The organism is Holdemania sp. 1001095H_141210_F2 (assembly GCF_015558105.1).
GTDB lineage: Bacteria > Bacillota_I > Bacilli_A > Erysipelotrichales > Erysipelotrichaceae > Holdemania.
This window is the reverse complement of sequence record NZ_JADNPO010000002.1, coordinates 87,361-200,351: the sequence shown is the minus strand read 5'-3', so window position 1 is coordinate 200,351 and position 112,991 is coordinate 87,361. Positions and strand designations below refer to the sequence as shown.

At 48.1% G+C, this 112,991-nt stretch carries 127 protein-coding genes, 1 tRNA gene, 1 other RNA gene, 1 pseudogene and 1 riboswitch (1 of these 131 running past the window's edge); of the genes and pseudogenes, 116 read left to right on the top strand and 14 right to left on the bottom strand.

The annotated features are described in order from the left end of the window. Both I2G61_RS02305 and I2G61_RS02300 read left to right on the top strand, forming a co-directional pair. Positions 1-315 carry the 3' portion of a hypothetical protein gene (locus I2G61_RS02305; RefSeq protein ID WP_072683596.1) on the top strand. It extends 162 nt beyond the left edge of the window, so 315 of the gene's 477 nt are visible here — the last part of the coding sequence; its start codon lies beyond the left edge, outside the window; its stop codon occupies positions 313-315. A gap of 361 nt (positions 316-676) precedes the next feature. Further along, positions 677-1,948, top strand: coding sequence for a serine dehydratase subunit alpha family protein (locus I2G61_RS02300; protein WP_072683595.1), 1,272 nt, complete (start codon positions 677-679; stop codon positions 1,946-1,948). A 409-nt stretch (positions 1,949-2,357) separates the two neighbouring features. Here the strand turns inward: I2G61_RS02300 and I2G61_RS02295 are convergent, their stop codons facing one another. Then, entirely contained in the window at positions 2,358-2,708 is a 351-nt protein-coding gene (locus I2G61_RS02295; RefSeq protein WP_072683594.1) for a hypothetical protein, read from the bottom strand. 63 nt (positions 2,709-2,771) lie between these two features. Here I2G61_RS02295 and I2G61_RS02290 point away from each other — a divergent pair, with 63 nt between their 5' ends. Then, on the top strand, positions 2,772-3,458 hold the full coding sequence (locus I2G61_RS02290) for a DUF421 domain-containing protein (protein ID WP_072683593.1): 687 nt from the start codon (positions 2,772-2,774) through the stop codon (positions 3,456-3,458). On the opposite strand, the gene I2G61_RS02285 is transcribed toward I2G61_RS02290, so the two are convergent. Continuing rightward, complete coding sequence (locus I2G61_RS02285) at positions 3,360-4,682, bottom strand: oligosaccharide flippase family protein (RefSeq protein WP_072683592.1); 1,323 nt, start codon at positions 4,680-4,682, stop codon at positions 3,360-3,362. The two genes, I2G61_RS02290 and I2G61_RS02285, sit on opposite strands and share 99 nt — an antisense overlap. A 72-nt stretch (positions 4,683-4,754) precedes the next feature. Here I2G61_RS02285 and I2G61_RS02280 point away from each other — a divergent pair, with 72 nt between their 5' ends. The 6 genes from I2G61_RS02280 to I2G61_RS02255 all read left to right on the top strand — a co-directional run bounded on the left by I2G61_RS02280 (position 4,755) and on the right by I2G61_RS02255 (position 12,948). Further along, on the top strand, positions 4,755-5,045 hold the full coding sequence (locus I2G61_RS02280) for a post-transcriptional regulator (protein WP_006060801.1): 291 nt from the start codon (positions 4,755-4,757) through the stop codon (positions 5,043-5,045). Next, positions 5,042-7,336, top strand: a complete 2,295-nt coding sequence (locus I2G61_RS02275; protein WP_072683591.1) for a protein translocase subunit SecDF — start codon at positions 5,042-5,044, stop codon at positions 7,334-7,336. Before I2G61_RS02280 ends, I2G61_RS02275 begins: the two co-directional genes overlap by 4 nt. Positions 7,337-7,439: 103 nt before the next feature. Next, a complete protein-coding gene (locus I2G61_RS02270; protein WP_072683590.1) occupies positions 7,440-9,044 on the top strand; it encodes a DHH family phosphoesterase in 1,605 nt (534 codons plus the stop codon). A gap of 58 nt (positions 9,045-9,102) precedes the next feature. Beyond that, positions 9,103-9,618, top strand: coding sequence for an adenine phosphoribosyltransferase (locus I2G61_RS02265; RefSeq protein ID WP_072683589.1), 516 nt, complete (start codon positions 9,103-9,105; stop codon positions 9,616-9,618). A 66-nt stretch (positions 9,619-9,684) separates the two neighbouring features. Beyond that, positions 9,685-11,865 (top strand): bifunctional (p)ppGpp synthetase/guanosine-3',5'-bis(diphosphate) 3'-pyrophosphohydrolase, encoded by a 2,181-nt coding sequence (locus I2G61_RS02260; protein WP_072683643.1) that lies wholly within the window; start codon positions 9,685-9,687, stop codon positions 11,863-11,865. 15 nt (positions 11,866-11,880) lie between these two features. Continuing rightward, positions 11,881-12,948: an alpha/beta fold hydrolase gene (locus tag I2G61_RS02255; protein WP_083538426.1), complete on the top strand. Its 1,068-nt coding sequence runs from the start codon at positions 11,881-11,883 to the stop codon at positions 12,946-12,948. A 341-nt stretch (positions 12,949-13,289) separates the two neighbouring features. Here the strand turns inward: I2G61_RS02255 and I2G61_RS02250 are convergent. Then, positions 13,290-13,378: transfer RNA gene (locus I2G61_RS02250), tRNA-Ser, on the bottom strand. Between the two features lie 112 nt (positions 13,379-13,490). Then, positions 13,491-13,862, bottom strand: coding sequence for a DUF3899 domain-containing protein (locus I2G61_RS02245; protein ID WP_072683587.1), 372 nt, complete (start codon positions 13,860-13,862; stop codon positions 13,491-13,493). Positions 13,863-14,086: 224 nt separating this feature from the next. Here I2G61_RS02245 and I2G61_RS02240 point away from each other — a divergent pair, with 224 nt between their 5' ends. The 10 genes from I2G61_RS02240 to I2G61_RS02195 all read left to right on the top strand — a co-directional run bounded on the left by I2G61_RS02240 (position 14,087) and on the right by I2G61_RS02195 (position 23,087). Beyond that, the gene (locus I2G61_RS02240; protein WP_072683586.1) at positions 14,087-14,398 is read left to right on the top strand and encodes a hypothetical protein; all 312 of its coding nucleotides are present in this window, start codon (positions 14,087-14,089) and stop codon (positions 14,396-14,398) included. A gap of 38 nt (positions 14,399-14,436) precedes the next feature. Next, positions 14,437-15,474 (top strand): V-type ATPase subunit, encoded by a 1,038-nt coding sequence (locus I2G61_RS02235; protein WP_072683585.1) that lies wholly within the window; start codon positions 14,437-14,439, stop codon positions 15,472-15,474. A gap of 17 nt (positions 15,475-15,491) precedes the next feature. Further along, positions 15,492-17,324: a V-type ATP synthase subunit I gene (locus I2G61_RS02230; RefSeq protein ID WP_195547858.1), complete on the top strand. Its 1,833-nt coding sequence runs from the start codon at positions 15,492-15,494 to the stop codon at positions 17,322-17,324. A 15-nt stretch (positions 17,325-17,339) separates the two neighbouring features. Beyond that, on the top strand, positions 17,340-17,783 hold the full coding sequence (locus I2G61_RS02225) for an ATP synthase subunit C (protein WP_006060813.1): 444 nt from the start codon (positions 17,340-17,342) through the stop codon (positions 17,781-17,783). Positions 17,784-17,797: 14 nt separating this feature from the next. Next, complete coding sequence (locus I2G61_RS02220) at positions 17,798-18,106, top strand: V-type ATP synthase subunit F (protein WP_072683583.1); 309 nt, start codon at positions 17,798-17,800, stop codon at positions 18,104-18,106. Positions 18,107-18,116: 10 nt separating this feature from the next. Further along, positions 18,117-18,704, top strand: a complete 588-nt coding sequence (locus I2G61_RS02215; RefSeq protein WP_072683582.1) for a V-type ATP synthase subunit E — start codon at positions 18,117-18,119, stop codon at positions 18,702-18,704. Positions 18,705-18,729: 25 nt separating this feature from the next. Beyond that, positions 18,730-20,484, top strand: coding sequence for a V-type ATP synthase subunit A (locus I2G61_RS02210; protein ID WP_072683581.1), 1,755 nt, complete (start codon positions 18,730-18,732; stop codon positions 20,482-20,484). 13 nt (positions 20,485-20,497) lie between these two features. Next, positions 20,498-21,910, top strand: coding sequence for a V-type ATP synthase subunit B (locus I2G61_RS02205; protein ID WP_072683580.1), 1,413 nt, complete (start codon positions 20,498-20,500; stop codon positions 21,908-21,910). 4 nt (positions 21,911-21,914) lie between these two features. Beyond that, complete coding sequence (locus tag I2G61_RS02200) at positions 21,915-22,541, top strand: V-type ATP synthase subunit D (protein WP_006060818.1); 627 nt, start codon at positions 21,915-21,917, stop codon at positions 22,539-22,541. Positions 22,542-22,640: 99 nt separating this feature from the next. Beyond that, the gene (locus tag I2G61_RS02195; protein WP_072683579.1) at positions 22,641-23,087 is read left to right on the top strand and encodes a metallophosphoesterase family protein; all 447 of its coding nucleotides are present in this window, start codon (positions 22,641-22,643) and stop codon (positions 23,085-23,087) included. Positions 23,088-23,248: 161 nt separating this feature from the next. Here I2G61_RS02195 and I2G61_RS02190 read toward each other — a convergent pair whose 3' ends face one another. Next, positions 23,249-23,725 (bottom strand): GNAT family N-acetyltransferase, encoded by a 477-nt coding sequence (locus I2G61_RS02190; protein ID WP_072683578.1) that lies wholly within the window; start codon positions 23,723-23,725, stop codon positions 23,249-23,251. 153 nt (positions 23,726-23,878) lie between these two features. Between I2G61_RS02190 and sigG the strand changes: the two genes are divergently transcribed. From sigG to I2G61_RS02120, 14 genes are all read left to right on the top strand, one after another. Further along, the gene (sigG, locus tag I2G61_RS02185; protein WP_072683577.1) at positions 23,879-24,652 is read left to right on the top strand and encodes an RNA polymerase sporulation sigma factor SigG; all 774 of its coding nucleotides are present in this window, start codon (positions 23,879-23,881) and stop codon (positions 24,650-24,652) included. An 81-nt stretch (positions 24,653-24,733) separates the two neighbouring features. Continuing rightward, the gene (locus tag I2G61_RS02180; protein ID WP_072683576.1) at positions 24,734-25,000 is read left to right on the top strand and encodes a YlmC/YmxH family sporulation protein; all 267 of its coding nucleotides are present in this window, start codon (positions 24,734-24,736) and stop codon (positions 24,998-25,000) included. 159 nt (positions 25,001-25,159) lie between these two features. After that, positions 25,160-25,567 carry a cell division protein SepF gene (locus tag I2G61_RS02175; RefSeq protein WP_117892855.1) on the top strand — a complete coding sequence of 136 codons (408 nt, stop codon included), beginning with the start codon at positions 25,160-25,162 and terminating at the stop codon, positions 25,565-25,567. Then, on the top strand, positions 25,567-26,319 hold the full coding sequence (locus tag I2G61_RS02170; protein ID WP_117892852.1) for an RNA-binding protein: 753 nt from the start codon (positions 25,567-25,569) through the stop codon (positions 26,317-26,319). The genes I2G61_RS02175 and I2G61_RS02170 overlap by 1 nt, the downstream gene beginning before the upstream one ends. A gap of 14 nt (positions 26,320-26,333) precedes the next feature. Further along, the gene (locus tag I2G61_RS02165; RefSeq protein ID WP_050767002.1) at positions 26,334-26,807 is read left to right on the top strand and encodes a DivIVA domain-containing protein; all 474 of its coding nucleotides are present in this window, start codon (positions 26,334-26,336) and stop codon (positions 26,805-26,807) included. A 247-nt stretch (positions 26,808-27,054) separates the two neighbouring features. Continuing rightward, a complete protein-coding gene (gene ileS / locus I2G61_RS02160; protein WP_072683572.1) occupies positions 27,055-29,784 on the top strand; it encodes an isoleucine--tRNA ligase in 2,730 nt (909 codons plus the stop codon). Positions 29,785-30,015: 231 nt separating this feature from the next. Then, positions 30,016-30,543: a YqeG family HAD IIIA-type phosphatase gene (locus I2G61_RS02155; protein ID WP_006060829.1), complete on the top strand. Its 528-nt coding sequence runs from the start codon at positions 30,016-30,018 to the stop codon at positions 30,541-30,543. After that, positions 30,536-31,594 (top strand): GTPase, encoded by a 1,059-nt coding sequence (locus I2G61_RS02150; protein WP_229056797.1) that lies wholly within the window; start codon positions 30,536-30,538, stop codon positions 31,592-31,594. The genes I2G61_RS02155 and I2G61_RS02150 overlap by 8 nt, the downstream gene beginning before the upstream one ends. Continuing rightward, on the top strand, positions 31,595-31,888 hold the full coding sequence (gene yhbY, locus I2G61_RS02145) for a ribosome assembly RNA-binding protein YhbY (protein WP_006060831.1): 294 nt from the start codon (positions 31,595-31,597) through the stop codon (positions 31,886-31,888). After that, positions 31,885-32,907, top strand: coding sequence for a nicotinate (nicotinamide) nucleotide adenylyltransferase (gene nadD, locus I2G61_RS02140; RefSeq protein ID WP_072683571.1), 1,023 nt, complete (start codon positions 31,885-31,887; stop codon positions 32,905-32,907). The genes yhbY and nadD overlap by 4 nt, the downstream gene beginning before the upstream one ends. Beyond that, the gene (gene rsfS, locus I2G61_RS02135; protein ID WP_072683570.1) at positions 32,900-33,238 is read left to right on the top strand and encodes a ribosome silencing factor; all 339 of its coding nucleotides are present in this window, start codon (positions 32,900-32,902) and stop codon (positions 33,236-33,238) included. The genes nadD and rsfS overlap by 8 nt, the downstream gene beginning before the upstream one ends. Further along, complete coding sequence (locus I2G61_RS02130; protein ID WP_072683569.1) at positions 33,235-33,936, top strand: class I SAM-dependent methyltransferase; 702 nt, start codon at positions 33,235-33,237, stop codon at positions 33,934-33,936. The genes rsfS and I2G61_RS02130 overlap by 4 nt, the downstream gene beginning before the upstream one ends. Continuing rightward, positions 33,933-34,625: a 5'-methylthioadenosine/adenosylhomocysteine nucleosidase gene (locus I2G61_RS02125; RefSeq protein ID WP_072683568.1), complete on the top strand. Its 693-nt coding sequence runs from the start codon at positions 33,933-33,935 to the stop codon at positions 34,623-34,625. Before I2G61_RS02130 ends, I2G61_RS02125 begins: the two co-directional genes overlap by 4 nt. Then, positions 34,622-35,221 (top strand): TVP38/TMEM64 family protein, encoded by a 600-nt coding sequence (locus I2G61_RS02120; RefSeq protein WP_072683567.1) that lies wholly within the window; start codon positions 34,622-34,624, stop codon positions 35,219-35,221. The genes I2G61_RS02125 and I2G61_RS02120 overlap by 4 nt, the downstream gene beginning before the upstream one ends. Positions 35,222-35,278: 57 nt before the next feature. Here I2G61_RS02120 and I2G61_RS16325 read toward each other — a convergent pair whose 3' ends face one another. The 3 genes from I2G61_RS16325 to I2G61_RS02110 form a co-directional block, all read right to left on the bottom strand. Next, on the bottom strand, positions 35,279-35,428 hold the full coding sequence (locus tag I2G61_RS16325) for a hypothetical protein (RefSeq protein ID WP_195396173.1): 150 nt from the start codon (positions 35,426-35,428) through the stop codon (positions 35,279-35,281). A 120-nt stretch (positions 35,429-35,548) separates the two neighbouring features. Next, positions 35,549-36,262, bottom strand: coding sequence for an IMP cyclohydrolase (locus tag I2G61_RS02115; protein ID WP_072683566.1), 714 nt, complete (start codon positions 36,260-36,262; stop codon positions 35,549-35,551). A 29-nt stretch (positions 36,263-36,291) separates the two neighbouring features. Then, a riboswitch (ZMP/ZTP riboswitch) is annotated at positions 36,292-36,372 on the bottom strand. 67 nt (positions 36,373-36,439) lie between these two features. Next, positions 36,440-37,018 (bottom strand): hypothetical protein, encoded by a 579-nt coding sequence (locus I2G61_RS02110; RefSeq protein WP_072683565.1) that lies wholly within the window; start codon positions 37,016-37,018, stop codon positions 36,440-36,442. A gap of 171 nt (positions 37,019-37,189) precedes the next feature. Between I2G61_RS02110 and I2G61_RS02105 the strand changes: the two genes are divergently transcribed. Genes I2G61_RS02105 through nth form a run of 3 tightly spaced genes read left to right on the top strand, consistent with a single transcriptional unit; the run spans position 37,190 to position 38,882 of the window. Further along, positions 37,190-37,660, top strand: coding sequence for a hypothetical protein (locus I2G61_RS02105; RefSeq protein ID WP_072683564.1), 471 nt, complete (start codon positions 37,190-37,192; stop codon positions 37,658-37,660). A 3-nt stretch (positions 37,661-37,663) separates the two neighbouring features. Next, positions 37,664-38,215, top strand: a complete 552-nt coding sequence (locus I2G61_RS02100) for a DnaD domain protein (protein WP_072683563.1) — start codon at positions 37,664-37,666, stop codon at positions 38,213-38,215. Next, positions 38,202-38,882 carry an endonuclease III gene (gene nth / locus I2G61_RS02095; RefSeq protein WP_072683562.1) on the top strand — a complete coding sequence of 227 codons (681 nt, stop codon included), beginning with the start codon at positions 38,202-38,204 and terminating at the stop codon, positions 38,880-38,882. The genes I2G61_RS02100 and nth overlap by 14 nt, the downstream gene beginning before the upstream one ends. A 159-nt stretch (positions 38,883-39,041) precedes the next feature. On the opposite strand, the gene I2G61_RS02090 is transcribed toward nth, so the two are convergent. The 3 genes from I2G61_RS02090 to recU form a co-directional block, all read right to left on the bottom strand. After that, complete coding sequence (locus tag I2G61_RS02090; RefSeq protein ID WP_072683561.1) at positions 39,042-41,759, bottom strand: tetratricopeptide repeat protein; 2,718 nt, start codon at positions 41,757-41,759, stop codon at positions 39,042-39,044. Positions 41,760-41,857: 98 nt separating this feature from the next. Beyond that, positions 41,858-44,848, bottom strand: coding sequence for a transglycosylase domain-containing protein (locus tag I2G61_RS02085; protein ID WP_072683560.1), 2,991 nt, complete (start codon positions 44,846-44,848; stop codon positions 41,858-41,860). A 3-nt stretch (positions 44,849-44,851) separates the two neighbouring features. Next, positions 44,852-45,439, bottom strand: a complete 588-nt coding sequence (gene recU, locus I2G61_RS02080; protein WP_072683559.1) for a Holliday junction resolvase RecU — start codon at positions 45,437-45,439, stop codon at positions 44,852-44,854. A 172-nt stretch (positions 45,440-45,611) separates the two neighbouring features. On the opposite strand from recU, the gene I2G61_RS02075 reads away from it, so the two are divergent. The 21 genes and pseudogenes from I2G61_RS02075 (at position 45,612) to I2G61_RS01980 (ending at position 68,367) form a co-directional block, all read left to right on the top strand. After that, entirely contained in the window at positions 45,612-45,941 is a 330-nt protein-coding gene (locus I2G61_RS02075; protein ID WP_072683558.1) for a DivIVA domain-containing protein, read from the top strand. A gap of 4 nt (positions 45,942-45,945) precedes the next feature. Then, an RNA gene (gene rnpB / locus I2G61_RS02070) (RNase P RNA component class B) lies at positions 45,946-46,304 on the top strand. A 359-nt stretch (positions 46,305-46,663) separates the two neighbouring features. After that, the gene (locus tag I2G61_RS02065; protein WP_072683557.1) at positions 46,664-47,545 is read left to right on the top strand and encodes a RodZ family helix-turn-helix domain-containing protein; all 882 of its coding nucleotides are present in this window, start codon (positions 46,664-46,666) and stop codon (positions 47,543-47,545) included. 3 nt (positions 47,546-47,548) lie between these two features. Beyond that, on the top strand, positions 47,549-48,142 hold the full coding sequence (gene pgsA, locus I2G61_RS02060) for a CDP-diacylglycerol--glycerol-3-phosphate 3-phosphatidyltransferase (RefSeq protein ID WP_072683556.1): 594 nt from the start codon (positions 47,549-47,551) through the stop codon (positions 48,140-48,142). After that, a complete protein-coding gene (locus I2G61_RS02055) occupies positions 48,129-48,608 on the top strand; it encodes a CinA family protein (RefSeq protein WP_139248554.1) in 480 nt (159 codons plus the stop codon). The genes pgsA and I2G61_RS02055 overlap by 14 nt, the downstream gene beginning before the upstream one ends. 55 nt (positions 48,609-48,663) lie before the next feature. Continuing rightward, positions 48,664-49,695 carry a recombinase RecA gene (gene recA, locus I2G61_RS02050; RefSeq protein WP_072683554.1) on the top strand — a complete coding sequence of 344 codons (1,032 nt, stop codon included), beginning with the start codon at positions 48,664-48,666 and terminating at the stop codon, positions 49,693-49,695. Positions 49,696-49,931: 236 nt separating this feature from the next. Continuing rightward, positions 49,932-51,488: a ribonuclease Y gene (gene rny, locus I2G61_RS02045; protein ID WP_072683552.1), complete on the top strand. Its 1,557-nt coding sequence runs from the start codon at positions 49,932-49,934 to the stop codon at positions 51,486-51,488. After that, positions 51,488-52,258: a TIGR00282 family metallophosphoesterase gene (locus tag I2G61_RS02040; RefSeq protein ID WP_072683551.1), complete on the top strand. Its 771-nt coding sequence runs from the start codon at positions 51,488-51,490 to the stop codon at positions 52,256-52,258. The genes rny and I2G61_RS02040 overlap by 1 nt, the downstream gene beginning before the upstream one ends. A gap of 49 nt (positions 52,259-52,307) precedes the next feature. After that, entirely contained in the window at positions 52,308-52,574 is a 267-nt protein-coding gene (locus I2G61_RS02035; RefSeq protein ID WP_072683550.1) for a stage V sporulation protein S, read from the top strand. A 31-nt stretch (positions 52,575-52,605) separates the two neighbouring features. Then, positions 52,606-52,779 (top strand): 4Fe-4S binding protein, encoded by a 174-nt coding sequence (locus I2G61_RS02030; RefSeq protein ID WP_006060856.1) that lies wholly within the window; start codon positions 52,606-52,608, stop codon positions 52,777-52,779. A 97-nt stretch (positions 52,780-52,876) separates the two neighbouring features. After that, positions 52,877-54,331, top strand: a complete 1,455-nt coding sequence (miaB, locus tag I2G61_RS02025; protein WP_072683549.1) for a tRNA (N6-isopentenyl adenosine(37)-C2)-methylthiotransferase MiaB — start codon at positions 52,877-52,879, stop codon at positions 54,329-54,331. A gap of 316 nt (positions 54,332-54,647) precedes the next feature. After that, positions 54,648-56,315, top strand: coding sequence for a ribonuclease J (locus I2G61_RS02020; RefSeq protein ID WP_072683548.1), 1,668 nt, complete (start codon positions 54,648-54,650; stop codon positions 56,313-56,315). 13 nt (positions 56,316-56,328) lie between these two features. After that, positions 56,329-58,614: a DNA translocase FtsK gene (locus tag I2G61_RS02015; RefSeq protein WP_072683547.1), complete on the top strand. Its 2,286-nt coding sequence runs from the start codon at positions 56,329-56,331 to the stop codon at positions 58,612-58,614. 169 nt (positions 58,615-58,783) lie between these two features. Beyond that, positions 58,784-59,851, top strand: coding sequence for a BMP family ABC transporter substrate-binding protein (locus tag I2G61_RS02010; protein ID WP_072683546.1), 1,068 nt, complete (start codon positions 58,784-58,786; stop codon positions 59,849-59,851). A gap of 246 nt (positions 59,852-60,097) precedes the next feature. Beyond that, positions 60,098-60,292, top strand: a pseudogene (locus tag I2G61_RS16320) (helix-turn-helix domain-containing protein); the annotation flags it as partial. Positions 60,293-60,385: 93 nt separating this feature from the next. Next, on the top strand, positions 60,386-61,174 hold the full coding sequence (locus I2G61_RS02005; RefSeq protein ID WP_369802542.1) for an ABC transporter ATP-binding protein: 789 nt from the start codon (positions 60,386-60,388) through the stop codon (positions 61,172-61,174). Continuing rightward, entirely contained in the window at positions 61,164-62,501 is a 1,338-nt protein-coding gene (locus I2G61_RS02000; RefSeq protein ID WP_072683544.1) for an FtsX-like permease family protein, read from the top strand. The genes I2G61_RS02005 and I2G61_RS02000 overlap by 11 nt, the downstream gene beginning before the upstream one ends. 203 nt (positions 62,502-62,704) lie before the next feature. Then, complete coding sequence (locus I2G61_RS01995) at positions 62,705-64,237, top strand: ABC transporter ATP-binding protein (protein WP_072683543.1); 1,533 nt, start codon at positions 62,705-62,707, stop codon at positions 64,235-64,237. Further along, the gene (locus tag I2G61_RS01990) at positions 64,234-65,325 is read left to right on the top strand and encodes an ABC transporter permease (protein WP_072683542.1); all 1,092 of its coding nucleotides are present in this window, start codon (positions 64,234-64,236) and stop codon (positions 65,323-65,325) included. Before I2G61_RS01995 ends, I2G61_RS01990 begins: the two co-directional genes overlap by 4 nt. Continuing rightward, positions 65,322-66,278 (top strand): ABC transporter permease, encoded by a 957-nt coding sequence (locus I2G61_RS01985; RefSeq protein WP_072683541.1) that lies wholly within the window; start codon positions 65,322-65,324, stop codon positions 66,276-66,278. The genes I2G61_RS01990 and I2G61_RS01985 overlap by 4 nt, the downstream gene beginning before the upstream one ends. A 124-nt stretch (positions 66,279-66,402) precedes the next feature. Then, the gene (locus I2G61_RS01980; RefSeq protein ID WP_072683540.1) at positions 66,403-68,367 is read left to right on the top strand and encodes an alginate lyase family protein; all 1,965 of its coding nucleotides are present in this window, start codon (positions 66,403-66,405) and stop codon (positions 68,365-68,367) included. A gap of 578 nt (positions 68,368-68,945) precedes the next feature. Here the strand turns inward: I2G61_RS01980 and I2G61_RS01975 are convergent. Both I2G61_RS01975 and I2G61_RS01970 read right to left on the bottom strand, forming a co-directional pair. Next, on the bottom strand, positions 68,946-70,388 hold the full coding sequence (locus I2G61_RS01975; protein ID WP_072683539.1) for a nicotinate phosphoribosyltransferase: 1,443 nt from the start codon (positions 70,386-70,388) through the stop codon (positions 68,946-68,948). Between the two features lie 3 nt (positions 70,389-70,391). Continuing rightward, positions 70,392-70,991 carry a cysteine hydrolase family protein gene (locus I2G61_RS01970; protein ID WP_072683538.1) on the bottom strand — a complete coding sequence of 200 codons (600 nt, stop codon included), beginning with the start codon at positions 70,989-70,991 and terminating at the stop codon, positions 70,392-70,394. Between the two features lie 284 nt (positions 70,992-71,275). Between I2G61_RS01970 and yfmF the strand changes: the two genes are divergently transcribed. From yfmF to I2G61_RS01700, 54 genes are all read left to right on the top strand, one after another. After that, positions 71,276-72,547 carry an EF-P 5-aminopentanol modification-associated protein YfmF gene (yfmF, locus tag I2G61_RS01965; RefSeq protein ID WP_072683537.1) on the top strand — a complete coding sequence of 424 codons (1,272 nt, stop codon included), beginning with the start codon at positions 71,276-71,278 and terminating at the stop codon, positions 72,545-72,547. After that, the gene (yfmH, locus tag I2G61_RS01960) at positions 72,531-73,829 is read left to right on the top strand and encodes an EF-P 5-aminopentanol modification-associated protein YfmH (RefSeq protein ID WP_072683536.1); all 1,299 of its coding nucleotides are present in this window, start codon (positions 72,531-72,533) and stop codon (positions 73,827-73,829) included. The genes yfmF and yfmH overlap by 17 nt, the downstream gene beginning before the upstream one ends. Positions 73,830-74,244: 415 nt before the next feature. Further along, the gene (locus I2G61_RS01955) at positions 74,245-74,424 is read left to right on the top strand and encodes a helix-turn-helix transcriptional regulator (protein ID WP_229100642.1); all 180 of its coding nucleotides are present in this window, start codon (positions 74,245-74,247) and stop codon (positions 74,422-74,424) included. A gap of 162 nt (positions 74,425-74,586) precedes the next feature. Then, positions 74,587-75,897, top strand: coding sequence for an SNF2-related protein (locus I2G61_RS01950; protein ID WP_370544664.1), 1,311 nt, complete (start codon positions 74,587-74,589; stop codon positions 75,895-75,897). Next, positions 75,890-76,174 carry a hypothetical protein gene (locus I2G61_RS01945; RefSeq protein ID WP_195547856.1) on the top strand — a complete coding sequence of 95 codons (285 nt, stop codon included), beginning with the start codon at positions 75,890-75,892 and terminating at the stop codon, positions 76,172-76,174. Before I2G61_RS01950 ends, I2G61_RS01945 begins: the two co-directional genes overlap by 8 nt. 1 nt (position 76,175) lies before the next feature. Continuing rightward, positions 76,176-76,379: a hypothetical protein gene (locus tag I2G61_RS01940; protein ID WP_195547855.1), complete on the top strand. Its 204-nt coding sequence runs from the start codon at positions 76,176-76,178 to the stop codon at positions 76,377-76,379. After that, positions 76,372-76,716, top strand: coding sequence for a VRR-NUC domain-containing protein (locus I2G61_RS01935; RefSeq protein WP_195547854.1), 345 nt, complete (start codon positions 76,372-76,374; stop codon positions 76,714-76,716). Before I2G61_RS01940 ends, I2G61_RS01935 begins: the two co-directional genes overlap by 8 nt. Beyond that, positions 76,713-77,063 carry a hypothetical protein gene (locus I2G61_RS01930; RefSeq protein WP_195547853.1) on the top strand — a complete coding sequence of 117 codons (351 nt, stop codon included), beginning with the start codon at positions 76,713-76,715 and terminating at the stop codon, positions 77,061-77,063. Before I2G61_RS01935 ends, I2G61_RS01930 begins: the two co-directional genes overlap by 4 nt. Then, positions 77,060-78,667 (top strand): AAA family ATPase, encoded by a 1,608-nt coding sequence (locus I2G61_RS01925; RefSeq protein WP_195547852.1) that lies wholly within the window; start codon positions 77,060-77,062, stop codon positions 78,665-78,667. The genes I2G61_RS01930 and I2G61_RS01925 overlap by 4 nt, the downstream gene beginning before the upstream one ends. Further along, complete coding sequence (locus tag I2G61_RS01920; protein ID WP_195547851.1) at positions 78,668-78,991, top strand: hypothetical protein; 324 nt, start codon at positions 78,668-78,670, stop codon at positions 78,989-78,991. It begins immediately after the preceding gene. Position 78,992: 1 nt separating this feature from the next. Continuing rightward, a complete protein-coding gene (locus I2G61_RS01915) occupies positions 78,993-79,448 on the top strand; it encodes a DUF669 domain-containing protein (protein WP_195547850.1) in 456 nt (151 codons plus the stop codon). Positions 79,449-79,514: 66 nt separating this feature from the next. Next, positions 79,515-79,796: a hypothetical protein gene (locus I2G61_RS01910; RefSeq protein ID WP_195547849.1), complete on the top strand. Its 282-nt coding sequence runs from the start codon at positions 79,515-79,517 to the stop codon at positions 79,794-79,796. Next, positions 79,793-81,532 (top strand): hypothetical protein, encoded by a 1,740-nt coding sequence (locus I2G61_RS01905; RefSeq protein ID WP_195547848.1) that lies wholly within the window; start codon positions 79,793-79,795, stop codon positions 81,530-81,532. Before I2G61_RS01910 ends, I2G61_RS01905 begins: the two co-directional genes overlap by 4 nt. Positions 81,533-81,555: 23 nt before the next feature. Next, on the top strand, positions 81,556-81,882 hold the full coding sequence (locus I2G61_RS01900; protein ID WP_195547847.1) for a type II toxin-antitoxin system PemK/MazF family toxin: 327 nt from the start codon (positions 81,556-81,558) through the stop codon (positions 81,880-81,882). 141 nt (positions 81,883-82,023) lie between these two features. Further along, on the top strand, positions 82,024-83,907 hold the full coding sequence (locus I2G61_RS01895; RefSeq protein ID WP_195547846.1) for a phage/plasmid primase, P4 family: 1,884 nt from the start codon (positions 82,024-82,026) through the stop codon (positions 83,905-83,907). Positions 83,908-83,913: 6 nt separating this feature from the next. Next, complete coding sequence (locus I2G61_RS01890) at positions 83,914-84,078, top strand: hypothetical protein (RefSeq protein WP_195547845.1); 165 nt, start codon at positions 83,914-83,916, stop codon at positions 84,076-84,078. Continuing rightward, a complete protein-coding gene (locus I2G61_RS01885) occupies positions 84,056-84,286 on the top strand; it encodes a DUF3310 domain-containing protein (RefSeq protein ID WP_195547844.1) in 231 nt (76 codons plus the stop codon). The genes I2G61_RS01890 and I2G61_RS01885 overlap by 23 nt, the downstream gene beginning before the upstream one ends. Then, on the top strand, positions 84,283-84,450 hold the full coding sequence (locus tag I2G61_RS01880) for a hypothetical protein (protein ID WP_195547843.1): 168 nt from the start codon (positions 84,283-84,285) through the stop codon (positions 84,448-84,450). Before I2G61_RS01885 ends, I2G61_RS01880 begins: the two co-directional genes overlap by 4 nt. A 2-nt stretch (positions 84,451-84,452) precedes the next feature. Beyond that, complete coding sequence (locus I2G61_RS16730) at positions 84,453-84,728, top strand: MazG nucleotide pyrophosphohydrolase domain-containing protein (protein ID WP_195547842.1); 276 nt, start codon at positions 84,453-84,455, stop codon at positions 84,726-84,728. Beyond that, positions 84,725-84,946 (top strand): hypothetical protein, encoded by a 222-nt coding sequence (locus tag I2G61_RS01870; RefSeq protein ID WP_195547841.1) that lies wholly within the window; start codon positions 84,725-84,727, stop codon positions 84,944-84,946. Before I2G61_RS16730 ends, I2G61_RS01870 begins: the two co-directional genes overlap by 4 nt. Next, the gene (locus tag I2G61_RS01865) at positions 84,939-85,661 is read left to right on the top strand and encodes a hypothetical protein (RefSeq protein ID WP_195547840.1); all 723 of its coding nucleotides are present in this window, start codon (positions 84,939-84,941) and stop codon (positions 85,659-85,661) included. The genes I2G61_RS01870 and I2G61_RS01865 overlap by 8 nt, the downstream gene beginning before the upstream one ends. 5 nt (positions 85,662-85,666) lie before the next feature. Next, on the top strand, positions 85,667-85,903 hold the full coding sequence (locus I2G61_RS01860) for a hypothetical protein (protein WP_195547839.1): 237 nt from the start codon (positions 85,667-85,669) through the stop codon (positions 85,901-85,903). 412 nt (positions 85,904-86,315) lie between these two features. Next, positions 86,316-86,735, top strand: a complete 420-nt coding sequence (locus tag I2G61_RS01855; RefSeq protein WP_195547838.1) for a DUF1492 domain-containing protein — start codon at positions 86,316-86,318, stop codon at positions 86,733-86,735. A gap of 150 nt (positions 86,736-86,885) precedes the next feature. Further along, positions 86,886-87,326, top strand: a complete 441-nt coding sequence (locus I2G61_RS01850; protein WP_229100641.1) for a terminase small subunit — start codon at positions 86,886-86,888, stop codon at positions 87,324-87,326. After that, on the top strand, positions 87,316-88,602 hold the full coding sequence (locus tag I2G61_RS01845) for a PBSX family phage terminase large subunit (protein WP_229100640.1): 1,287 nt from the start codon (positions 87,316-87,318) through the stop codon (positions 88,600-88,602). The genes I2G61_RS01850 and I2G61_RS01845 overlap by 11 nt, the downstream gene beginning before the upstream one ends. A gap of 313 nt (positions 88,603-88,915) precedes the next feature. After that, positions 88,916-90,376 carry a phage portal protein gene (locus tag I2G61_RS01840; protein ID WP_195547836.1) on the top strand — a complete coding sequence of 487 codons (1,461 nt, stop codon included), beginning with the start codon at positions 88,916-88,918 and terminating at the stop codon, positions 90,374-90,376. Next, positions 90,369-91,958 (top strand): phage minor head protein, encoded by a 1,590-nt coding sequence (locus tag I2G61_RS01835; RefSeq protein WP_195547835.1) that lies wholly within the window; start codon positions 90,369-90,371, stop codon positions 91,956-91,958. Before I2G61_RS01840 ends, I2G61_RS01835 begins: the two co-directional genes overlap by 8 nt. After that, the gene (locus I2G61_RS01830) at positions 91,942-92,157 is read left to right on the top strand and encodes a hypothetical protein (RefSeq protein WP_195547834.1); all 216 of its coding nucleotides are present in this window, start codon (positions 91,942-91,944) and stop codon (positions 92,155-92,157) included. The genes I2G61_RS01835 and I2G61_RS01830 overlap by 17 nt, the downstream gene beginning before the upstream one ends. A gap of 51 nt (positions 92,158-92,208) precedes the next feature. Beyond that, positions 92,209-92,415 carry a hypothetical protein gene (locus I2G61_RS01825; protein WP_195547833.1) on the top strand — a complete coding sequence of 69 codons (207 nt, stop codon included), beginning with the start codon at positions 92,209-92,211 and terminating at the stop codon, positions 92,413-92,415. After that, positions 92,412-93,041 carry a hypothetical protein gene (locus tag I2G61_RS01820; RefSeq protein ID WP_195547832.1) on the top strand — a complete coding sequence of 210 codons (630 nt, stop codon included), beginning with the start codon at positions 92,412-92,414 and terminating at the stop codon, positions 93,039-93,041. The genes I2G61_RS01825 and I2G61_RS01820 overlap by 4 nt, the downstream gene beginning before the upstream one ends. A 12-nt stretch (positions 93,042-93,053) precedes the next feature. After that, on the top strand, positions 93,054-93,533 hold the full coding sequence (locus tag I2G61_RS16715; RefSeq protein WP_195547831.1) for a collagen-like protein: 480 nt from the start codon (positions 93,054-93,056) through the stop codon (positions 93,531-93,533). A gap of 12 nt (positions 93,534-93,545) precedes the next feature. Next, positions 93,546-93,737: a hypothetical protein gene (locus I2G61_RS01810; RefSeq protein WP_195547830.1), complete on the top strand. Its 192-nt coding sequence runs from the start codon at positions 93,546-93,548 to the stop codon at positions 93,735-93,737. Between the two features lie 3 nt (positions 93,738-93,740). Then, positions 93,741-94,937: a LamG domain-containing protein gene (locus I2G61_RS01805; RefSeq protein ID WP_195547829.1), complete on the top strand. Its 1,197-nt coding sequence runs from the start codon at positions 93,741-93,743 to the stop codon at positions 94,935-94,937. A gap of 4 nt (positions 94,938-94,941) precedes the next feature. Beyond that, a complete protein-coding gene (locus I2G61_RS01800) occupies positions 94,942-95,484 on the top strand; it encodes a hypothetical protein (RefSeq protein WP_195547828.1) in 543 nt (180 codons plus the stop codon). Next, positions 95,429-96,469, top strand: coding sequence for a phosphodiester glycosidase family protein (locus I2G61_RS01795; protein WP_195547827.1), 1,041 nt, complete (start codon positions 95,429-95,431; stop codon positions 96,467-96,469). Before I2G61_RS01800 ends, I2G61_RS01795 begins: the two co-directional genes overlap by 56 nt. A 132-nt stretch (positions 96,470-96,601) precedes the next feature. Next, positions 96,602-97,249 (top strand): phage scaffolding protein, encoded by a 648-nt coding sequence (locus I2G61_RS01790; RefSeq protein ID WP_195547826.1) that lies wholly within the window; start codon positions 96,602-96,604, stop codon positions 97,247-97,249. Positions 97,250-97,263: 14 nt separating this feature from the next. Beyond that, entirely contained in the window at positions 97,264-98,139 is an 876-nt protein-coding gene (locus tag I2G61_RS01785) for a N4-gp56 family major capsid protein (protein ID WP_195547825.1), read from the top strand. A 102-nt stretch (positions 98,140-98,241) separates the two neighbouring features. Further along, positions 98,242-98,766, top strand: a complete 525-nt coding sequence (locus I2G61_RS01780) for a hypothetical protein (RefSeq protein WP_195547824.1) — start codon at positions 98,242-98,244, stop codon at positions 98,764-98,766. 1 nt (position 98,767) lies between these two features. Further along, complete coding sequence (locus I2G61_RS01775) at positions 98,768-99,109, top strand: phage head closure protein (protein ID WP_195547823.1); 342 nt, start codon at positions 98,768-98,770, stop codon at positions 99,107-99,109. Then, entirely contained in the window at positions 99,099-99,509 is a 411-nt protein-coding gene (locus I2G61_RS01770; RefSeq protein ID WP_195547822.1) for an HK97 gp10 family phage protein, read from the top strand. The genes I2G61_RS01775 and I2G61_RS01770 overlap by 11 nt, the downstream gene beginning before the upstream one ends. Continuing rightward, a complete protein-coding gene (locus tag I2G61_RS01765) occupies positions 99,506-99,871 on the top strand; it encodes a hypothetical protein (protein WP_195547821.1) in 366 nt (121 codons plus the stop codon). The genes I2G61_RS01770 and I2G61_RS01765 overlap by 4 nt, the downstream gene beginning before the upstream one ends. 4 nt (positions 99,872-99,875) lie before the next feature. Continuing rightward, positions 99,876-100,490: a hypothetical protein gene (locus I2G61_RS01760; RefSeq protein ID WP_195547820.1), complete on the top strand. Its 615-nt coding sequence runs from the start codon at positions 99,876-99,878 to the stop codon at positions 100,488-100,490. 15 nt (positions 100,491-100,505) lie between these two features. After that, positions 100,506-100,901 carry a hypothetical protein gene (locus tag I2G61_RS01755; protein ID WP_195547819.1) on the top strand — a complete coding sequence of 132 codons (396 nt, stop codon included), beginning with the start codon at positions 100,506-100,508 and terminating at the stop codon, positions 100,899-100,901. Between the two features lie 14 nt (positions 100,902-100,915). Further along, positions 100,916-101,209, top strand: a complete 294-nt coding sequence (locus tag I2G61_RS01750; protein ID WP_195547818.1) for a hypothetical protein — start codon at positions 100,916-100,918, stop codon at positions 101,207-101,209. Continuing rightward, complete coding sequence (locus I2G61_RS01745) at positions 101,210-103,570, top strand: hypothetical protein (protein WP_195547817.1); 2,361 nt, start codon at positions 101,210-101,212, stop codon at positions 103,568-103,570. Continuing rightward, the gene (locus I2G61_RS01740) at positions 103,567-104,205 is read left to right on the top strand and encodes a hypothetical protein (protein WP_195547816.1); all 639 of its coding nucleotides are present in this window, start codon (positions 103,567-103,569) and stop codon (positions 104,203-104,205) included. Before I2G61_RS01745 ends, I2G61_RS01740 begins: the two co-directional genes overlap by 4 nt. Before the next feature lie 2 nt (positions 104,206-104,207). Continuing rightward, the gene (locus tag I2G61_RS01735) at positions 104,208-105,734 is read left to right on the top strand and encodes a phage tail spike protein (protein ID WP_195547815.1); all 1,527 of its coding nucleotides are present in this window, start codon (positions 104,208-104,210) and stop codon (positions 105,732-105,734) included. A gap of 19 nt (positions 105,735-105,753) precedes the next feature. Further along, a complete protein-coding gene (locus I2G61_RS01730; RefSeq protein WP_195547814.1) occupies positions 105,754-105,957 on the top strand; it encodes a phage holin in 204 nt (67 codons plus the stop codon). 11 nt (positions 105,958-105,968) lie between these two features. After that, a complete protein-coding gene (locus I2G61_RS01725; RefSeq protein WP_195547813.1) occupies positions 105,969-106,241 on the top strand; it encodes a hypothetical protein in 273 nt (90 codons plus the stop codon). Further along, positions 106,231-106,380, top strand: coding sequence for a hypothetical protein (locus tag I2G61_RS01720; protein ID WP_195547812.1), 150 nt, complete (start codon positions 106,231-106,233; stop codon positions 106,378-106,380). The genes I2G61_RS01725 and I2G61_RS01720 overlap by 11 nt, the downstream gene beginning before the upstream one ends. Further along, positions 106,380-107,165: an N-acetylmuramoyl-L-alanine amidase gene (locus I2G61_RS01715; RefSeq protein ID WP_195547811.1), complete on the top strand. Its 786-nt coding sequence runs from the start codon at positions 106,380-106,382 to the stop codon at positions 107,163-107,165. Before I2G61_RS01720 ends, I2G61_RS01715 begins: the two co-directional genes overlap by 1 nt. A 141-nt stretch (positions 107,166-107,306) precedes the next feature. Beyond that, entirely contained in the window at positions 107,307-107,516 is a 210-nt protein-coding gene (locus tag I2G61_RS01710; protein ID WP_195547810.1) for a hypothetical protein, read from the top strand. Between the two features lies 1 nt (position 107,517). Beyond that, positions 107,518-108,321 (top strand): hypothetical protein, encoded by an 804-nt coding sequence (locus tag I2G61_RS01705; protein WP_195547809.1) that lies wholly within the window; start codon positions 107,518-107,520, stop codon positions 108,319-108,321. 53 nt (positions 108,322-108,374) lie between these two features. Further along, positions 108,375-109,550 (top strand): AAA family ATPase, encoded by a 1,176-nt coding sequence (locus tag I2G61_RS01700; RefSeq protein ID WP_195547808.1) that lies wholly within the window; start codon positions 108,375-108,377, stop codon positions 109,548-109,550. Between the two features lie 48 nt (positions 109,551-109,598). Here I2G61_RS01700 and I2G61_RS01695 read toward each other — a convergent pair whose 3' ends face one another. Next, a complete protein-coding gene (locus I2G61_RS01695) occupies positions 109,599-110,177 on the bottom strand; it encodes a DUF5067 domain-containing protein (protein ID WP_195547807.1) in 579 nt (192 codons plus the stop codon). Between the two features lie 427 nt (positions 110,178-110,604). Between I2G61_RS01695 and I2G61_RS01690 the strand changes: the two genes are divergently transcribed. The 5 genes from I2G61_RS01690 (at position 110,605) to I2G61_RS01670 (ending at position 112,768) form a co-directional block, all read left to right on the top strand. After that, positions 110,605-110,778 carry a CopG family transcriptional regulator gene (locus I2G61_RS01690; RefSeq protein WP_195547806.1) on the top strand — a complete coding sequence of 58 codons (174 nt, stop codon included), beginning with the start codon at positions 110,605-110,607 and terminating at the stop codon, positions 110,776-110,778. Positions 110,779-110,903: 125 nt separating this feature from the next. Continuing rightward, positions 110,904-111,575, top strand: a complete 672-nt coding sequence (locus I2G61_RS16310) for a Bro-N domain-containing protein (RefSeq protein WP_229100639.1) — start codon at positions 110,904-110,906, stop codon at positions 111,573-111,575. An 11-nt stretch (positions 111,576-111,586) separates the two neighbouring features. After that, the gene (locus I2G61_RS01680; RefSeq protein ID WP_195547805.1) at positions 111,587-111,790 is read left to right on the top strand and encodes a hypothetical protein; all 204 of its coding nucleotides are present in this window, start codon (positions 111,587-111,589) and stop codon (positions 111,788-111,790) included. 95 nt (positions 111,791-111,885) lie between these two features. Next, positions 111,886-112,332, top strand: coding sequence for a helix-turn-helix domain-containing protein (locus tag I2G61_RS01675; protein WP_195547804.1), 447 nt, complete (start codon positions 111,886-111,888; stop codon positions 112,330-112,332). Further along, positions 112,292-112,768, top strand: a complete 477-nt coding sequence (locus tag I2G61_RS01670) for an ImmA/IrrE family metallo-endopeptidase (RefSeq protein ID WP_195547803.1) — start codon at positions 112,292-112,294, stop codon at positions 112,766-112,768. Before I2G61_RS01675 ends, I2G61_RS01670 begins: the two co-directional genes overlap by 41 nt. Positions 112,769-112,991: the final 223 nt, after the last annotated feature.

The window sequence follows — 112,991 nt, the reverse complement described above, 5'->3', positions numbered from 1 at the left end:
CGCACCCGCGGCCTGCTTTTGATCGGGGCCAATGCCCGCTGGGTAGAGGAGAAGACCTGCGCTGCCGCACTGCCTTTCTGCCTGGCGTTGATTCAGGATCCCAAACCGATCACACGCCGTCAGTGCATTCAGGCCCTGCCTTCTCTGAGCGCCGCGCATCCCTCGCTCAAGCCTTCGATCCTCGCTGCTTTAACCGGCGCGCAGATCCAGGATGTGCCGGAAACGATGCAGCGGTTGATCGCGAAGGATATTCAAAAGACGCTGCAGGCAATTCAAACCCAATCCGCAGAGGAAAACCGAAACGAATCTCTGTAACTGAGGCTCTTACTCGGTTTCGAGCAGACATAGAATGTCCATACAAAGAAGCTGGCAGGAGTAAGCGTTAAATGAAGCTTTATCCTGCGTGACTTTTTTCTTTGTCCAATTTCGGGTAAGAACCTAACCGGATGACCTGTCCGGTTTTTTTGCGGAAAAGTGGAGTTAAGTCAGTGTTTTCAGCTTGCAGAAAAACATGGGAAATAAATCGGAGTTCCGGTCGAATTTCTGGATGAATTTCCGTTGGGAACACGGTATAATGAAAGCAGAGTAAAAAACCAGATCAATCCGGTTTTGATACCGTAAAAAAGCTGCGGGGAATACGACCCAGGAAGCAGAAAAGAAACGAGGAGGAATATCCATGCCAGAAGGGATTAAAGAGCTTGTCTATCCGATATTAAAAGAAGAACTGATTCCGGCGCTGGGCTGCACTGAGCCGATCGCGATCGCTTATGCCTGCGCGAAGGCCAAAGAAGTGCTGGGAGCGTTCCCGGAGAAAATGACGGTGCGCTGTTCCGGCAACATTGTGAAGAACGTGAAAGGCGTCGTCGTTCCCAACACCGTGAATTTAAAAGGAATTAAGACCGCGGCGCTGATGGGCGTCGTCTGCGGCGACGCGTCAAAAGGGCTGCAGGTCATCGCCGGCAGCACGGCGCAGGACGTCGCGCGGGTCAAGGAGCTGTTAAAGAGCGATTTATGCAAGGTGGAACTGATTGAAGGCGAGGAAAACCTGCAGATCTGGGCGGTTCTGGAACAGGCTGAAAATCAGGTTCAGCTGCAGATCAAGCGCGAGCATACCAACATTACGAAAATTATAAAGAACGGAGAAGTTCTGCTGGATAAGGATGATTGTTCCAGTCAGCCGGTCAGCGCGATTGACCGCAGCCGGCTGACCGTGGAATCGATCGTCGCTTATGTCGAAAATGAAGATCTCAGCGAAATCCGGCCGCTGCTTGAAAAGCAGGTGGAATGCAACATGGCGATCGCCGAGGAAGGCTTAAAGAATCCATTCGGTTCGCAGGTCGGCCGGATTATGATGAAAAACAATCCCAACGATTTGTTTACGAAGGTCATCGCGTACGCCGCCAGCGGTTCCGACGCGCGGATGAGCGGCTGCAACCTGCCGGTCGTCGTCAATTCCGGCAGCGGCAATCAGGGCATGACCTGCTCGGTCCCGGTCGTCGTGTACGCCCGGGAAAAAGGCATCAGCGAGGAAAAAATGTTCCAGGCGCTGGCCTTAAGCAATCTGATCACCGTGCATTTAAAGACCGGGATTGGCCGGCTGTCGGCCTATTGCGGCGCCGTCAGCGCGGCGTGCGGCGCGTTCAGCGCGATCACCTGGCTGGCCGGCGGCAATCTGCGTCAGATCGAGATGACAATCACGAATTTAGCCGGGACAATTTCCGGCATGATCTGCGACGGGGCAAAGCCTTCCTGCGCCAGCAAGATCGCTTCCGCTTTAAGCTGCGGCGTGATCGCGCATCAGATGGCGCTCAACAACATCGCGTTTGAGGAAGATACCGGCATCATCAAGCATGATATCGAACAGACGATCGACGCCGTCGGCAAGCTGAGCCGGGATGGAATGCGGATCACCGATCAGGTCATTTTAAATATGATGATCAACGACTAGCGTTCCCAGTTCAGTGCAGCGCGGGTTGAATTACCGGCCTTTCGGTGGAAAGAATAAAGCTGGAAATTCCAGATAAAAAGAGAAAGCAGAACGATAAAGGAAAGATCAGCGAACCTGATGTTTCCTTTTTTTATGCGATAACCTTAATCCATTCTAATTAAAACGATTGATCGCGAAAAGTCATAGGCGTTTCTGTGCTTCAACAAGGTAAAGTTGTCTGAAAATCCGCCGGCAGGTGAAAAGCTTGAAATAGAAGAGGAGAAAGATCAGTTCACAATTTTTTCTTTTTTAAGGTAGGATCATCCAAGTCTGGAATCCCGGAGCCGCACGCCCTGTTTTTTAGGATGACCGCGATCAAACAATAAAAAAGGCGATGGGCATTTTCATCGCCGTCCAAAGGGAAAAGAGTTTAATTATGTTTGCTGATCATCACGACGCAGCCGGCCAGAAAACAGATTCCCTTCGCCGCCAACGCGCCCAGAGCAGCCCAGCTTTTCTCTTCCATTAACAGCACGCCCAGCACCACCAGCACGATTAACAGCACCAACGCCTGCAGCAGCACCTTGCGCTTGGCTTTCTGAGCAAATAGAATTCCGCACACTGCGTACAGCAGCACGCCGCATAAAAGACAGCCAATTTGATAAATCGGCGTTCCCATCCAGTTAAAATAGTATAAAACGCTGAATAAGAACGAAACTAAGAGGGAACCGCCGAGAAAGACGGCGGCCAGTCTGAGATAGGGGTCAAGCAAGTGTTTCATGATGTCACCTCACTCCCATCTTACGCTGGAAATGCTGAATTATGTCAACAGGAGGAAGTCAAAGTGGAATATGTTGAACTCATTTCAAAATGTATTTTTTTCTATCTGATCATCATCATCTCGCTGCGGGTGATGGGCAAGCGCGAGGTCGGCGAACTGAGCGTGCTGGATATCGTCATTTATTTCGTCATGTCGGAGGTTTACGCCCTGTCCATATCCGAACCGGACCAGAGTATCTGGAAAGCACTGATTGCGATCCTGACGCTGACGGTGCTGCAGATCCTCATCGCCTGGGCCTGCCTGAAAAAGAAGAAATGGCGCGACTTTTTTGAAGGTAAGCCGAGTTTGATCATCTATAACGGTATGATCGACCAGATGGAGATGAAGAAGCAGCGCTATACGATCGACGATTTAATGTATCAGCTGCGTGATAAGGACATTTCAACGCCGGAGGAGGTTCAGTTTGCGATTCTGGAAAACAGCGGCACGCTGACGGTGTTAAAAAAAGATGCCAGCAAGCTGAAGTGGAAAGACCCGCTGATCTCCGACGGCATCGTGCAGCAGCAGGTGCTTCAGGCCATCGGCAAGGATGAGGCATGGCTGCGCGAACAGCTTGAAACCGAAGGCATCTCAGATCCGGCGGACGTGTTCTTATGCCTGTGGCAGAAAAATGGCTTTTTCGTCCTGAAAAAGACAGCGCAGAACCCGGCCGAGATGCAGCACGGTCGTCACCAGCATCCCGCTGACTAACGCGATTCCGACAGCCTGCGTGCCTAAGGGAATCGTCAGAAAGCTGATGCAGGCTAAGCGCGTCAGACAGCCGCAGGTCGTGTCGATCATCGCCTTCTGACTCTGGCCGAGCGCGTGCAGCACGCTGCTTAAGCAGGGCTGGATCGAATACAGAATAAACGGCAGCGCCAGCGAGCGCAGCAAGCCGACCATCTGCGTCTGGTGATAGAGCAGCTGACAGATCGGCTCGGCGAAGCAGAACAACGTCAGTCCGCTGGCGCAGCCGATGCCCAGACAGCACAAGCCGATCTGAAAGAATTGTTTGCGGGCATGATCCATGCGGTGACGGCTGGCCTGGTAGGTAAACGAGGGCAGCAGCCAGTTGCTTAGAGCGATTGTCGCAAAGCTGGGCAGCGTCAATAACGGCATGACGTAGCCGTTAAGCTGGCCATAGGTTGTGATCAGCTGCTGCTGAAGCAGGACGCCCGCGAACAGCACGAGGCACATCGGTTCCAGAAAACTCGTCAGGGAACCGATTAAACGGCTGCCGGTCATCGGCAGCGACAGGCTGAGCAATTCGTTGACGGTCTGCCAATGCAGGGAATCGGTTAAGGTGCTGACGTGATGCAGCACCCTTTTTTTACGTTTGAGCGCGATCAGCAGATGGACGATGCTGCCCATTTCTCCAACTGACATCGAAAACACCGCGATCGACGCCATTTTAACCGGATCGGTCGTCGGCGCCAGTGTGAAGCAGCCGATCAGAAAGAGAATCCGTGTGATTTCCTCGCTGATCTGGCAGGCCGTGGGCGGGATAATTTCCTGCCGGCCCATGAAATAACCTTTCAGCAGCCCTGAGATACTGACCAGCGGAATGATCGGTACGACCGCGCGCAGTACCGGAATCAGAACCTGCTGCTTCAAGACGACGGCCGCCAGCAACGGGATCACGAGGATGAAAAAGACTGTCAGAAGCAGGTTGTTGATCACCGAAAGCAGAACGGACGCTTTTAATACCGGCGTGTAGTCCTGACGCGAAGCGATGATCTTGCTGACGGCGCTGGGCAGCCCCATCTGGCCGAGCGTGATGAGGAACACCGTCGTCGGCATCGTCAGACTGTAATAATTCATCGCCTCGGCGCTGAGAACGCGCGCGCAGGCGATCCGAACAAAAAAGGAAAGGATTTTTGCGATCAATGAAAGGGTAAGGAGATGGACAGTTGATCGAATGATTTCTTTTTTCATTACTTTTTCCTCCACTTTTTATAAAGTATGATTTATAATAAATAAGTATGATTAAGAAAGGGGAGAGTTCAGATGGAATCCCTGGATCTGAAAAATAAGCAGATTCAGCTCACTCTGATGCTGAAGCTGCAGCAGCTGCAGCGTGAACAGCTTCCCGGCCTAAACTATAAAAATCTTGAGGATGTCATGCAGAAGCTGGTGTGGAAAAGGAATCAACCGAAGACTTTACACGAGGCTGTAAATGATATATTATCTTTATCGGCAGATCAGATTGTCCGCTTTTTGTCAAAGCAGGCGATCATTGAAGGGTATCATCAAGAATTATCAGAGTTTAGCGATTTAATAGGAGGAAGAAACGTATGAAAAAGGGGACAAGAACAAGTCGTTTAACGGTCTTCATCGTGACTGTTGTTGCCATCTTTGCAATGATCGGCATCTTCGCGCAGGATGTCGCCAGAAACACGACGCTGGGTTTGGATTTGCAGGGCGGCTTTGAGATCGTCTATCAGATCAGCCCGCTGCAGGAAGGCAAAGATTTGCCGGCGATGTCCGCGGTGGCGGAAAGCGTCAGCAAGCGCATTAACGTACTGGGGGTCAGCGAACCTCAGATTTTGATTGAAGGCAACGACCGCATCCGCGTGCAGCTGGCGGGGGTCAAGGATCAGGAGGAAGCCCGGCGGGTGATTTCCTCGACCGCGAACTTAACGTTCCGCGACGTCAACGACAACCTGCTTTCCGATGCAAGCATCATCAAGGAAGGCGGCGCTTCTTTAGGGTATGAAAACGGCGCGCCGGTCGTCAGCTTGAAGATTGCCGATCAGGCGAAGTTTGCGGAAATCACGCAGAAGGTTTCCGAAATGGGAACCGGCAACAACATTATGATTGTCTGGCTGGATTATGAAGACGGCGATTCCTATGTCAAGGAAGCGGCCGTAGCGCAGGCCGGGGGCGAAGCGAAGTATATCAGCGCGGCGCAGGTCAAGTCGGCAATTTCCGGCGACTGCGTCATCAGCGGCGGCTTTACGGAAAGCGAAGCGCGCGAGCTGGCGGAGCTGATCAATTCCGGCAGTCTGCCTGTCAAGATGACAGAAATTTACTCCAACGTCGTCAGTGCCGACTATGGCATCGGCGCGTTTAACAAGACTGCGACGGCGGGCATCGTCGGCGTGGCGTTAGTCATGGTCTTCATGTTGGTCGTCTACCGTTTCGCGGGCGTGATTGCCGACGTGATGCTGGCGCTGTATATCTTCGCGGTCTTCGCGATTTACGGCGGCATGGGCGGCGTCTTTACGCTGCCGGGCATCGCAGCGCTGGTTTTAGGCGTCGGCATGACCGTGGACGCGAACATCATCACCTTCGAACGCATCAAAGACGAGCTGTACGCCGGCCGTTCCGTTCAGAACGCCGTCAAAGAAGGACAGTCGACTTCGTTTGCGACGATCTTCGACGCGCAGTTCACGACGCTCTTAGCGGCGTTGATCATGTATATCTTCGGCACCGGCGCAGTCAAGGGCTTTGCGACGATGCTGATGGTCACCGTTTTCTGCACGATGGTGTTAAACGTGTATGTCTCCCGCTTCTTAGTCAATCAGATCGTGAAGTCCGGCGCGCTGGACAACAAGAAGATCTGGTTCGGCGTGAAGCAGTCGAATATTCCGGATGTGGCCAAGCGTCAGGAACAGTTTTATTTCGGTCCGTTTAAGAAGGTCGACTTTGTCGGCAAAGCGAAGTATTTGATTACAACCAGCCTGATTATTCTGGCGGCGGCGGTCGTGATGATCTGCGTCAACGGCTTTGGCGGCAAGGGTGCGCTGAATTTGGGGATCGACTTCTCCAGCGGCACGAAGATTACCGTTTCATCCAATGAAACGCTGAATACCAATGAGGTCCGCAGCGATTTTGAAGCGCTGGGCTACAAGCCGAGCCGCGTACAGGCTTCCGGCGATAAGGTTGTTTACGTCACGCTGAACCAGGCGTTGGAACAGGATCAGCTGACTTCGATCAAGGAAACGCTGACGGCGAAATATGGAATTGAGCCAAACGATAACGTCGTTACGCCGGTCGTCGGCCGCGAGTTGGTCAAGAACGCGATCGCACTGTCCTTGCTGGCGTGGGTGGCGATGCTGATCTACATCACGATCCGCTTTAAATGGGATTATGCGGTCAGCTGTATCGTTGCGCTGGTTCATGACGTTGCAATCGTTCTGGCGATCTTCGCCATCTTCAGAATGGAAATCAACATCGAGCTGATTTCCGTCATTCTGGCGATCATCGGCTATTCGATCAACAACTCGATCGTCGTCTTCGACCGCGTCCGCGAGTCGGTGGCGGAAAGCCGCAAGCCGAAGCTGACAAACGAAGATTACAAGCAGATCGTCAACGACTCGCTGGATAAGACGCTGGTGCGTTCCGTCTTCTCTTCGATCACAACGCTGCTGCCGATCATCGCGCTGCTGTTGATGGGATCGGGTGCGATCGTCACGTTCAACTTCGCGATGTTCGTCGGTCTGATCGCCGGCACCTTCTCCTCGATCTTCATTGCGCCGCAGATGTGGTATGCTATTCGCACCCATGTGAAGCCGAAGGAAAAGAAAAAGAAGAAAGTCAAAAAAGAAAAACTGGACGAACTGACGATTCCAGGCATCAACGATTAACCATCAGGAAGGCGGCGCGAGCCGCCTTTTGTGCATTAGAAAGGAGCGCGAGCCCAGACAGACAGCGTATTTTATGATAAAATAAACAATACAGGTGAAAAATATGAAAATTGAACGAATTGAAACCAACGGCGAAGAAAAACGGATCCGGCAGGAATTTGGCGTCAGCGAACTGTGCGCGAAGGTGCTGGCCTGCCGCTGCCAGGACGATGAACAAATCCGTCAGGTGCTGAATCCGGATCTGACGCTGCATCCTTGCCAAAGCCCGGAACTCACGCAGATTTTAAAACGGCTGGACACCGCGCGTCAGCGGCATGAAAAAGTGCTGATCGCCGGCGATTATGACGCCGATGGCCTGTGCGCGACCGCAATCATGAAAGAGGCGCTTGACCGAACAGGAATTGTCAACGGGTTTTACGTTCCCCACCGGCTCAACGAGGGTTATGGCTTATCTGCGCAGACCGTGCAGCTGGCCAGGGAAAAGGGCTATTCGCTGATCCTGACCGTGGATAACGGCGTGGCGGCGCATCCCGCGCTGGCCTTGGCGAAGCAGCTGGGCGTGGAAGTGATCGTCACCGATCATCACGTAATCCAGCAGGAGCCTGAATGTCTGACGCTGCTGCACCCGTCGCGGATGGGCAGGCCATGGCAGTATTGCTGCGGAGCCGGGGTGGCGCTGCAGCTGTCGATGGCGATGACGGGTCCGCGCAAACGTCCGATCATGCTGGCGGCGATCGCGACGATTGCCGATATGATGCCGCTGTGGGAAGAAAACCGGATTCTGGTGCGGCTGGGACTGAAATATCTTAACGAACGCCAGTTTACGGCGATCGAAGCGCTCAATGAAAAGAAATGCGAGCTGTGGACGGAGAAAGAAGTCGCCTACCAGATCGTGCCGAAGCTCAACGCTGCTGGCCGGCTGGCCGAGCTGTGCAATATCAACAACATCGTGCGCTATCTGCTGCTGGAAGATCCGGCACAGATCGAATCCGCGGCGGCGCAGATCCGCCAGATTAATCAGAAGCGCCGCCAGATGAGCGACAAGATGACCAAAACGGCGATGGAACAGATGCATCCTGAGGATCCTTTCCATGTGATTGCGGACGGGGAATTCCACGAAGGCATCGTCGGTCTGGTCGCGGGCCGGATCATGAACGAAACGCATCGGCCGACGCTGGTGCTGGCGCCCAGCGCTCAGGGCTACAAAGGTTCGGTGCGCAGCGTACCGGGTTTGGATATCCAGACCTTCTTTGAGGATCTGCGCGGGTATCTGATCCAGTTTGGCGGCCATGCTCAGGCAGCCGGCATCGAAGTCGCGGCGGATCAGCTGGAACCGTTGAGGCAGGCGATCCTGGCTAAAATGAAAACGCTGAATTTAGCGCTGCAGGAGCCGACGCTGCAGGTATTGCCGGTCAGCGCTCAGGAAATCAATCTGACGGCGCTGCATGAGCTGGATCAGTTGGCTCCGTTTGGGCAGCAGTTTGAGCCGGTGACCTTTGAGGTCAGCGGGCTGACGATTCTGCAATACGCCAAAATGAAAGAAGTTTATCCTAAATGGCAGACGACCAACGGCGTCGATCTGATCGACGCGATCAGCTTTAACCGGGAACTGGACAATCCGCATCCGGTCAGCTGGATCGGTCAGCTGCAGATCAACCGCTTCCGCGGGCGGGAAAAGTGCTCGATTCTTGTGGAAACTGTTGAATAAAACAGTTCAATTTGATAAAAATTTGTTATAATAACGGTATTATAGGAGGCATCCATCCATGGACTTTAAAAAATATATTGCTTCAATTCCTGATTTCCCGCAGCCGGGCGTGCTGTTCCGCGATATTACGCCGCTGATGAGCAACGGCGAAGCGTTCCACGCGGCGACATCAGAAATTCAGAAGTTTGCCGAACAGGTCGGCGCGGAAGTGATCGCAGGGCCAGAATCCCGCGGCTTCATCTTCGGCTGTCCGGTGGCCGCGAATCTGCATATCGGCTTTGTGCCGGTCCGCAAGCCGGGCAAGCTGCCGCGTGAAACGATCAGCTACCGCTACGATCTGGAATATGGATCCAACGAACTGCACATGCACAAGGACGCGATCAAGCCGGGGCAGAAAGTGCTGATCGTCGACGATCTCTTGGCGACCGGCGGCACCGTTCAGGCCACGATTAAAATGATCGAAGAACTGGGCGGCGTGGTTGTCGGCTGTGCGTTTCTGATCGAGCTGGAAGGCTTGAAAGGGCGCGAGGCGCTGGCGGGCTACGAAGTCTTTACGTTGATGTCCTACGAATAAGCCGAAGAGGATTCTCTTCGGTTTTTCTCAAAAAAGGGGGAATGGGTTGTGGATAAAGGGAATACGATGATCACGCTGGATGAGCTGATGAATGAGGTGAAGACCTACATCCAGGAGCCGGACAGCCTGGCTCTGATCGAAAGGGCGTACCGCTATGCGCAGGAACACCATCAGGGGCAATTCCGCCGCAGCGGGGAACCGTATATGATCCACGCCGCCCAGGTGGGTTATATCCTGGCGACGATGAAGGTCGGACCGCGGACGATCTGCGCGGGGCTTCTGCACGACGTGCTGGAGGACTGCGGCGTTTCGGCCGAGCAGATGAGCGCGGATTTCGACGAGGAAATCACGATGCTGGTGGAAGGGGTCACCAAGATCGGCAATCTGAAATTTAAGGACGAGAAGGAATATCAGGCGGCGAATCATCGTAAGATCTTTATCGCGATGGCCAACGATATCCGCGTAATCGTGATCAAGCTGGTCGACCGGCTGCACAACATGCGCACGCTGCAGTACATGCCGCCGCAAAAGCAGCAGAAGATCGCGGCGGAAACGCTGCAGGTCTACGCGCCGATCGCCCACCGCTTAGGTATCAGCGAGATCAAAAACGAATTGGAGGATCTCAGCTTTTACTATCTCGACCGCGAGAAATACTATGAGATCGCACATCTGGTCGAAGAGAAAAAGGCGATGCGGGACGAGCAGGTCAAGCACATGATCCGCGACATTTCTGAAATGCTGCAGGAAAAAAACATCGAATTCCGGATTTTCGGCCGCAGTAAGCATCTTTACAGCATCTACAAAAAGATGAAGACGAAGAACAAACGGTTTGAGGAAATCCTCGATTTGTTAGCGATCCGGATCGTTACTCAGACCAAGCTGAACTGTTATGAAATCCTCGGCTATATCCACGCCGCTTACCGCCCGATTCCCGGTCGCTTGAAGGACTATATCGCGGTGCCGAAATCGAACATGTACCAGTCGCTGCACACGACGATCGTCGGCGATGAAGGGCGCATTTTTGAGATTCAGATCCGCACCGAGGAGATGGACAGTATCGCCGAGATGGGCATTGCGGCGCACTGGCGCTACAAGGAAGGCACGAAGTATGATCCGCATAAGGAACAGCGTGAAATCGAACAGAAGCTGTCGTGGTTCCGTGATCTGTCGGCGCTGACCGGCGATCTCAGCGATGATCCCAACGAATACATGGATACGCTGCAGAAGGATATCTTTGAGGCGAACGTCTATGTCATGACGCCGAAAGGGCGGGTCATCGAGCTGCCTAACGGCTCCACGCCGATTGACTTCGCCTACCGTGTGCATACCGAGGTCGGCCATTCCACCGTCGGCGCGATGGTTAACGAAACGCTGGTGCCGCTGAACACGCCGTTAAAAACCGGCGACGTCGTGCAGATCAAGACGTCCAAGCAGTCCGCGGGCCCAAGCGAGGACTGGCTGAAATTTGTCAAGACCAACCATGCGAAAAACAAGATCCGCGGCTTTCTGCAGAAGAAGGAAGTCGAGAAGAAACAGGAGTTTATCGAACGGGGCGAACAGATCATCCGCGACGAGCTGAAAAAACGCGGCTATCCGGAAAAGGATTATTTTGAACGGAAAAAGATTGAAAGCATTCTGACGGCGTTTCAGGTCGGCTCCTATACCGATCTGATGTACGGGATCGCCGTGAAGTCGATCTCGGTGATCAGCGTCATTGAAAAGCTGACAAATCAGAAAAAACCGATCATTCTGGATAATGAAACGGTCAGCCGGTCGTTTTCTCCAGCCCGCAAAGCGCCGAGCAAATCCGGGATTATCGTGCCGGGCATCGAGTCGATGATGATTTCGCTGGCCGGCTGCTGCAGCCCGATCCCGGGCGATGAAATCGTCGGTTATATCTCCAAGGGCAACGGCGTCAAGGTTCACCGCCGGGATTGTCCGAACGTCGCCAACGAGAAATCGCGGCTGATCGACGTGGAATGGGACGACCGCCGCGAACCGCGCAAATATGAAGCGACGATTCAGATTTACAGCCACGACCGCAATTTCCTGTTAACTGATTTGATGACGGTCATCTCGCAATGCAAGGCATCGCTGCAGAATATCAATTCCTCCGTCAATCAGGAAGAATTGACGGTATCGACAAAAATCATGCTGCTGGTCGATGATTACGATCATTTAAAAACGCTGATCGCCAATCTGAAAAAGGTGAACAGCGTGGTCAGCGTGGAACGGGTAATCCAGTAAAGGAGGACTTCATACATGAAACTCAGTACGAAATGTTTACTGACAACTTTCGGCGCCGCCGCTGCGGTGGGAACGGCGTATGCCGTGCAGCGCAAGGCTAATCAGCGAAAGCAGCGTTTTGATCAAGACGCCGGGTTTGAGCTGAAGGAATACCGGATGATCAATGGGATTCAACAGTATCTGGTGCACCGCACGGAGAACGATGAAAATCCGGTGCTGTTAGTTCTGCACGGCGGGCCGGGCGAATCCGCGATGCCGACGCGCTATCTGTATCAGCGCGAATGGGAAAAGTATTTCACGGTGGTGAATTGGGATCAGCGGCTGTGCGGCAAGACGCTGCAGATCAACGCCGATCAGAAGGAGGAGCTGGCTTCTTCGCTGACGCTGGATCAGCTGATCGAGGACACGCGTGAGATCTGCGATGTGCTGCGTGCGCAATATCATCAGGATAAGATTTTCATTCTCGGTCATTCCTGGGGCAGCGTGCTGGGCACGATGTTTGTTCGCAAGTATCCTGACCGCGTGAAAGCTTACGTCGGCGTCGGTCAGGTCGTCAGTATGCGGCGCAACGAAGAAACCGGCTATCAGAAAGTGCTGCAGAAAGCGCGGATCGCCGGAGCGGATCACGACGTCCAACGGCTGTTGGCACTGACGCCGTATCCCCAAACGCAATTTGATCAGGAAATGATGGATAAAATGATGGCCGTGCGCAGGCTGCAGCGGAAATATCATCTCGCTGCTCCAATCTCGCTGAAAGCTCTGTGGCAAATGCTGGTGGCGCCCGATGTCAACCCTGGCGAGTTCTCAGTCTACTTCAACCTTGATTTCAAGCTGCAGCTGCCGTTGCTTCAGGAACTGATGAGCTTTGATCTGGAAGCACTGGATCGGCATTACGAAGTCCCAGTGTACTATTTGTTAGGCGATCAGGACTGGCAGACGCCGTATCCGATCGCGCAGGAATACTTCGCGGGGATCGAAGCGCCGCGGAAGCAGCTGATCCTGATTCCGAATGCCGGACATAATACGATGATCGACCAGCCGGAGTTTTTCCTCAATGCGCTGCGCGCCGTCTTGTTAGCGTAGTCTTCATTTTTTATAAAAGGATGTGGGAAGCCATGTCCTTTTTTACAGGTAAAAGTAAAGAAGAAAGTTTGTTGCCAAGGGACAGATCACATTACGGGTTATGCTTCGGTTTCAAGACTGCCGCCGCAACCAGAAGAGTGCTTGATCTTCTGATGAAATTTCAGTTAAATCCGGCGATTGAAACTATAAGTCAGGCTCGAAACTTGGTAAAGGAAAGTTGGCAGGAAATCTCTTTTTTTGCCATGATCCGCTTCAAGGATCCCTGATCGCGCTGCCGCCTGCGGGGACCCGCGTTTGGGAAAATACGAAAAAAGCTCTCGAATGAGAGCTTTATTTACATATGGCGGAGAAAGAGGGAGTCGAACCCCCGCAGGCTTTCACCTCTGCCAGTTTTCGAAACTGGTCCCTTCGGCCACTTGGGTATTTCTCCGTGTGCCTTCTTATTATACAAAATTCTTTTCAAAAAATCGAGTCCTAAATGAAAAGAAATGCAAAAAAATTCAAAGGCGTTCAAAATGACGATGAATCGATTCCCTTCTCATTCAGATCACTTCATAGAAGATCGTTAATAAAATACTCAACGTCAGAAGCAGGCCGGCCAGCTTTAACACGAAGTGTCCGCTGTCTTTCCGCCGTGCTTTCTGTTTCTGCGCGTAATCGAAATACCGCTGCGGCTGCGTTTCGGGATGGCGCATCAACAGGTTCTTCGCCGACGAAAACGAATAGGACAGAAAATCAAAATAACCACCGTGAATCAAAAACTCCACCAGTCCCACGACAAGCAGAACCAGACTGAGGATCGACAGAACGTCGATAAACATCAATAACGGATTGTCAGAAAAAAAGGCGCACCCGGCGCTGAAAATCAACGCCGCCAAAGTGAAGCTCAATAAAGATTTAAGATTTTTTTTCATACGCTACCTCGGGGGCTATTATATCAAATCCCGCACGAAAGATGAAACTAATTTCACAAAATTGTCATATTTCATTCCAAATTTTTAAGGATATCATTCGCAACATTGGTACGATTTTTAGTCAATGCAGTAAAATTAAAGGTTTCATTTTTTCCATGATTGAAAATTGATTTTGAAAGGAATATACTAAGTGGCGTGCTTTAAACAAGGAGGGAGGTCGTGCTATGGAATCTGAGATCCTGGATCTGATTCAAGCGGATCAGAAGACGCGAAAAGCGGTAGAAGAAGCGCATCGGATGAAATTTGAGCTGAAGCGGAAAATTGCCGATACGGAAAAGCAGATCAGCGAAGACGCGTGGAAAGAAGTTCATCAGCGGGTCGACGCAAAAAAAGCCGAGCTGGATTATCAGATCAGCCAGGTGGAATCCGAGAATTTGAAGGAATATGAGCAGGAGCTGAAGCGGCTTCAGGCTCATTATCTGGAGAAAAAAGAGGAATGGCAGAAAGAACTGGTTCGCCGTTGCCTGGAAATTTGAACGTCCAGCATACGACCTAGTTAAAAAGGAGGGGTGCCATGGGAACCGCATCGAATGCAGCAATGGCGACCAAAGCCAAGGCGATGTTTGGAAAACGGCTGACGGCTTCGGATTACCAGCAGCTGCTGCAGAAGAAATCAATTCCGGAAATCGCTTCTTATCTTAAAAACGAAACGCTGTTTCGGGAAGCGCTGGAAGGATACAGTGAAACCGGGCTGCACCGCGGTCAGCTGGAAATGCTGATCCGGCGCGATCTGGGAACCCGGCTGTCCCGGCTTTTACGGTATGCCAGTACCAGTGGGGATAAGTTTTATCGCTACGGCATCATGATGAGCGAGGTTGAGCAGATCATGGCCTGCATCCGCGCCTTTAATGATGAGGACAACTACAAGATGATCGGCGAGCTGCCGCTGTATATCGAAAAGAGTACGTCGTTCGATATCCGGGCGCTGGCTCAGGTGCGCGATTTCAATGCGCTGCTGGAAGTGCTGGATAAAACGCCGTATGCCGATCTGATCCGTCCATTCTCCGTGACGGACATGGAGGAGTTTGATTATACGGCCTGCGAAAGCGTCCTGCAGAAGTATTTCTATGATCAGGTCATGAAGATCGTCGATCAGGAGTTCAGCGGCAAGGTGAAAAAGGAGATCCGGGAGATTTTCCTGACCCAGATCGAATTGGACAACATCACGCGGATCTATCGTTCCAAACGGTATTTCAACGCGACGCCCGCGCAGATCAAAAAAGTCATCAATCCGGTTTACCTGCGGATACCGAAGCGGGAATTGGAGGATATGATCGATCACTGCAACGCTGAGGAATTCATGGAACGGCTGGCCCGTTCCGCCTATCACAACTATCTGGATTCCTCCAACTTCGCGTACATTGAATATCACGCGCAGTCGATCAATTATAACCTGAACAAGCGGCACATGATGTTTTCGACCAATCCGGACATCGTGCTGATCGCGTATCTGGTATTGTCGGAAACGGAAATTCAAAACGTCGTTGATATTATCGAGGGTGTCCGCTATGGAATCCCGGCCGATAAGATTAACCGGCTGTTGATTTATTAAGAAGAAAGGGGGAGCTTATGTCAATCGTAAAAATGAAGCTGGCGACGGTGCATGCCGGAGCCGATCAGTTTCAGGACGTGCTGAAACGCTGCGTATCCTGCGCTCAGTTCCATCCGGAACCGGCGGCGCATCTGATCAACGATGAGAACGGCGGCAAGGCGCTGCAGGACGAAAATGTCTACAACGAATACCTGAACCAGCTGAAAAATATTGGCCATAGCGTCGGTTTCGAGCTGAAAGCCGGACCGGTCAGCCGCAGCTATGAAGAAGCGGAAATTGAAGCGTTTATCAAGGAAGTCAACGAGCAGTTCGCGCTGATCGCGGATACGCACGAGCTGATGACCTTGACGGACAATGATGAAATCGCTTTGGAAAAAGTGCGGAGCTATGGATTTGAGGCGATGCATGAGTGCCAGTATATTTCGTTCGGAATGGGCCGCCTGCCGGCTGAAAGCTTCAAGAAGCTGAGTCTGATCGAAAAGAAGAACTTCGTCGTTGAGGAGCTGCATAAAAGCGGCCAGTACGTCTGGATCCTGTATGCGACGTCCAACACCTTCGTTAAAGAAGTCAGAAAATGTATGGAAAGCCTGTTCATCGAGGAAATTCCGATCCCGCGCATCGACGGAAAGAAAATCCTGGAACAGTATAAGGAAAAGCTGACGGAGGTTTATTCCTATTGCGCTTATACCAGTGAAATCCGCAAGCTGTACCGCTATGTCGTGCAGGTGCAGGACGACTATCAGCTGGCTGGCTTTGTGCCGGAAAAATCAGCGGATCAGTTTGTCCGGCTGTTTGACGGGCTGAATGTCCGCGTCGATCTGGCTGAACCGGAAACGGCGCCGCAGCTGGTGCCGCCGACGATGCTGCACAACGTCTGGCTGTTCCGTCCGTTCGAGATGTTCGTCGAGATGTATGGTCTGCCGAATTATCATGACCTGGATCCGACGCCGTTTGTGGCCGTCACGTTCTGCCTGTTGTTCGGCATCATGTTCGGCGATCTCGGTCAGGGCGCGCTGCTTCTGATCGGCGGTCTGCTGCTGGAAAAAATCAAGCATAACCGGCTGGCCGGCATCGTCGGCCGGGCGGGATTGACGTCGATGATCTTCGGCTTCCTGTTCGGATCAGTCTTCGGCGTGGAAACACTGCTCAATCCAGTGCATCAGAGCCTGTTCGGCGTTCGCGAGAAGCTGTTTGAGGTCATGGACGCCAGCGCGACGATGCCGTTATTGATCGGCGCGGTTGCGATCGGCGCAGTGCTGATCCTGATGACGATGATCATCAATATCTATCTGAATATCAAGCGCAAAGAGATGGCGGAAGCGCTGTTCTCGCAGAACGGCGTGGCCGGATTTATTTTCTACGGCTATATCATTCTGTTTTTGATCGGCATGTTCATGCCGGATATGCTGCCGTTTAATCCGGGAAGCAAGCCGCTCATGATTTTGTTCATCGGCGTGCCGGTCGTCCTGTTCTTCATGAAGGAACCGTTAAACGGCTTAATGAAGGGCGAGGGGCTGACGCCGCATCAGGGCTGGGGCAACTTCGTGCTGGAAGAAGTGTTTGAAGTGCTGGAAATCATCCTGAGCTTCGTCACCAATTCCCTGTCTTACCTGCGTGTCGGCGGCTTCGTTCTGAGCCATGCCGGCATGATGCTCGTCGTCATGACGCTGGTCAAAATGACCGGCAACGCCGGACCGGTCGTCTTCGTGCTGGGCAACTTGTTTGTCATGGGCTTAGAAGGTCTGATCGTCGGCATTCAGACATTGCGTCTGGAATATTATGAAATGTTCAGCCGCTACTTTGTCGGCAACGGGAAGAAATTTACGATGATCTCATCGGAAAATGCATAAGGAGGAAAATAAACCATGTTAACATTACTTGAAATGCTGCTGCCTTTGATCGCCGTGATCCTGGTGATCGCTCCGCTGTTCTTCATCTACAAAAAGGGCGCTTCCGCTGAAAACCTGAAAACCAAGCTGATCGCGCAGATCTGCGTCTTCGGCGGCGTCTTCGTCTTAGCTGTCCTGTTCCAGTTCGGCGGCGTCCATGCGCTGGCGGAAGGTACGGCGGCCGCCAATTCCATCACCGGCACTTTAGCTCAGGGGATGGGCTTTATTGCAGCGGCGCTGGCGACGGGCTGTTCGGCAATCGGCGCCGGCTGGGCGGTGGCTTCCGCGGCTCCGGCAGCGATCGGAGCGATCTCGGAGAATTCGGAAAACTTTGGTAAGGCGATCATCTTCGTCGCGTTGGGCGAAGGTGTTGCGATCTACGGTCTGCTGATTTCCATCCTGATCATCAATAAGCTGTAAGATCGGGGATTGTCATGAAACTTTATTTGATCAGTGACAATATTGATACCCAGATGGGCATGCGCTTAGCCGGGGTCGAAGGCGTCGTGGTCCACGAACGGGACGAGGTGCTGGCCGCTTTGAACAAAGCGATTGAAAACCCCGAGATCGCGATCGTGTTAATGACGACGAAAATCGTCAACACCTGCCCGGACGTGGTATCCGATTACAAGCTGCGGCTGTCCAAGCCGCTGCTGGTCGAAATTCCAGATCGTCACGGGTCAGCCAAAATCGGAGAAACGATCGACCGCTACATCAGCGAAGCGATCGGCATCAAATTGTGAGGTGAAAACAATGGCAGAGAAGACAGAAGCGCTCACGGCTATCCTGGAGGACATTCAGGATCAGGCCGGCTTGGTTACCGATCAGATTCATTCTGAGGTGCAGCAGCTGCAGGACGAGGAGATTCATTTCTTCACGGAATCGCTGCATAAGGAAACCGGGCACTACGAAGAAAAAGAAATCAGCGAGCTGGAGCTGCTGCAAGCCACGAAGACCTCCCAAGCCAAGCTGAAAATCAAGCGGGATCTGCTGGCGCAGCGCCAGGCGATGGCCGCGGAACTGTTTGACCACGTGGCTGACGAGCTGAAAGCGTTCGTGGCTTCCTCCGCTTACGCGGATTTACTCGAAAAGAAGCTGGATAAGCACGCGAAGATCGCCGGCAAGGCCGGAACGTTCATCGTGCGCGAACAGGACGAAGCGCTGATGCGCGAAATCTTAAAGCGCAAGGGCTTTTCTCAGTCGGTGGAAACAGCGTATCTGGAATTTGGCGGATGGCGCTTTATGTGTCCGTCAGAGGGCTTTGAGATCGACGAAACGCTGGACAACGCATTAAGAAATCAGAAAGAGTGGTTCCAGAACAATTCCGGATTCACATTGTAATACGACAAAAACCGAGGTGAAGACATTGAATAACAATTTGATCTATTCAATCAACGGACCGGTTGTCACCGTCAAGGATTCCAAAGACTTTTCCATGCAGGAGATGGTCTTTGTCGGCAATAAGGAAATGATGGGGGAAGTCATCGGCATTGATGAACAGTACACGACGATTCAGGTGTACGAATCCACCACGGGTCTGAAACCGGGCGAACCGGTTCGGCCTTCCGGATCTCTGTTGTCTGCGACGCTGGGGCCGGGAATTCTGAAAAATATCTTCGACGGCATCGAACGTCCGTTAAAAGAGCTGATGGAAACCGAAGGCGCGTTCATTGCCGCCGGAACGACGGTTTCCCCGCTGGATGAAGAAAAACTGTGGGACGTGACGATGCAGGTCAAGCTGCACGACCGTTTGCGTCCGGGACAGATCTACGCGACCTGCCCGGAAACCGAGCTGATCGAGCATCGCTGCATGCTCAGTCCGATGCTTCCGGAAGGCGAGGTCATTTTCGTCGCTGAAAACGGTCAATTTCATATCAACGACGAGATCGTGCGGATCCGTGACGATCAGGGCGAAGAACATGCGCTGACGCTCACTCAGAAATGGCCGATCCGCAATCCGCGGCCGGTCGGCTATCGCAAGCCGATCACCCGTCCGCTGATCACCGGTCAGCGCGTCATCGACACGCTGTTCCCGATCGCCAAGGGCGGCGCAGCCGCCATTCCGGGCGGGTTTGGCTCGGGCAAGACGATGACCCAGCATCAGCTGGCGAAATGGTGCGACGCCGACATCATCGTGTATGTCGGCTGCGGCGAGCGCGGTAACGAAATGACTCAGGTTCTGGAGGAATTCACGGACCTGATCGACCCGAAAAGCAACAAGCCGCTGCTGGCGCGGACAGTCTTGATCGCCAATACGTCCAACATGCCGGTCGCGGCGCGTGAAGCGAGCATTTACACCGGCATCACGCTGGCGGAATATTACCGCGATATGGGCTATCACGTCGCGATCATGGCCGACTCCACCAGCCGGTGGGCGGAAGCGCTGCGTGAAATTTCTGGACGTCTGGAAGAAATGCCGGCGGAAGAAGGCTTCCCGGCGTATCTGCCGTCGCGGATCTCGCAGTTCTATGAACGTGCGGGCTATATCGAAACCTTAAACGGAGCCGAGGGTTCCGTCACGATTATCGGCGCAGTCTCGCCGCAGGGCGCGGACTTCTCCGAGCCGGTCACCCAGAATACCAAGCGGTTTGTGCGCTGCTTCTGGGCGCTGGATAAGTCGCTGGCATATGCCCGTCACTATCCGGCGATCAACTGGAACGACAGCTATTCCGAATATCTGGACGATCTGGCACGCTGGTACGACAAGAACGTCGACCATGAATTCAACGCGCTGCGTCAGGAAATTCAGGCGATCCTGCATGAAGAGAATCAGCTGATGGAAATCGTCAAGCTGATCGGCTCCGACGTGCTGCCGGAAGATCAGAAGCTGACGATGGAAATCGCCAAAGTGATCCGCGTCGGCTATCTGCAGCAGAATGCTTACCATCCAGCCGATACCTACGTGCCGTTTGAGAAGCAGTTCAAGATGCTGAAGATTATCTCGTATCTCAACGCACAGGCCAAAAAGCTGGTGGCCAGGCGGATTCCGGTATCGCTGATTGCCAAGACCGGAATTATCGACAAGGTCGTCAAGATTAAATACGACGTGCCGAATGATCAGCTGGAGCTTCTGGACGGTTATTTTGAGATGATCGATCAGGCTCTGGCCCAGGTGGAATAGGAGGAGAAAACAGATGAGCGTTCAATTAATGGGTTTGAATGAAATCAACGGTTCTCTTGTTGCCCTGGACAACGTCGAGGACGTCAGCAATGAAGAAATGGTTGAAATTGAGCTGACCGACGGCTCCGTGCGCAGCGGCCGTGTCGTCCAGATCGAGGGCCGACGCGCGATCATTCAGGTGTTTGAAGGCACGACCGGATTATCCAAAATCAACAACAAGACCCGTCTGTTAGGTCATCCGATGGAGCTGGCGGTGTCCCAGGAAATTCTGGGCCGGATCTTCAACGGCGCGGGCGAGCCGATCGACGGTTTGGGCGAGGTGTACGCGGAGAAGCGTCTGGATATCAACGGTCAGCCGCTCAATCCCGTTGCCCGGAAATATCCGCGCAATTATATCAACACCGGAATTTCTGCGATTGACGGTTTAAACACGCTGATCCGCGGGCAGAAGCTGCCGATTTTCTCCGGCTCCGGTATGCCGCATGACAAGCTGGCCGTTCAGATCGTCCGGCAGGCGCAGCTGGCCGAGGGTGATGGGAAGAACTTCGGCATCGTGTTCGGCGCGATGGGCGTCAAGAACGACGTCGCCGATTACTTCAAGCGCAGCTTTGAGGAAACCGGCGTCATGGAAAAGGTCGTCATGTTCATCAATCTGTCCAACGATCCGATTATCGAACGGACGCTGACCCCGCGCTGTGCTTTGACGGCCGCGGAGTATCTGGCGTTTGAAAAGAACATGCACATTCTGGTCATCTTAACGGATATGACCTCATATTGTGAGGCGCTGCGTGAAGTGTCCAGTTCCAAGGGCGAGATTCCGGGCCGTAAGGGATATCCGGGATATCTGTACTCCGATCTGGCTTCGCTGTATGAAAGAGCGGGGATTGTCGAGGGCGTGGAAGGCTCAGTCACGCAGATTCCGATCCTGACGATGCCCAACGACGACATCACCCATCCGATTCCGGACTTAACGGGCTATATCACCGAGGGCCAGATCGTACTGGACCGCTCGCTGCATCAGACCGGGATTTATCCGCCGATCGGCGTGTTGGCTTCCTTGTCCCGTCTGATGAAAGACGGCATCGGCGAAGGCTATACCCGCAAGGATCATGCCGACGTGTCCAACCAGCTGTTCGCCTGCTATGCCAAGGTGCAGGACGCGCGCTCGCTGGCTTCGGTTATCGGCGAGGATGAGCTGTCGGATATGGATAAGAAATACATGGCGTTCGGCCGGCTGTTTGAGAAGGTCTTCGTCGGTCAGGGCTTTGATTCCAAGCGTTCGATCAACGAAACGCTGGATCTGGGCTGGGCGCTGTTGTCCACGCTGCCGATCGAAGCGCTGGATCGTCTGGATCCGGAAGTCATCAAGGGAAATTACGATCCGAAGCGGGCCGCGCGGATGCTGAATCTAAGCGGTCAGGAGTAGGCTTATGGAAAACAAGGTATTCCCGACCAAGGGCAACCTGATCGCGTCCAAAAAGTCGCTGGCGCTGGCCCGGATGGGCTATGATCTGCTGGACCGCAAACGGAACGTGCTGATCCGCGAAATGATGCAGTTAGTCGATAAAGTTAAAATGCTGCGTGACGAGATTACCCAGAGCTATGCGACGGCGTATTATCTTCTGCAGCAGGCCAACGTCTCAACCGGCATTATCTCCGATATCGCCGCCAGCGTGCATGTCGAAACCGGCGTGCATGTCACCTACCGCTCAGTCATGGGCGTTGAGGTGCCGTCCGTCAGCATCGAACCGTCGGAAACGAAAATGGAGTATGGCTTTGAAGGCACGAACTCCCGTGTCGATGAAGCGTACCTGCAGTTTCACCGCGTCAAGGAGCTGACGATCATCCTGGCGGAGGTCGACAACAGCGTGTACCGGCTGGCTAATGCGATCCGCAAGACGCAGAAGCGGGCCAACGCGCTGAAGAATATCAGTATTCCGAATCTGGAAGCGACCGTGAAATTCATCACAGAATCGCTGGAAGAAAAAGACCGTGAGGAATTCTCCCGCCTGAAGGTCATCAAGGCGAACAAGGCGAAGGAAACCGCCGTCGAATAAATGGTAAAAAACCGCAGAAATCCGCAAATAAGGCCGGATTCGCTGCGGTTTTTTTGGGGTTTGGCGTATAATAAGGGACACGAGGGAGGATGAGCGGCAATGCGGATAGGTTTGATCTCGGATACGCACAACGTCCTGCGTCCGCAGGTAATCGAACTGTTAAAAACTTGCGATGCAATCTGGCATGCGGGCGATTTCTGCGAACCGGAAATCTGGGAAGCGCTGAACGCGCTGAAACCGCTGCGCGGCGTGCAGGGCAACAATGACGAAGATCCTTTTTTTGAACGGCTGCCTACTATCGACGAGTTTGACTGCGGAGGGCTGCATATTGCGATGGCGCACAGCCGACGTTCGCTGGATTGCGTGCGGGCTGATCTGAAAATTTTCGGTCATTCCCACCAGTTTTGCGACGAGCAGCTTAAAACGGTGCGCTGGCTGAATCCCGGCAGCTGCGGGCGAAAGCGGTTTAATCTGGAGCTGACGATGATGATATTGACAATTAAGGATCAGAAGCTGCAGGTCGAGCGGATCGATCTTAGCCGCTAAGAAGTCCGGCTGCGGCGAGCTTTGCCGCAGCTTCGACCTTGAACCGGAAATCAAAAAAAGAACGGAACTCTGAAATCAAAGTTCTGTTCTTTTTTCTATGTTTCCGGCAGCCAGGCCGCTTTCATAATGCTCCATGATTTTAAATCATGAAACTTCGCAGCTTACAATCCAGCCAGCTGACGGATCTTGTCTTCGCTTAGCCGCCAGGTCGTCCATTCCGTCAGGCCTTCTGCGCCCAGATTTTGATAAAAGGCGATCGACGGAGCGTTCCAGTTGAGGCATACCCATTCCATCCGGCCACAGCGGCGCTCGACGGCGATTTCCGCCAGCCGTTTGAAGAACGCTTTGCCGTAGCCGCGGCCGCGTTTTTCCTGCAGGACGTACAAATCTTCCAGATACAATCCTTTCCGGCCGACAAACGTTGAGAAGTTGTGGAAATACAATGCAAAGCCAACGACCTGACCGTCCTCCTCACCTAACAGTACTTCCGCCCGGCGTTCGACGAACAGCTGGTCGTAAAGGGTGGCGTCGTCCCAGACGACCTCATCGCTCATTTTTTCATATTCCGCAATCAGCCGGATGAACCGGCCGATCGTCGCGCAGTCTTCCGGCTGCGCCTGTCTGATTGTAAAACCCATGATGTCCCTCCTGATCTCATTCTGGAATCTATTGTACCGAATTTCAGACCGGATGACCATCCCTTTTCTTCCAAAGAGTGCCAGAGGAATGCGGGAATATTCCTCTGCGGGCCGGGAAAACTTCCATTACGCACATCAGGAGGGTCCGGGTCAATGGGTAAATATAAAGTAGAGATCTGCGGCGTCAACACGGCGACGCTGCCGGTTTTAAAGAGTCAGCAGATGACGGAGCTGTTCGTTCAGCTGCAAAACGGCGATTTGTCAGCCAAGGAGAAGCTGATCAACGGCAATCTCAAGCTTGTTCTGTCGATCGTCCAGCGCTTTGCGCACCGCACGGAAAACATGGACGATTTGTTTCAGATCGGCTGCATCGGACTGATCAAGGCGATTGATAATTTCGATCTTTCCCATGAAGTCCGCTTTTCAACCTACGCCGTCCCGATGATCATCGGCGAGATCAAGCGTTATCTGCGGGACAACCAGATGATCCGGGTCTCGCGGCATCTGAAGGATCTGGCATACAAGGTATTGAAGGAAAAAGAAGCGTTCATCCATGCGAATCAGCGTGAGCCTTCGCTGGCGGAACTGGCGGAGATCATGGGCGTCAAGGAAAAAGAGATCGCCGAAAGTCTGGAATCGCTGCAGAGCGTCGTCAGCATCTTTGAGCCGATCTACAACGACGACGGCGACACGTTGTACCTGCTGGATCAGATCAAGGATGATCACGATGAGATCGGCAAGCTTTCCAGTCTGATCGCACTGAAGGAAAGCATGAAGCATTTGAGCGATAAGGAAGCCCAGATTATCAACAAGCGCTACTATCAAGGCCAGACGCAGACAGAAATCGCCTCTGAACTGGGAATTTCCCAGGCCCAGGTGTCGCGCCTGGAAAAAAGCGCGCTGCAATGTCTGAAAAAGAATTTCTGACCCTTTTCGATTTTTTTAGAGTCGATTCGATCGTTTGCACAAAAATCCGCCGGCGGCATACACTGAAAACAGGTGATAACTATGAAATTCAGTGAACTGCAGGACAAACAGGTCGTCAATGTTCAGGACGGCACCCTGATCGGCCGCGTCGAAGATTTGGACGTATCGCTGACCAACTACCAGGTTCAATCGTTTCTCGTCGGCAGGAATACCGGCTGGCTTCGTTCGTTGTTCGCGTTTTTATTTCCGCCGGCGCGGATCATCGTCTGCCTGGATCAGGTCGTCAGCGTCGGTGAAGATGTGATCCTGATCCATCCGCGGACCAAGAGCGGCAAGGGGAAGGAGTAAACGGCTGGAAAGCTTTGGAAAACAGAAGCCGGAATTTCGTTCTTTTTCGCTAAAATTCGTGTGAAAAAGGCGGTTGAAATCCTTTCATTTCTGTGAACTCGGTATTCCCTTGCGCAGATTTATGATATAATGAACGAGAACTAAAGGAAGGTGCAAACCATGGGAGTATTAGATAAAATGAAGAATTTCATCGCTCCGGTCGACGATGATTACGATGAGGAAGAACTGGAAGTAGAAGAAGACGAGATCGCCGTTCCCGTCAAATATGAACAGCCGCAGACGAAAGGCGTAACCAAGCTCGCTTCGGATACGAAAATGGTTTTGTTTGAGCCGCGTTCGTTTGACGAAGCCGAGGAAGTCGCGAAGCATTTGAAGGAAAGACGCGCCGCCGTTGTCAATCTGCACCGGCTGCAGCGGGAATACGCGCAGCGCACGATCGACTTTTTAACGGGCGTTGTGTTCGCGCTGGACGGAACGATTCAGAAGATCGGCCACAACGTCATTTTGTGCACGCCGAAGTCCATTGCCGTTCATGGGGAAATCACCCTGGACAGCAATGAAGAATAGTGCGGACCCCGCATTTTTCGGAGTCGGACGAAGCCGCGCTGCAGGCCCGGCTGGAAGACTGGATTGATCAGTGCAGGACGCGCCGCAAGCCGGTGCGCTCCTGTTTTCTTTCGCCTTCCCAACAGGAAGCGCTAAAACCGTTTCTGCCGTGGGATCTGGCGTACCGCTGGGACGGCGGCTGTGCGGAGGCGGAGCGGAAAAAGCTGATCCTGGCTCCGGAGGAAGACGCGTGCGTCAGCGACATCGTCTGTTTGACCGCGCGGATTTCGGATAAATTTGTGCAGGTAAAGCATCCCGATGTTTTAGGCGCGCTGATGAACCTGGATCTCGACCGCTCGCAATTTGGGGATCTGTGGGTTGAGCCGGGCCGGATTGTGATCTATACCAGCGAAGAGCTGGCGGATTACGTTTGTATGAATCTGACGCGGATTCATAAGCTGTCGATCCGTCTGGAACGCTCGTCGATGATGTATGAGCCGGTCGTAAAGAAGCAGGCGCTGACGGTGATCGTCACGGCGCTGCGGCTGGACTGCGTGATCGCGGGATTATGCCGGATGTCACGGGCGAAGGCGCAGGATTTGATCCGGGCGCAGAGAGTGTCGGTGAATCACAAAATTCTTGATGAATGCGACTTTCTGTGTCATAATGAAGACACGATTTCCGTGCGCGGGTACGGGCGTTTTGTGCTGAAAGGCCAGCGCGGTCAGACCCGCAGCGACCGGATCGTCGCTGAATTCGAACAGTATGTTTAAAAGGAGGGATTTCTTTGGAACCGGGAACACCGAAATTCCGAGTGATGAAAAACGGATACGACCGCTTTGCCGTCGACGACGCGGTTGACCGGTATGTCCGGGAAATTGATTCTCTGAAAAAACAGCTGGATCTGACCAGCCGTCAGATTCAATCCGCCAACGAACAGCTGGCGGTGATCCGTCAGCGTTATCAAACGTTGGTCAGCGAACTGACCGTGAAGGAAAAGGCGGCCGATGATATCGCGCGCCTGGCCCTCAAGGAAGCCAACACGATCATCGAAACCGCACAGAACAACGCGGATGCGATCGTGAGCGAAGCGCTGACGACCGCCCGGATCATCCTGAACGACCTCTCGCGCATCGCGTCGGAGGCGACGGAGATGAAGGGCGATATGCAGGAACAGCTGTCCTCGCTGATGGGGATGCTGGATCAGTTTGAAATTCCGCCGGTTCCGAAATCGGAATGGCTGAATCAGGAAAAGCTTTGATGCAGGACGCGCCGGTTCCACGGCAACGGGAGTGCAGAGAGTCTGCGGGTTGGTGAAACGCAGAACCCCGGGTGGACAGGACATCACCTGCGAGCTGTCTTTTTGAAATGAGTAGGAAAGACCGCGGCTCAGCGTTATGAGAGAAGCGCATTCTTCCCCTGAAGGCGGAAGGGTGAACAAAGGTGGTACCGCGCAGAACTGCGTCCTTTTCTAAGGGCGCTTTTTTATTGTTGAGGAGGTAGAGGACATGGATTACAAAAACACACTGCTGATGCCGAATACGAAGTTCGAGATGAGAGGCAAGCTGCCGACGAAAGAACCCGGCTATCAGACCCGCTGGAAAGAACAGGACATCTACGAAAAAATGCTGGCGAAGCGCGAGGGCTGCGAAGCGTTCGTGCTGCATGACGGGCCGCCGTATGCCAACGGCGATATCCATCTGGGCCACGCGTTAAACAAGATTTTAAAGGATGTCATTGTGCGCTCGCATTACATGGCCGGCTACAAGGTACCGTACATTCCGGGCTGGGATACCCACGGTCTGCCGATTGAAACGGCGATCACCAAGCTGGGCTACGACCGCAAGAAGATGGAGCTGTCGGCATTCCGCAAGCTTTGTTACGATTATGCTCTGGAACAGGTTGAACGGCAGAAGGCTGGTTTCCTGGCGCTGGGCGTGGTCGGTGATTACGATCATCCTTACATCACATTAAAGAAGGAATTTGAAGCGCATCAGATCCAGATCTTCGGTCAGATGGCGATGGACGGTCTGATCTACAAGGGCTTAAAGCCGGTCTACTGGTCCCCGTCCAGCGAATCGGCCTTAGCGGAAGCGGAAATCGAATACAAGGACATCAAGTCGCCGACGATCTTCGTCAAGTTTGCGGTGAAGGACGGCAAGGGCCTCCTCGATAACGAGACTTCGTTTGTGATCTGGACGACGACACCGTGGACAATCCCGGCCAACCTGGCGATCTGTCTGAATCCGGAGCTGACCTACGCGTTAGTGGACAGCGAAAAGGGCAAGCTGATCGTATTGGAAGAACTGGTCGACACGCTGTGGGCCAAGTTCGGATTGGAAAAGAAAGACATCATCAAGACCTTCAAGGGCCGAGAGCTGGAGATGATCACCTGCCAGCATCCGCTCTATGACCGTGAGTCGTTAGTCATCCTGGGCGATCACGTCACCGCCGACGCCGGCACCGGCTGTGTTCATACGGCTCCGGGCTTCGGTGCGGACGACTTCTTTGTCGGTCAGAAATACGGCCTGCCGGCTTATTGCAACGTCGATGAGCACGGCTGCATGATGGAGGATGCCGGGGACTGGCTGAAGGGCCAGTACGTCGATGACGCCAACAAGACCGTTGCCAACCGCCTGGACGAGCTGGGCGCACTGCTGAAGCTGGAATGGATTACCCACTCCTACCCGCATGACTGGCGGACGAAAAAACCGATCATTTTCCGTGCCACGACGCAGTGGTTCGCTTCGATCGACAAAATCCGCACCGAGCTGCTTCAGCAGATCGACAACGTTGACTGGATTCCGAAGTGGGGCCAGCAGCGCATGCACAACATGATCGCCGACCGCGGCGACTGGTGCATTTCCCGCCAGCGCGCCTGGGGCGTTCCGATTCCGATCTTCTATAATGAAGACGGCACGCCGATCATGGAAAAGGCAGTCTTTGAACATGTCGCCGATCTGTTCCGCGAGCATGGAAGCAATATCTGGTTTGAGAAGGATGCGAAGGAGCTGCTTCCGGAAGGCTACACCAATCCGGCATCCCCGAACGGTGAATTTACAAAGGAAACCGACACGATGGACGTCTGGTTTGACTCCGGTTCCTCGCATACCGGCGCGATGATCGAGCGTGGGTTGGGCTATCCGGCCGACCTGTACTTTGAAGGCAGCGACCAGTACCGTGGCTGGTTCAACTCGTCGCTGATCGTTGGCACGGCCGTGCATGGTCAGGCGCCGTACAAGCAGGTGTTAAGCCATGGCTTTGTCATGGACGGCAAGGGCGTCAAGATGAGCAAGTCGCAGTGGAACGCTGTTGCGCCGGGTGAAATCACGAAGAAATACGGCGCTGATATCCTGCGTTTGTGGGCAGCCAGCGTCGATTACCAGGCCGACTGCAGCATGTCCGAGGAAATTCTGAAGCAGATCAGTGAGAACTACCGCAAGGTCAGAAATACGTTCCGCTTCTTACTGGCAAATATCAACAACGAAGATGACTTCACAAAAGCCGACCTCGTTGCGGTCAGCGAGCTGCCGAAGCTTGATCAGTACATGCTGGCGCTGCTCGACGAGGTTAACGCGAAATGCCAGCTGGCCTATCAGGAATATCGCTTCTCCGACGTTACAACGCTGCTGACAAACCTGATGACGAATGAATTCTCGGCTTATTATCTCGATTTCACCAAGGATATCCTGTATATCGAGAAGAAGGACTCCCCGCGCCGACGTCAGGTTCAGACTGTGCTGTATCACGCAGTCAACGTTTTAGTCCGGCTGTGGGCGCCGATTCTTGTCCATACTGCGGAGGAGGTCAACGATTTCTTTAAGGGTGAGGAAGAAAGCATTCATCTGGGCCGGTTTGCGGAACCGTTTAACATTGCGGACGCCGAAGCCTTAAAGGCCAAGATCGGCCGGCTGATGCAGATCCGTTCCGATATCTTTAAAGCGTTGGAAGAAGCCCGCGCGGAGAAGGTCATTGGCAAGTCATTAGAGGCGGAAGTGCTGGTCAACGTCAGCGACGAGGACCGCGCCTTGATCGCGGAGCTGTGCGGCGATCAGTTCCACCAGTGGCTGATTGTCTCGAAGGTCAGCTTCTCAATCGACGAGCTGAAACCGTATGACGTCTGCCAGGTTGAAATTGTCAAGGCAGAAGGCACGGTCTGCCCGCGCTGCTGGAATATTTCCGATCAGGCCGATGAGGAAGGACTGTGTCCGCGCTGCCGCAAGGTGCTCGGCCTGTAAGTCTTGTTCACTCATTTAAGATCCCGTTCGCGGGGTCTTTTTTATCCCTTTCTCTAACGATGGAATTTTTATTCCTTAACGTGAACGCCTGCTTTGTCAGAACAGAAAAAGCAGGAGCGGTCCGCGGAAAAAAGCAGGTGAGAGATAGACAAAAGGGCACGAAAGTCCACGGTTTTTTCATTTCTTTGTTCAGCGGAATCTGATATAATCATTAAGATAAGGAGGATCCGTATGCTGCTGAACTATTTCACGCCTGCGCTTTATCTGAAAAGCTATGAAGATCTGGATCCCGCCTGGTTAGTGCGGCGGAAGATCCGGCTTTTAATCTTAGATATCGACAACACGCTGGCGGCGCACGATGAACAGGTCGCCGGCGACAAAGCCAAAGCATTCGTCCATAGACTCAAGGACGCCGGCATTCAAGCCGTTGTCATGTCGAATAACAACAAGGAACGTGTCAGCCGGTTTGCGGCGAGTCTGGATGTGCCGTATTATTATTTTTCAACGAAACCGCTGAAGCGGACGTATAAGAAGGTGTTGCGCGATACCGGCCTGAAGCCGGATCAATGCGCGGTGATCGGCGATCAGCTGCTGACGGATATCCTCGGCGGCAGCCGGATGGGCTTGACGACGATCTTAACGACGCCCTTAGTCACCCGGGATATCCCCTGGACCAAGCTGAACCGGGTGGTTGAAAATCAGGTGTACCGTCTGTTGGAGCATGAAGAAATCTTGAAAAGGGGAGACTATGATGAGTGAAAGATGCCAGGGCTGCGGCGCGCTGCTGCAGCACGACCGTCCCCAGGAGGCTGGGTATACGCCCAAAGCGGGCAGTGCGCTGTGTCAGCGCTGCTTCCGGCTGACCCATTACGACGACCTGCAGTTTTCGATGCGGGAAGGGATTGATCCCGACCGGATTCTGGCGCAGATCCACGCGATGGACGCGCTGATTTTGTGGGTGGTTGATCTGTTCGATTTTGAAGCAAGTTTGCTGGAAGGCATGAACCGGCATCTGTTCGGCAAGGACGTCATTGTCGTCGGCACCAAGCGCGACCTGCTGCCGGAAACAGTGGGCAGCGAGAAGCTGGCGAAGTTTGTGTACGGCCGACTGAAGGAGCTGGGCATCCATGTCAAGGGTCTGGTCGTGACCGGTAAAAATATTCCCGGCGGACCGGAGGAAGTGCTGCGGGCGATCGAATGGGCCAAAGGCAAGGACGTCGTCGTGATGGGCATGGCCAACGCCGGCAAGAGTACGCTGCTCAACGCCCTGATGGACAAACCCCAGCTGACCAGCTCACGTTATCCCGGCACCACGCTGGACTTCAATCCGCTTGACATCCACGGCGTCACGGTGTATGACACGCCAGGCTTGACGCCGCGCAATTCGATGCTGCTGCACCTGGACGAAGAAGATCTTAAAACAGTGCTGCCGGCGAAGGCGGTCAAACCGGTCGGCTTCCAGCTGCGCGGGGATCAAAGCTTCGCGGTGGGCGGTTTGTGCCGGATCGATTTACTCGGCTGCGAACATGTCTCGGCCGTGTTCTACTGCAGTAATCTTCTTGAGCTGCACCGCGGCCGCGCAGATAAGGCGGATGAGCTGTGGGATCGACATTACGGCGAGCTGCTGCGGCCGATTCCCGCCGGGATGCCGTATGCCGAATGGACGAGCACCGTCCTGACGCCGCTGGGGGTGAAGGAAGACATCGTCATTCCGGGCGTCGGCTGGATGTCCTTAAGCGGAACATGCGGTCAGATTCGCGTAACCCACCCGCAAACATTGGAAATCAAACACAGAAAGGCAATGATATAAATGTTAACGAACAAACAAAAAAGCGCGCTGCGTTCGATGGCGAACACGCTGCGCCCGATCTTTCAGGTCGGCAAGGAAGGCGTTTCCTATAACCTGATCAATACGCTTTCCGATGCGCTGGAGGCACATGAATTAGTCAAGCTCAATGTCTTAAAGAGCTGTCCGGACGACGTCCGGCAGGTCGCTCTGGATCTGGCCAGCGGCACACATGCCGAAGTCGTTCAGATCATTGGCAAAACGATCGTGCTGTACCGCGAAAGCCGCGAACACCGCAGGATCGAGCTGCCGCGATGAAAATCGGTTTATTGGGAGGCACCTTCGACCCGATTCACAACGGTCATCTGGCAATCGCGAAAACCGCGCTCAAACGCCTGCGACTGGATCAGGTCTGGTTTGTCCCGTCGCTGAAAACGCCGTTGAAGGACCGGGAACTGACACCCTTTGAGCTGCGTGTGACGATGATGGAAAAGGCGCTGCGGCCCTATCGCAAAATGAAGCTCTGTCTGATTGAAAAAGATCTGCCGACGCCCTCCTATACGATCACAACGGTGAAGACGCTGAAAAAACAATATCCGGACGACGAATTTGTCTGGATCATCGGCGACGATCAATATGCCAATCTCGATCAATGGAAAGCGGTCGACGAACTGCGCCGGCTCGTACAATTCGCCGTCTTCAGCCGTCAGGGAATCGCGGTCAAGCAGCCGGGATTTCTGTATGTTGAAAACTTTTCACATCCCGCTTCGTCCACAGCTGTCCGCCAGGGCGCCTTTAAGGATGTGCCGAAGGCTGTCCGGCAGGTAATGCTGGAAACGGGACTGTATGTCGAGGAGATTGCGAAGGCGTATTGTCACCCACGCCGCTATCAGCACTGCGTCACGATGAGCGCGCTGGCGGTCGAACTGGCGAAAGCGCATGGGGTGAATCCGCGCAAAGCCTACGTTGCGGGCATGCTTCATGATCTCGCCAAAGGTCTGGATGAAGAAACGGCGCGTGGCTGGATCGAAGTGTACTGGCCGCAGGCCCGGGATCAGGCGTGGAAGATCTGGCATCAGTACATCGGGGCGACCTGGCTGAAAACCCGGCTGTATCTTTACGATCAGGAAATTCTGGAAGCCGTGGCGTGGCACACGACCGGCGAGGGCAAGAGCGATCTGGCGAAGATCATCTACATCGCCGATAAGATCGACCCCGGCCGCGGTTATGATATTACCCGCCAGAAAGCGGTGTGCCTGCAAGATCTGGATCAAGGCTTCCGTCTGATCCAGCAAGAACAGAAAGCTTATTTACGCAAGGAGGGATTGAATGTCTGAATTACTGCAGAAAGTCGTCCACGCGGCGGATCAGCGGCTGGCGGAAGATCTGATCGTGCTGGATTTCCGCGGCCACAGCCCGTTTACCGATTACTTTGTGATCGCCTCGGCGAAGAATGAACGGATGGCCGATTCGATCGTCGATCACGTGATTGAGGAAGCTGAAAAAGCCGGCTATGCCGTGCGCAACGTCGAAGGCGGTCAGGGCAGCCGGTGGCTGTTAGTCGATTTGTACGAGATCGTACTGCACGTTTTCGTCGGCGAAGAACGCCAGGTATATAATCTGGAAAAGCTGTGGGGCGATCTGCCGCGGGTTGAGGTTCAGCCATGAGCTATGACAGTCTTGCGGCCTATTACGACGCGCTGGTGAAGGATGAGGAAGCGACGGCCGCCTGGCTGGATTACACCCGGCGCTATTGTGCGCCTGGCCCGCTGCTGGAGCTGGCGTGCGGCAGCGGCGAGATTTCCATCGCGTTAGCCAGGGCCGGCTACACCGTCGACGCCACGGACTTATCCCCGTCCATGATCGCTGCTGCCCAGGTCAAACCGCATCCGGATTCGATTACCTTCCGCGTGATGGATATGCTGGAAATGGAAACGAAGCAACCGGTGCAGGCCATCGTGTGCTATTGCGACAGTCTGAATTATCTGGCTTCGCTCGATCAGGTTGCGCAGTTTATCCAGAAAGCGGCGGCTTTGTTAAAAAACGGCGGCGTGCTGTTGTTCGATATGCACACCCCAGAGCGACTCAACGAGTTCGCTGAGGAATATATTGAAGAGGGGATGTTGGGGGATACGCCGTATCAATGGACGATCCTCAGCGACGAGGACCGGATTTACCAGCATTTCGCGTTCTGGACGCCGCAGGGACTGCGCGAGGAACATCATGTCCAGACGGTCTTCGATCCGTTGGCCGTGCGCCGGCTGATGGAAGAAGCCGGCTTCGACGTGGAAATCATGACAGATTTTACACAGCCAGGTATTCAGCCTGGTGAAAAACTGTTTTACGCAGGGAGGAAGAAAGTATGATCGCGATTATCGGAGCGATGAAGGTTGAGATTGACGCGCTGCTGGACCGGATGAGCGAGGTTCAGGCCTGTCCGGTGCAGAAGATTTCGTTTTATACCGGGAAACTGGCAGGCGAGCCGGTCGTCGTCACCCAAAGCGGCGTCGGCAAGACGCTGGCGGCGATGAGCACGACGTTGTTATTGGAGCATTTCGATGTCGACGGCGTAATCAACATCGGCACGGCCGGCGGGTTACTGGAAAATCAGGAAGTGCTGGACGTCGTCATCTCGACGCGGATCGCGCATCACGATGTCAACGTGCCGGGCTGGAATCATGGCTTCGGACCGGATAACCCGTGCTGCTTTTCCGCCGATGAACGGTATGTCCAGGCGGCCGGCGAAGTGATTCAGCAACAGGACCGGGCCTGGATCGGGCCGGTGGCTTCCGGCGACTGCTTCGTCAATACGCCTGAACAGGTCGAGCGGATTCTGCGCGACTATCCGCAGGCCTTGTGCGCGGAAATGGAGGCGGCCTCGATCGCTCAGGTGTGCGCGCATTACGGCGTACCGTTTGTCGTCGTTCGCTCTCTGTCGGATATCACGCTCAAGGAAGGCAATGAGATGACCTTTGAGGAATACGCGCAGAAAGCGTCGGTCCGCTCGGCGGATTGGTGTGAAAAGCTCGTTGTGAAGCTGGCTGAGCGCTCATGAGCGAAACGCTTCGATTTTGGCTTGAGCGGATCATGACCGTGGAGTTCTGGGTCGAGGCGCTCTCGGCGTTTAAGGATCTGGGGCCGCTGGCGCCAATCTGCCTGGCCTTAGTGGAATCGTTGATCCCGGCGCTGCCGCTGGTGGCGATTGTCACGATCAATATCAGCGCTCACGGCGCAATTTTAGGTTTTTTGTATTCCTGGGTGGGAACGACGCTCGGTTCACTGATCGTCTTCTTGTTCTTTCGCCGGATTGTCAAACGCAAGCTGATGCCGTGGTTCAGCCGCAGGGCGTCGATTCAGAAAGCGCTTGACTGGGTGGCTGAGCGCAACGCCGCCGTTCTGTTTATTCTGGTGTCGCTGCCGTTTACGCCCAGCTCGTTTATCAACATCGCGTTCGGTTTATCTGATTTTGACGAACAGAAGTTCATCAAGACGCTGATCGCCGCCAAGCTGATTATGATGCTGGGGCTGAGCTTGTTCGGCAAAACCCTGAGTATTTCCTTTACCCGGCCGGTCTATCTGATTTTAGCTGTTGCGATCTTGGCCGCGTTGTACCTCATCTCCGCACATTTTCGCAAGAAGCACGGATTATGAATCCTGAACTCATTAAAATGAAACGCAAAGATAAAAACGCAGCGTAAGCGATCCCGCTTACAGAGCCGGCAGGCAGCCCGGCTCCATTGCAAGATGGAAGTAACCTTCTCTGCTTCGGGTCTTCCGTTCTTTCAGCTTCGACAGCGGCGCGATCAGGAAAAAGAAAACCGGTTCGCGCTGAAGCAGAAGCAACGAAAAGCAAAGCACCGGGGGAAATCACCCGGGCCGATCAAAAAAAGGATGTCTGATTTCATCTGCGGAGACGCTCTCCGGGAAATCAGACATCCTTTTGCTTGGTTTTAAGCGATCACCGGGTGAATTGGCCGCTTATGCATGCTTGTTGACGATGCGGGTTTCCGTTTCGCCGCTTTCCAGATCGATCATGCGGACAAACAGGGAAACCTTGTTGTCCGGATTCAGATTATCCCACAACAGCGTGGTCAGTGCGTCCAGCGAATCCGGGATTTCCACGCGCTTGGGTTCGCCCTCAAAGCTGGGCAGCGGATCCCCGTCGTGCATGTAGGTGTGAATGAAATGACCTTCACCCGCCAGTGGATTTTCGTATGCGAAGGTGTAGCGGTGGCAGGACTGCGGATTGCCGTCGCTGCTTTTTAAGATCGACAGCGCATAGTTGAATTGGCCGTTTTCGATATGCAGGATCCCGGAGATCCGCGGCGTGAAGTTCGGTCCATCCGGCTCGAATTCCCGGCTGCGCAGCGCCTGTTCAAACGTCAGCTGCCTGTCCATGCCGGCGTAGATCGTATCGGTCTGATCGCCGTTGGTGACGATCGTCTTGTTGCCCAGAACGCGCACCGGTGCATAAATGATCAGCGACGGATCGGTCAGCTTTGAGGGATCGTAAGCCTGCGTGCGGATCCCCTGTCCGTCTGTGACAAAGATGCGGTTGCGGCTGTTTTCACTGCGGCCCATGATGAAGTACGCGGCCGCCGCTTTGCGGCCGTCCGGCGTCTTGCCCAGCACGATGCCCCGTCCCGGGTAGGTGTTCTGTTGAAGATCCTCTTTGAGTGAGATTTTTTGCATAAATTTCCTCCCTAAATTCAACGGGAATGACTCCCGGCCCAGGCGGTCGGCTGTTTCAGAATTGTGCTCCCTGTGGTTATTCCACTGATCCGCCAGTTGCACATCCACCAAAAAGTTTAGACTATTCTTACAAAAAAAACAAGCGCCGGAAAAAAGAAAAGTCCTGAAATTCAGGACTTATTCCGGTTGTTCGATCAATTCTCCCTGATCTTCAATTTCGCCGGTCCAGATGCCGTTGTCGATCATCCACAGCTTCAAGCTCTGGGCGTCGATCGGATCTTCCTTGTTCCAGCTGAGAACGCTGTTAACCGTCTGTACGCCATCGTCGGCGACACTCAGAGAAACAAACGCCGGATAGCTTTCAAAGCCCCACTGGCTCTTCAGCTTGGCGGCTGGGTAATTTTCACCCAGGCTGGTCAGATCATAAAATTCAAATGCGTCCAGCGCGGTTGTTTTCAGCTCCTGCGCCAACGGCTTGAAGACATATTCGTTGATATAAGCGCAATCGTCGTTGTCCGGACGGCAGAAATAGATATGATGCAGTCCGGGTTCCAATGCCGGTTGGGCAGAAGCCGCTGCGGGCGCTGCGTTGTCAGCGGGTTCCACGGAGCGAAGATTATCCGTCGACTGGGCAGCGCTTAAATAGCTTTCCTCAATGCCCGTGGCGGCTTTCGGTTCCAGCGCCCGATAAGAAAACAACGTAGCGCTGCTGAGAAAAAGGAATCCCATGGATCCGATCATCAGTTTCTTTAACACATCATCACGCTCCTCAAATGCCCAATCATCATATCATGTTTCATCTGGTTTTGCAAATTCAGCCCCGCTGAAACAAGCACTGTGAATCTTTGCCTTTACGGCAAAGAGGGGTCAGGTTCATTGTTTCAGCCGGCTGAATTTGGTATAATAAGGACCACAGAGGTGAAGACCATGAATTCTAAGCGGATCCGGTCGCTGCTACTGTCAGCGGCGCTGCTTTTCGTTTTATTTTTTAGCTGGTTTATCAGCCGGTCGATATTTGTTCAGGGGCCGTACATCAAGGAGCGCAGCGCAGATCTGCGGCTGCATCGGCAGTTAATGGAAGCGATGCGTGCGCCTGAGGGCGAGCTGGTCAACCGCTACGCGCTGAATGAGGTAACGTATATATCGCGCGTCACCTCGCTGTCGAAGCAATGGATCGTGTGGTACGACGATCAGCTGAACATCAAGGCGCAGATGGAAGAAGCGCAGATCGACGCAGCGCAGGCTTTAGCGATCGGAGAACAAAACGGGATCGCGGCTTCGGCAATTCAATTCGGCTGGGTCAAGGACCGTCCGGCGATCATTGTTGAGGACCAAAACCGTGAGCTGGCGCTTGACGCTGCAACGCTGGAAAAATTAATGTTGTATGAAAAGAGGTAAAGGATGAAGGCATGGTGGAAACAGCCGTATATCAATCGGCTGCAATGGATCCTGGAACATTACGAATGGTTTGGGTTTTCCGAGAAGGAAGGATTGGTCGTGCTGATGATCGAATATCTGAATACATGTCAGATCGCGATCACGCCGGCGCTGCTTGAAAAAAAGACGGGATTGACCAAGGAAGCGCTGGACCAGGCGTTAAGCGTGTTGTGCGCGAAGAAATATCTGGAACTGAAAGCGGGCCGTTCCTCCGTCAGCTTCAGTCTGGACGGACTTTACAGCGCGGACACGGCGAAATCACAGAAGGCGATGGAACAGCCGGTGTTCGATTTGTTTGAAGGCGAATTCGGGCGGCCGCTGAATTCCAACGAGCTGATGACGCTGCAGGATTGGGTCAGCCGGTATGACTCGTCAGTCCTGGTTAAAGTGCTGAAAGAAGCGAGTATGTATCAGAAGCTGAATTTCGCGTATATGCAGCGGATTTTATCAGAATGGCAGCGCAAAGGCTGGATCGGGCCGGATGGCCGGGAGGTAAGAAATCATGAAAGTGGATGAAATTTTAGCGGCGCTGACGGCGATGTTTCCCGATGCGCATTGCGAGCTGAATCACCGCAACCCGTTTGAACTGGCGGTTGCCGTCGTGCTGTCCGCGCAGACAACCGACGTGTCTGTCAATAAGGTCACGCCGCGGCTGTTTGAAAAATATCCGACGCCCCAGGCGCTGGCGGAAGCGCCGCTGGAAGACATTGAAGATTGTATCCGCCGGATCGGTTTATATCATAATAAAGCAAAAAGCATTCAGGGACTGGCGCGCGGCGTCGTCGAGCAGTTCGGCGGAGTGATGCCGCAGACGATGGAGGAACTGACAAGTCTGCCGGGAGTTGGCCGCAAGAGCGCCAACGTCATTATGTCGGTGTGCTTCGGAATGCCAGCGATCGCGGTCGATACGCATGTGGAACGCGTTTCCAAGCGGCTGGGGCTGGCCGCACCGAAGGATACCGTGCTGGAGGTGGAAAAGAAACTGATGCGCAAGCTGCCAAAAGCGGAATGGTCGCACGCGCACCATCTGTTTATTTTCTTCGGCCGCTATTTCTGCAAGGCCAAAAACCCGCAGTGCCAAGATTGTCCGTTTACTTCTTTCTGCCGCGAGTATAAAGCTCAGCAGAAACAGGCTGAAAAACTGGTTGCCAAGAAAGCGGCCCCGATCAAAGCCAAAGCTTAAATTAAGTGTTAAAATGAAAAAACAAGTCAAAGGCGCAGGTGATGAAAACCCGCGCCTTTCTTTTCGATTGAATTCAGTGAAATCCAATAGGATAAACCAATGAGCTTCCGACAGAAAGTCATCCTCTCGGAAATTGACCAGAAGGATCGTCGGAAACTCTTATTTGCCCTTGAACAGCTTGAAGCCTTTCGGCTTTTCCAGTTCTTTGAACGCCTGATCCATCCAATCCGGATGGCGGCCTTCATCTTTCGCTTTGTTCAGCCATTTCAGCGCTTCCTCGCGCTTGCTGGTTTTCCAGTAATGGTAGGCCAGAACCGTGTGGAACCACGGCGTGTCGTAGCCTTTTTCCAGTGCTTCCTTTAAAAAGGCATCTGCTTTTAGGTAGTGGCCTAACCGGTCTTCGGTGCAGCCTAACTGCGCCAGCAGCCAGCCGCTTTTTTCCTCACGCAGATGCGCGGCCCGCTGATAATAATCCAGCGCCTTGTCATACAGTTCCATTTCGCTGTAATTCCAGCCGAATTCCTCGTACAAGGAGGCTTCATCATGGTCGTTCGCCTTGCGCAGATGCGCGATTGCTTCACGATGTTCGCCCAGCGGTCCCAGATTGCGCGCCATCATCCAGTGGTAATCGCTGCAGTCTTTTTCATCTTCATCAAAGCCCAGCGGGACTTCCTTTAATGCGTCCTCGTATTTTTCCATGCGGTTGTAGACGATGGCCAGCTGATAGTGCGGCCAGCTGTCCGCGTAGCCCATTTCCAGACCTTTTTTCAGACTGGCCTCCGCCGCTTCCAGCTGGTTCGTATTTTTATAGGAAATCCCCAGCTGACAATACGTCCAGGCGTGATCCGGCTTGAGTTCGATCGACCGCTTCAAATAACCGATCGCTTCCTCGCTGCGGTCAAGCTGATTCAGGCAGTAGCCCGCTTCGCCCAAGACCCAGCGGTCGTCGGTTTCCGAAAGATTCAGTTTCTCCAATACGGCCAGTTCATCCTCATAGCGGCTTAATTGCGAGAGAATCCAGGCTTTTTCACGCAAATTCCACGGTTCTTCAAAATCCAGCTGTTTGGCTTTTTCCATCTCGGTCAGCGCCTCGTCGAACTGCTTTAAGCGGCTCAGGGCGTAACCTAATTGGGCGTGTGCCCAGCCGTCTTCCGGATCCATTTCGATTGACCGTTCGAAAAGCTTGCGGCCTTCTTCATAGTGATCCAGCTGAATTTCATTCCAACCGATTTCATTGACGATCCACAGATCGTCGCGGCCCAGCTCCTGAGCTTTTTTCAGTTGTTCCATCGCATCTTCGTTGCGCCGCAGCCGGCCGAAGTTCCAGGCTCTTAACGAGTACAGCTCAATGTCCTGTTTGCCTTTCTTTTCGGCGACGGCCAGCTCGGCCAGCGCCTGATCGTAGCGGTCCAGCTGACTGAAGGCGTCGGCCTTGCGGTAATGCAGCCAGTCGTCGTCGCGCCCCATCTCCATCGCTTTCTGCAAGTATTCCAATTCCTTGTCATAAGCCCCGATCCGATGATACAGCCAGGCGCAGTCGCTCCAGATCCAGATTTCGTTAATGCCGGTCGCCAGTGCTTTTTCATAGTTTTCCCGCGCGGCGTCCAGCTGGTCCAGACGTACCTGATTCCAGGCAATCTGGGCCAGTACCCAGCCGTTTTCCGGCTGTTCTTCCAGCAGCTTGAAATACACGTCCAGCGCTTCTTCCTTATGCCCGCCGGCCGCGAGATTCCAGCCTAACTGGGTTTTAACCCAGAACGGATCGTTGTGGGATGCAACCGCTTTTTCATAATATTCGGCGGCTTTGTCATATTCGTTGACCTCTGAATAGTCGTAACCCAGCTGAGCATACAGCCAGGCGTCGTCGCGGCCTAAGCTCAGGGCTTTTTCCAGCAGCGGCAGGGCTTGTCTGGAATCGCCTTTCTGAGAGAGCTGATAGGCTAAATGCGACAGGGCGGAGATGTTGTCCGGATCTTTTTGCAGCGCCAGCTCAAACTGCGGGATCGCGTCCTCCGGCTTGTTCATGTCTTCGTTGACATAGCCGATCTGAACCTCGATCCAGGCGTCGTCGCGGCCTAATTCCCTGGCTTTAAGAAAGTGCGGCAGGGCTTCTTCAGGCTTGCCCTGCATTGCGTAGCAGCGGGCCAGCTCGCATTGACTCCAGATATCCTGATCGTTGATCGCCACGGACTTTTCAAGGTAAGGCAGCGCTTGTTGGGGATGATCGAGCGTGTTGCAGCAGAAGCCCAGTTCGTTGAGCAGCCACAAATCGTCCGGATTGTCCTTGATCAGCTCCTGCAGGATTTCCAATTCGTCTTCCAGCTGATTGACGCGCGAGCAGCTCCAGGCATATTCCTTCATCACCCACAGATCGCGGTAATTCATCGTCAGCGCTTTTTTTAATTCGCTCAGCGCCTGATCCGGCTGTTCCATCCGGTTGTAACAAAAGCCGATCTGAGCGTGGCACCAGCCGTCGGTCTGATCGAAATACAACGCTTCCTCAAAGTAGCCGACGGCTTCCTCGAATTTGTCAAGCTGCGTCAGGGTCCAGCCTTTTTCACGGTACAGCCAGGCGTCGTCGCGGCCTTTCTTTTCCGCCTGATTCAGGTAGTCCAGCGCGGATTCGTGCATTTCCATTTTGTTGAGCACCCAGCCCAGCTGGGAGAGAATGCCGGCGTCGTCCTGACCTAAGCTCAGCGCTTTGTTTAAACTCCAGAACGCTTCCTGATAGCGTTCGAGCATGCCCAGAATCCAACCGCGTTCGCTGTAATACCAGGCTTTATCATGAACCTTGGCTTCGTTGGCGTCGAGCGTCAGCAGGGCTTCCTGTATCTGATCTTCATCGACTAATTTCTGAATTTCTTCTTCGATTTTCAAGTTATCAGCTCCTTGGTCTCATTTTAACATAAAAAAGGCAGAGCGAATTGAAATTCCTCTGCCGGGATTGAAATTAAGACTTTTGTAAGAATACCGAATTAATCCTTGTTCTCATCGTTTTGATCCTGGGTATCCTCGCTTGGCGTTGGATCCGGAGAAGGCGAGGTGTCCGGACTTGGATCAGTAGACGGGGTCGGATCCGGCGTTGGCGCCGGCTTTGCCGTACAGCCCTTGATCGGATCGCCCTCATAGCCCTGATTGCAGGCGCAGGCGCCGTTGACGACGGACGCGTTGTCGCCGCAGGCAAGACCGACGTACAGTGTGACAGCGAAGCGGGCCTGCCCGATTGTCGACTGCATGAACGTCATCGTCGTCCCGTTGACCTTGACGCCGTTGGAAATAATTTCGTTAGTGCCTTTCTTCGCTTCGTCGGCGACTTCTGTAAAGCTGACGGTGACGCCGTTGGCGCTGGCCCAGCTTTCAATTTCCGCCTTGGTCGCTTTGTCGGATGGGATCGTCAGCTGGATCTCCTTATCTTCAACCTGGATTTCCTTGCAGATCTCATTGCTTCGGTAATTCATATTTTCATACGCGTAGTAACCGCAGACGTTGACCTTGTCGCCCGGCTTGACGTCGATGTGCTGATCGAAGCTGGATTGTTCGCTGGTCACGTCGAACGAGAAGTCCTGAATGGAAACCTGCGCTTTATAGCGGATTGGACCGTAGACCCATGTCCAGTCGAACGCGACCGCACAGTCCGGCGCATCGTACCACTTGCCGCCGACCTCAATGCCGAGATTTTTGGTGTTCGGCGCGACGGTGAGCTTGCTTGCGTCCGGGTAATCGCCCCAGGTCAGATGCAGATTGCCGTCGGTGCTCAGGCTGGCGTCGAAGGCTCCGATATCCTGAACCGAAGCCTGCAGCGGATCGGCCAGCTTGTTGAATTCCTTCTTGATCATGCCGGTGGTCACAAAGCTGCCGTCCATGCCTTCCAGCACCGCAGTGTACGGATACAGGCCCTTGATATGGGTAATCGAGGTCACGCCGTCAGGCTGGGTGATCGCCGGCGGATTCTCCTCGTCTTTATGCAGGACGTCGAGCATCAGCTTGGAGATATTGCCCGGGATGTTCAGTTTGCTTTTCTTGGAATCGAAATAAGTGTCTTTATCTTTAATCCCTTTTTCATAACCAACCCAGACCGCGTTGGTGTATTTCGAGCTGGACGCGATCATCCACTTATCCTTGGCCGCGCCCTGCGGAATGCCGAATTTCAGGCCGTCGCTGCCCCAGTCGGTCGTGCCGGTCTTGCCATAAATCGGATAACCGCGCTTTAAGATCTGCATGTAGTTGGAATACGGGCCATAAACCGCCTGGTACATCAGATGCGAAGCCAGATAAGCGGATTCGGCGCTGATGACCTGGGTTCCGGAATAATCCGGAACGACCGGCGAGGTGCCGTCTTTGAATTCAATCTTGGTAATCGTGTGGGGCTTGATGTAGCTGCCGCCGTTGATCATCGTGGCATGCGCACCGGCCATTTCAACCGTACTGGCTTCGTAGGTGGAGCCGCCGATCGCATAGCCGACGTTGAATTCATCCTGGGTGACGCGGCTGAAGCCGAGGTTTTGCAGATACTGCACGACCTTCTTGCTTCCGATCGCGTCAATGACTTCCTGCAGCGTCTTTAACGCCGGGGTATTCAGCGAGTTGCCGACGGCGTATTCCAGCGGAATATCGCCATAGTAGCGGCCGTTGAAGTTCTTGACGACCTTCGTCGTCCCGGCGTAATTAAACGGGGCGTCGGTGACTGTGTGGGACGTTGCCCAGCCGAGGTTTTCAAAGGCCAGCGCATAGGATAAGAACGGTTTGACCGCGGAACCCGGCTGCTTGTACTGATCGGTCGCATGGTTGAGCAGCAGACTGCCACCGCCGGCGTAATTGCGTCCGCCGCCGATGCCGACGATCTCGCCGGTCTGGTTGTTCATCGAGACGATCGCGATCTCCATCAGGTCGTCCGGGAATTCCACGTTGGTTTTGCCAGCCTGAATGTCGTCGATCTGCGTCTGGACTTCAGGATCCATCGACGTGTAGATTTTCATCGGCACGACGGTCGGATCCATTCCAGTCAGCTCTTTTGCCTCGGCGATGACCGCGTCGACATAGCTCTGGTATGGCGTACCGCCGTCGGTGCTGCCCTTATTGACGGAGCTGTCGACCAGCTGATCTTCAATTTTGATCGACTTGGCCAGCTCGGCTTCCTGTTTTGTGATGTAGCCGTGCCGCTGCATCAGGTTGAGCACCGTGTTGCGGCGGTCGGTCGCGTAATCGAGATTTTTAAACGGGTTGTAGGCGTTCGGCCGGTTGATGATCCCGGCCAGCAGCGCGCTTTCGCTGAGGTTCAGCTCGCTGACGTCTTTGCCGAAGTAATACTCGGCGGCCTTCTGAACACCGCGGATGTTGCCCGAGCCGCCGAAATTCAGCTTGTTTAAATACAGCTCGAAAATCCGCTTTTTGTTTGTCTGTTTCTCCAACTGCATCGCCAGGAAGATTTCCTGAACCTTGCGCTTGACGCCGGCCAGCTTGCTGCGGGCCGCCATCTCGCCGGTTTCATCGTTGGTAAAGTAAGTGTTTTTCACTAACTGCATCGTAAAGGTTGAGCCGCCCTGCGAAAAGCTCAGCGTTTTCAGGTTGGTCAGAAATGCTTTGGCAAAACGCGGCAGGTCAAAGCCGTTATGTTCAAAGTAACGGCTGTCTTCAACCGCCACAAACGCGTCGACTAAGGACGTCGGCATATCCTGGTAGGAAACGTTGGTGCGGATCTGCTGACCGATGTCCTGGATCAGATTGCCGTCCTTGTCGAGGATCTGCGTCGATTCCTTGCTTTCAAAGTTGTTGATGTCGATCTTCGGCGCATCGTTGATCATGCTGCCGATCATCACCATCCCGACGCTGCCGCCGATCAGCCCCAGGATCACGATCACCGAAACGATGATCGTCGCCATGTTCTTGGCGTTGATTTTTCTTCTTTTGACCGTTTTCTTTTTGGCCGCCGGTTTTTTCCTCGGCGGCTGTTTCTGCGTCGTATTCATAGCTCACTTCTCCTTAAAATATAGTTCGTCGATCACCCGCAGATAATGTACCGGCGGGGTCAGCGAATATGGAATCAGAATCCCTTCCTGCACAAACCACGAATAAGGCAGGGATTTCCGTTCGGCCAGACGATACTGCCGGATCATTTTCGCGGCGTCGACATAGTAGGTTTCATCGTAGGCGATAAACCGGACGATGACGAAGGCGATCGCTCCCTGCCGCAGCACCCGCTCCAGATGCTCGATCTGATGCAGATGGATGTGGGAGAAGGGAAAGGAAGTTTTCGAGCGTGTTTCCTTCGCCTCAAAGTCAATCGCTTTGCCGCGGTAGACACCGTTGTAATCGGTTGTGGAAGGAACCTTGAAGTACGCTTCCGTGATCTTGGCGGCGCTGCGCTTGGGATAATCGACCTGCACGATCTGGATCGGCGTGGGTTTCTTGTGGATCACCGCTTTGTCCAGCTGCAGGTAGTATTCATTGGTCTTATTCAGATCATTTTCCAAAGACATCCCGCGGCCGCCGGCCGACTGTTTCAGTGGCTGAGCGTTGACTGAGCGCGCGGAAGTCTTTCCATTCGGATAACCGATCATATCATCACCTTCCATTATTATATACAACATTGCGTCGTTTTTCTAGGAATACCCGGGATTCGTAACAAAATCGTAAAGTCTGACCGGTCTTTGTCAAAAAACGTTTTGGGATATGACTTGCTTTTTAACCCTCAATCTGCGAAAATAAAAGCAGACGGAAGGTTGTGACACGATGGAAAACAAGCTGAACTTAGATCCCCAGACAATTCTGGACAAAGAATTTCACGTTGACTTCAAAGGGTATTCCCCGGCAGAGGTGGACGAATTTCTGGATTCGGTCATTCAGGATTATCAGATCTATGAACGCAAGATCGGCGAACTGGGTGAAAAGCTGATGGCTCAGGAACGGGCCAACGCTTCGCTGAAAGCCCGGATCATCGAGCTGGAAAGTCGGCAGAAGGTCATGGAAGAAGCGGGCCAGAACTCGTTTAATCAGGTTGACATTCTGAAGCGGCTGTCGCGTCTGGAACAGGAAGTCTATAAAAACAAACAGATGGATTAGTCTTCTATCCGGGCAATCGCTGGCTTGACCAAAGCTAGAGGAAAGTCCATGCTCGCACAATCTGCGATGATTGTAGTGTTTGCGCCGGCCCAATCAATAAGACCGGGCAGCCGCAAGGCTGACGGCTGACGAAACCCTAAGGTTCGTTTGAACTATGGCGGACGTCTGTAACAGTGTCACAGTGACGGAGTTTCCGGGGAAACCCGGAAAGTGGAACGCGATAAACCCCGCAAGCGAGAAACCCAAATTTGGTAGGGGAACTTCCAGACCTGAAATGAAGGGCGCGGAAGCCGTCCGCAAGGACGGAGATAAATGGTTGCCGCCCGGTCCGCAGGGATCGGGAACAGAACATGGCTTACACGATAGAAGGCCGGGAGCTGAGCGATCAGCTCCTTTTTCTTTAATTTTCAGCGTGAAAAGGAAATCAATAAACTGCGAATTCCGCTTAAAAAAGCCCGGTAAAGAAAAGGACAGCGTGGGGGATCAGGGCAGACTGTTGGGAGTGCTGCGGAAGCGGCGTCGGGATAAAGAGGACGATAAAGAGTTTAACTTGAAAATAATTCATCTCTGTGTTATAGTGAGCTTGTCCGACATAAGAGGATTCCGTTCACCCTGGTTTGACAAACATTACGCTTTGTCGACCACTTTCAGCGAGTTCTTGTTTTACAATTAGAACAACACTTGATATAATTGTTCTGATATGAAAAAAGAGGTGCAGCAGAATGAAAGAAATTGGTGCTACATTGAAAAAACGCCGGGAAGAACTCGGCTACACTCTTGAGGAAATGAGCAATAAAACGCGGATTTCCGTCGCTCAGCTCAAAGCGCTGGAGGATGGAGATCTGGAGTTCTTTAAGGATGACCTTTCCTATGTCCGGTATTTTGTCCGGTTCTATTGTCAGGCATTGTATCTGGATTTCGACCCGCTGCGGGATCAGCTGAGTCAGGATCTGGATCAGTTTACCGAAACGATGAGCTTAAAGGCGATTCATGACCGGGAAGAAATGCAGTCGAATATTGAAAAGAAGATCAGCAGGGCTTCGGGCACGTTGAAAAAAGAAAAGAAAAAGATCGACTATTCGCTGGTGTCGCTGCTGGCGGTCATTGCGGTGATGCTGGTCTGCTTAAGCGTCGTGTTGTTTAAGACGGCGCCGAACTGGTTTAAATCTGAACCGAAAAAAGACAGTTTCCCAACGGCCGACGTCACGCCGACGCCATCGCTGACGCCAAGTGAGACGCCGGATGTGATCGGTCAGCCCTCTGCACTGACGGTGACGATGGCGGCCAACGATCCGTCAACCTACGAGGTGCGCGGCTGGAAGGCGCAGGAAAGCTTTACGATCGCCGTTACCTTTGCGCAGGACACATGGATCCGGGTGCTGGAAAACGACGTTGCGACCGACAATCCGGCGAGCACGACCTATCATGCCAACGACGTGATGGAGATCACCCGCACCGCTTCTCAGGATTTAAAGATCACGATCCATTTCGGCATCGTCAAAAACAACACGATCACAATTAACGGCGAGGCGGTGACGCTGGACGCCGGGATCGCGGCGAAAACCAGCGGTCAGAAAATCAACTTCATTCTGAAAGGGGAATAAGCTATGAATTTACCTAATCGTTTAACCGTGATGCGGATCATCATGATTCCGGTCATCATTTTGATCGCGATCTTCCCTTATTCGCAATTCGGAATTGAGATTCCTCTGCTGCAGTTTGGGTTTGTGACGCTTTCGGCGGTCAATATCGTGATGCTTGTGCTGTTCTGCGTCGCCAGCTTCACGGACTTTCTGGACGGCTATCTGGCCCGGAAGAACAATCTGGTCACAACCTTCGGTAAATTTGCCGATCCGATCGCCGATAAGCTGTTAGTCACGACGATGTATATTTTATTCGCGGCGCAGGGCACGATTCCCGTCGTGCCGGTGCTGATCATGGTTGCCCGCGATACGATTGTCGACGGCATCCGCATGATCGCCTCAAGCAACGGCGTCGTGATGGCGGCGGGCTATCTGGGCAAGCTGAAAACGGTGGTGCAGATGCTTTCGATCATAACGATTCTGCTGAACAATCTGCCGTTTGAGCTGTACCGTCTGCCGGTCTCGGATTTCTTATTGTGGTTTGCGGCATTCACGTCGCTGGCCAGCGGAATTTCCTATTTTAATCAGATGAAGGAGTACATTTTTGAAAGCAAGTAGCATGGCGGAACTGGCGGCGCTGGTTCGTCAGAAAGGCTGGACGCTGTGCAGCTGCGAGAGCTGTACGGGTGGGTTGTTTGCCAGCCGGCTGACCGAAGTGCCGGGGGTGTCCGCCTTCTTTAAGGGCGCCGTCGTGACCTATTGGACGGCGATGAAGATCGACGTCGTGCATGTCAATCCGGCGATACTTGATCAGTATGGTGTGATCAGCGAACAAACTGCGAAAGCGATGGCCGAGCAGTGCGCGCTGTTAATGAACTGCGACATGGCGGTGGCCTTTACCGGCAACGCCGGACCGGACGTCATGGAGGACAAACCGGCGGGGATGATCTGCACGGCAATTCATGTTCCCGGTCAAACCTGGACCGCGACCGACCTGTTAACCGGGACGCGTCAGGAAGTCCGCGAACAGATCGTTCAGCGGGTTGCGGAGCGAAGTTCGTCAATTTTAAGACAGATTCGGTAAAATAAAAAGGAATTTTAAAAAATTTGCGTATATAAAGAGTAGCGGAGGGACAGCTATGGCAGAAAAAGAGAAGAATAAAGACGCACTACTCCAGGACACACTCAAACAGATCGAGAAGCAATACGGCAAGGGGTCCATTATGAAACTGGGCGACCGGGCCAACGTCGACATCGACGCCATCAGCAGCGGTTCGATCGCGATCGACTACGCGCTGGGCATCGGCGGCTATCCGAAAGGCCGGATCATCGAGATCTACGGACCGGAATCCTCCGGTAAAACGACGCTGGCGCTGCACGCGATCGCCGAGTGCCAGAAAGCCGGCGGACGGGCGGCGTTTATCGACGCAGAAAACGCGATCGACCCGATGTACGCGAAGAATCTGGGCGTCAAGATCGACGATTTGATCTTATCCCAGCCGGACAGCGGGGAACAGGCGCTGGAAATCACCGAGATGCTGATCAAGAGCGGAGCGATCGACCTGATCGTCATCGACTCAGTTGCAGCTTTAGTTCCGCAGGCCGAACTGGATGGCGAAATGGGCGATTCCCAGGTCGGTCTGCAGGCCCGTTTGATGTCGAAGGCCATGCGGAAGCTGGCCGGCGTCATGAACCGCAGCCAGTGCACGGCGATCTTTATCAACCAGCTGCGGGAAAAGGTCGGCATCATGTTCGGCAATCCGGAAACGACCCCGGGCGGCCGGGCGCTGAAGTTCTATTCTTCTGTGCGCCTGGACGTGCGCCGCAGTGAAGCAATTAAGAATGGTTCGGAAATCGTCGGCAACAAGGTTAACGTCAAGGTCGTAAAAAACAAGGTCGCGCCGCCGTTTAAGGTCGCGGCGATCGAAATCATGTACGGCGAGGGAATTTCGCATATCGGCGAAGTCGTCAGCCTGGGCGAATCGTTTGAAATCATCAACAAGAGCGGCGCCTGGTTCTCCTATAACGGAGAGAAGATCGGGCAGGGCCGCGAGGCGGTGCGGGCATTCTTAAAAGCCAATCCGCAGCTGGATGAGGAAATCACCGCGAAAATCAAACATAAACTTTTTCATGGCGACGAGGAAGAAGCGCCAGCCGAAGAACAAGCTTAAGCTTGTTCTTTTTTTCAAGATGTGAAAAAGCGCTTAACGGCGGGCGTCAGAGGAAGACTTTGGGTGAAAGGGCTTCCTTTTTAAAGAATAAAACAATGGGAAATGGGATGAAAAAGCCGGTGAAAAAGAAAGAATTTCTGGAAAAACCATGCTTTGTTATTGTGAAAACGGTTAAAATTAGGTATTATTATAAAGGAGTCACAACTCTACACAACTGATAATGGAGGAAATAAGGTATGATGAATTCACTTGTTTTGTCCATTTTATCTGGTATTGGGGGTTTAGCTGTCGGTGTCGTCATCATGATGATCACATCCCGGCTGGGCTTAAATCGTGATCAGCAAAAGGCAAAATTGCTGTTAGAAGAGGCACAAATTAAATCTGAGAACTTAGTCCGACAGGCTGTGCTGGACGGCCGTACGCAGGCGTACGAGCTGAAGCTGGCCGCTGAAAAAGAAGTTAAGGAAAGAAAGCAAGAGCTTCAGGATAAAGAAAATAAACTGACGCGTCGGGAAGATAACCTGAATTTTCGTGATGAAACCTTAACGGCGAAAGAAAAGCAGATTGAAAACAAAAACAGCCAGATCACGGATAAACTGAATGTACTGGAGAAGATGGAAACTCAGCTGCAGGCCAAGATCGACAATCAGATTGTCGAATTGGAACGCATCGCGTCAATGAGCGCCGATGACGCCAAAAAGGAATTGATGGACGCCGTCGAAAAGAAAATGGATAAAGAGGTCAGCGTTTATATCCGCGAACGGGAAGACGAGGCACGTTCCAAAGCCGCCGATTCCGCCCGCAATATCATCGCGCTGGCGATTCAGCGTTATGCTCAGGAAGAAACGATCGAACGGACGGTTTCCGTCGTCGGTCTGCCTTCCGAGGAAATGAAGGGCCGGATCATCGGCCGCGAGGGCCGCAACATCAAGGCGATCGAACAGGCGACCGGCGTCGATCTGATCATCGACGACACGCCGGAAACGATCACGGTTTCCTGCTTCGACCCGATCCGCCGCGAAATCGCGCGGCAGGCGTTGGAAACACTGATCCGCGACGGCCGCATTCAGCCGGGCCGGATCGAGGACGTAGTCCGCAAGGTGACCAATGAACTCAACGACACGATTATGAAAACCGGCGAGGATGCGGTGTTCAAGCTGCAGATCGGCCGGATCGACAAAGAGCTGGTCAGACTGCTGGGCCGTCTGCGGTTCCGTTACAGCTATGGTCAGAACGTATTGCAGCACAGCATGGAAGTCGCTTATTTGTCCGGCATGATGGCCGCCGAGCTGGGCTTGAACCAGACGCTGGCCAAGCGCGCGGGCTTACTGCACGATATCGGCAAAGCGCTGGACTTCGAAATGGACGGCAGCCATGTCGAGCTGGGTGTGAAGGTTGCGAAGAAGCACGGCGAAAACGCTGTCGTCATCAACGCGATTCATTCGCATCATGGCGAAGTCGAACCGACGACGCTGATCTCCAACCTTGTCGCAGCGGCGGACGCGTTAAGCGCAGCCCGTCCGGGGGCCCGGTTTGAGAGCTTTGAAAACTATATCAACCGGCTTGAACAGCTGGAAGCGATCGCCAACGGCTTTGAAGGCGTCGATAAGACGTATGCGATTCAGGCCGGACGCGAAATCCGCGTCATGGTTATTCCGGATAAGATCGACGACGTGGCATGCCATCGCGTAGCGCGCGATATTAAAGATAAGATCGAAGCCGAGCTGACCTATCCTGGACAGATCAAGGTCACCGTCATTCGAGAAACCCGCGCCAGCGAATTAGCGAAATAATGCGAATTTTATTTATCGGCGATATCGTCGGTTCCCCAGGCAGGCAGATGCTCCAGCAGCACCTGCCTGCTTTAAAAGAAAAGATCTGTCCGAACCTGACGATCGTCAACGGCGAAAACGCCGCTCATGGCAAAGGCATCACCAAAAAGATTTATCACCAGCTGTTAGGCTGCGGGGCGGACTACATCACGATGGGCAACCATACGTTTTCCAAAAGCGAATTGAAAATGTTCATTCAGGAAGCCGACCGTCTGATCCGGCCGGTCAACCTGGCTCCGGTCGAGCTGGGCGAGGGCGTGCGGATTGCGAGGGTTAACGGGAAGTGGATCGGCATGGTCAATCTGTGCGGCGAGGTGTTCATGGATAACGTCGTGCGCAGTCCGTTTGCGTGCATGAGCGAAATTCTGAACCGGATATCCGCCGATCTGTGGTTCGTGGATTTCCATGGCGAAACGACCGGCGAGAAGGAAACGTTCGCGCAGGTGTTCGCCGATCGGTGCGTCATGATCGTCGGCACGCACACCCACGTTCAGACCGCCGATGAGCAGCTGATGCGGGGCTGCGCGTACATCAGCGACGTCGGCATGTGCGGCGCGTTTGACAGCATTCTCGGCCGCGATAAGCAGGAGGTTATCGACCGCACGCTACATGGAATCAAAACCCGGTATACCGTCGCGGAAGGACCGGCAATGCTATGCGGGGTGTGGGCGGAAATCGACGAAACGACAGGCCGGGCTTCCCACGTTGAGCGGATTCAGATCAGACCATAACATAAACCCCTTTTTTCTCACATATCCTGTTAGAAGAAAGGGGTATTTTATGGAAATATTAAAAGTATCAACGAAATCCAATCCGAATTCGGTCGCGGGCGCGTTAGCCAACTTATTAAAAGAGAACGATCGGGTCGAAGTCGATACGATCGGCGCCGGCGCGATTAACCAGGCGATCAAGGCGGTTGCGATCGCGCGCGGGTTTGTGGCGCCGATCGGTCTGGAGCTGTTCTGCGTGCCGGCGTTTATGGATATCGTGATCGACGGTCAGCAAAGAACGGCGATAAAACTTATTGTTGAAAAAAAGCAACCATGATATAATAGGGAGCATAAAGGAGGATGAAACAATGCCAGCAAAAGTAGATAAAGATACATGCATCGGCTGCGGCGCATGCGCAGGAGTTTGCCCGGTAGGAGCCATTGCATTACAGGACGATGGAAAAGCGGGTGTTGACGAAGGAACATGCATCGATTGCGGTGCCTGCGTTTCGACCTGCCCGGTTTCTGCCATTTCGCAGTAATTCCATCCTGAAATAAGCAGAGAGACAGAAAGAAGGCGACAAAAAGCCTTCTTTTTGATATAATGAAACGCGTTATGAAAAAGACAAGGAGATGCCTATGAAAAAAGACTGGAAGCTGCCGTCGCTGAAGGCGGCGCAAATACGGACGCCGCAGGAAGCGGCGATCGAACGTTCGCTGTTCGCCCTGGATCCGCAGGCGCGCAGTCTGGGCGTCGGCCGGCGTTATTATATCCATACCTATGGTTGTCAGGCGAACGAGCGCGATTCGGAAACCATCGCCGGAATCCTTGAAACGATGGGTTTTTTGAGCGCTGCCAACGAAGCCGACGCGGATTTGATCATTCTGAACACGTGCGCGGTGCGCAAAAATGCCGAGGACAAGGTCATCGGCCAGCTGGGCGCGCTGAAGCGGATGAAGCGGGAAAATCCCGATCTGATTTTCGCGGTGTGCGGCTGCATGGCGCAGGAGGAAGACATCGTCGATCTGATTCTGAAGAAATATCATCAGGTCGATCTGATCTTCGGCACGCACAATCTGCATCGACTGCCGCAGCTGTTGACGCAGGCCATGCTGAGCCATGAGCGGACGGTGGAGATCTTCTCCAAGGAAGGCGAGGTCATTGAAAACCTGCCGGTGCGCCGCTTTGGCAAGCATAAGGCGTGGGTCAATATCATGTACGGCTGCGACAAGTTCTGTACGTACTGCATCGTGCCGTATACCCGCGGCAAGGAACGTTCGCGCGATCCCGAAGACGTGCTGGCAGAGGTGCGCGAACTCAAGGCACAGGGCTATAAGGAGATCACGCTGCTGGGCCAGAACGTCAACGCCTATGGCAAAGACCGCGCCAGCGGCTACGGTTTTGCCCAGCTGCTTCGCGATACCGCGGAAATCGGTGTTGAACGGGTGCGCTTTACAACCAGTCACCCATGGGATTTTACGGATGAGATGATCGAGGTGATCGCCAGCTATGACAACATCATGCCCGCGATTCATCTGCCGGTGCAGTCCGGCAGCAGCGAAATGCTCAAGATCATGGGCCGGCGTTATACCCGCGAGGAGTATTTAACGCTGTTCCATAAGATTAAAGACCGGATTCCGGGCTGTTCGTTCACGACCGATATCATCGTCGGCTTCCCCAATGAAACCGAGGAACAATTTGAGATGACGCTGAGCCTGGTCGACGAATGTCAGTACGACGGCGCGTTTACGTTCATCTATTCTCCCCGCGAGGGCACGCCGGCCGCACGGATGCAGGACAATGTGCCGGCTGAGGTCAAAAGCCGCCGCCTGCAGCAGCTCAATGAAAAGATCGCGTTTTATGCCCATCGCAATAACGAGCCGTATCTGGGCCGGATCGTGACCGTGCTGGTCGACGGACCATCCAAGAAAAACGAACAGGTTTACAGCGGCTACAGCGAGACCAACAAGCTGGTCAACTTCACCGCCGATCATGCCGAACCGGGCGATCTGGTTCAGGTGCGGATCACCGAGATCCATTCGTGGTCGCTGAACGGTGAAAAAATCGAACAACCGCAGCCGCAGGCTGCCTGAGCCCCAAAGACAACTGCCGTCGGAATTTCGCTGAATGAGACCGGCGGTTTTTGTTTGCTTTTTATCAGACCGCGGTCTTTTTTTAGTGAACGCCTTCTCCAGGCTGGAAGGCGATTCTGTTAAAAAGATTGAAATCCAGCCGGAGCTATGATATAGTTTACCCACGAAGCTATCCCTGTTGGGCCGTATCATGATTGACCAAAACCGCCTGGACAAGCGCTTTTCAACGATTGAAAGCGTTTTTCCTGCGCTGCGCGCGGTTGTCAGGGAACGTTGGACAGGGTATAATAAAGAAAACATCATAGGAGGAATTTTCATGGATCAAGTACGTCTGTTCGCTTTGGGCGGACTGGATGAAGACGGCAAAAACATGTATGTGGTTGAAGTCGGCGAATCCATTTTTGTCATTGAAGCGGGCTTAAAATATCCGGAATCCACCGATCAGTTGGGGATCGAGCGGATTATTCCGGACTTCAAATATTTAATTGAGAACCAACACCGGATTCAGGCGATTTTCATTTCGCATGGTCATGACGACGTCATGGCGGCGCTGCCGAATCTGCTTCGGCATGTCAAAGCACCGGTATATTCGACGCCGTTAACCGCGATGCTGATCGAGGAGATGCTGAAAAAGGAAGGACTGCGCGAGATTCGCGTGCACCGCGTCAAGCGCAATTCCAGCTTTAAGATCGCCGGAATTCCGATCCGCACCTTCGGCATGACCCAGTCGATCGCCGACGGCTTCGGCCTGTCGATCGAAACGCCGCAGGGTGCGATCGTCTACACGAGCGAATACATCGTCGACTACGATATTCATAACGACGCCTTTTCCTGCGATATCACCGCTTTGGCGGAGATTGGCAAGCGCGGCGTGCTGGCGTTGATGACCGAGTCGGTCGGCGCGGACCGCGAGGGCCATTCGGCGCCGCATCACCGGATCACGGAGTTTGTCGAACCGGCATTTGAAGACGCGGAAGGCCGGATTATCATTACGACTTATCATCAGAATTTATACCGCATCATCGAGATTATCGAGCTGGCGAACAAGTACAACCGCAAAGTGATTTTCTATGACGACGATCTGCGCGCGATTTTAAAAGCCGTCGAAAAGATGGGCTATTACCGCATGCCGATCGGTCTGGAAATCCCGAAAGCCAAGTTTACCAATGACTTGAAGGGCGTCGTGGTGATCGTGTCCGGTTCAGGCGATCACGTGTTCCGGCGGATGCACAAGGTCGCGCTGGGCGAAGACGCGATGCTGCGGCTGAACGGCCAGGATACCGTCGTCATTGCCTCGCCGGTGGTGCCGGGCACCGAACGCGAAGCGACGAATATGGAAAACGAACTGTATAAGGAAAACGTCCGCGTTGTGACGCTGGACCGGCGCAAGGTGTATTCCATGCACGCGTCGATCGAAGATCTGAAAATGATGCTTTACCTGTTTAAGCCGACCTATTACATGCCGATCAAGGGCGAATACCGCCAGCTGGTGTCCAACGCCAACATCGCGCTGAACATGGGGTATCACGCGGATAAGATCCTTGTGCTGGACAACGGGCAGATTGCCAAATTTGAAGACGGCATTCTGAAATCGACGGCGGATCAGCTGACGCTGGAAGACGTTTTGATCGACGGCAACGAGAATCTCGACGTCAGCGGCATGGTTTTGCGCGATCGGGAAATTTTATCCACCGACGGCGCGATCATCGTCGGCATCGTCGTCAATCACAAGACCAAGGAGGTCATCGGCGGACCGGATGTACAGAGCCGCGGCGTGATCTATCTGAAGGACGCCGATCACATCGTCAAGGAAATCGGCAACATTATCGAACGCACGGTCGAGGACGCCGTCAAGGAAAAACGCTATGAGAATATGGCGGTGCGGATGGAAGCCAAAGACCGGATCGTGAAATATGTCTTGAAGGAAACCGGCAAGCGGCCGATGATTTTACCGGCGATTGTCGAAATCAATGTCACGGAATAGGAGATGATGATCCGTGGCGAAAACGAAGCAGAAAAAGAAAAAAAGCAATAAGAATACCGTGGATTCGGAAATCCTGCGTTATGTGATCGCGTTGGCGGCGATCACCGTGACGCTGATCGCGGCGCTGCAGTTGGGCATCGTCGGTCAGTTTCTGACTACGATCACGCGGTATTTGTTCGGAACGTATTACGGAGTCGTCTACGGGCTGTGTTTACTCGGGGGGCTGGCTGTCTTGTTTGGACAGAAGTTTCCCGTTTTCTCCGTTAAGACGCTGATCGCGATCGGCGCGGTGTTGGTCGCGATGATTTTGTGGTCGGCGATTCCTCAGGATCCGCAGCTGAGCGGCTTTCAGGTGTTCAGCGAGTATCTTTCCCATACCGGCGAGCATTTCAGTTCGCCTTCAACCGTCGCGGCTCAGGGCGGCGTGCTGGGCGCGTTATTGTATTCGCTCAGCTCGCTGTTGTTTGCCCGCACCGGCACGGTGCTGGTGATTTTCGCGCTGCTGGCGCTGGCCGCGCTGCTGATGATCAAGACCGAGGTCTATGTGTCGCTGTGGCAGTCGCTCACCGGGGCTTTGCATCGTGAGAAAAAGACGAAGCCGAAGCGTTCCAAACGCGAAACGGAAAGCGATTCGCTGGAAGTGGCCGCGGAAGAGCGGAAGGTGATCGGCACGGTGGAGCTGGGCAAAAAGAAGAAGAAATCAATTTTCTTAACCCCGGATGACGAACCGGCGCCTGAAGAAGAGCTGCCGTCATCGGTCGTGAAGAAAGAAAAGAAAAAAGAGGAAAAAGAGAAACCGGCTGCGGAGGAGCTGCCGAAGGTGGTATCCGTGGGCAGCGGCGCGGGAGCGGTCGACTACAAGCTGCCGGCCTTGACGATGCTTGATGAAATTCAGGCCAAGTCACGCTCGGTGCTGAACCAGAACGCCGCGTCGATCAAAGGCAAGAAGCTGATCGAGGTGCTGGGCAATTTCGGTATCAACGCGCAGCTGGTCGCGACGCATATCGGCCCGGCGGTCACTAAATTTGAAATCCGTCCGGATTCCAACGTCAAGGTATCGAAGATCAACGCGATTTCCGATAACCTGAAAATGGAGCTGGCAGCCCGCGATATCCGGATTGAAGCGCCGATTCCCGGCCGCAACGCCGTCGGCATCGAAATTCCGAATGTCGAAACGACGCCGGTCAAGATGCTGGAGCTGATGCGTCAGCTGCCGGAGGATAAAAAAGACAAAAAGCTGCTTCTGGCGCTGGGCAAGGATTTAATGGGTAAAGGCATTTTCTGCCAACTGGACAAAATGCCGCATCTGTTGATCGCCGGCGCGACCGGCAGCGGCAAGTCGGTTTGTATGAATACGATCATCACCTCGCTGTTGATGCGGACTTCGCCGGATGAGGTAAAGCTGCTTTTAGTCGATCCGAAGAAGGTGGAATTCACGCCTTACCGCGAGATCCCGCATCTGATCGGTCCGGTGATTTCCGACGGCGCCGAGGCAGCCCGCGCGTTAAAGGTCATCGTCATGATGATGGAAAACCGCTACGAAGTCTTTGCGCAGGTCGGGGTGCGCAACATCGCCGGCTACAATGAGAAAATCGCCAAAGAACCGCAGCCGAACCTGCAGCCGATGCCGTTTATCGTCGTGATCATCGACGAATTGGCGGACTTGATGGCGGTGGCCGGCAAGGAAGTGGAAATGAGCATCCAGCGGATCACGCAGCTGGCGCGCGCCGCCGGCATTCATCTGATCGTCGCGACGCAGCGGCCCTCGACCGATGTCATCACCGGCATCATCAAGGCCAACATTCCAAGCCGGATCGCCTTCTCCGTTTCCAGTGGCATTGATTCCCGGACGATCCTCGATCATGTCGGAGCGGAACGGCTGCTGGGCAACGGCGATATGCTTTATTTCCCGATCGGCGAACCGAGTCCGGTGCGCTTGCAGGGTGTCTATGTTACCGACGAGGAGGTCAAGCGGATCACCGACTTTGTTTCCGCTCAGATGAAGCCGCGCTACGAGGACGCGTTTATCCGGCTGGAAGGGGTCGATAACAACGAGAGCACGGCTGTGGTCTCAGCCCAGGACGATCCGCTGTACGAGGAAGTGAAGGACTACGTCATCGAAACGCAGAAGGCGTCGACGTCGCTCTTGCAGCGAAGGTTCGGAATCGGATATAACCGCGCGGCCCGGCTGATCGACGTGCTGGAAGAACGCGGCATCATCGGTCCGGTTCAGGGCTCGAAGCCAAGAGATGTTTACATTAAAAAGAACGCTGAAGCGGACGCTGAGGAAGAAGATTGAAAAATCACATTGAAACCGGAATTGATTATTTTCTGAATCAAAACCGGTTTTTTTCCTGACTTGCCGGAATTGTCTGAAGAAAACCACGCCTTAAGTTGACAAATGGCATTTTAAAAGTCTAATATTATACTGTAAGCATAGCTTGCACAAAGCAATGGAGGGAAAGAAAATGAAAAAATTGCTGACCTTTGCTTTAGCGCTGCTGATGGTTGCCGGCTGTTCCAACAATGGCGGAGGAACGGCTACACCGACACCAAGCGCTGACGCAAACACAGACGGTGAAAACACCGGCTGCACGATTACCATCGGATTAGTTACCGACTTGGGCGGTATCGACGACAAGTCCTTCAACCAGGGTACTTGGGAAGGCGTAGTTAAATTCGCGGAAGACAACAAGATGAGCGAAGATTGCTACGGCTACCTGCAGTCCTCGGCGGACGCGGATTACATCCCGAATCTGAGCACCTTCGCGGATCAGAAGAAAGATCTGATCGAAGCTCCGGGCTTCCTGTTTGAAGATGCGATGAAAGAAGTTGCCGATCTGTATCCGGATCAGAAGTTCGTTATCATTGATACGGAAGTTGACAAACCAAACGTTGCTTCCGCAGTCTTTAAAGAGCAGCAGCCTTCTTATCTGGTCGGTGTTGCCGCAGCCATGAAGGCGAAAGAAGCGGGCAAGACGAAAGTCGGATTTATCGGCGGCGTTGAAAACCCGATCATCGAACGTTTTGAAGCGGGCTACAAGCAGGGTGTTGCCAGCGTCGATCCGGCGATCGAAGTGCTGACGGATTATGCCAACGCATTTGACGATCCGGGCAAAGGCTCGACCTTGGCTCAGAAGCAGTACAATGACGGCGCGTATGTTATTTTCCATGCAGCGGGCGCAACGGGCAACGGTCTGATTAAAGAAGCGAAGGACCGCCGTGAAGCTGGCGAAGACGTCTGGGCGATCGGCGTTGACTCCGACCAGTATGACGCAGGTCTGATGTCTGACGGCAAATCCGCAGTTCTGACTTCTGCGCTGAAGCGTGTGGATACAGCGGCTTACTATTTCGCAGAACAGGTCAAGAACGGCACATTCCAGGGTGGAACAATGGTCTTTGACGCAAGCAATGACGGCATCGGCTTCCCGAAGGAAAACCCGAACCTGTCTGATGAAATCGTCAAGGCGATGGAAGACGCGTTAGCGAAGATCAAGTCCGGCGAGATCGTCGTTGACGAAGCAGTTCAGAAATAAGCTGATTTTCAATTTGTGAGAGGAGAGCGCAGGCTCTCCTTTCTTTTTGACAAAAGTTGAACTCTTTCATGAAGGTTACAGGTCTCTGATCGGAAGAGGACTTTTGTCAGAAATCCAATCGGTTTTTATCCCAAACCGACGCGGCAGAAGAGAGAAAACAGGTGGAAAACGAGGAACTCTACCGTTGGTAGGTGTTCCTTTTGGCGTGCTGCGCTACAATGAAAACGATGAAAGCGAGGATAAAGTATGGATCAGATAAAAATCGGCGGCTTCATCGCTATCCGCAGAAAGGAAAAAGGCTGGACGCAAAGTCAGCTGGCCGAGGTCTTGGGGATTACCGATAAAGCGGTGTCGAAATGGGAAACGGGGAAATCGCTGCCGGATTACGCATTGCTGACGCCGTTAAGCGAGGCGTTGGGAATCACGCTGAGCGAATTATTTTCGGGCGAATTGATCCGTGCAGAAGATTTAATGGAAAAAACAGATCAGGTGCTGCTGGAGGTGATCGCCGGATGGCTGGGCCGGGATGAGCAGGTGCCGGCTGACAAGTCCAGCTTATCTTGTCCGGTCTTGCGGCTGGAGCATGTCGCCAAGGTTTATGAGAATGACGGCGTACTGACGCAGGCGGTGCGGGACGTCAGCTTCACGGTGGACAAAGGCAGCTTTGTCGGAATCATGGGGGCTTCCGGCTGCGGAAAGTCGACGTTATTGAATCTGATCGCGACGATGGATAAGCCCAGCGGCGGAACGATTGAGCTGGATGGGCAGGATCTGGCGGAATTATCGGAAGCAGATCTGGCGGCTTTTCGCCGGGATCATCTCGGATTCATTTTTCAGGAATACAATTTGCTGGAAACGCTGACAATCCGGGAAAATATGATGCTGGCGCTCACGATCAAGCAAACGCCGAAAACTGAAATTAAAGGGATTGTGGAACACTGGGCTGCCAGGCTGGGGATCTCTGAGATTCTGCAGCATTTTCCCAGCGAGGTTTCTGGGGGACAGCGGCAGCGCTGTGCCTGCGCCCGCGCGATCGCGACGCAGCCCACGCTGATTCTGGCCGATGAGCCGACCGGGGCGTTAGACAGTCAGGCGGCGAAAGCGCTGTTGAAAACGTTGACGATGCTGCGCGGGGAGGGGGCGACGATTCTGATGGCGACTCACGACGTTTTATCCGCCAGCTATTGCGACCGCATCCTGTTGATGCACGATGGTCAGCTGCGAAAGGTGATCGAGCGGGGAAGTTTAAGCCCACAGGCGTTTTTTACCCGCATTCTGGACGCGATGGGATCGGTAAGAAAGGCGGCGGAGAATGGTTTTTAAATTAGCGTGGCGTAACGCCTGCCGCAGTGCCGGCGATTATTTTGTCTATGTGATGACGGTGATCATTCTGGCCGCACTGTTGTGTTTTTCCCATTGTGTTGCAGCGTTAGGACAGAGGCAGGCCGGATTTCAGACGGCGGCGCTGCCGCTTCTCATCGTTTCAATTCTGGTGCTGCTGGTCGGGGTTCTCAATCAGTTCATCGTGGCGCAGCGGGCTCAGGAGCTGGCCGTTTACCTTTTAATGGGAATGGAAAAACGCCGGTTGATCCAGCTGCTTCTTTTGGAATTGGGATGGATCGGAGCGTTCTGCTGCCTGTTGGGAATCTGGCTGGGCTGTGGCGCCGGTTGGATCCTGCTCTTTTCGCTGCCGGAGGGGGCGATCTTCGCCAACATGCTGCCGCTGTTTGGCCAGAGCGCGCTGCAGACGGCCGTCTGGTTTCTGCTGGCCCAACTTTTATCCGCTTATCCGGTTTACCGGAAATTATCGCGCCTGCAGATTTGTCAGCTGTTCGCCGAGCAGCGGCGGAATTCGCCTTTGAATCCGGATCAGCGAAAGCGGTGGCAGACAATCTTTCTGGTCAGTCTGGCGGTCTATGTGTTCCTGCTGATCCTGCTGGTTCGCGGAAACGAGGAAATCATGATGTTCTCCATCGCGTTCATCGCGATCCCCCTGCTGCTCAGCGTTGCCGCTTTTTACAAGTTTGTCTATGCCGCAGGTTCAGGTCTGCGCCGCACCTGCCCCTCTGCGCTGCTTGAAAATGACCGTTTGCTGAAGATCGCGGAATTCAGCGGCGGGGCGAAAAGCGGAGCACTTCTTAACACGGTGTTCTGTGTCTGTCTGATCTTCGCGTTTACAGCGTTTTGTTTCGGCACGCTGTTGTTTGCGGAGGGGCTGGTTGTTGGTGATCCGCAGACGCAGCGCTGGATGGGGTTCTTGCAGATCAATATCGGACTGATCTTTCTGGTTCTTTATTTTTCAATGCTTTCCTTAACGCAGCTACTTCAACTGCGGCGGCAGAGGCGCGCGCTTATGATTCTGCACGCTTTGGGCAAAAGTGAGAAAGCGCTGAACCGCTGGCTTGATTATCAGGTTATCGAAGGTTTGAGTCTGCCCATGGGCATGGGGATTGTTTCGCTGGGGCTTGCCGCGCCCTTTGTCAATTTCAAATTGAATGCGATGCTGCTTCCGGCGATGCCCGATGTTCTGTTTCAGATCGGCGGCGTGTTTGTTTTATGCTTTGGGATTTTGTATTGTATTTATTTTTTTGCGGCTGCCGCGTTTAATCGCCGTTTTCTGCGAAGACTGCTGGCGCCCCGGACAGGCTGAAAATCAGAAGTCCAACGTTGCTTTACTGAATTGCCTGAAGCGGGGAAAGAAGCCGAAGTCTTCCAGCGCTCAGATTTCTTTTTTCTGTTCACAAGCACTGCTCAGGTGTCAAATGTCACATTTATTAGCGGAAAACGCAAAAAAAGCCACCGGGAGAGGAGGGAAGTATGTTATAATTTTGGATAGTTAATGGAGGGAAAATAATGAGTTATGCGATAGAGATGCTCAACATCACCAAGGACTTTCCAGGCATCCGCGCCAACGACGATGTGACTCTTCAAGTAGAGGAAAAAAGCATTCATGCTCTCTTGGGAGAAAACGGGGCCGGAAAATCCACGCTGATGTCGATTTTATTCGGTCTGTATCAGCCGACCCGCGGCACGATTAAAGTGCGGGGACAGGAAGTAAAAATAACAGACCCGAATGTCGCCAACAGCCTGGGGATCGGGATGGTGCATCAGCATTTTAAATTGGTAGAATGCTTTACGGTCACTGAAAATATTATTCTCGGACTGGAACCGAAAACAAAATTCTATACCACGGATATCAAATCGGCGGCGCAGCGGATTCAGCAGCTGAGCGAAATGTACGGGCTGAACGTCGACCCGTATGCCAAGATTCAGAATATCTCGGTCGGCATGCAGCAGCGCGTCGAAATTTTGAAGATGCTTTACCGCAATGCGGACATTTTGATCTTTGACGAACCGACGGCGGTGCTGACGCCGCAGGAAATCCATGAGCTGATGGAAATCATGCGCAATCTGACCAAGGAAGGCAAGACGATTATTTTAATCACGCATAAATTGAAGGAAATTAAGGAAGTCGCCGATGTGTGCACCGTATTGCGGCGCGGCCGGTGCATGGGGACGATTCAGGTCGCGGAAACTTCGGAAGAGGAAATGGCAAAGCTGATGGTCGGCCGGGAAGTCGATTTCGGCGTTGAGAAGCAAGCTCAGCAGCCCGGCAAGGTCGTGCTGGAGATCGAGCATTTGAAAGTCAAAAACTCCAAGGGGCTTTTAGGCGTGAAGGATTTCAGTCTGCAGGTGCGCGCCGGTGAAATTGTCGGCGTGGCAGGCATCGACGGCAACGGACAGACGGAGCTGGTGTATGCGCTGACCGGACTGGCGAAGGCGGAAGGCGGCAAGGTGCTGCTTAACGGCAAGGATATCACGCACAGCTCAATCAAGCACCGGATCGAAGCCGGGATGGGCCATATTCCGGAAGATCGGCATAAGCATGGTTTGATTCTGGATTTCAAACTGAAAGAGAACATGGTTATTCACAGCTATAACGAAGCGCCGTATGCGAAGAACGGCCTGCTTCAGATGGCGGCGATCGACAGGAAAACCGACGAACTGATCGAAATGTTCGACGTCCGCAGCGGTCAGGGCCGGGAAACGATTACCCGCAGCATGTCCGGCGGCAATCAGCAGAAAGCGATCATCGCCCGGGAGATCGACCGCAGTCCAAAGCTGCTGATCGTCGTTCAGCCGACGCGGGGACTGGATGTCGGCGCGATCGAGTACATCCATAAACGGATCGTGCAGGAACGCGACAACGGCAAGGCAATTCTGCTTGTTTCGCTGGAGTTGGACGAAGTGCTGGCGCTGTCTGATCAAATTGCCGTGATGTTCAACGGCGAGCTGACCGGCTGGGTCAAAGCGGAAGAGACGGATGAAAACGAGCTGGGTCTGATGATGTCCGGTTCGATCCGGAAGGGGGTTGGCGAAGCATGAAAAAAAGAGAAAAACTGGCAGCTCCGTTAATCGCGGTTCTGCTGGGTCTGTTAGTCGGCATGATCATCGTCATCGCCAGCGGGAAATCGCCGGTGCTGCTGATCTCGGCGATTGTCAAAAGCTTCTGCGGCTTTGACATCCTGGCGCCGGGACCGATCAACCCGCGCTACTTCGGCGAGTTTATCGTCTTCTCGATGCCGCTGATTTTGACCGGTCTGGCGGTCGGGTTCGCTTACCGCACCGGTTTGTTCAACATCGGCGGCGAAGGTCAGGTCATGGTCGGGGCGCTGGCGGCGACCGTCGTCGGCATTCTCGTACCGCTGCCGCCGGTGCTGCACGCGATCGTCTGTTTGATCGCCGGCGGCGCTGCCGGGGCATTATGGGCCTTTTTACCTGGCTTTTTGAAAGTCAAACGGAATATCTCGGAAGTCGTCACGGCGATCATGATGAACTATGCCGCGCTGTACTTCTGCAACTACATCTTAAAGGCGCTGCCGGGTTCAACCCAGACCCGTACAGTGGATCTGCCGGCCTCGGCGCTGATCAAATCGGATTTTCTCAAGCAGATCACGAATAATTCCCGCCTGCATTGGGGCATTCTGGTCGTCATTCTGGCGGTGATTGTTTATCACATCGTCATTGAGAAGACGACGTTCGGCTACAGTCTGCGGGCAACCGGCTTCAATGCCGAGGGCGCACGTTATGCGGGCATGAAGGTTGAACGCAACGTCGTCTATGCGATGATGATTTCCGGCGTTATGGCCGGGCTGGCAGGAGCGATCATGGTCTTGGGCACCTTCGGCTACGGACGCGTGCTGAATACGGCGGAAAACTACGGCTTTGACGGCATCGCCGTCGCGCTGGTCGGCGGGTGCAACGCGATCGGCATCTTCTTTGCCGGCTTGTTGTTCGGTCTGCTGAAGGTGGCGCAGCCGCTGATGCAGTCGATGCAGATTCCGAAGGATATCGCAACGATCATCTCCTCGACCATCATCATGTTAGTCGCGATGCAGAACGGCATCATCTTCATTATGAACTGGTTGTCAAAAAAGAAAGAAACGGCGGAGAAAGGAAGTGAAGAAGCATGAGTTTGTTCTATAACATGTTTACGATCACTCTGATGATCTCGGCTCCGATTATCATCGCGGCGCTGGGCGGCTTGTTCAGCGAACGCAGCGGCGTCGTCAACATTGCGCTGGATGGCATCATGCTGGTCGGAGCGTTTGTTACCGCAGCGGTGGTTGTGGTGCTGGATCCGACCGGAGCCAACAGTAAGACGGCGATTCTGATCGGCTTGATCGCGGGCATGGCGGCCGGCGTGGTCTTCTCCCTGCTGCATGCCTATGCGAGCATCGACCTGAACGCGGACCAGACGGTTTCCGGGACGGCGCTGAACTTGCTGGCGGCCGGCATCACGGTCTATCTGTGCCAGATTTTCTTCAACCAGCAGCGTACCCCGGCGTTTATCCGCGGTATCACGCGCATTGATGTGCCGGTCTTAAAGGACATCCCGGTATTGGGCGAGATGTTCTTCAAGCAGGTGCATCCGACCTTCTATCTGACGATCATCCTCGTCTTTGTAACCTGGTTTGTCGTCTTTAAAACACCGTTCGGTCTGCGCATGCGCTCCTGCGGTGAATTCCCGCAGGCTTCTGCGTCGATGGGCATCAACGTCCGCCGGATGCGCTATTTCGGCGTGCTGGTTTCCGGCGCGCTGGCAGGCCTGGCCGGGGGCGTCATGGTCTTGACCCAGGACGTTCAGTTTACCGTCGTGACCATTCACGGTTTCGGGTTTATCGCGATCGCGGCGCTGATCTTCGGTAAGTGGAATCCATTCGGCGTCTTAGGCGCCGGCATGTTCTTCGGCTTCTCCCAGACGCTGGGCTTCTACGCGAAGGACATCCCGTTTCTGGCGACGCTGCCGACGGAATTCTTCAGCATGTTCCCGTATGTTCTGACGATCATCGCGCTGGTCATCTTCGCCGGCAAGTCGGTCGGTCCGAAGGCGGCGGGCGAAATATACGATACAGGCAAACGTTAAGACTGAGCCGGCTGAAATTGTGCAATTCCATTCAGCCGGTTTTTCTTTTTCCCTGTTAATTCTGGTATAATCAGTAATAAAGAAAGAAATCAGATTTCATCGCTGATAAGGAAAGAGGATATTGATGAAGATTGAAGAAATCAGAAAATCATGGCGGCAGCTTGTCGCGCAGAAAGAGTTCAAGCAGGTAGCGGAATTGCTGCGGCAAAGTCCGGAGCGGGAAAAAATCATGCAGCGGGGACGGGAGCTGTGCGCGCATACATTTGTGTTCGATCATCCGTGGGACATGGAACGGTGTCTGACGCCGCATACCATGGAAACGATGAATTGGAATCAGGTGTTCAATGACGACGAGGAATGGACATTCATGCTCAACCGCATGGATTACTGGTCGGCGCTGGCCAAAGCGGCGCTGATCAGTCAGGATACGCGCTATCTTGATCAGGCGAAAGACTTTTTGCTTGACTGGATCACGCAGCATCCCCAGATTGAAGCCAGTCTGTCGACGCGTACGCTGGATACCGGCATCCGTGTGGTCAACATGCTGGAATGCGCAGCGCTTTTGGAAGCAGCGGAAAAGCTGAGCGAAGAGGAGCTGACATGGATTCTTACAAGCGTAGAGAATCAGCTGGCGTATTTGAAAGCGAATTATATTGAGAAATACACCTTGAGCAACTGGGGCAGCATTCAAACCTGCGGGATTATCGTGTGCTCGGCAATGATGGGAAAGGATCCGCGGCAGGATGAAGTCTACCGCTGGGCACTGGAGGAACTGGAAACCCAGATGCAGCTTCAGATCGGATCCGATGGCATGCTTTGGGAACAATCGACGATGTATCATGTCGAGGTGCTCAACAATGTGCTGCGGGTATTGGATTACGCGCAGTATTATCCGATTCCGCTGACGGATGAAATCCGCGAAAAAGCACATGCGATGACTCGGGCGCTGATGCATATGATGATGCCGGATCATCAGATCGAAACCTTCGGCGACTCCGACCGGGTCAATGCCGAGGATGTCATGAACAAAGGCGCTATTTTATTTGACGATCCGCAGCTGCGCGCGATGGGCAGCGATCAGGGCGACAGCGATCTGCTTTTAAACGGCGGGATGCCGGCCTGGCGCAAGCTGCAGACCCTGCCGAAGCAGACGCCGCAGACGTTGCTCTATGCCGGGCAGGATTGCGGCATCGTCGTACGCCGGAGTGATTTCGGCCGGAGCGCAGAATGGATGATGGTGCTTAACGGCGAGCTGGGCAGCGGTCATGGTCATTCGGATAATCTGCATTATTCGATTATCCACCAGGGTCTGCCGTTTGTGATCGACCCCGGCCGCTTCACCTATCGTGAGGATCATCCAGTCCGCGTCGAACTGAAAGGGATGAGCGCGCACAACACGGTGGTTCTGGACGATCAGCCCGGCAGCGTGCCGGATTCCAGCTGGACCTATCAACGGTTTCTGCGTCCGTTGGCAACGCTCATCCGCGATACGCCGGAGGGCTTGTATTGGGAAGGGGGCGTATTGACCGAACAGCCGCAGATGACGCACATCCGGAAGCTGATCATGCTTCCGCAGGGCTGCTGGGTTGTCTGTGATGAGATTTTCTGTGAGGGCGGGCATACCGTTGTCAGCCGGATCCAGCTTGATCCGCAGGCAGAGGTCAGCAGCAATCAATCGGATTGGCAGTTGAAACAGGGAACAGTCAAGCTGAATTATCATCATGAAGGCTTGCCGGTCAGCGTGGAACAGGGACCGTGTTCGCTGCGCTACAACGAATTGCAGGACCATAAAATCCTTGCCAGCCGGGGAACGATGCGCGGATCGTTGTTTCAGGACGAGCTGTTTTATGGCGAGGACTTCCGGCTGGAACCGGCTGAGGTTGTGCAGCCGGGCCGCGGAAAGCTGAGGCAAGAGGAAGTCAGCGCCTGGCGGTTTGTCCGGGGTGAAGAAAGCTATACGTGCGTCATTTTCCATCAGCAGCTTTACCGGGGAAAGAAGATTTTGTATTGCGAAGGGCTGCCGCTGCACAACCAGGCCTGTTTGATTATCAGGAAAGCGGGCTTGAAAAAGCTGATCCGGCTGAAATAAAGCGGGCGGAACTGGGTGTTTAAAGCTGCAGGGAAGCATGAAGAAACTGAAAATAATAAATTGAAATGCCTGCTTGGAATGAATTGGCAAAAGGGGAAGGCGGCGCTGCAAAGGCAGCGCCTGTCATCCCTGACGTTTATTCGCGTGAGGGCAAACTAAAGTGCGCTGACTCTTTGTGAAAAGGGATGCAGCGCTTTTTTTTGACTGATAAAACTTTTTGACTGCCGGTCTTTCTGATCGTGTCCAAAGTCAAGGTCAACGGGTCTATTAAATCATTGCGGCACAAAGACCTTCGCCGCTTAATTCATCAATAAACTGACGGCAACAGGCCTTTTAAAATACAGCGGCATAAAGACCCCGGATTTTCATCTGCTGCCTGTCTTTAATAACGAAAGTCAAAAAAGCTGTGGATTTGTATAGCGATGAAAAGACGGAATATCAACTGGTAAGACGGACGTTTGCGTAAAACAAAAAACAGCGCCGGTTTGCGCAAAAATGGATAGCGGCCTTCAAGAATATAAAAAAGGAGAAAGAATGAAAAAAAGAGAACGCTGAGCGCGTTCTCAAGAAGATAAGAATTAGATTTTAATGGTGTTCTTTTCAATCAATTCCTGTTTCAAATCATAAAGCTGGCGGGAATAATCGACATAATACCGATGCGGATAACGCAGCCGTTTGACTTCCTCCCACAGCGTATCCATCTGCTGCATGCAGTAGTTTTTAACTTCTTCCGTTGTAGGAACAGTATAAACTAACTTGCCATGATCGAAAATCTGTTCCTGCAGCTCGCGCATTTCATAATCCTTGATCCGTTTCTGCTTCCACGGCGCCTGCGGATCAAATAACAGATACTCATCCGTCGGAATTACTTCGTCGCGCAGCGCTAATAAATCGGCGATCGCCTGATGATTCTCTTTGTCATAGAACCGGATGATTTTCTTAAAGCCCGGATTGGTCAGCTTTTCCACGTTGCCGCTGATCTTGATCTTCGGGATAATCTGACCATCTTTTTCATGCGCTACCACTTTGTAGACGCCGCCCAAGACCGGTGTGGATTTGGCGGTGATCATGTTTTCACCCACGCCGAAGGTGTCGATCTTCGCATCCTGCATGATCAGATCGTCGATTAAGAATTCGTCCAGCGAATTGGAAACGACGATCTTGCAGTCGGTCAGACCGGCCGCGTCGAGCATTTTCCGTGCTTTCTTTGACAGATAAGCCAAATCGCCGCTGTCGATCCGGATTCCTTTTAAACGGTGGCCGTTCGGAATCAATTCCTCCTGGGCCACTTTGATCGCGTTGGGAATGCCGGAATGCAGCGTGTCATAAGTATCGACCAACAGGATGCAGTTGTCCGGGGAAACCCGCGCGTAGCTGCGGAAGGCTTCCAGCTCGCTGTCATGCAGCTGAACATAGCTGTGGGCGATCGTACCGCTGACCGGGACGGCATATTTCTGACCGGCAATCGTGCAGGCGGAACCGGCGCAGCCTGCGATGTAAGCGCCGCGGGCCCCTTCGGTGGCGGCGTCGAAGCCATGCGCCCGGCGCGAACCAAATTCCAGGACGGCCCGGCCCTTGCTGGCACGGACGATGCGGTAGGCTTTGGTTGTAGTCAATGTTGGATAGTTGATGCACAAAAGCAGAATGGTTTCCAGAATCTGCGCCTGAATCAAGGTGCCGCGGATGGTGACCAGCGGCTCGTTGGCGAACACCGGCGTTCCCTCCGGAATCGCCCAGACGTCCACGTCCATCGTCATCGTTTTTAAATAATGCAAAAAATCCTCGTCAAAGTAACCCGTCTGCCGCAGATAATCAATCTGCGCGTCCGTGTAATGAAAGTTTTGAACGAAATCAATAAACCGGTGCAGGCCGTTTAAAATCAAGAAGCCGCCGCCGTCTGGAATCGTCCGCACGAACATATCGAAGTAGGCAATTTCCTCATGTTTATTCTCTTTAAAATACGCATACGCCATCGTATATTCGTAAAAATCGGTCAGCAGCATTAAATCTTCGGGTTGCATTTGTTATTCCTCCTCGTTGTTCACGACATGAATACCGGCGTTGGCCATCAATTTCAGCGCCCAGTGCCCATAGTCCTTGGCACTGTGTCCCGGCGCGTCGAAGGTTGCGACCTGATCCTTCGGCACGATGACTTCAATACCCAGATCGTTTTGATTAATATACCCTTTTAAAGATAAAGCAAACTGCAATACGCAAATATCGGTGCAGCAGCCGACGATCATCACGGAACGCAAATTGGTCATCTGCTGGAACACTTCTAAAAACTCAGGCTGAACAAAACCGTTGGTCGAATTCTTTTCCAGGATGATAAATTGATCGGCATAGGGCTTCAACTCCTTGATCAGTTCGCTCTCCTCGCTGTCTTTTAAACAATGCGGCGGAAAGCTGGAAAATTCTTTCGCGCTTTCATTGTGGCAGTCGCGGAAGGCGAGAATCGGGAAATCGCGCTTTAAATAAGCTTTCACAGTATCCAGCACGGCTGGGGTGATCTGATCAATTTTCGGGTCCGCCAAGGCTCCGGTATGGATAAAGCCGTTGATCATGTCGACGACGACCAATAAGGAACGGTCGTCTTTTTCTTTCAGAAAAAGTTCTGTTTTCATCTCTTTGGCCTCTTTTCTTCTTGCTTATTGATTATCATAACAAAATTTTTAAACGATGAAAATGAAATCATCCGAATTTGTCCTGTTTTTTCAATAGAAGAGGAAAACGGGTTTTTTCTAAACGGGAATTTTGCTGAATTTCGGGTCTGATCATCAGCGCGTCAGTTCGCTGCACTCCCTTTGCGGGCGTCTGCTTTCGCAGTCTGATCGCGGGGGAAAAGGAAAGATTTTCTGTTTTTTGCCTGGAAAGTGGGATATACTAGGTAGCGAAGGAGGAACGTTTGATGAGAAAAGAAACCCTTTGTAAAAATGTTGAAATGCATATTCTGGAAACCGGAAAATTCAAGGATGTCATCCTGTCATTCCGTTTTTTTAATGAACTGAAAACTCCGGACAGCTGGGTCAGGACCGTGTTGGCGCTGATGTTGGCAGACCGGTGTGAGAAATATCCGACGAAGCGGGAGGTATCCTGCTGCCTGGATGGATTGTATGGCGCCAGCGCGTCGGCGCGGACGACGACCTATGGTCAGGGACAGATTCTGGAATTCCGCGTCAAAGCTTTGAATGAAAAATATGTCGGCGGGGATCTGTTGCAGCGGCAGATCGCGCTGGCTTCGCAGTTTCTTCTGCATCCGCTGAAAGACGGGGATCAGCTGTCGAACGCATTATTTAAGGAAGCCATGATCAATTTAAAAGCGATGATCCAACGCCGCAGCGACAATCCGGCCTCCTATGCAGCTTCTCAATGCGCGAAACTGCTGGGTGAAGGTCAGGCGTTAGGCATCAGCGTGCTGCCGACGATGGAAGAAGCGGAAACAATTACACTGGCGCAAGTCAGCGAAGCCTATGAAAAAATGATCCGCGAGGACCGAATTGATATTTTTGTGGAGGGACAGGTGGATCCGGCGACCGTGATCTCGCTGTTAAAACACGCGTTCCCATTCGAAGACCGTGAGCTGGAAATCAAAAGCGAATATCTGGCGGAAAAGGAAGCGGCTGAAGAAAAATCTGAAACCCGTTCAATCGATCAGACGACGCTTGTCATGATGTATCCGACGCACGTTGCGCTGAGTGGCCCGGATTACTGGGCGCTGCGCACCGGCAGCTGCATCTTCGGCCAGCTGCCGACGTCGTTATTGTTTCAGGAGGTGCGGGAAAAGCGCAGTCTGTGCTATTCAATCTATTCAAGCATTCTTTCCTACGACGGCGTAATGAGCGTCAGCACAGGAATTGACAAAGCGCATCTGGACGAAGTGAAGGAATTGATCGAGCAGCAGCGCCAGCGCATGGCTGAGGGTGCTTTCGACGAGGAAATGCTGGAGACTGCCAAGGAAATGTTGATCAATTCGATCCTCGCTTCCGAGGATGATCCACTCTCGATGATCAACCGGGAATTCCAGAACTGTCTGCTGGAACAGACGCAGACGCTAGAGCAGATCAGCGACCAGATCCGCAGCGTTACGCGCAAGGCCATCATGAAGCTGTTTGCCGCGATGGAATGCAAAGCGGTGTTCGCATTAATTCAGAAGGAGGACGTCCATGAAGAAAATTGTTAACGCGCAGTTTGACGAAACGTGGTATACGCATACGCTGGATAACGGATTAAACCTGATCTTCTGGCATAAGCCGGAATTTGTCAGCACAGCCGTGGTCTTTGCGACGCCCTACGGCGCTCTGGACTACCGACAGATCGACAAGGACGGCAATCATCTTGATTTTCCAAGCGGAATCGCGCACTTTCTGGAACACAAGTTATTTGAGTCGGATGAAGGCGACGTCATGGATGATTTTTCGCGGATGGGCGCGAATGTCAACGCGTTTACCTCCTACAACGAAACGTGTTATTACTTCACGACCAGTCATGGTGATCTGAAGGAACCGCTGAATCTGTTACTTGACTTTGTGCAGGATCTGCGGATTACCGACGAATCGGTGGAAAAGGAAAAAGGCATCATCAATCAGGAATTGAAGATGTATTTGCAGATGCCGGACAGCCGGTTGATTTTTGAAACGTTTAAGGCGCTGTATCACAAGCATCCGCTTAACCGTGATATCGGCGGGGATGAAAAAAGCGTCAACGCCACAACCCGGCAGCTGTTGGAGGATTGTTACAAGCTGAACTATCATCCTTCCCGCATGACGTTGATCGTCGCAGGACCGCAGGACCCTGAAACGTTGTTGGAATGGATTGAGGAAAATCAGCAGCCGAAGTCGTTTGAGCCGGTCAAGGATGTCGGAAGGTATCTGGAAGAGGAACCCCAGACGGTGGTGTCCAGCCATACGGTCATCCCGATGGACGTCGCCGTCCGCAAGGTCAGTGTGGCGTATAAATTTGCGCCGCTGAAGACCTCGGCCAAAGAGCGGGTGCGCCAGGAGTGGGCGATTCGGTGTCTGCTGGAATCGCATTTCAGCGCGCTGAATCCGGATTATCAAAAATGGCTGGACAATGAAATCATCAACGATTACTTTGGTTATGAAATTGATCTGGGCAAGGATTACGCAATGATGATGTTCTATAATGAAACGGAAGACGCCGCGGCGTTTACCCGATTTGTCGAAGAACAGCTGAATGGGTTGAAGAACCGGGCTGTCGACTATCAGCAGCTGCAGCTGTTAAAACGGCGGTATTTCGGCGAAGCGATGCGGACGTTTAACAATATGGAGGATATTGCGGTGGCGATGATTCGAAATCAGTTCAATGGCGTCAGTTTCTTTGATACCCTGGAAATCATCGGTCAGCTCGATCAGAAGCAGGTGCAGGAAGCGTTCGAGGCCTTGAAATTTGATCAGCGCAGCGTCGTGGAAATCAGTCCGGCCAGAGGTCAGACTGAGGCTTAACAGTCCTTTTGACGGTGCTGAAATAAAATTTAGAAAAAAATCAAAAAATGGAGAATTCTGACTTCTCCGTTTTTTTTGCATATTTTCCGCGTGATAATTCCAGCTAACTATGAAAAAAAGGTTGAATTCGCCGGTTTGCCAGCGGGGAAGGTCTGCGGCATAATGAAGCAGCAAGGAGGAAAGCTATGTTAAATTTCATGGTATTAGTAGGAAAGGTCAAAGAATAACCATGATGATTGATGTCAATGAAAAGCCTATTTAATAGGCTTTTTTTTTTTTTTTTCTTCTTATCATAACTTCCCTGATTTTTGTATAGGGGAGATTTTTTATTTTGTCTATCAAAAATGGCAAAATATATTGACTTATTATGAAATGCCATTTATAATGTCATTGTGATTTGAAAGGAGTGGTCATGATGATTGATTTGAAAGAATTGAGAAATTCGAAGAAAATGTCACAAGAAGAATTAGCAAATCAATGCGGGGTCATTCGGCAGACGATTTCTAACATCGAATGTGGTTTGTCCAAACCTTCGGTTGAATTAGCCAAAAAGATTGGTGAAATTCTTGGGTTCGATTGGACACTGTTTTTTTAAAAGGAAATGCCATTTTAAATGGTAAAAAGGAGAGATGCCATTGAAAATATATGAATCAGAAAAAGCAATAGTTCGAATTCATGGTGAACCCAAAATGGAATTGTTGAAAAAAGCGTGCGAGAACTACGCTTCGAAAGTTCTTATGGATAAGGAAGAAAAGAAGTGAATCAAGTAATTAATCTATTTCCCCATCAGAGAAGCGCGTTAGAAGCCACTGACGGGCGAAATCGGGTTGCATATTATCTTGATATGGGCTTGGGTAAAACCTTGCTAGGAAGCGAGAAAATGCGCGAATTAGGGGCAAGCGTGAATCTGGTGATTTGTCAAAAATCAAAGATTCAAGATTGGATTGACCACTTCAAAAAATATTATGGATTGGAACAAGAGACATTCGATTTGACAAACAAAAAAGCGTTTGAATTGTTTCTTGAAGAAATCGAAAAAGACTATCCGGCGAAATTCAGTCAAAGATATGTCGGTGTTATCAATTACGAATTGGCATGGCGACGAAAAGAACTTCTTGAATTGAAAGATTTCACATTGATGTTGGACGAATCAAGTTTGATTCAAAACAGGAAAGCCAAACAATCCAAATTCATTTTGAAGTTGAATCCGGCGAATGTGATTTTATTAAGCGGAACGCCGTGTTCCGGCAAATACGAAAATCTTTGGACACAAATTCATTTATTGGGTTGGGAAATTAAAGAACCACTTTATAACAAACAATATGTGAATTGGAAAACGATTGAAGCCGGTGAATTCAAACACAAAATCGTTGACAAAGAAAATCCCTACAAGAACGTTGAACGTTTAAAATCCAAATTGCGACAATATGGCGCGGTATTTATGAAAACGGAAGAATGCTTCGAATTACCCGAACAAAACTTCATTGACGTAAAAGTCAAATCCTCGAAGGAATATCAACGATTTATGAAACATTCCATTGTCACAATCAATGACAACGAACTTGTCGGAGATACCAACCTGACAAAAAGATTATATGCCCGAATGATTGTTTCTCAATTTAACCCAAACAAAATCAATGCGTTTAAAGATTTGATTGAATCAACGAATGATAGATTGATAGTTTTCTATAACTTCACAGAAGAATTGACACAACTTGTGTGTATTGCCGAAGAACTCAACAAACCAATTTCTATTATAAACGGTAAAACAAAAGATTTGTCGGCGTATGAGAACGAAGACAATTCAATCACATTTGTTCAATATCAAGCTGGCGCGAAAGGCTTGAACTTGCAAAAATCGAATAAAGTCATCTATTTTTCACCAACGGAAAAGTGTGAAGATTATATGCAATCGTTAAAGCGTGTCCATAGAATTGGACAGAACAAACCTTGCTTTTATTACCGACTAATTGCAAGTAAAACGATTGACGAATTGATTTACAAAGCAGTCGAAGAAGGCGTTGATTTTACGGACGAATTGTTCAAGGAGAAAGAAAAAAATGAATGAATTATTAAATGAATTATTTTACACGCTTGAAGAAAAGAAAAAACTCGAAGCGAAAGAAAAAGAACTGAAAGACCAAATCGAACGACAGATGGTCGAACTTTCCAAAAGCAAAGTTGAAAACGATTGTTTGAAAATCACGTTAGTTCCGGAAACGATTTCAACAACCTTCGACACTACAACTTTTAAGAAAAAAGAACCTGATTTGTATGAAGACTTGTTGAAAGATTATCACAAAGAAACATCGCGGAAAGCATACTTGAAAGTTACGGTGATTTAACGTGGGAAAGAAATTTGTCATCGTAATAACAATATTGTTGTTATTGGCAACCCCGGCGTTGAACGATTATGCAAATTTAAGTCGCAATGTTGCGGGATATGGTGGGGAATGCTTATTGTTTCTGTTCCCATCCTTGATTTATGCCTGTTATTTATCAATCCGTGATTTGACAAAAACGATGAAGGAAGAAATCAAAAATGGCTAGTGAAAAGAATTTCGAAAACAAAGTAAAAGCATTTTTGAAACAACAAAATTGTTGGGTGTTGAAGACATGGTCAAATGGCGTTCAGCGTTCGGGAATTCCTGATTTGATTGTGTGTTGTAACGGTTATTTCTTGGGAATTGAATTGAAAGCGTCAAACGGGAAACCTAGCGAACTTCAATTGTGGAACGTGAAAAAGATTCGTGAATCAAAAGGAATCGCGATTGTGTTATATCCAAACCAATTTGGAGAATTCAAAAGTTTGATTTGCGGACTTAAAGGAATAAAACAAAAGTATTTTGAACAAAGGTTGTTCGACAAAGAAGGGTGGTTCGAATGAAGCCGACTAAAGCACAAAAAGAGTTATTTAAAGAAATCAATCGTGAATTTGCGAAATTACACCCACCAGAAATCAAAATGGATTTTCCAGATTTAGAAATTAAAATTCCCGATGAAGCAGAACTTAAAAAAGAATTAAACGAACGATTCGGGCTTATGTCAAGATTTAAACAATTTGATACCGTCAGACATTATTTGTATGGATTGGGAACGGTCATTTGTTTCGAAGAAATTTTAATTGGCGTTTGCTTCGATGAATATAATCCACATTTTCATAGCTTGGGTGGACGATGTGAAGCTGGTTTCGGATTGTTTTGTCACCCGTCAAGTTTGGAGAAAGTTGAATGAAATGGTCACATAGTCGCGTTGAATGCTTCAATCAATGTCCATTCAAATTCGAATTACGGTATATTGCCGAAACGAAAACGATTCCAAGCGATGACGCTTCAAATCCGTTGATTATTGGTTCGGCAATGCACAAGGGAATTGAAACAACAGTCGAACAGGCAATTCAAGAATATTATGATTCGTTTAACGTCATAACAGATTTACAAGTCAATGAAGCAATCAAATTGTCAAATTTGATTCCAAAAGTCAAAAAATTTGTTCCGAAAAATTTGACATATGAATTCAAGATTGATTGTGACGGATTTGTTGGATTCATTGACGGTTTGGAAGAATTGGAAGACGGGACATATAACATTTATGATTTCAAGTATTCCAATAACGTCGAACATTATTTGGAATCACCACAACTTCACTTATACGCCTATTATTTCGAGCGTATGACGGGAAAAAAGGTCAATGGCATGTATTATGTCATGATTCCAAAAACGTTGATTAAACAGCGTAAGAGCGAGGATTTATATAAATTCAGAAAGCGGTTAGAAGAAACGTTGGAAGATATGCAACCATCAATCGTTAAAGTCGAATTTGACCCAAAAAAGGTTGAACAATTTAATTGTGACATCGAAGCAATTGAAATGACGACCAAATTTGAGAAAAACGAAAGTCGACTTTGTGATTGGTGTGAGTATAAAGAATATTGCTTGAAAGGAGAAAACTATATGATTTTACCAAGCACAGAACGGCGCGAAATTGGAAAAGCGAAGAAACGAAAAATTTGGATTTATGGGGACGCATTCACGGGAAAAACAACCATGCTGGACGACGCACCAAATCCGTTGAATCTGAACACGGACGGAAACATTCAGTTTGTAACAATGCCATATATTGCGATTAAAGATATTGTGACGGTTGAAGGACGCGTGACAAAGCGTAAGTTCGCGTGGGAAGTGTTGAAAGAAACGATTGAAGAACTTGAAAAGAAACAAAACGATTTCAACACCATTATTATTGATTTGTTGGAAGATACCCGCGAAATGTGTCGTTTGTATAAATACGACCAAATGGGAATCGAACATGAAAGTGATTCCTGTTACGGCAAAGGCTGGGACATCATCAAAACCGAATATCTTTCTACGCTTCGAAGATTGTTCAATCTTGATTACGAAAACATCGTCGTTGTATCACATGAAATTGTAAGCGAAATTAAGAAAAAGAACGGGCAGACAATCACGAAAATTGCACCGAATATTCAAGAATCTATTGCGAACAAGGTCGCTGGAATGGTTGACATTGTGGCGCGTGCAGTTGTAGAAGATGACGGAACAAGAACATTGAATTTTAAATCAAATGAATTCGTGTTTGGTGGCGGTCGTTTGAAAGGTTTAACCGAAACAAAGATTTCATTGAGTTGGGGCGCATTGATGGACGTTTATGACATTGCAACCACACCAAAGCCGAAGAAAGAAGAAGTCTTGACACCGCCACAACCAGTTGTTGAAGAAGTCGTGGAACAGGAAGAAACACCACGCCGCAGAGCAAGAAAAGAAGAAGCACCGGCAGAAGCTGAAACACCGCGTAGAAGAACAAGAAAGGAAAGAAATTAAATGAAAAAAATTATTAGAGAATTGAAAGAACGAGGAATTGACAAGCAACTTCAAGAAGTCATCGACTTTGCTAAAGTAGCCGGATTGAATACAAATAACAGTTATGAAAAAGCGTTGAAATTAACATTCATGCAGATGATTGAGGGTGAAGGGGAAGACTTCGAAACTGATTTTATGAACTGTGTTATTGACGAAGGATTGGGGGTTTTGTTGAAAGAATTAAATCTTAAACCATCAGAAGGAACAGAAGTTGACAACGAACTCAAAACATTATTAAGCGGCTTATGTAAATTACGCGATTTACTCAGAAAGGAGAGCAAATAATATGTCGATTTTTGACAAGTGGAATAAAAGCATTGACGGGGAATCGTTGGCGAAAGACGTGAAGGAAGTTGAACAAAACGGCGGGACGGGAGAATATAAGGAAGTTCCGTTGGGAGATTATGAAGTTAAAATTGAAAAAATGGAATTGAAAGAATCGAAAAAAGGAGACCCAATGTTCACATGCTGGTTCAAGATTTTAGACGGTGAATATAAGAATTCAATCATCTTCATGAACCAAGTTATCATTCAGGGATTCCAAATTCACATTGTAAATGAATTCTTGAAGTCGTTGGAAACATCATTGGACATTGAATTTGATGGCGATTATGCACATTATAACGATTTGATTCTTGATGTCATGGAAGAAGTGGACGAAAAGTTGGAATTCTTATTGTCCTATGACCAAAACAAAAAGGGTTATAACACATTCAAAATCAAAGAAATTTTTGAAGTCTAAAATGCCATTTTAAATGGGAAAGCCACTCGAAATGGGTGGCTTTATTTATATGAAAGGACATTAATAATGAAATATACAAAATTAAATTACGAAGGATTTGAAAATTATTTAGTTTTCTTCGGAAATGATTTGTTTGGTGGGATTCGTTACGAATTCAAATTCGAAAATAGATATGGCGCAAGCGTCATCAAACATATTGGTTCATACGGAAGCCAATATGATTTGTTCGAATTAGCGGTTTTGAAAGACGGACACTTGTGTTATGACACGGAAATCACGGACGATGTCATCGGATATTTGAGCAATGAACGCGTAATTGAAATCCTTGAAAGAATAAAGGCGTTATGATTTTCTATGACTTCGAAGTGTTCAAATATGATTGGTTAGTCGTTGCAATTGACGTTGTGAATCAAGAAGAACAAATCATCTTCAACGATGTTGAGAAATTAGAACAATTATATTGCGAACACAAACATGACATATGGGTTGGCTTCAATTCCCGACATTATGACCAATACATTTTGAAAGGTATTTTGGCGGGGTTCAATCCGAAGCGAATCAATGATTGGATTATTGTCAAAGGTCGCGCCGGTTGGGAATTTTCAAGTTTGCTTCGAAAGTTCCCGTTGAACAATTATGATGTCATGCAAGGAACGGACAAGGGTTTGAAATCGTTCGAAGGATTCATGGGAAACAACATCAAAGAATCAAGCGTTCCATTTGATATTGACAGGAAATTGACAAGAGCAGAAATCGAAGAAACGGTCAAATATTGTCGACATGACGTTGAACAGACAATCGAAGTGTTCTTGGAACGTCAAAGCGATTTCGAAGCACAAATGGGATTGCTTAAAATGTTTAACATGCCGTTGTCAAACATCAGTAAAACAAAGGTTCAGTTATCGGCGCAAATATTGGAAGCAAGAAAACCGATTCGACCATACAACGACGAATTTGACATTTCTTTTCCAGAAACTATGAGAATTAACAAATACAAGTTTGTTGTTGATTGGTACGAGGACAAGAACAATCGGAAATACAGAATCAATCCAAATGACGAGAAATCGAAAAAACATCAATTATGTTGTGATATTGCCGGAGTTCCGCACCAATTCGGTTGGGGCGGAGTCCATGGGGCAATAGAACAATATAGCGGTGAAGGGTATTACTTGAACATGGACGTTGCAAGCCTATACCCAACTTTGATGATTATATACAACTTGCATTCAAGAAGTTGTAACCCACAAAAATTCAATAATATTGTCGATTTAAGATTGAAATACAAACACGAAAAGAACCCACTTCAAGCACCGTTGAAAATCGTCATCAATGGGACGTATGGAGCGATGAAAGCAAAGACGAATCCATTGTATGACCCAAGGCAAGCAAACAACGTTTGTGTCTATGGTCAATTGTTATTGCTTGATTTGATTGAAAAACTTGAACCGCATTGTCAAATCATTCAATCAAACACGGACGGTGTATTGGTCAAATTAAATGCTAGAAACGACAAAGAAGCAGATGAACAATATAGTTTGATTGACGACATCGCTTATGAATGGGAACAAAGAACCGGTTTGAATCTTGAATTCGAAGAATATCGAAAAGTATTCCAAAAGGATGTCAACAATTATGTAATTGTTGACGCAGACGGAAATTTCAAATCCAAAGGGGCGTATGTCAAGAAACTGAACAATCTTGATTATGATTTGCCGATTGTTAATAAAGCAATGGTTGATTATATGGTCAAGGGAATTCCGGTCGAAAAGACAATTCTTGAATGTGATGAATTGAAGGAATTTCAACAGGTAAAAAAGATAAGCAATAAATATTTGTATATTATGCACGGCGACAAAAGAGTGAATGAAAAATGTGTTCGGTGTTTCGCTTCAACACATAAAATTGACGGCGGATTAGTGAAGATTAAAGCCGAAAACAAACGACGTGAAAAAATAGAAAATACCCCCGAACATGCTTTTCTATTCAACGATGAAGTAAACGGGGTAAAGTGTCCAAGAAAGTTGGACAAACAATGGTATATAGAACTGGCAACCAAAAGATTGAAAGATTTTGGTTATATTTAAAGAAAGATTTTAAGGTGAAATAAATGAAAGTAAAAAGAGGGAATATCGTGTATTTAAAACCCCAAAGTGTGCGTGGACATATTCAGTCAAATGAACGTCCATATTTGGTTGTTTCGAACGATATTGGAAACCAATCTTCGGAAATCGTCATGGTTGTTCCGATGACAACGCAATTGAAGAAGTTGTCACAACCAACGCATACGATTATAAGTTATCACGATTCAATGGTACTTTGCGAACAGATTATGACGGTAAATCAAGAAGATATTGTTCGGGTTGTTTACAGATTAAATGATTATCAAATGATACGCGTTGATAAGTGTTTGAAAAAGGCTTTGGGGGTTGCGTGATGTTTGAGCAAAGGGAAGCCGTTTGTTCTGTTTGTGGAAAGAAATTCTTCATCGCGAGTAAATCACAATATTTATACAAAGTAAAAGAAAAATATCAATGTTCTTATTCATGCTACAAATCAGAAAGGATGAAAATCAAGGATGTTCGAAAAATTATATAAAGGATTTGTCCGCACCAAAAATAAAAATTGTATCGAACCATTCAAGGACGTGAAGACGTTAAGAACATTTGACGAGGTGAAAGACCTTGACGAATACGCCGGTATTCTTGCGAATGATGTCATTCTTATCGACATTGATGACATGGCGCAAAGCGAAATCATGATGAATATTGTCGAAGATAAACAATTGGATTGTGTTGTTTATCAAACGACGCGCGGACGGCATTTCTTATTTAAAAATAACGGCGTTGAAAGATGTGGGACGCACAAAAAAATTGCTTGCGGATTGACAGCAGACATTAAAGTTGGTTCGCGAAATAGTTACGAAGTTATCAAATTTAACGGTCAAGAAAGATTTGTTGAATGGGATTGTGAAGAATTGGGAACATTGCCGAAATGGTTCATCCCTGTAAATTCCAATATTGACTTTTTCGAAATGGGCGAAGGGGATGGACGCAATCAATCATTATTCAATTATATTTTGACATTGACAAACGCGGGATTTTCTAAAGAAGAATCGCGGGAAGTCATTCAAATTATCAACAAATATGTTCTTCAATCTCCATTGGGTGAAGACGAACTTGACGTGATTTTGAGGGATGAAGCCTTTCCAGAAGAAACCTTCTATGACGGGAAGAAATTTCTTCACAACAATTTCGCAGTATTTCTAAAAAACAATGAAAAAATTTGTCGAATCAACGGTCAGTTACACGCATACGACGACGGGCAATATATAGCGGGACACAGAATCATTGAAGCCGCAATGTTGAAGCATATTCCAACACTAAAAAGCGCACAGCGCGTCGAAGTGCTGAAATATCTTGAATTGATTTGTGATGACGTGCAAGAAGCTGACGCGCGTTATATTGCTTTCAATAATGGAGTGTATGACATCGTAGAAGGCGTTTTGAAGCCATTTACAAGCGATTTAATAATCACTAATAAAATACCCTGGGATTATGACGAATCGGCTTATAGTGAGCTTTGCGACAAGACCTTAGACAAAATAGCGTGTAACGATAAACAAATCAGAATGTTATTGGAAGAATCCATTGGATATTCATTTTATAGGCGGAATGAACTGTCAAAAGCTTTTTTCCTGACAGGAGAAGGAGCAAACGGAAAATCAACGTTCTTGGATATGTTGAAAAACGTGTTAGGTCAAATTAATTTTTCATCACTTGATATGTCAGAACTAGAAGAACGATTCAGCGTCGCCATGATGTCGGGAAAGCTAGCGAATGTCGGCGATGATATAAGCGATGACTTTTTGCAAGGGCGGGCGATTGCGACATTTAAAAAGGTTGTTTCGGGAAACCAAGTAAAAGGCGAATACAAGGGAATAGACGCGTTTTTCTTCAATCCCTATACTAAACTATACTTTTCTGCGAATTCGCTTCCTAGAACGAAATCCAAGGGATTTGGGGCGATATTGCGAAGACTTGTCATTATTCCATTCAACGCAAGGTTCACAAAGGATGACCCCGACTTTGACCCATTCATAACATGGAAGTTAAAAGACAAAAAAGTCATGGAATACTTGATTCAGTTGGGAATCCGAGGTCTGAAAAGAGTTCTTGAAAATCGAGGATTCACGGAATCAAAGAAAGTTGAAAACGAACTGAATGAATATGAAATTGAGAACAACCCGATTTTATTGTGGTTACAGGAAAAAGAAGTTTCAGAAATAGAGAATCAACCGACGAAAGAAGTTCATCGCAGTTATAGAACTTTCTGCATTGAAAACGGGTTTACCGAAATGACGTTGATGAATTTCTCGAAAGACATCAACAAACGCTTAGGGTTAACTGTTAAACGCGTTAGAATCAACGGAAAATTGACAGGAATTTATGTAAAGGAATAGAAGCAAATGCAAAGAAAACAGTTAGAAGAATATTACGATGTGAAGATTTATCGAAAATACTGGGGTTATATTCTTGTACTTCCAGAAGGGGAAAGGGCGTTTATGTATATTTCGGATATTGAAGATTTTTTGGATGAAAGGGAAAAGAATGAGCGAAAACAAGAAAGATAACGTGAATCACCCTTCGCATTATGCGGGTGAAATCGAATGTATTGACGCAATGATTCAAACACAAGGAATTGTTGCGGTGAAAAATTTTTGTTTGTGTAATGCGTTCAAATATTTGTGGCGACATGACAATAAAAATGACGTGGAAGACATTGAAAAGGCGAAGTGGTATATTGATAAGTTTTTAGAACTTGAAGGGGAAAAGAAATGAATTGGTATTTTATAACAATATGTGTTGTGTTTGTTTTAAGTTTAGGAATTGAATTAGGACAACACGGAAAGCCGAAAGAAGGAAACCACAGTTTTTGGATTGCATTGATAAGCTTTGGCATTGAATTGTGGTTGATTATCAAAGCGATTAGAGTTGGGTTTTGATTATGAACTTCGACGAAATTATTGAATTTTACGGGAAGGAAAATCAATCCCGAATTGCGATGGAAGAATGTGCTGAATTAATTCAAGCAATAAACAAGTGTTTAAGATACCCGGACAATGCCGAATGTAAATCAAATTTGATTGAAGAAATTGTGGATGTTCTTATTGTTATAGAACAGTTGAAATGTATATTTAACATTTCGAATGTCGACATGGATTTTTGGATAGATAAAAAAGTGAGAAGAATTTTTGAAAGAATGGAGAGTGAAAAACAATGAATAGAATTGATGTGGCTTTATATTTAATTAACGAAGCGAAAGAAAAAGAAAATTTATTGAAAAAATATAAAGAGGATTTAAGCGAATCAAATATAAATTGGGATGATTTTAATGACAAGTACCAGCAAACGCCAAGTAAACAAATTATTTTGGAAGATTTGAAGATTGCAAGACGGTTGTTGAATGAAGAAGCGAAGGAGATAAAAGAAAATGATTAAGATTGAAAACGTCGAAACGTTTGGTTGGGAAGCCGCGATTCGTGGAATGAGAAATCCAATGAATAGTTGGGATAAAAGTGATTCTTATTGGGGTTATGATTGTAAGTCTTGTGGAAAAATTGAACGTGATGGAGCATGTAAACCGGAAGACGAAGAAAGAAAAGATTGTCATAAATATTTGGGATTTGAAATTGGTCAGAATGATTTGCGATTAATGAATAAACTGAGTGAGGCGGGGAATGACCACGGGAAATTTCTCCGCATGATTGGCGTTGATTTGGACATTTTAGCGCCGTTGTATTGGTGGAAAGAATTTGACACTTACAAGGTTGGAACGGTGGCAAATAGTTGCAATACAATGCACAAGATTCAGGCAAAAGAATTCACGTTGGATAATTTCAGTCATGAAAAGTTAACACCTGCCGCTTTGGCAACACTTAGAAGTGTTGTTGTACGGTTGGAATTCGCCAGAAAGCAATTTTTAAAAAACAAACCCAAATCTGAATTTGGAATGCAATCTGGAAAAGATTATTGGTGGGACATGATTCAGTTGTTGCCGTCATCGTACAACCAAAGAAGGACGGTTCAGTTGAATTATGCAGTCTTGAAAAATATGTATCACGCACGAAAGAATCACAAATTGGACGAGTGGTTGGAGTTCTGCAAGTGGGTTGAAACGTTACCTTATGCGAAAGAATTAATTATAGGAGAGTGATTAACATGACAGCGAAAGAAAGATTTAAGGAATTAGGGTATTCTGTAGAAGAAAATGCGGAATCCATAACATACACGTTTACGTGCGGCGGATTTTATTTTATGGAAGAAATTAATTTTGATTTAGTTAGGAAATGTTATTGGACTTCGTGTTTGGGACGCGCTTCATGTGTCAGTATTTTAATTCATGAAGCAATTCATAAACAGATTAAAGAATTAGGATGGTTGAATTGCGACAATTAAATTGTCGCAATTTACAAAAATATTGTCGTTACTTTTTGTAATACAAAAAAGTAATAATGGCGTTGTTGCTATTCAAAATAGCAAAATAAAAATTGAAAAAAATTGATTTTTAGAGTGAACACCGCGAACACCTTGAAAAAATCTGTGATGAAGCACGAACAAGTGAACGAGAGTGAACAGCGAAATCGCCTTTAAATAAAGGAGAAATGGCAATGTTCACCCTGTTCATGAACAAATCCTTTTTTATAAGATTTTATAAAAAATAGAAAGACCCTATATAAAAATAAAAATATATAATATATAGAAATGTGCGTGAACACCGTGAACAATGTCAAAAAAGCCTTTCATAGAGCCTTATTTTAGTGTTCAGGGTTGTTCTGGGTGTTCGGACAGAGAAGAAAAGGGAGATTTTATGACAGAAGCAAAAAAATTGTTGTTGTCGATTATGAAACGCGACAAAATTATTGAATATAAACTTGAAGAATTAGAACGTCAAAAAAGATTGTGTGAAGTTCGAGGAATAAATTTCGAAGGTGAAAGGGTTCAAGGTTCGCCAAAGAATGAAAATCCGATAATTGAATATATTCAGATGAAAGATGACGTTCAAGCCTATATAAACGAAACGATTAAATTAAAACGGGAGTTGATGAAAGTCATTGACAAGATGGAAGATGGAAATTGTATCGGTCTATTGTATAAACGATATTTCATGCGAAAGTCATATAACGAAATTGCGAAAGAAACGAAGTTAACTTATAAGCATATTCAGCGTTTACACGAAAGAGCATTAAGAGAACTTGATAGTTTATTAGAAACGGAAAAAATGCGGTAAAATGCGGCAAAATGCGGTAAAATGCGGAACAAATAAGGTTGTATGTCCTATGTCAAGTATGATATTATTATAATGCAAAAAGAATATAAAAAGGGAAGCCATGCGCGAAATGCGGTGGCTTTTTTCGTGTGCTGAAAGGGGTGAATGAACATGAAAATGACGAATAAACAAAAAAGGTTCTGTGACGAATATTTGATTGATATGAACGCGACGCAATCAGCTATTCGCGCGGGATATTCACCCAAGACGGCAAGATTTATTGGAATGGAAAATCTAACAAAACCCAACATAAAAGCATACATCGAAAAACGCATGAAAGAAAAAGAAGACGAATTGATTGCTTCACAAGACGAAGTGTTGCGCTATTTAACAAGCGTTATGCGGGGACAATCTCAAAGCGAAATCGTTGTCGTTGAGGGTTGCGGGGACGGTGTGAGTGAAGCGAAACGAATGTTGAAAGCACCGGACGAGCGCGAACGATTAAAAGCAAGTGAATTGTTAGCGAAACGATACGGAATTTTAAGTGATAAAGTCAAATTGGACGGTGTCGTTCCGGTTGTGATTGGCGGAAGTGATGACCTTGAAGATTAGAACAATTAAACTGTCATTGCCCGAAGTCGTTGGGCGTGGATATGCGACATTTTGGAACTTCAAAGGACGTTACCGTGTTTGTAAAGGTTCGCGAGCGTCAAAGAAATCTAAGACAACCGCGTTGTGGTATATCACAAACATGATGAAATACCCTGACGCGAATTTGTTGGTCATTCGTAAGACTTACAGAACGTTGAAGGATTCCTGTTTTACTGAATTAAAATGGGCGATTAAACGACTACAAGTCGAAGCATGGTGGGAAATCAAAGAAAGCCCGTTGGAAATGACATATATTCCGACAGGACAGAAGATATATTTTCGGGGATTGGACGACCCGTTGAAAGTAACGTCCATCACGGTTGAAAACGGCGTGTTGTGCTGGGCTTGGCTCGAAGAAGCTTACGAAGTTATGAACGAAAGTGATTTTGACACACTCGATGAATCCATTCGTGGTGAAGTGCCGGAAGGGTTATTCAAGCAATGGACAATCACGTTCAACCCATGGAATGAACGGCATTGGTTAAAGAAACGCTTTTTTGATGTTGATGACGACAACGTTCTTGCTATGACGACAAATTATATGTGCAACGAATGGTTGGACGAATCGGACAAGAAACTATTTGAAACCATGAAGAAGAACAATCCACGACGTTACAGCGTCGCGGGATTGGGAAATTGGGGAATTGTTGACGGCTTAGTATATGAGAATTGGCGCGAAGAAGCATTCACACCAATATCACAGAAGGAATATAACAAACTTGATGATAAGAACGACAAAAAATATGTCATTTTAGACAGTTTAAAAACAACAAGCGGATTGGACTTTGGTTACACCAACGACCCAACCGCCTTTTTTATGGGCTTTTTGGATTTGGAAAATAAAAAATTATACGTTTGGGACGAAATGTATAAAAAAGGGCTTTCCAATAAAGCCATTCATAACGAAATTGTCATGATGGGATATTCAAAAGAGCGAATCACGGGTGATTGTGCTGAACCGAAGTCAATTGACGAATTGAAGGCGTTGGGATTGCGTATTCGTGGGGCAAAGAAAGGCAAAGACAGCGTCATGAATGGGGTTCAGTGGATTCAAGACCTTGAAATTATCATTCACCCACGTTGTATCAACTTCTTAACCGAAATATCGAACTACACTTGGGAAACGGACAAGTTCGGGAAGAAATTGAACAAACCGATTGACGAATTCAATCACTTAATGGACGCTATGCGATACGCATTGGAAGAATATATCATTGGAAACAAATGGTTGATATAGAAAGAGAAGGTCGGAAGACAAATGAAATGTATAATTGATGATTTTGAATATACGATTGAAGAACAGGACAACGGGAAATTGGTGTATTTAAACGACATCCGCAACAGAAAATCATACTTCACAAAGATTTAAAACGGGAAATGAAAGAAAGTGTATTGCGACACGAATTGACCCACGCGTTCATATTTAGCCGTGGATTTGACAGCGAAGACAAAATGACGCGGGAACAAGTTTGTGACTTTGTGGCTGGTGTTTCAAGAAGAATTGAAAATATAGTTCATTTGTATTTCAAGGAGTAGTAAGGGGTGAATGAATGCTGACAGAAAACGAAATTGTTCAGTTTATACAAGAAGACACTTCAAGCGATAAGAAGCGATTTGCGCGTGTTGGTCAAAAGTATTACGAAGGGGAACACGACATTCGGAATTATCGTTTATATTACTACAACGCGGACGGACAGTTGGTGGAAGATAAAAGTCGAAGTAATATCAAAATTTCACACCCATTTTTCACTGAATTAGTTGACCAAGAAGTTCAATACATGCTTTCGGGAAAAGACGGATTCGTGAAAAGCGATATTCCAGAACTTCAAAATGAGTTGGACGAGTATTTCAACGAAAATGAAGATTTTACGTCCGAATTGTATGAAGTCTTGACGGGAGCAATAACCAAAGGCTTTGAATATATGTACGCATATAAGACAGTTGAAGACAAAATCGGCTTTCAGTGCGCGGATTCTTTGGGCGTTGTGGAAGTTCGGGCAAAGGACACGCAAGACGGTTGCGATTATGTGATTTATTGGTATGTTGACCGAATTGCAAAGGAAAACAAGAAGATAAAAAGAATCCAAGTTTGGGATAAGAGCCAAACTTATTTCTATGTTCAAGAAGAAGACGGAAAATTGGAGAAAGACGAAAGCGTTGAAATAAATCCACGACCACACACCATTTATTCGAAAGGTGATGGGGCGTTGTATTATGAGAATTTCGGATTTATTCCATTCTTTCGCTTGGACAATTGCCGGAAACAATTCAGCGGATTGAAATCTGTTAAAGAATTGATTGACGACTATGACTTAATGTCGTGCGGATTGTCAAACAATTTGCAGGACGCAAACGAATATTTGGTTGTTGTGTCAGGATTCCAAGGCGACAACTTGGAAGAATTGATTCAGAACACGAAGACAAAGAAACACATTGGTGTTGATACTGGCGGTGACGTTGATTTCAAGACCGTTGACGTTCCTTATGAAGCGAGAAAAACCAAATTGGAATTGGACGAAAAGAACATTTATCGGTTTGGAATGGGGTTCAATTCAGCGCAGATGGGCGATGGCAATATTACAAATATTGTCATCAAGTCAAGATATGCGCTTTTGGATTTGAAGTGTAATAAGTTAGAAATTAGATTGCGACAATTTATGCGAAAAATCTTGAAAATTGTTTTGAAGGAAATCAACGACAACAACGGCACGGATTATCAGCAGAAAGACGTGTATTTCAATTTCGAACGTGAAGTAATGACAAATGCAAGTGATAACGCCATAATCGAAAAGACAGACGCGGAAACGGAACAAGTAAAAATCAATACGTTGTTGAACTTGGCTTCAACGCTTGACCAAGAAACCATCGTTCAAAATATTTGCGATGTGTTGGACATCGACTATGAAGAAATCAAAGACAGGTTGCCGGAAGATGACGTCAATTTAATTGACGCACAAAGCGAAATTGACAATGTGGTTGTTGATGAACCAGAAGTGATGGTTGATGAATAAGCGACAAAAAGAAGTCATTCAATCACAGTTGAAAGACGAAGAAGCCGTCATCAAAAAATTAAAAGCGACATACAACAAAGCGTTGAAGGATATTAATCAAAAGATTAAGCTTCTTCAAGCCGACGAATTGACGCAATCCAAGATTTATCAAATTGAGTATCAAAAAGCGTTGAAAATGCAAATCAAAGCTATTTTGGACAATATGAATGGGAATCAATACACGGATATACAAGACTACTTGAAAAACTGTTATCAAGAAGGATTCTTGGGAACAATGTATGATTTACAAGGTCAAGGGATTCCGTTGGTATTCCCAATCGACCAAAATCAAGTTGTCAAAGCGTTGGTCAATGATACCAAGTTGTCAAAATCGTTGTATGAATCCCTTGGGTTTAACGTGAAGACGCTTCAAAGGCAAATAAACGCCGAAATAAGCCGCGGAATTGCTAATGGGTATAGTTACAACGACATTGCAAGAAACATCGCAAATAAAGCGAATATGGGCGTTAACAAGGCGATTAGAATTGCACGGACAGAAGGACATCGCATTTCACAACAAGCAACGTTTGACGCTCAAAAAGGAGCGAAGGAACGAGGGGCGGACATCGTCAAACAATGGGATTCGACCATGGACAAAAAGACACGTCCGAATCATGTCAAATTGGATGGTCAAATTCGCGAGGTTGACGAGCCGTTCGAAGTGAACGGAAAACAAGCCATGTACCCCGCGGGATTCGGTGTTCCACATGAAGACATCAATTGTCGTTGTGTCATGCTTCAACGTGCGCGTTGGGGATTGGATGATGACGAAACAACCAAGATGAACAACGAAACGGGCGAAATTGTAAAAATCAAGGAAAAAGATTTTGAATCGTTTAAAAAGGCGTATAATGAAGGTGTGGAAGGGTCATCAAATATATTGAAAACACCTATTCAATCAAAAGAAGAACATTACAATGCACTTTTGACAAAGTTGAAGGGAATGAAAGTGGATTATAACCCTGTTCGAAATCACTTATCGAAGTTGACAAACGATGAAATTATTTCTATTTTGTCGGGTGGAGATAGAACGACGGGTTCATGTGCTTCTCTGGGACTTGCTTATATAGGTCAGAAACAGGGGTGGAACGTTCTTGATTTTAGAGGTGGGAGCAGTACGGACTTCTTTGCAAACAGTTTAAATTTGTTCAATTTATCTAAAACGGATGGATTAAAGACATTAACATCAGAGGGAAAATCTTCACTGACAGTTGGAAACAGATTGTTAAAGCAATGTGAAGTTGGTAAAGAATATTATTTGGCAGTCGGAAGACATGTTTCTATTGTTAGAAAATTGGATGACGGCACACTTCAATATTTGGAACTACAATCAGCCTTCAAGAGCGGTTGGACAAACTTTGACGGCAATCCAAAATATACTTTAAAGAACCGTTTCGGATGTACGTCAAGCCCTTCCTATGGTGATTTTATGATTGATATTGATGAAAGTGATTTTTCAACGGACGATTTCAAATCTTTATTGGGATATTTGAATACGGCGGAAGACGCACAAAGGAAGGGTATGTATGGAACAATCAAATAAATTTTACAAAAACAATCCAAATGATAAAATTTGGTGGATGGACAACCCCGAACAAAAAGGGGTATGGTTATTTAGTTTTGACAAGGAACGTGTTTTCAACATGTTCGCAGATTATCCCGATAAATTGACAAAAGAAGAAAAAGAGATTTTCGACAAAGAGAATCCATATTGGAAAGATTTTTTCAAAGATAGGCAATAAACAAAGGACATTCAAATTGTTGGGTGTCCTTTTCTTATGGAGAAAATAGCGATGGAACAAGAAGTCAAACAGTTATTCAAACGATTGAAGCTTGGGCGCGTGTGTAAAATTATCAAAAGCGATTTAAGATGGGCGCACGGTGACATTTATTTTGTCACAACGTGGACAAAGAAATATATCGTCTATGAGAAAGACGGACGAGTTCAAAGCATTCGAAATCGTGAAGAATATTTTTACAGAAGGAAGGTGAATGAGTGAGTACGATAAAAACAAAATTGGTCGACCAAAATATTACGGTGACAAATGCGCCAAATATTTATTCGGGCGACGTTAATACCGACAATGTTGTTTTTGAATTCGACGAGAGTTGGGAAGGATTCACGAAATCCGCCGTGTTTTATAGAAATCCAAAAGAAAGGTATCTTCAATTACTGAAAAATGACCAATGTGTGATTCCACATGAAGTCATGGGGGACGAAGGAAAAGTTGTCATTGGTGTTTTTGGCGTAAATGACGATAAGGTCATCACGTCAGAAGTTCTATATTATGACATTGGAAAAGGTGCGGTTGTATCTGACGAAATGCCCGAACCAACGCCGGACATTTGGGCGCAGATTTTGGCGGACTATCATTTGATTCTTTTGAAAACGGCTGAATTCACGAATCAAATTACAAGTGATTTCAAACAGTTTAAGACCGAAGTCAACAAGATTTTGGAGGATCGTGCCGAAGTGATACACGTAATGGATGAGCAATCTTATATAGAGGTTCAGGATCGCATAAAAGGACACTTGTATTTCAATACAACGAAACGAGAGAGCGGTGTAACAGATGGAACTATTGCCGTATCTCCGAATATGAGATTGAAAGTAATAGAACATTAGGAGGATAAAGAAATGTCAGTAAAAGTACAAATACAGCTATTAGACGACGTCACCGGGGAAATTATCGGTGACGCTAACCCGGTTACAATTGCCGAACTGGTGAAGTTTGCAGACGGCGAAACATTTCAGGAAAAATTAGATACCGGGAAGCTGAAAGGTCAGACAGGTGATACAGGGGCGACAGGGGCAGCTGGTGCCACATGGTTAACTGGAACGGCAACGCCAACTCCCGCACAGGGTAAAGATGGCGACTGGTATTTAAACACAGCGAACTGTGACATTTATCAGAAAGCAAGTGGTGCATGGAGTAAGAAGGGCAACATCAAAGGCGCTCAGGGCATTCAGGGAATCCAAGGCGTTAAAGGTGACACAGGGAAGCAGGGCATTCAAGGCATTCAGGGTGAAAAAGGTGATCCGGGTGATACGGTTAAAGTAGGAACTTCTACTTCAACCGCAGTTCAGCGAAAACTTTTCTTCAAGGTAATTGGATAAGGGGGAATTTTAATGGCAATCTTAAAAGGCCAATTGGAAATCGAAACCGGTGACGTTCTTTACCCTGAAACGAGCGCTGACAATGTGTTTGACCCAAGCGGGAAGTCGGTAGCAGTATTGATTGGCGATATTGACGGTGTACTCTCTGCGGTTATTAACGGTACTGATTTTGACGCTCAGCTGACTGATTTGTTGGGGGTGTAATGTATGACGGTGCAGGAAAAAATGGCGCAGCTTCAGACGGTTAAGTCTGATATCAAGCAGGCTTTGATTGACAAAGGTGTGGATATGACGGATGTGCCATTCACTGAATATGCGGAAAAAATTAATGTCATGAGCGGACTAACACCGTCCGTCATTTCAACTGTAAAAAATTGTAGATTATTGCTTCCTTATACAAGTGATACTATCGACAACAGCTTATACAGCGTTCCTCTTAATACAAATGGTGCGGTACTTGGTTCCAACGGAGCTACTTTTGCGGATGGTAAATATGTAGGCATTTCAGATGCTATCAACGATTATTTAACATCGTATAACACAACACAACCATATACGTTCGAGGTTATTCTAACCCTATCAAACACTTCAAAATATAGCTATATCATAAACGCTTTAACAAATGGTGGATCTTATCTGATCGTCCATGATAATAAACTCGTTTATCGAAACGCTGGAAATACTACAGAGCTTATTTCCGTTCCGTATACGTATACAACCAAAAAACACATTGCGTTGGTATACGATGGAACTACGATCAAGCTATATCTCGATGGTGTTGAAAAAGGTAGCACAACAACCAAAAACACGGCTAAATCCGATGGATATTGTTTGCTTGGATATTCAACTTCCGGATATAGTATATCCGGAACGTGCGGAGGTGTTAGATTGACCTCAAAAGCTTTAAGCCCGGCTGAGTTTAGTGATAGACCAATGACGCTATGGAGTGAAGTTAACCCCACTGATGGAAATAGAACGTATTTATACAATGATGGAGATCAATGTATATCTTTAACTGGTGGATGGGAGTTTACGAATCCATCGTCCCCTGCTTCGAATTTTACTCATTCTTTAAATAAAAACGGGTGTTTATACTGGGGTGGTCAAAATACCGGGGACGCTTATTTCAAAACTAAGAACGTTATAAACATGGAAAATTATGACCGTTTGATAGTTGAATTCTATCATGAAAGTACGGCTAACGAATCAAATGCGCAGTTTGGGATTATTGGCAGCGGGGTGAGTGCTATTTCTAAAATGTATTTAGCGCCTGGTTTAGTTGATAAAATTACTTTTCTTGGAACCGCTGCCCTATTTAATGGACTAGTCACTTTATGGACATACACAGGAGCATATTCAACTATTCATGTGTTTGTTAAGCGAGTATGGCTAGAAAGGGGATGATCAAATGGCAATATCAGAAACATTAGTACAGCTTGTTGATATTCGCGATGATATCAGGCAAGCGCTGATTGATAAAGGGATTGATATGACAAACATTCCTCTTTCTCAATATCCCGAAAAAATCGCTAGCATTTCTACCGGAGATTTTCCGGGATACGAATTAAAAATTGGGGAATTGTGTAGTTTGCCAGCAGGTGGGGCAGTGGCGCGTAGAAGTCTGGCTATACCAGCTAACTGCATTCCAGTTGCTTTAACATCTACTGGAAATTGGAGATTCTATTCTGGGAAAGGAGAAACATCGGATATTGGCATCTCAATTACGGATAACAATAATAAAACGTACTTATATGTTAACAAAAACTCCGGACCTCAGTGGTCGACTATAGGTGATGGTTTTTGTCTCTGCCCATTAGCCATGTACGGTGGAAACTTGGAGACAGCTGCCACTATTACAACGATTCACGTAAACACATGGTGCAACGGTGGAATATATGATGCCAGTACCGGAAAAATTGCTGTCACAATGTGGTTGGAAAAGAAAGTATAGAGGTAAAAATATGGGAAAAAGAATAGTTAGAGTACCGATTGAATCTAGTTATGAATACAGATGGTCGGTTGACGGCAATCGGTACGGTGAGCCGTACGACGTAACAATCCCCGCTGGATTCGGGGATAAACTTCTTGAAAACGATGGGTGGGAAGAAGTTATTGTTGCCAATGGTTCGACGTTTTATTCATGGAACGGAATGCACTTCGCCGAAGGGTTGGAAAAATCCCGCGGAATCAACAATCAGGATTTGACAATGGGAGCGGTCAGCACGTTCAAAGATACAATGGCGATTGGTTTTGGTTATGACGGTTCAATGGTCTTTGATTTACAAAGAAACATCGAAAGTCAGCTTGATTGCTTTTATGGTGCGGTAACAAGCGCATTCGGAATTATGAAAGATGATTATAGAAACGAAGCTGGAAAGGAATTGTCAGCTTCACGCCGTAATCGCATTTACGAAAACATTTCCGGTCGAACCATTGTTGGATTTGACGCAAACGCGAACGCTTATGTTGTCATTTCAGTAACGGGAACAACCGGAAAATCTGGTATGTATGGGCGTGACTTATTCGCAATGTGTGAAAGCGAAGGAATGACGGACGCGGTATGTTTTGACGGTGGCGGTTCTGTTTTCCTTCGGGAGTATGGAAAAGTTGTTCATAACACCACGCGAAAGGTCAAGAACGCGATTATTCTGTATCGTCGCAAGAAAAGTACCCCAACACCTGAACCAGAACCAACAGGCGGTTTTTTGCTGAACGTTGCAAGCGTTGGAATGTATGTCCGCGAAACGCTTGAATTTAACGTGAACAAAAAGCCATGTGGAAAAATTTTGGCAATGGTTAGAATTGGCGAAAAAGCGGAAGTCATTGAATTTGTCGACGGCATTCAGGCGGACGGGTATCAATGGGTAAAAGTCAAGTTCGACGATATTATCGGATATTCACAGTATGATTCACGGTGTTATTGGTTGAAAGATTAAAACACGGTCAACCGTGTTTTTATTTTGTCCGGTCATGACATTTAAAATGACAAATTGACCTGAACATGTCATTTAAACTGTTCGTTCTTGGTGGAAGAAACCACGTTTAAAAACGAAAAGGAGAAAAGAAAAATGGATTTTTTAAAAGAGATTTTGGGTGAAGAACTGTTCGCAAAATTTGCCGAAAAGGTGAACGCGTTCAACGGCAATGAAGCGAATAAGGACAAGCAAATCAAGATTGCAAACTTGGGAACGGGTGAATATATCGGAAAAGGCAAATATGACGCATTACAAGCATTATTGGACGGGAAGACCAATGAACTTGAAACGGCGAACAATTTGATTGCCGACTTGAAGAAATCAAACAAAAACGATGGTGAACTTCAAACAAAAATCACAACGTATGAAGGACAGGTTCAAGAATTACAAACACAGCTTGAACAAACCAAGTTGGACAATGCGATTCAAATCGCCTTATTGGAAGCGAAAGTCACTGATGTCGACTATATGACTTTTAAGCTCAAAGAAAAAGGCGAAGTGAAGCTTGACGAAAACGGAAAAATCAAAGGTTGGGAAGAAACGCTGAAAAGTTTACAAACACAGTTCCCGAACCAATTTGAAAGTTCTTCCACCAAAAAAATCGAAGAACACAAACTTGACAATCCACAGGAAAACAACGGTGGAATGACAAAAGCGGAGTTCTTGAAAAAACCTTACGGGGAACGCGCAAAGTTCGCACAGGACAACCCCGAAGCATTTGAAGCATTAATGAATGAGTAAAGGAGAATAGAAAAATGGCAAATGAAACAATGTTAACAAATATTATTAACCCACAGGTCATGGGGCAGATGATTAACGCAAAGATTGAAGCGTTATTGAAAATCACACCATATGCAAAAGTTGATACGACTTTGGTCGGTGTAGCAGGGGACACGAAGACAGTTCCTTGTTGGAAGTATATTGGCGACGCGGAAGACGTTGCAGAAGGGGCGGAAGTCGGCTTGTCACAGATGACGGCTTCTTCGACTACTTTCAAAATCAAGAAAGCAATGAAGGCGGTCGGAATTACAGAGGAAGCAAGACTTTCCGGCTTAGGAAATCCAATTGGACAGGCGGAAAGCCAGCTTGCAAAAGCAATCGCCGGAAAGGTTGACACTGATTTATTAACCGAAGCGTTAAAATCCACAAATATTGTCGATATGTCAACGACAAGCGCAATCGGTTATGAAGGTATCGTGGACGCAGTAACAAAGTTTGAAGACGAAGAAGACGGCGTTGAAAAGGTCATGTTTATTTCGCCGTTACAGGAAGCGACGCTGTTAAAAGACCCGTTGTTTTTATCCGCTGATAAGTTCGAAGCAGGTGTTGCCGTTCGTGGTGCGATTGGTAAGATTGCCGGTTGTTGGATTAAGAAGTCTAACAAAATCAAGGAAAAGTCAGGAGTATTCACAAATCCAATTATCAAACTCGAACCGGATTCACCTGAAACGGAATACACGGAAGACGAACTTCCAGCATTAACAATTTTCTTAAAGAAGGACACCGCGACAACCAGCGAATTCAAACAGCGTTCACAGGTTACGGAAATTGTTTCTTCCAAATTCTATGGCGTGGCACTGACCAACGAAGCGAAAGTTGTTCTTGCAAAATTCAAAAAGTCGGGGGAGTAGTTCGCACGGTTCAATTACCGACAAAAGAAGCCGTGCAGAATGCAAAAGTCGGAACAACGCTAAGACGCACAAAGGCGTTGAAATAAAAGGGGGTGAATTGCCGTGATTATGACGGTCGATGAACTCAAAAAATATATCAAAACGAATGAAGATGATTCCACGCTTGAAGCAAGACTTCAAGCGTTGGAATTGCTTATTCGCAAATACACCAACAACAAATTCCAACAAAAGAATATTCGATTCGTGGCGAGTGTAAGCGACGGAAAATTAAAACTTTCGACCCCGTTATTGAAAGAAAATGACACCGTTGAAATATCACAATCAAAATACAACGACGGGATTTATACGATTATGTCGTGTGACGCTCAAACTTGCGTTCTAAGCGACGTTTTGATTGATGAAGATGAAATACTCATTACGAAGATAAAATACCCGTATGACGTTAAAATGGGCGTTGTGAACATGCTGAAATGGGAACTTGGAAACCGTGACAAAGTCGGAATTCAAAGTGAAACCATTTCGCGTCATTCCGTAACCTACTTCAACATGGACGGCGACAATTCGACAATAGGTTATCCAAAATCGTTGATTGGCTTTTTAGAACCGTATAAGAAGGCGAGATTCTAACATGATTGATGGAAACATCGACGCATTGGTTCAAATCAAAACAACGGTTAAAAATGAAATTGGTGAAGCAATCCCGAAATGGGAAACAGTCAACACGCTTCGGGGCTTTCTTGATTTATCGGGCGGGGATTCGAAATATACGAATTACAACGCGAAAATTCAAGAATCAACCCACGTTTTTATTTGTGATTATGTCGAACTTGACAAGCGAGTTAAGACAGAAAACAGCAGAATTATTGTCAATGATGACAATTACGATGTCATGTTGATTGATGACCCAATGAATTTGAATCAGCACTTGGAAATCTATTTGAAATATATCGGTGGTCAAAATGTCGGTTGAATTTGAAGATAACAGAATGCGTGTGATTAATGCTTTGAATCAAGGAATTTTAAATTTCCTTGAAGAAGCAAGCGGAGAACTTGAAGCCCAAGTCAAACGCAATACCCGTGTTGACACTTCACAAACGAAATCGAATTGGACACACATTGTCGACGAACAAAAATTCACGGCGGTTGTCGGTAATCCTTTACAAAATGCGATTTGGGAAGAATTTGGAACAGGTGAATATGCGATTCACGGTGACGGTCGAAAAGGCGGTTGGAAGTACAAAGACATTCACGGGAAATGGCATTTCACACGGGGAAAGACCCCCACAAGAGCATTACAAAAGGCGATTGATTCAAAGAAAGGCATTATCGCCAGAGTGTTAACCGAAAAGTTAAAGGAGCAAATGCAATGACGATTGAAACGTTGAAATATGTCAACCAAGTCTTGTCGTCATTGACCAATTATGAATTCGGGCAATGGACGACAACGCCCGTTCCTTATCCTTATTTTGTCGGTGAATACAATGAAGTTGGTGGAGAGAATGAAGACGGGCAATTCGAAACCACATTTATTTTGACGGGGACGACACGAAACTCAATGTTGGAATTGGAAAGTGTAAAAGAAAAAATAGAAAAAGCATTTAATAAAACCGCGATTTTGCCGAACGGCAATGGAATTGCGGTTTTTTATATGAATTCATTTACAGTTCCAACGGATAACGCGGAACTGAAACGAATTCAAATTAATTTACAAGTGAAAGAATGGAAGGTGTGAAAATATGGCGGCATTAGGTGAAGAATTCAAATCAAGTGGAATCACAGAAAGAACACCAAAAAACATCATGCTTGGAGCGGGAACGATTCACAAGGGGTTGACGTTTGAAACGAACAAATGGAACTTTGAAGAATCGTTGATTGGTGCAACAAGCGGCGGAACGAAAGTGACAATCAAACCGGAATTAATGGACGTCGAAGTTGATGGGGCATTGGTCAAGGTCAAAGGATTAGTTCAGAAGGTCGGCGAAACGGCGACAATGGAAACAAACATGGTCGAAGTAACACCGGAAACATTGAAAATGACATTAATTGGTCAGGAAAGCGAATCGAGCGACAAAACAGGATATAGCGAAATCACTTCAAAAGCACGAATTGAAGAAGGCGACTATATCAAAAATCTTGCGTATGTTGGAAAAACCTTGGAAGGAAAACCAATCATCATTGTGTTTGACAATGCGTTATGTACAAGCGGATTTGAAATTGAAGGTAAGAACAAAGAAAATGTTGTCTTGAAAGCAACTTTTGAATGTTACGCGGAATTAACGCCGGAATGTGACACATTACCTTATCATATTTATTATCCGACACCGAGCCGACTTTTAGAAACGAAAGCATAGAGGGAGATATAGAACATGACTGATACAAAACCATACACATTAAGGGAATTGCAGGCAAAAGACGTGTTCCCCATGTTCAAAATTATTTCGAAATTTGGAATCAATGAATTCAAGAAATGTTTTGACCCGCAACTTATTAAAGAAATTGTGAACGAACAAGGGGAAGTCAAAGGGGACAAATTAGCGTCAATCGTGGGCGTGAATATCGCCTTTGAAATTGCTTCAATTGTCACTTCCAACATTGCCAAGTGCGAAAATGAAATCTTTGATTTTTTAACTTCGATTAGTAATTTGAAAAGGAAAGAGATTGAAACGATGTCCATGGTCACTTTCTTTGAAATGATTGTCGACGTTATCCAGAAAGAAGAATTCAAAGATTTTTTTGGGGTTGTTTCAAAATTGTTCAAGTAGGGGACATCAAATTTATGGATTTGCTATTCAAAAGATACGCAAATCCTTTTTTATTACTTGACAACATGATTACAACGGGAAGATTCCTTGAATTTATCTTGGAGTTGATAGACATTCAAAACGATGAAAAAATTCATGACGTTTGGATTCACAAGGTATTCGATAAAAGCTTTGACGACTTTAAGAAATTGGTTTTCGAAAGCAAGGAAATTGCCGACGTTGACAATCAAAATGTTGAAACAACGATAAAAGAATCATTTGAAATCTTAAATAATTTCAACCCGCAGAACAATCAAGGGGGTGAATAAATGGAATTATTTAGGTTATTCGGCACAATCGGGTTAAGGGGAGTTGACGAAACACAAAACGACATTGACCAAACCGCGGAGCATGCCGAACACGGCGAATCAAGAATGACTTCGGCATTTAAGAAAATCGGGACAGCGGTCATGACTTATTTCGCAGTTGACAAAATCGTTGATTTTGGAAAAGCAATTGTTGACGCGTCCGCGACAGTGAGCGCCGAAGTTTCAGCGTTTGAACAGATTATGGGTGATTATTCCGATAACGCCCAAACCAAGCTTGACGAAATCGCCGACAAAACGGGCGTTGTAAACACACGGTTAACCGGTCATATGACATCGCTGACGGCGAAATTTAAAGGCTTGGGATATGACATCGACGAAGCGACAACACTTGCTAGTGACGGTTTGTTGTTGGCAAGTGACGCTTCGGCGTTTTGGGATAAGTCGTTAGAAGATTCGGTCAGTGCGTTGAACTCATTCATCAACGGTTCGTATGAAGGCGGTGAAGCAATTGGCTTATTCGCGAATGATACCCAATTAGCTTCATACGCTATCAAAAACGGAATCGTAAGTGAAACGAAAGAATGGGCGAGCTTAGATGAAGCACGGAAACAAGCAACCCGTTTAGAGTATGCAAAAGAAATGTTTGCAATGTCGGGAGCAACAGGACAAGCCGCAAAAGAAGCCGACCAATACGCCAACGTTCAAGCCAACTTGAATGAAAAATGGCGACAGTTCAAAGCGGAAATCGGCGAACCCATTCTTCAAAATATTGTCCTTCCGGCAATGGATAAATTATCCGGGCTTGTCGACAAGGCAAGCGCAGGTCTTGAAAAATTAAAACCGATTGTTTCAGACCTTGGGGAATTTTGGCGCGAAGTTTATGCCCCAGCGCTTGGAGCGGTTTGGGAAGCACTCAAAAACGTAACGGATTCGGTGATTAATTTATTTTCCCCGTTGGGTGATTTACTTCCGAAAATTGATGAAAATAAAACGGCGATGGACATGTTCCGTGAAGCAAGTTGGGCAATTGAAGAAGGTCTTTATAAATTGGCGGATAACATTGACTTAATAGTGCAATCAATCGGTGCTTTAATCGTCGTATGGGGGAGTTTTAAAGTCGGTACGGCGATTCAAACCATGATTCAGGGATTCCAAACGGCGGCGGTTCAAGTTGCGTTATTTTCAAGAAATGCAACCGGCGCGCAAATGGCACAAGCGGCATTGAATGGAACGCTGAAGCTTGGTGAAACCATTATTGCATTGTTCACGGGGAAAATGACATTGGCACAGTTGGCACAAGCTGGAATGGCAAAGGCGCAAGCCGCGTTGAATGCCGTCATGTCCGCGAATCCAATTGCATTGGTTATTACTGCGATTGCGGCATTGATTGCCATCTTTGTTGTTTTGTGGAATCAGTCGGAAGCGTTCCGCAATTTCTGGATTGGTCTTTGGGAAGGAATTAAATCAGCCGTTTCCGGTGCGTGGGAAGCTATTCAAAACGCTGTCAACGTTGGAATGGAATTTATCAGCACCACAATTTCAACCGTAATGGAAGAAATTTCAATAGCTTTCACGGCGGCTTGGGAATCCATTTCTTCATTTGTTACAACGATTGTGACTACAATTGGCGATTTCATCTTAAATTCTTTTAATTCGATTAAGTTATTTCTTGATGAAATTTGGATGGGTTTTTATACAAGTGTTTCCGAACTTTGGACGACTATCTGGAACATTGTTTCAGGCGTTTTACAAGGTATCGCGATGACTGTTTCAAATGTATTTGAAAGTATACAAACAACCGTTTCGAACGTATGGAACAACATCAAGAACACGACAACTAAAGTGTGGAACGACATTAAAAACACAATAAAAACAACGATTGAAAACGCGAAAAATATTGTTCATAACACGATTGAAGCAATTAAAGGCTTTTTCAAATTTGAATGGAGCTTACCACATTTAAAGCTTCCGCATGTTTGGATTAGTGGCGAATTTAGTTTAATGCCGCCAAGTGTTCCAAGCTTTGGCGTTGATTGGTACGCGAAAGGCGGAATTTTTGACAATCCGACTATTTTTCCGACGGCACAAGGATTGAAAGGCGTTGGGGAAGCTGGTGCGGAAGCCGTCACGCCGATTAGTGTCTTGTTAGACTACGTCAGAACAGCGGTTCGCGAAGAAAATGCAAACAACGCATATTATATTCAAAAACTTATCGACATGTTAAGTGACTTTATGCCGCAAATTGTCGAAGGAATCGACAGACCAATTGTATTGGATGATGGGACATTGGTTGCAAGATTAGCGCCAAGAATCGACACGACACTTGGAGAAATCAACAAAGGAAGGGGGCGCGGACGATGAAAGGTGTAACTTTTGGGGAATTTCATTCGTTCCGTGACTTTTCCTTGGTTTTATCCAAAAAGACAATTCCAACACCAAAGGTTAAGTCAATAATCGTTAAAAACGACGGAATGGACGGGGTGTTGGATTTAACAGAATATTTCGGAGAACCAAAGTATGACAACCGAAAATTGAAGTTTGAATTTACCACGTTAAATATTGCTTACGGAGATTTTGACACGGCATTTTCGAAACTTCAAAACGCGATTCACGGAAAGTTCATGAAAATCATTGTTGACGATGAAGACTTTTACTATATGGGACGTGTAAACGTGAGCCAATGGAAAAGTAATAAGAACGTCGGAAAGATAACTATTGAATGCGATTGTGAACCGTACAAATACAAAAAATATTTAACGGTCGTGACAAAACAAATCGTTGAAAAAAGTGAATTTGTTTTAATCAATTTAAGAAAAAGTGTTGTTCCCGTCTTCAAGTCGACCGGAGCGTTGAAGATTACTTTTGAAAATCAAGTGTATCAAATTGATTCGGGGGAATATACGCTTGACGATGTTGTCTTTGTTGCCGGAAAAAACTTTTTGACAGTCGAAGGGAACGCAACGTTAACAATTGAATATCAGGAAAGGGGGCTATGACAATGTATAAAGTATATTGTGATAACTTCCTTTTATATGATGGTAAACGTGAAGAACTCAAATTGTATGACCCAAGATTGGACTTGGAGTTGAACAAGGTGAGTTCTTTTCAATTCACCATATACCCCAACCACCCACGTTTTGACAGCTTGAAGAAATTAAAACCGATTGTGAAAGTGTACCGCGACAAAAAACTTATTTTCTGCGGTCGCATTTTGAACGACACACAAGGTTTTTATAACGAAAAGCAAGTTATTTGTGAAGGTGAATTGGCTTTCCTGATTGATTCAATTCAACGTCCTTACACTTGGCAAGGAAATGTCGAAGGTTTATTCACTCAATTCATTCAAAACCACAACGCACAGGTCGACGCGGAACATCAATTCAGGGTGGGACGTGTTACGGTCGTTGACCCCAATGACTATATTAACCGGAGCGACACCCAATATTTGAACACATGGGAATCCATCAACGAAAAATTGATTGAACCTTTGGGCGGGTATTTGATTGTACGTCACGAAGAAGACGGCGTTTATATTGATTATTTAGCCGAACTTGAGGGAGTTATAACACAAGAAATCGAATTCGGAAAGAACATGATTGATTTCGAAAAGGTCATCAAGGGCGACGAACTCATAACGGGTGTGATTCCGTTGGGGACAAGCATAAACGACGAAGAAGGCAACGACACGGGGTTAAGATTGACAATCGAAAGCGTGAACGGCGGCGTTGACTATTTGGTTGACCAAGAAGCACAAAATTTGTATGGAAAAATATATAAAACTGAAATATGGGAAGACGTAACCGAACCGGAAAATCTATTGCGAAAAGGCAAAGAATATTTGGCGAACGCAATTCAGTTGTCGGGTTCAATCACGTTGAATGCCGTTGACTTATCTTATGTGAATAAAGAAGTCGGAGCGTTTGAACTTGGAAGCAACGTCAAGGTTAAAAGCAAGCCGCACAATTTAAACGCTTATTTTTTAGTTTCCAAAATGTCATTGGATTTGTTAAGACCACAAAACGACAAGTTGACGTTGGGTTCAAGCTTCAAGACATTCACGGAACAAAATTCAAAAGCAGTTTCGGAAACCGAACGACGATTGGCAACGAAAATTGAAACGGTCGCGGTGGAAATCGTCAAAACTGTTTCGACAGAATACGCAACAAAGGAAGAACAATCACAATTGGAAGCAAAAATTGCAGATAGTGATTGGATTGATTTGTCTTTGAAAACGGGGTGGTCGTTTCAAAATGAAACGGATAAACCACAATACAGAAAAATTGGAAATGTCGTTTATTTAAGGGGATTACTTGACGCAATGACCAGCGCAGGAACAACGATTGGAGAATTGCCCGAAGGGTACAGACCAGCCGGACAATACAACCGTTTCGCATGTTCGTTGAGTCAACAAGAGTTTGCGAACATTCAAGTTGGAGAAAACGGCGTAATAACAGATTACGCCAAAACAACAAGTGTCGCGCGAACATCCCTTTGTTTAAACGGTGTTTCTTTTTTAATAAATTAAAAGAAAGAGAGGAGTTTTTATGAAATTAACCAACAAGACTTATGACATTTTGAAGTATGTCGCGCAGATTGTTCTTCCGTCAGTAGCAACCTTATATTTTGCACTGGCTGGAATTTGGGGATTCCCTTATGGTGAAGAAATTGTCGGAACAATCACGGCGGTTGATACTTTCTTAGGGGCGTTATTGATGATTTCAACGAATCAATATAAAAAATCGAATTAAGGTGATATGAAGTGACAGACGGAAACATTATTGCCGGATTGGGATTGGTTGTGACGCTTATTACGATTGTCACTCCTTTACTCAAACTCAATAGCAATTTGGTTCGTTTGAATTCGAATTTTGAAAACATGATGAAACAAAACGATGTTCAAGACAAGCGAATTGAGAACCACGGCAAAGAAATTGACGAATTAAACAGAAGACAGTCAAACAACGAAAAAATTCTTGATTTACACGAATTAAGAATTGGTCAGTTGGAAGGGAGAAACGAACATGGAGATTGAAAAAGACAATGGACAAATTAGCATGTTAGAAGGTTCTGAAATCGTCGAATTCGATGAAGCCAAAGCCAAAATCACTTTGGAAAATCCCGAAAACGATTGGTCAAACAAAATGACCGATGGAATCGGGGGTGAAAAATAATGTCCCTACCAATTACAGTCGTAAAATGCCCGACAAGCAAATATTCCGTCAAATGCCCGTATGCTATGACACCCACAAGAATTGTTGTTCATAACACGGCAAATGACGCGTCGGCAATGAATGAAATTTCCTATATGTTAGGGAATAACAATAAAACTTCTTATCATTACGCCGTCGATGACACACGCGCGGTTCAGGGAATCCCGTTGAATCGGAACGCGTGGCACGCTGGCGACGGTTTAAAGGGGATTGGAAACCGTCAAGGAATCGCGATTGAAATTTGTTATTCAAAAAGCGGTGGGACACGCTTCACGAAATCCGAACAAAACGCCGCAAAGCTTCTCGCCATGCTTTTAAAACAATACGGTTGGGGCATGAACAAAGTCACCAAACATCAAGATTACAGCGGCAAGCGTTGCCCACACAGAACAATTGATTTGGGGTGGGAACGTTTCTTGGCAATGGTTCAAAAGGAGTTGTCCGCGCTGAATACGCCGACCACAGGTGAACTATATCGTGTTCGGAAATCTTGGAATGATATTAATTCGCAGATTGGAGCGTTTAAGGATTTAGAAAAAGCAAAAAAATTATGCGATGGGAATTCCGGCTATAAAGTTTATGATTACAAAGGCGCACAAGTTTACCCCGTAAGAAAGACCAATGAACAAATCGCAAAAGAAGTGATTGAAGGTTTATGGGGAAATGGGGAAGAACGAAAGAAGCGGCTTACAAATACCGGTTATGACTACAACGCAATTCAAAAAATTGTAAACAAATTATTGTAAAACACACCCGCCGACAAGGCGGGTTCTTTTCTTTTGCCATTTAAAATGTCAAAAATAGCAAAATAATTGTTGAAATGCCATCAAAAATGGAATATAATGTATTTGCCATTATAAATGGCTTGAAGAAAAGAGGAAGAGAAAATGAACGTTGAAGAAAAAGTTTTGGCTTATCATCAAAAAAGATTAGAAAAGTACATGAGTGAATTTGATTATTGTAAAATCATTAAAACCGAAACCAGAAAAAAAGAATTGAGCGACGATATTGTTCGGATAACGGTAAAAACACTGTTAATGACGCACGCTGGAGTGCAAGCTTTTGAAACACAAGCAAATATAACAATGGGTAAATAAGATGAATGTTATAAAAGAACACTTCAAGTCAATCGACGACATGATTCGAACAATTGAATCGCGTCCCAATAATCGCGTTATGAGAAGTGAAAACGCAAGTCGGATGGGCGATTATAGTTTTACAAAAACTCATTCTTATGACGAAGCCAAGAAATTATATCAATTTGGATATACAGAAGTATTAGACAAAATCAAAATTGCGATGAATCAACCAATCAAAGCAAATGCAACAATTAATCGTCGGCAAGTAATTACAAACGTCATCGGATATGCGCCACACGTTCCGAACGCTATCTTGGGACTGCCAAATTCTATGATATTGACAAAATCGCAACCGCAGAAAACAAAAGCGATGTCAATTTGTTATTGTATAACTGAAAATTGCGGAACAGATTCAGAAGAATTCATTCGTTCAGGAATTGCGATTTTAGGGGTTATTAATTCGCTTGAACTTCAAGGTGTGCGCGTCAAATTAAGGATTGCTTTCTATTGTGCAAGAGAGGGCGAAGAACGAGCGTTCGGAACAGTTGACCTAAAAGACTATCGGGAACATTTGGATTTGCAAAAATTGTGTTTCCCGATAGCCCACCCGTCAATGTTTCGTAGAATCGGCTTTAAATGGTTAGAAACGTGTCAAGGATTGAGAAATGAAGAATGGGCGTTTGGGTATGGTTCACAAACCCGCAACGAAAAGGAAATTGAAAAATATTTACTTGAAAAAGATGAAGTGTTTCTGAATTTATCAAAGACGCGTTCGTTTGACTATGAGGTTAACAAAATTATTGATAGTTTCAATTTAAAATAAAATGCCATTTTAAATGGGAATGTCATTATTAGATAAAGGGAGAAAATGAAAAAATGATTATTTTAAAAACATGTGAAAGAATCGCTTTAGTTGCAGAAGAAAAGGACATTAAAAATGGGACAAAAGACATTAAAATCATGTTCCAAAATAGAATCTATGATTCGAATTGGAAATGCGTAAGTGACAGTTCACAACGTCCGTTATATCCAAATTTAAGAAGTGAATATACCGGCAATTTGGACGAAGCACTAGAAAAGTTTGAAGAAGTTTCAAAAATGTTCCAAGGTCAGACACCAACCCCGCAACCGACCGGACTTGGCGGAAAACTTGAAGAAATATTGGTTGAAGTTTTAGCGAAACAGTCGGTTGACCAAATCGTCGAATATGCCAAACCGTTATTGGAAAAACATATTGTTGATGAATTCGGGGTGTTACCACAAAGACACGAGGTCGTGACACCAAGCGGAACACATGAAGTTCAAGGGGTTGTTCATGAACGGTTTGACGACGTTTTGAATCTTGTAAATCTTGATATTCCGGTATTCTTGACGGGACAAGCTGGAACGGGGAAGAACGTTATTTGCAAACAGGTTGCGGAATCCTTGGGTTTAGACTTTTACTTCACGAACGCCGTCACACAGGAATTTCAATTGAAAGGATTCATCGACGCGAACGGAATCTTTCACGAAACACAGTTCTACAAAGCTTTTACACAAGGCGGATTGTTCTTCCTTGATGAAATGGACGGTTCAATTCCTGAAACACTTATTATTTTGAACAGCGCAATCGCAAACAGATATTTTGATTTTCCAATTGGAAAAGTTGAAGCGCACCCGAATTTCAGAATTATCAGCGCGGGGAACACATGCGGAACGGGCGCTGATATTGAATATACTGGACGTTTTCAGCTTGACGCGTCATCGCTTGACCGATTCGCATTAATTGAAATCGGATATTCACCGGCAATCGAAAAAGCCGTAACAAACAACAATGAAGAACTTTGCGAATTCGCACATAACTTTAGAAGGGTAACAAACAAATGTGGAATACGGTGTTTATTCACTTATCGTTCATTGGAACGAATCGCGAAACTTGAAAACGTGTTTGAATTACCAAAGGCGTTACAAATATCATTGACAAAGGGATTGAGAAAAGACGACATAAAAATTATTGCAAGTGAAATGTCGTCGAATGACAAATACACAAGTGCATTGCGAAAATTATTATAAGAAAAATGACATTTTAAATGTCATTTTTATTTTTCAACGCGAGTGCTTTTAATTCAATTGCAATTCTTGTTCTTGCCAAACGTTTTTGAATAAGTTTTCGCTAGATTGGTCTGTTACTTTAATAGTGACGGGGTTTGTCGTGTCGGATAATAACCAAATGTATGCGACGGTTAAAGTAGTGCCTTTTTGAATTTCTTTATAAATGTTGGAATATTCTTCGTGGTCGTCCGACAATACTGTAAAATCGCATTCAACGCCGTTTTGGAACGCTTGTGGTCTGAATATCCTATCTGCGTAACTAGTTTCATCTTGTTTGTTGGTATAATCATAATATACCAAAATAGAATCTTTACCTTCGTAATCTTTTACTAGTTCATGTTTTACATATGTAAGCGTTCCTTCGCTATTATCGACATTAATGTTGTCAACTTTCCCCTTTTTCGTTTCTTCGACTTTTAGTTCTTCGGTCGGCGTGCTTTCTTCGACTTTTGGTTCTTCGGTCGGCGTGCTTTCTTCGACTTTTGGTTCTTCGGTCGGTTCGGAAGAATTATCACTAGAACAACCCATCACCCCGAAGCATAATAACCCCACTAAAACCAACGACATAATTTTTTTTAAGTTCTTCATTATAATATATCCTTTCCATAATTTTACATATCTAATTATACCCCCCCCCCCGTAAAAATCAATCAAGGATTATTGGAATCGTATTATTTTTGAAATTATTGTCAAAACTTTTAATTATTGTGCTATAATTTTTTTGCACGACAGTTAAAATGTAATGTGATAAATCAAACTGAATGTTAGGTAAAGTTATTTTAAGAAATAGGGAACCTGAAATTGAAAGGTTCTCTATTTTTATATCGAAATGTTTTGACATTGCCATTTAAAATGGCGTATAATGACATTGTGAATAGACAACCGTTGACGCAAATATTTTGTTGTCACAAATTAATAGAATATTAAAAAAAATGTGCTTGACTTTTGGTACGTACCAAAAGTATAATGAAACATGTCAAGCGGCTGTCTATCCATTAGAAAGGACGGTGACGAAATGGCGAAGATGGGTAGACCTAAAAGCGAGAATCCAAAAATTCGTAAATTAACCGTAAAAATGGAAAACGATTTATATGACGAATTCACAAAAGAATGTGAAAAAATCAATGCCGAAAAGTCAACATTGATTCGAAATTGGATTATTGAGTTTTTAGAAAATAAAAAGAAGTGAACTTCCAACGACCAAATCGAACATTCACTTCTTACATTTAAACCCTTGACAACATGTACCAAGGACTAATTTATTCTATATTATTTGTCCTTGGTTTTCAATGGAAAGTTGATGAGGAGAAAAAAATGAATGAATTAAAAGTGTTCAGCTTCAAAAACAACAACGTGAGAAGTGTAATCATCGACGATGAACCGTGGTTCGTTGGCAAAGACGTTGCGGAAGTGTTAGGGTATTTGAAAACACAAAATGCAATTGCAATGCACGTCGATAGAGATGACGCCCTAAAACAGGGCGTCACCGATAATCTCGGAAGAACGCAAGAAATGACACTAATTAACGAATCCGGTTTGTATGCACTTATTTTGTCAAGTAAGTTGCCACAGGCGAAAGAGTTCAAACGGTGGGTTACGTCAGAAGTATTGCCAAGCATTCGAAGAACGGGGACATTTGGATTGAACAACCGTGACAAATTCGAATTGGCGGGCTTGATTTCCAAATGCAAGAACACTAAAGCGGTCGACGCGTTGATGACATTATTTGAAATCAATAAGCCGATTCGAATTCAACCAGCTTCAAACACTTCGGTCAGCGGCTATTTAGCTTATATTGAGGATGAACAACTTGTCGGAGTACCGACACAACAAATATATGACAACTACAAGTCATATTGCAAAACAAATAAAATCATTCCATTATCGCTTTGTAATTTCTCAAAAGAAGTCAGAAAAATCACGGGCGCAGTTGTCAAGCGTCATCGAGTAAATGGAAAATTGACAGGGTTTTATGTTTTGGGATAAAGAAAGCGAGAATGAATAACATGACATTTGAAAAATTTATGAACAACGACAACAGCTTTGAAACAGCACAGGCAGAGAAGGAAACGAACGCACTTGAAAAGAACTTCTTGAAAATGATTGGTTCACAATACGCTGATGAATTAAGTGATTTAATCACTACAATTGAATCAATCTGGATGGAACGCGGATTTAAAGCCGGATATGAGCAACGATAACAAAATCGTTGCTTTTTTCATTGGGTAAATAACATTTTAATTGACAATGCCATTCGTAATGGCTTATTATGAGGTAAAGAAAGAAGGGACATAACATGTTTGCAGAAAGATTGAAGTATTTAAGAACGCACCACAACGGAAAAAAGCTGACCCAAGAAGAAATGTCTAAGTTGTTAAAGGTTCAACGTTCTACATATGGAGAATATGAACGCGGGAAGATAAAACCGCCAATGGATAAGCTTAATTTTTTAGCCAACTATTTTGACGTATCGGTTGATTATCTTTTGGGGAACACTAACTTAACTACGCCCGAAGAAGGACGCGAAACAAACGATATAAGCGATGTTTCCGTAATCATAAGGAAAATGATTGACGATTTAGAAAACGACCAAAACAACGTTGTTTTTGAAGGCGAAACGCTTGATAAAGAAACAAGAAAACTTCTTATTGCAAGCCTTCAAAATTCTATTGATACGGGTAGACTTATAAAGAAGGTGCAGAATGTTAGTAAAGGAAATAATAAAAAACCACAAAACAAATAACCCGTTCGTTATAGCTTTGAATTTGGGAATCACGCTTTCATATGAGCCGTTGGGAAATGTTCGCGGGTATTACGCGCAAATTGCCAACCAAAAGCAAATTCATGTCAATGAAGATGTCATTTGGTATGATAGAAAATTCATTGTAGCTCATTTGCTATATCATGCGATTAAAAATGACGATGAAAAAATAGTAATTTGGAAAAAGCGAAACGAATTGGAATATTCCAAGAATGAAAAAGAAGGAAACAATTTCGCAATAGAATTGTTGCTTGGAACAACAGAATTGTTGGAATATGACAGTTTCGAAAAGGTTTGTTTGTCCCAAGGATTGACGCTTCAAGAGTACGAAGGCGCATGCGACTTGTTGGATGAAATGGCGGATTTTAACATTTCCAAACTATCACCGAAGGAAATTTTTGAATTTTTGATTCGATAAGCACGAACAAGTGAACAAGAGTGAACAGCGAAATAAGGCTTCATAAAAGGCTTTTTAAGGGTGTTCACCCTGTTCATGAACAAATCCTTTTTTATAAGATTTTATAAAAAATAGAAAGACCCTATATAAAAATAAAAATATATAATATATAGAAATGTGCGTGAACACCGTGAACAATGTCAAAAAAGCCTTTCATAGAGCCTTATTTTAGTGTTCAGGGTTT

Excerpts from the sequence above, each read along its gene's own strand:
- I2G61_RS02155 (WP_006060829.1), top strand. The coding sequence starts at position 30,016 with ATGCTGCTGAACTATTTCACGCCTGCGCTTTATCTGAAAAGCTATGAA.
- I2G61_RS01975 (WP_072683539.1), bottom strand. The coding sequence starts at position 70,388 with ATGCAACCCGAAGATTTAATGCTGCTGACCGATTTTTACGAATATACG.
- I2G61_RS01720 (WP_195547812.1), top strand. The coding sequence starts at position 106,231 with ATGGAGATTGAAAAAGACAATGGACAAATTAGCATGTTAGAAGGTTCT.
- I2G61_RS02235 (WP_072683585.1), top strand. The coding sequence starts at position 14,437 with ATGGGAACCGCATCGAATGCAGCAATGGCGACCAAAGCCAAGGCGATG.
- I2G61_RS02035 (WP_072683550.1), top strand. The coding sequence starts at position 52,308 with ATGGAAATATTAAAAGTATCAACGAAATCCAATCCGAATTCGGTCGCG.
- miaB (WP_072683549.1), top strand. The coding sequence starts at position 52,877 with ATGAAAAAAGACTGGAAGCTGCCGTCGCTGAAGGCGGCGCAAATACGG.
- I2G61_RS02260 (WP_072683643.1), top strand. The coding sequence starts at position 9,685 with ATGATCACGCTGGATGAGCTGATGAATGAGGTGAAGACCTACATCCAG.
- I2G61_RS02120 (WP_072683567.1), top strand. The coding sequence starts at position 34,622 with ATGAGCGAAACGCTTCGATTTTGGCTTGAGCGGATCATGACCGTGGAG.
- I2G61_RS01680 (WP_195547805.1), top strand. The coding sequence starts at position 111,587 with ATGAATAACATGACATTTGAAAAATTTATGAACAACGACAACAGCTTT.
- I2G61_RS02265 (WP_072683589.1), top strand. The coding sequence starts at position 9,103 with ATGGACTTTAAAAAATATATTGCTTCAATTCCTGATTTCCCGCAGCCG.
- I2G61_RS16310 (WP_229100639.1), top strand. The coding sequence starts at position 110,904 with ATGAATGAATTAAAAGTGTTCAGCTTCAAAAACAACAACGTGAGAAGT.
- I2G61_RS02285 (WP_072683592.1), bottom strand. The coding sequence starts at position 4,682 with ATGAAAAAAGAAATCATTCGATCAACTGTCCATCTCCTTACCCTTTCA.
- I2G61_RS01895 (WP_195547846.1), top strand. The coding sequence starts at position 82,024 with ATGTTCGAAAAATTATATAAAGGATTTGTCCGCACCAAAAATAAAAAT.
- I2G61_RS01775 (WP_195547823.1), top strand. The coding sequence starts at position 98,768 with ATGATTGATGGAAACATCGACGCATTGGTTCAAATCAAAACAACGGTT.
- yfmF (WP_072683537.1), top strand. The coding sequence starts at position 71,276 with ATGAGAAAAGAAACCCTTTGTAAAAATGTTGAAATGCATATTCTGGAA.
- I2G61_RS01870 (WP_195547841.1), top strand. The coding sequence starts at position 84,725 with ATGAATAGAATTGATGTGGCTTTATATTTAATTAACGAAGCGAAAGAA.
- I2G61_RS01705 (WP_195547809.1), top strand. The coding sequence starts at position 107,518 with ATGAATGTTATAAAAGAACACTTCAAGTCAATCGACGACATGATTCGA.
- I2G61_RS01830 (WP_195547834.1), top strand. The coding sequence starts at position 91,942 with ATGGAACAATCAAATAAATTTTACAAAAACAATCCAAATGATAAAATT.
- I2G61_RS02240 (WP_072683586.1), top strand. The coding sequence starts at position 14,087 with ATGGAATCTGAGATCCTGGATCTGATTCAAGCGGATCAGAAGACGCGA.
- I2G61_RS01985 (WP_072683541.1), top strand. The coding sequence starts at position 65,322 with ATGAGTTTGTTCTATAACATGTTTACGATCACTCTGATGATCTCGGCT.
- I2G61_RS01735 (WP_195547815.1), top strand. The coding sequence starts at position 104,208 with ATGTATAAAGTATATTGTGATAACTTCCTTTTATATGATGGTAAACGT.
- I2G61_RS01670 (WP_195547803.1), top strand. The coding sequence starts at position 112,292 with ATGTTAGTAAAGGAAATAATAAAAAACCACAAAACAAATAACCCGTTC.
- I2G61_RS01865 (WP_195547840.1), top strand. The coding sequence starts at position 84,939 with ATGATTAAGATTGAAAACGTCGAAACGTTTGGTTGGGAAGCCGCGATT.
- yhbY (WP_006060831.1), top strand. The coding sequence starts at position 31,595 with ATGTTAACGAACAAACAAAAAAGCGCGCTGCGTTCGATGGCGAACACG.
- I2G61_RS01850 (WP_229100641.1), top strand. The coding sequence starts at position 86,886 with ATGAAAATGACGAATAAACAAAAAAGGTTCTGTGACGAATATTTGATT.
- I2G61_RS02000 (WP_072683544.1), top strand. The coding sequence starts at position 61,164 with ATGGTTTTTAAATTAGCGTGGCGTAACGCCTGCCGCAGTGCCGGCGAT.
- I2G61_RS01915 (WP_195547850.1), top strand. The coding sequence starts at position 78,993 with ATGTCGATTTTTGACAAGTGGAATAAAAGCATTGACGGGGAATCGTTG.
- I2G61_RS01770 (WP_195547822.1), top strand. The coding sequence starts at position 99,099 with ATGTCGGTTGAATTTGAAGATAACAGAATGCGTGTGATTAATGCTTTG.
- I2G61_RS02040 (WP_072683551.1), top strand. The coding sequence starts at position 51,488 with ATGCGAATTTTATTTATCGGCGATATCGTCGGTTCCCCAGGCAGGCAG.
- I2G61_RS01760 (WP_195547820.1), top strand. The coding sequence starts at position 99,876 with ATGGCGGCATTAGGTGAAGAATTCAAATCAAGTGGAATCACAGAAAGA.
- I2G61_RS01835 (WP_195547835.1), top strand. The coding sequence starts at position 90,369 with ATGAATAAGCGACAAAAAGAAGTCATTCAATCACAGTTGAAAGACGAA.
- I2G61_RS02275 (WP_072683591.1), top strand. The coding sequence starts at position 5,042 with ATGAAAAAGGGGACAAGAACAAGTCGTTTAACGGTCTTCATCGTGACT.
- I2G61_RS02105 (WP_072683564.1), top strand. The coding sequence starts at position 37,190 with ATGAATTCTAAGCGGATCCGGTCGCTGCTACTGTCAGCGGCGCTGCTT.
- I2G61_RS01855 (WP_195547838.1), top strand. The coding sequence starts at position 86,316 with ATGACAGAAGCAAAAAAATTGTTGTTGTCGATTATGAAACGCGACAAA.
- I2G61_RS01935 (WP_195547854.1), top strand. The coding sequence starts at position 76,372 with ATGGCTAGTGAAAAGAATTTCGAAAACAAAGTAAAAGCATTTTTGAAA.
- I2G61_RS02030 (WP_006060856.1), top strand. The coding sequence starts at position 52,606 with ATGCCAGCAAAAGTAGATAAAGATACATGCATCGGCTGCGGCGCATGC.
- I2G61_RS01715 (WP_195547811.1), top strand. The coding sequence starts at position 106,380 with ATGTCCCTACCAATTACAGTCGTAAAATGCCCGACAAGCAAATATTCC.
- I2G61_RS01690 (WP_195547806.1), top strand. The coding sequence starts at position 110,605 with ATGGCGAAGATGGGTAGACCTAAAAGCGAGAATCCAAAAATTCGTAAA.
- nadD (WP_072683571.1), top strand. The coding sequence starts at position 31,885 with ATGAAAATCGGTTTATTGGGAGGCACCTTCGACCCGATTCACAACGGT.
- I2G61_RS01800 (WP_195547828.1), top strand. The coding sequence starts at position 94,942 with ATGGCAATATCAGAAACATTAGTACAGCTTGTTGATATTCGCGATGAT.
- I2G61_RS02020 (WP_072683548.1), top strand. The coding sequence starts at position 54,648 with ATGGATCAAGTACGTCTGTTCGCTTTGGGCGGACTGGATGAAGACGGC.
- I2G61_RS01805 (WP_195547829.1), top strand. The coding sequence starts at position 93,741 with ATGACGGTGCAGGAAAAAATGGCGCAGCTTCAGACGGTTAAGTCTGAT.
- I2G61_RS02075 (WP_072683558.1), top strand. The coding sequence starts at position 45,612 with ATGGAAAACAAGCTGAACTTAGATCCCCAGACAATTCTGGACAAAGAA.
- I2G61_RS02300 (WP_072683595.1), top strand. The coding sequence starts at position 677 with ATGCCAGAAGGGATTAAAGAGCTTGTCTATCCGATATTAAAAGAAGAA.
- I2G61_RS02010 (WP_072683546.1), top strand. The coding sequence starts at position 58,784 with ATGAAAAAATTGCTGACCTTTGCTTTAGCGCTGCTGATGGTTGCCGGC.
- I2G61_RS01970 (WP_072683538.1), bottom strand. The coding sequence starts at position 70,991 with ATGAAAACAGAACTTTTTCTGAAAGAAAAAGACGACCGTTCCTTATTG.
- I2G61_RS02220 (WP_072683583.1), top strand. The coding sequence starts at position 17,798 with ATGAAACTTTATTTGATCAGTGACAATATTGATACCCAGATGGGCATG.
- pgsA (WP_072683556.1), top strand. The coding sequence starts at position 47,549 with ATGAATTTACCTAATCGTTTAACCGTGATGCGGATCATCATGATTCCG.
- I2G61_RS01750 (WP_195547818.1), top strand. The coding sequence starts at position 100,916 with ATGGATTTGCTATTCAAAAGATACGCAAATCCTTTTTTATTACTTGAC.
- I2G61_RS01675 (WP_195547804.1), top strand. The coding sequence starts at position 111,886 with ATGTTTGCAGAAAGATTGAAGTATTTAAGAACGCACCACAACGGAAAA.
- I2G61_RS01740 (WP_195547816.1), top strand. The coding sequence starts at position 103,567 with ATGAAAGGTGTAACTTTTGGGGAATTTCATTCGTTCCGTGACTTTTCC.
- I2G61_RS02115 (WP_072683566.1), bottom strand. The coding sequence starts at position 36,262 with ATGCAAAAAATCTCACTCAAAGAGGATCTTCAACAGAACACCTACCCG.
- I2G61_RS01730 (WP_195547814.1), top strand. The coding sequence starts at position 105,754 with ATGAAATTAACCAACAAGACTTATGACATTTTGAAGTATGTCGCGCAG.
- I2G61_RS01710 (WP_195547810.1), top strand. The coding sequence starts at position 107,307 with ATGAACGTTGAAGAAAAAGTTTTGGCTTATCATCAAAAAAGATTAGAA.
- I2G61_RS02295 (WP_072683594.1), bottom strand. The coding sequence starts at position 2,708 with ATGAAACACTTGCTTGACCCCTATCTCAGACTGGCCGCCGTCTTTCTC.
- I2G61_RS02205 (WP_072683580.1), top strand. The coding sequence starts at position 20,498 with ATGAGCGTTCAATTAATGGGTTTGAATGAAATCAACGGTTCTCTTGTT.
- I2G61_RS01790 (WP_195547826.1), top strand. The coding sequence starts at position 96,602 with ATGGATTTTTTAAAAGAGATTTTGGGTGAAGAACTGTTCGCAAAATTT.
- I2G61_RS02100 (WP_072683563.1), top strand. The coding sequence starts at position 37,664 with ATGAAGGCATGGTGGAAACAGCCGTATATCAATCGGCTGCAATGGATC.
- I2G61_RS01695 (WP_195547807.1), bottom strand. The coding sequence starts at position 110,177 with ATGAAGAACTTAAAAAAAATTATGTCGTTGGTTTTAGTGGGGTTATTA.
- I2G61_RS01910 (WP_195547849.1), top strand. The coding sequence starts at position 79,515 with ATGAAATATACAAAATTAAATTACGAAGGATTTGAAAATTATTTAGTT.
- I2G61_RS02215 (WP_072683582.1), top strand. The coding sequence starts at position 18,117 with ATGGCAGAGAAGACAGAAGCGCTCACGGCTATCCTGGAGGACATTCAG.
- I2G61_RS01890 (WP_195547845.1), top strand. The coding sequence starts at position 83,914 with ATGCAAAGAAAACAGTTAGAAGAATATTACGATGTGAAGATTTATCGA.
- nth (WP_072683562.1), top strand. The coding sequence starts at position 38,202 with ATGAAAGTGGATGAAATTTTAGCGGCGCTGACGGCGATGTTTCCCGAT.
- I2G61_RS01825 (WP_195547833.1), top strand. The coding sequence starts at position 92,209 with ATGGAACAAGAAGTCAAACAGTTATTCAAACGATTGAAGCTTGGGCGC.
- I2G61_RS01810 (WP_195547830.1), top strand. The coding sequence starts at position 93,546 with ATGGCAATCTTAAAAGGCCAATTGGAAATCGAAACCGGTGACGTTCTT.
- I2G61_RS02225 (WP_006060813.1), top strand. The coding sequence starts at position 17,340 with ATGTTAACATTACTTGAAATGCTGCTGCCTTTGATCGCCGTGATCCTG.
- I2G61_RS02245 (WP_072683587.1), bottom strand. The coding sequence starts at position 13,862 with ATGAAAAAAAATCTTAAATCTTTATTGAGCTTCACTTTGGCGGCGTTG.
- I2G61_RS01745 (WP_195547817.1), top strand. The coding sequence starts at position 101,210 with ATGGAATTATTTAGGTTATTCGGCACAATCGGGTTAAGGGGAGTTGAC.
- I2G61_RS02230 (WP_195547858.1), top strand. The coding sequence starts at position 15,492 with ATGTCAATCGTAAAAATGAAGCTGGCGACGGTGCATGCCGGAGCCGAT.
- I2G61_RS02065 (WP_072683557.1), top strand. The coding sequence starts at position 46,664 with ATGAAAGAAATTGGTGCTACATTGAAAAAACGCCGGGAAGAACTCGGC.
- I2G61_RS01785 (WP_195547825.1), top strand. The coding sequence starts at position 97,264 with ATGGCAAATGAAACAATGTTAACAAATATTATTAACCCACAGGTCATG.
- I2G61_RS01755 (WP_195547819.1), top strand. The coding sequence starts at position 100,506 with ATGACTGATACAAAACCATACACATTAAGGGAATTGCAGGCAAAAGAC.
- I2G61_RS01920 (WP_195547851.1), top strand. The coding sequence starts at position 78,668 with ATGAAAAAAATTATTAGAGAATTGAAAGAACGAGGAATTGACAAGCAA.
- I2G61_RS02180 (WP_072683576.1), top strand. The coding sequence starts at position 24,734 with ATGAAATTCAGTGAACTGCAGGACAAACAGGTCGTCAATGTTCAGGAC.
- I2G61_RS01840 (WP_195547836.1), top strand. The coding sequence starts at position 88,916 with ATGCTGACAGAAAACGAAATTGTTCAGTTTATACAAGAAGACACTTCA.
- I2G61_RS02125 (WP_072683568.1), top strand. The coding sequence starts at position 33,933 with ATGATCGCGATTATCGGAGCGATGAAGGTTGAGATTGACGCGCTGCTG.
- I2G61_RS02200 (WP_006060818.1), top strand. The coding sequence starts at position 21,915 with ATGGAAAACAAGGTATTCCCGACCAAGGGCAACCTGATCGCGTCCAAA.
- I2G61_RS01765 (WP_195547821.1), top strand. The coding sequence starts at position 99,506 with ATGACGATTGAAACGTTGAAATATGTCAACCAAGTCTTGTCGTCATTG.
- I2G61_RS02255 (WP_083538426.1), top strand. The coding sequence starts at position 11,881 with ATGAAACTCAGTACGAAATGTTTACTGACAACTTTCGGCGCCGCCGCT.
- I2G61_RS02280 (WP_006060801.1), top strand. The coding sequence starts at position 4,755 with ATGGAATCCCTGGATCTGAAAAATAAGCAGATTCAGCTCACTCTGATG.
- I2G61_RS01945 (WP_195547856.1), top strand. The coding sequence starts at position 75,890 with ATGAATGAATTATTAAATGAATTATTTTACACGCTTGAAGAAAAGAAA.
- I2G61_RS02175 (WP_117892855.1), top strand. The coding sequence starts at position 25,160 with ATGGGAGTATTAGATAAAATGAAGAATTTCATCGCTCCGGTCGACGAT.
- I2G61_RS02150 (WP_229056797.1), top strand. The coding sequence starts at position 30,536 with ATGAGTGAAAGATGCCAGGGCTGCGGCGCGCTGCTGCAGCACGACCGT.
- I2G61_RS02085 (WP_072683560.1), bottom strand. The coding sequence starts at position 44,848 with ATGAATACGACGCAGAAACAGCCGCCGAGGAAAAAACCGGCGGCCAAA.
- I2G61_RS01795 (WP_195547827.1), top strand. The coding sequence starts at position 95,429 with ATGATGCCAGTACCGGAAAAATTGCTGTCACAATGTGGTTGGAAAAGA.
- I2G61_RS01925 (WP_195547852.1), top strand. The coding sequence starts at position 77,060 with ATGAAATGGTCACATAGTCGCGTTGAATGCTTCAATCAATGTCCATTC.
- I2G61_RS16715 (WP_195547831.1), top strand. The coding sequence starts at position 93,054 with ATGTCAGTAAAAGTACAAATACAGCTATTAGACGACGTCACCGGGGAA.
- I2G61_RS01990 (WP_072683542.1), top strand. The coding sequence starts at position 64,234 with ATGAAAAAAAGAGAAAAACTGGCAGCTCCGTTAATCGCGGTTCTGCTG.
- I2G61_RS01955 (WP_229100642.1), top strand. The coding sequence starts at position 74,245 with ATGATTGATTTGAAAGAATTGAGAAATTCGAAGAAAATGTCACAAGAA.
- I2G61_RS02130 (WP_072683569.1), top strand. The coding sequence starts at position 33,235 with ATGAGCTATGACAGTCTTGCGGCCTATTACGACGCGCTGGTGAAGGAT.
- I2G61_RS01885 (WP_195547844.1), top strand. The coding sequence starts at position 84,056 with ATGAGCGAAAACAAGAAAGATAACGTGAATCACCCTTCGCATTATGCG.
- recA (WP_072683554.1), top strand. The coding sequence starts at position 48,664 with ATGGCAGAAAAAGAGAAGAATAAAGACGCACTACTCCAGGACACACTC.
- I2G61_RS02270 (WP_072683590.1), top strand. The coding sequence starts at position 7,440 with ATGAAAATTGAACGAATTGAAACCAACGGCGAAGAAAAACGGATCCGG.
- sigG (WP_072683577.1), top strand. The coding sequence starts at position 23,879 with ATGGGTAAATATAAAGTAGAGATCTGCGGCGTCAACACGGCGACGCTG.
- I2G61_RS01905 (WP_195547848.1), top strand. The coding sequence starts at position 79,793 with ATGATTTTCTATGACTTCGAAGTGTTCAAATATGATTGGTTAGTCGTT.
- I2G61_RS16730 (WP_195547842.1), top strand. The coding sequence starts at position 84,453 with ATGAACTTCGACGAAATTATTGAATTTTACGGGAAGGAAAATCAATCC.
- recU (WP_072683559.1), bottom strand. The coding sequence starts at position 45,439 with ATGATCGGTTATCCGAATGGAAAGACTTCCGCGCGCTCAGTCAACGCT.
- I2G61_RS01930 (WP_195547853.1), top strand. The coding sequence starts at position 76,713 with ATGAAGCCGACTAAAGCACAAAAAGAGTTATTTAAAGAAATCAATCGT.
- I2G61_RS01700 (WP_195547808.1), top strand. The coding sequence starts at position 108,375 with ATGATTATTTTAAAAACATGTGAAAGAATCGCTTTAGTTGCAGAAGAA.
- I2G61_RS01880 (WP_195547843.1), top strand. The coding sequence starts at position 84,283 with ATGAATTGGTATTTTATAACAATATGTGTTGTGTTTGTTTTAAGTTTA.
- I2G61_RS02190 (WP_072683578.1), bottom strand. The coding sequence starts at position 23,725 with ATGGGTTTTACAATCAGACAGGCGCAGCCGGAAGACTGCGCGACGATC.
- I2G61_RS01900 (WP_195547847.1), top strand. The coding sequence starts at position 81,556 with ATGAAAGTAAAAAGAGGGAATATCGTGTATTTAAAACCCCAAAGTGTG.
- rsfS (WP_072683570.1), top strand. The coding sequence starts at position 32,900 with ATGTCTGAATTACTGCAGAAAGTCGTCCACGCGGCGGATCAGCGGCTG.
- I2G61_RS02195 (WP_072683579.1), top strand. The coding sequence starts at position 22,641 with ATGCGGATAGGTTTGATCTCGGATACGCACAACGTCCTGCGTCCGCAG.
- I2G61_RS01995 (WP_072683543.1), top strand. The coding sequence starts at position 62,705 with ATGAGTTATGCGATAGAGATGCTCAACATCACCAAGGACTTTCCAGGC.
- rny (WP_072683552.1), top strand. The coding sequence starts at position 49,932 with ATGATGAATTCACTTGTTTTGTCCATTTTATCTGGTATTGGGGGTTTA.
- ileS (WP_072683572.1), top strand. The coding sequence starts at position 27,055 with ATGGATTACAAAAACACACTGCTGATGCCGAATACGAAGTTCGAGATG.
- I2G61_RS01980 (WP_072683540.1), top strand. The coding sequence starts at position 66,403 with ATGAAGATTGAAGAAATCAGAAAATCATGGCGGCAGCTTGTCGCGCAG.
- I2G61_RS01860 (WP_195547839.1), top strand. The coding sequence starts at position 85,667 with ATGACAGCGAAAGAAAGATTTAAGGAATTAGGGTATTCTGTAGAAGAA.
- yfmH (WP_072683536.1), top strand. The coding sequence starts at position 72,531 with ATGAAGAAAATTGTTAACGCGCAGTTTGACGAAACGTGGTATACGCAT.